A 98,472-nucleotide genomic window follows, 5' to 3' on the forward strand; every position below is an offset into this window, starting at 1 on the left:
CGATCCAGGGTACCTGGATTGACGAAGCCGATTGAACTGCCCGCCTGCCGGAGAACACGATGACCGCATCTATCCTGAGTTTCGAGAGCCGTACCCTTGATGGAAAGCCGCTGAATCTTGCCGACTATGCTGGCAAGGTGCTGTTGATCGTCAATACCGCGAGTAATTGCGGCTTCACGCCGCAGTACGCGGGGCTTGAGGCGCTACATCGCAAGTTCGCCTCGCGCGGGCTGGTCGTGCTGGGCTTTCCCTGCAACCAGTTCGGAGGCCAGGAGCCCGGCAGTGAAGTCGAGATCGGTGCCTTCTGCGAGAAGAACTACGGCGTTTCCTTCCCGGTTTCCGAGAAAGTGGATGTGAACGGTGACGACGCACACCCGCTTTTCAAATACCTTACGAAAGAAGCGCCGGGCTTGCTGGGCACCACGGCGATCAAGTGGAACTTCACCAAGTTTCTCGTCGGGCGGGACGGCGAGGTGGTAGAGCGCTTCGCACCCGCAACCAAGCCTGAAGACATGGAGTCGGCGATCGAGAAATTGCTCGGCTGAAACATGCTGCGCGTGTGGCATGGCAAAACGGCGACCCTGGGGTCGCCGTTCTTGTTTTTGCTGTAGCGGGCCTTGCCGTTCAGGAAAGCGGCGTTTCGGCCGGTTCGTTCAAAGACAGCCAGTACATGCCGAGTTGGCCAACGGTGTAAATGAAGCGTTCGAAGTCGACCGGCTTGCGGATATAACTGTTCGCACCCAAGGCGTAGGCGTCGCGGATATCCTGCTGCTCGCGCGATGTTGTCAGCACCACCACCGGTAGCTGTGCGGTGCGCGCATCGCCACGGATCCGCCGCAGTACCTCAAGGCCATCGATACGGGGTAGTTTCAGATCCAGCAGTACCACCGCAGGCATCTGGCTGAGGTCACGATTGAGGTGACGCCCGGTCCCGAACAGGTAATCGAGCGCTTCGACGCCGTCACGGGCGACGACCACGGGGTTGGCAATCCGGTTTTTCGTGAAGGCGCGCAGTGTAAGCGCTTCGTCGTCAGGGTTGTCCTCGACGAGCAGAATCGGTCGATCGGTAGTCATTGTGTGTAACGGGTCGCGGTTTCGGGGGCTCGCAAAGCAATACCTTGCACGCTCGTTTGGATGAAACCGGCGTCGGCGCGCATTTCCAAGGAGTCTAGCCCACTGTGGAATGCGCGTCGACGTGTCGCTTTTTGGGGACGCCCGGCTTACTGCGGGAGGTCTTCCCGATGGACCAGGAATACGCCGTCATCCGCGCCTGCGGTGTTGAGCCAGGTGAGCGGCAGATCGGGCCATGCTGCTTCGACCAGATGGCGGTTATGCCCGACTTCCACCGCGAGCAGACCACCCGGATTCAGGTGCGCATGGGCCTGCGCAATGATCTGCCGCACGACGTCCAGCCCGTCTTCGCCCGAACCAAGTGCCATGGCGGGCTCGTGGCGGTACTCGGGCGGCAGGGCGTCCATCGAGGCTTGCGTGACGTAGGGCGGATTGCTGATGATCAGATCGTAGCGACGCCCATTGAGCGCTGAGAAAACGTCTGACTTCAGCAACTCGATCTGCTCATCCATGCCGTAGTCGGCGACATTGGTTCGGGCCACTTCAAGCGCGGCGTCAGAGAGATCGACCGCATCGATCTTCGCGTTCGGGAAGACATGGGCCATCACGATCGCAAGGCAGCCGCTGCCGGTGCAAAGATCGAGCGCACTACCCACGGCTTCGGCATCCTGGACCCAGGGCGAAAAGCCGTCCTGCAGCAGTTCGCCAAAGTACGAGCGCGGCACGATCACGCGCTCGTCCACCTTGAAACGGAACTCGCCCAGCCAGGCTTCACCGGTCAGGTAGGCGGCCGGCTTGCGTGAGGTGACACGCTCGTCGATGACCGCGAGCACTTCGCTGCGTTCGTTTGACGGGATGCAGGCGTCAAGAAACGGGTCGAGGCGATCAAGCGGCAGATGCAAGGTGCGCAGGATCAGGTAGGCCGCCTCGTCGAATGCGTCGGCCGTGCCATGCCCGAAAACCAGGCCGGCGCGATTGAACTGCGACACTGCAAAACGCAGCAGATCGCGGACGGTGACCAGCTCGTCGCGCGGATCGTGCGCGTGCTCGTGTTCGCACTGCTCGTCGTCGCAGTGCTGGTGATCGTGACTCATTTTAACCCTCAGTGGCTGAGCAGGCGTTCGAGGATGCCTCGATATGCCGCGGATAGTGGCTCGATCGCGGACACCGCGATGCGTTCGTTCACCTGGTGGATCGTGGCGTTGACCGGGCCGAATTCAACTACCTCGGGACAGTGGCGTGCGATGAAACGCCCGTCTGAGGTGCCGCCGGTGGTTGATAGCGCGGGCTTGAGGCCGGTGGCCGCTTCAATGGCCGCCTCCATTGCGTCGACCAGTGGGCCCCGTGGGGTGATGAAGGGGTTCCCGGAAAGCTGCCAGTCGATTTCGTAGTGGAGCTTGTGCGCGTCCAGCACTGCGTGGACCTGCTGCTTCAGGTGTTCTGCCGGGCTTGCCGGTGAGAAACGGAAGTTGAAACGCATCTCGAGCGAGCCAGGCACGATATTGGTTGCGCCGGTGCCCGCGTGGATGTTCGACACCTGGAAGGTGGTCGGCGGAAAGTACTCGTCGCCGGCATCCCATTGCATGGCCGTCAGCTCGGCGAGGGCCGGCGCAACCAGATGGATCGGGTTACGCGCCAGGTGCGGGTAGGCCACATGCCCTTGCAGGCCATTGATGCGCAGCAGAGCATTGAGCGAACCACGGCGGCCGTTCTTGATCATGTCGCCCAGCGTATCGACCGATGTCGGCTCGCCGACGATGCAATAGTCCATGGCTTCGCCGCGCTCGGCGAGGGTGTCGACAACGATCTTCGTGCCATGGGTGGCAACGCCTTCCTCGTCCGAGGTCAGCAGCAGTGCGATGGAACCCTTGTGATCAGGGTGGGCGGCAACGAAGTCCTCGATCGAGGTGACAAAGGCCGCAAGCGATGCCTTCATGTCCGCCGCGCCGCGCCCGTACAGGTAGCCATCGCGTTCGGTGGGCTCAAACGGGGGACTCGCCCATTCAGGGATAGGGCCGGTCGGCACCACATCGGTGTGGCCGGCAAAGCACAGCACCGGGCGGGTATCGCCGCGCCGCGCCCACAGGTTGCTGACGCCGTTGGCTTCGATCCGTTCGAAGCGGAAGCCCAGTGGCGCGAGGCGTTCGCAGATCAGTTCGAGGCAACCCTCGTCCTTTGGGGTGACCGATGCGCGACGAATCAGAGCTTCGGTCAATGCGCGGGTAGGGGATTGCACGGTTTGGCTGTTACTCATTCGGGCTCAGGGGTTGGAAGGGGTGTCTTCCATGTGGAGCGTGAAGGACTTGAAGGACGCACCGTCGGACAGGCTCTCTTCGAAGTCGATGATCGTGGGCGCGCCCGAGCTGCTCGCCGGCTCCGCACTGCCTAGCTGCTGGTTGTTGATCAGCCAGGAAAGGTTGGTCGGCGAATCGGCGTTGCCCAGTGCTTCGTCGAGCGAGATCACGCCTTCGCGATAGAGGCGGAACAAATCCTGCTCGAAGGTCTGCGAGCTGGGCGCGAGGGATTGCTCCATCGCATCCTTGATCTCGGGGAAGTTGCCTTTCTCGATCAGGTCCGCGATGTGGCGGGTGTTCGAAAGCAACTCCACCGCCGGGATGCGGCGACCGTCCGGCCGCTTGACCAAGCGCTGCGAGACGACCGCGCGCAAGGCGACCGAAAGGTCGAGGTAGAGCAGGGTGCGGCTTTCAAGCGGGAAGAAGTTCGCGATCCGGTTCAGCGCGTGGTACGCGTTGTTGGCGTGCAGGGTGGCCAGGCACAGATGGCCGGTTTGCGCGTAGGCAATCGCGGCCTGCATGGTTTCGCGGTCGCGGATTTCGCCGATCAGGATGCAGTCCGGCGCTTGGCGCATCGCGTTCTTCAGCGCAATGTGCCAGTCGTGGGTGTCCAGGCCCACTTCGCGCTGGTTGACCACCGAACGCTTATGGCGGAACAGGTATTCGATCGGGTCTTCAAGCGTCAGGATGTGGCCGGGCTTGGTCTCGTTCCGGTGATCGAGCATCGAGGCCATCGTGGTCGACTTGCCTGAACCGGTGGAGCCCACGACCAGGATCAGGCCGCGTTTTTCGAGGATCAGATCCGACAGCGACTCCGGCAGCCCCAGGGTTTCAAGCTTGGGTATCTCGCCCTGGATGAAGCGCACGACGATCGCGATCGAGCCGCGCTGCCAGAACATGTTGACCCGGAAGTTGCCCAGATCGCGGCGGCCAAACGACAGGTTCAGTTCCTTCGTCTTCTCGAAGGACTGGATCTGTTCCGGCGTCATCATTTCGTAGGCCATGCGCTGGATCACAGTAGGTTCCATCACCTGCTGGTTCACCGGCATCACGGTGCCCTGGATCTTGATGTGGATGGGCGCGCCGGCCGAGACAAAAATGTCTGACGCGTGCTTTTCGCTCATCAGCTGGAACAGCTTGTCGAGGATCATGGTCCGCCGCTCTCTTTGACTAATTCAGGTTCAGGCGCGCAGCAGATCGTTGATGCTGGTCTTTGCGCGGGTTTTCGCATCAACCTTCTTCACGATCACGGCGCAGTACAGGCTGTACTTTCCGTCGGAAGAAGGCAGGTTACCGGAAACCACGACGGAACCGGCCGGGATTCGGCCGTAGCTCACTTCGCCTGTCTCGCGGTCGTAAATTTTCGTGCTCTGGCCGATGTAGACGCCCATCGAGATTACCGAGTTCTCTTCAACGATCACGCCTTCAACGACTTCCGAGCGGGCGCCGATGAAGCAGTTGTCTTCGATGATGGTCGGGTTGGCCTGCATCGGTTCGAGCACGCCGCCGATACCGACGCCGCCGGAAAGGTGAACGTTCTTGCCGATCTGCGCGCAGGAGCCGACAGTAACCCAGGTATCGACCATCGTGCCTTCATCGACGTAGGCGCCGATGTTCAGGTACGAGGGCAGCAGCACCGCATTGCGGGCAACGAAGCTGCCACGGCGAGCAACCGAGCCCGGCGTAGCGCGGAAACCTGCTGCACGGAAGTCGGCTTCGGTCCAGTTCGCGAACTTGGTCGGCACCTTGTCGAAGTACTTGTTCACGCCGTCGTCGGTAAGCACATTGTCGTTGGCGCGGAAGGACAGCAGCACCGCCTTCTTGACCCACTGGTGCGTCACCCAGGCGCCGTCAATCTTCTCTGCAACGCGGACGCGGCCGGCGTCCAGATCGCCGATCGTGTGCTCGATCGCGTCGCGCAGCTCGGCTGCCACGTTGCCCGGGTTGATCTCGGCGCGCTGTTCCCAGGCGTTCTCGATGATGGTTTGCAGGTTGCTCATCAGGGGGACCTCTTCGAATGGTGGGTTGAAACGCTGGATCAGCCGGCGTTGCCAAAACGGCGTGCGACGAAGGCTGCAATGCGGTGGGCGGCGTCGACGCATTCGTCGTGCGCCGCGACCAGGGCGATACGGACGAAGCCGGCGCCCGGATTCATGCCGTGGTTATCGCGGGAAAGGAACTGGCCGGGCAGCACCGTGACATGCGTAGCGCCGAAAAGCTCGCGTGCGAATTCGCGGTCGTCGCAGGGTGTGCGTGCCCAGAAGTAGAAGCCGGCATCGGGCAGTGCAATGCCCAGCGCCGGGCTCAGGATCGGTTCGAGCGCCGCGAACTTCTGCCGGTAGAGTGTGCGGTTCTCGCGCACATGCGATTCGTCGCGCCAGGCGGCAACGCTCGCGGCCTGCACCGGCAGGCTCATCGCGCAGCCGTGGTAGGTGCGATAGAGCAGGAATTGTTTGAGCAGCTTGCGATCACCCGCGACGAAGCCGGAGCGCAAGCCCGGTACGTTCGAGCGCTTCGAGAGGCTCGAGAACACCACCAGCCGCTCGTAGTCATGGCGGCCGAGCGCCTTGGCGGCCTGCAGGGCGCCCAGCGGCGGCTTGCTCTCGTCGAAATAGATCTCGGAATAGCACTCGTCGGCGGCGATCACGAATCCATAGCGATCCGCGCGCTCGAACAGCGCTTTCCAGTCATCCAGGTGCAGCACCTTGCCGGTCGGATTGCCGGGCGAGCAGACGAACATCAGCTGCACGCGTTGCCATTGCGCGTCGCTCAATGAATCCAGATCGAGCCGGTAGTCGTGCTCCGGCATCTGGTCGAGGAATACCGGCTCGGCGCCGGCCAGCAAAGCGGCGCCTTCGTAGATCTGATAGAAGGGGTTCGGGCTCACCACCAGTGGCGCCGGCTTGCTGGTATCCACAATCGCCTGCGCAAAGGCGAACAGCGCCTCGCGCGACCCGCACACCGGCAGCACTTCGCTGGCCGGGTCAATCGGATCGAGCCCGTATCGGTGCGTCAGCCAGTTCGCGATGGTCTCGCGCAGGGCGTCGCCACCCGCCGTGGTGGGGTAGGCGGAGAGGCCGCGCAAGTTCATCACCAGCGCTTCCTGAATGAAGGCCGGCGTGGCGTGCTGTGGTTCGCCGATCGATAGCCGCACCGGGCTCTGGCCAGCTGGCGCTTCGACGCCGGCGAACAGTTGCCGCAAACGTTCAAACGGATAGGGCTGCAGCAGGTCGAGGCGCGGATTCAATTCGGGCTCCAGGGAAAGCATGCTGACCGCGCTGGCGGGCCAGGCGCGCGCTTGGCTGGCGCGCCGGCGGGCGCCATGGGCGGCGATGCGGGGGTGATATTATAGCCACCCGTTTTGCCCGCCGCGCCGCTCACCGCGCCTGTTCCGCTCGATACTGTCTGGCCCACGTGCGACTCTCCAAACTCAAACTCGCCGGTTTCAAGTCCTTCGTCGATCCGACGACGGTGCTCACGCCCGGCCAGATGGTGGGGGTCGTGGGGCCGAATGGCTGCGGCAAATCCAACATCATCGACGCGGTGCGCTGGGTGCTGGGCGAGTCGCGCGCCGGCGCGCTGCGTGGCGAATCGATGATGGACGTCATCTTCAACGGCTCGACCACGCGCAAGCCGGTCAGCCGGGCCAGCGTCGAGCTGGTGTTTGAAAACGCTGAAGGCAAGGCGGCGGGGCAGTGGTCGCAGTACGCGGAAATTTCGGTCAAACGGGTGCTCGACCGCAGCGGTGAATCGAGCTACTGGATCAACAACATCCATGTGCGCCGCAAGGATGTGATCGACCTCTTCCTTGGTACCGGCCTTGGGCCGCGTGCCTACGCGATCATCGAGCAGGGCATGATCTCGCGGATCATCGAGGCACGCCCGGAAGAGGTGCGCGGCTTCCTCGAAGAGGCCGCCGGCGTCACCAAATACAAGGAACGCCGCAAGGAAACCGAGGGCCGCCTCTCGGACGCGCGTGACAACCTCGCGCGAGTGGAAGACATCCGCAACGAACTCGGCGCCCAGATCGACCGCCTCTCCGGCCAGGCCGAGGTTGCGCGCCGCTACAAATCGCTCAACGAAGCGCTGCGCGAGCAGCAGATCCTGCTGTGGCTCTTGCGCCGCAATGAGGCGCGCGAGAATGCCGCGCTCGTCGCCGCAGCCGTGGCTGAAACCAGCGCCCGCATTGAGGCCGAAAACGCCCGTCTGGTCGAAGCCGAAGCGCTCGCCGAAACCGCCCGCGAGCAGCACTACAAAGCCTCGGATGCGCTGCACGCCGCGCAGGCGGATCTGTATGCCGCCAATGGCGAAGTGACGCGGCAAGAGGGCGAGATCACCCGTTTGCGCGAGCGCCGTCAGATGCTGGGCAGCCGCGTCGGGCAGTTGCAGGCCGATGAGGCACGCTGGCTTGAACAGCAAGGCAACGCCGAGAACGATCGCCAGCGTTGGGACAGCCTGCTCGACGCTGCATCCTTGCGTCACGAGCAGGCTTCGGCGCGCCACGAGGAAATGGCTGCCCGGCTGCCCGCAGCGGAAGACGCACTCTCGGGCGCGCAGGCGGCCAGCCGCTCGCTGCGTCACGAACTGGGTAGCGCGGAGCAGCAGCTTCGGGTTGAAGAAACCCATCGTGCGAGCGCTTTGCGCGCTCTCGACACGCTCGCGCAGCGACGTATGCGGGTTGAAGGCGAACGTCATGCCTTGCAGGCGCCGGATCTGCAGGCGCTTGAACGCGCCGAAGCAGCGGCGGAACTCGCCAATGCCCGGCTCGAACAACTGCAGGAGGCGCTCGACGCTGGCGCAGCGGATCTGCCGAACCAGCTCGCGGCGGTGCGCAGCGCGCAGGAAGCCGAACGCCACGCCAACCGTGCGCTCACCGAATCTCGCGCACGGCGCGAGGCGCTGGTGCGTATCCAGCAGAAGGCCGCGGCGCCCGGCGCGCTGGGTGACTGGCTCAGGCAACGTAGGCTGGATGCTGCCGAGCCGCTTTGGCGTGCCTTGCGGGTTGAGCCTGGCTGGGAAGGGGCGGTGGAGGCGGCCTTGCGCGAGCATTTCAACGCGCTGCGCATTGAATCGCCCGCCGATTGCCTTGAAGCGCTGGCTAGCCAGCCGCCGGCAAGCGTGGCGCTGGCCTGGGAGGAGGGCGAATCCGCCGTGCTGACCGATGAGGCGACACTGCCTGGCCATGCGCTGGCGAGTTTCGTACGGCTCGACGATACGGTCTGGGTGGCGCCCTTGCGTACGCTCTTGCACCGTGTGCGTGCGGTTGAGGATTGCCGTGAATGGCTGGCGCAGGCGCCTGAGTTGCCGATCGATGTCCGTTTGGTGGACCGCGCCGGCCGTGCGCTGTGCCGATCCTCCTGTTCATGGGTGCGGCCGGATGCCGGCACGCACGGCGTGCTGGAGCGCCAGCGCGAACTCGACGAACTTGAAGCGCGGGTCGAAGTGCTTGAAGCCGACGCCGAGGCCGCGCACGAAGCTTTGGCGGCGGCCGAACTGGCCAGCCAGCGCGCGCAGGAATCGCTTGCCAGCCTGCGCCGCGAACACCAGGCCGCGCAGCAAGCTGCGCACCGTGAGCAGATGGCGGCGGTGCAGCTTGGGCAGGCGCGTCAGCGCTTCGATGAGCGCTACGGGCAGTTGCAGCGGGATCTCGATGAACTGGACGTGCAGGTTACCGCCGAGCGCGCCCACCTTGAGCGCGCGATCTCCGAGCAGGGGATTCAGGAGGAGCGGGTCGAGCAGTTGCGCGAGCGTCTTGAGGCAACCGAATCCATCGTCCAGCAACAAGAGTCGTCACTGCGCGCGCTGCGCACGCAAGAGCAGCAGCTTGCGCGCGAAACCCAGGAGGCGGCTTTCTCGGAGCGTGAGTGCCGCGCCAAGCTCGACGAACTTGGGCGCCAACTCGCGCAAGCCGCCGAGCAGATCATCCGCTGTGCGCGTGAGCGTGAAAGTGCAGAAGCCGAACACGCCGGGCTCGACGAAACACCGCTTGCCGATGCCTTGCAGGAATCGCTGGCACTGCGCGAACGGCGCGAGGCGCAACTCACCGAATGCCGTGAAGCCCTTGAGGCCGCGGCGACACGCTTGCGCGAACTCGACGAAGCGCGCTTGCGTGCCGAGCTGGCGCTGCGCCCGCTGAATGATTCACTCGCCGATGCGCGCCTGAAACTCCAGGCCGCTGAGCTTGGCCAGCAGCAGTATGACGAACGCTTGGCCGAGATCGAAGTCGACGAAGAAGAGTTTGCCGCGCGGCTCGCTGCTGGCCCTAAAGACCAGACGTTGGCGCGCGAAATCAACCGCCTGACGCGTGAATTGGGTGAACTTGGGCCGGTAAACCTCGCGGCCGTGGAGGAACTCACAGCCGCTGAAGAACGCAAAGGCTACCTTGACGCGCAATCTGCCGATCTGGACGAAGCGATCGGCACGCTCGAAGACGCGATCCGCCGTATCGACCGCGAGACGCGCGAGCAATTGCAGGAGACGTACAATACGGTGAGCCGCCATTTCGGCGAGCTATTCCCGCAATTGTTCGGGGGGGGCGAGGCGCAACTGGTGCTGACCGGCGACGAGATTCTCGATGCCGGCATCCAGATTGTTGCGCGGCCGCCGGGCAAAAAGAACAGCTCGATCCACCTGCTTTCTGGCGGTGAAAAAGCGCTGACAGCGATCGCGCTGGTGTTCTCGTTCTTTCAGCTTAATCCGGCGCCGTTCTGCTTGCTCGACGAAGTCGATGCTCCGCTGGACGACGCCAACACTGAACGTTTCTGCGCCATGGTCAAACGGATGTCCGAGATCACGCAGTTCATGTTCATCAGTCACAGCAAGATCACGATGGAGATGGCGCGCCAGCTGGTGGGCGTGACGATGCAGGAGCAGGGCGTCTCCCGCGTGGTTGAAGTTGATATCGAAGAAGCGCTGCGACTAGCTGACCCGGTCGCGGCTTGAGGGAACTCATGGCAGGTAACGAACTCCTTTACGGTTTGATCGGTTCTGGCGCCGGCATTGTGGTGCTGGTTGTGGGCTACAACGCATGGCAAGAACGCAAGGCCCGCCGCAACGCCGAGAAGGCCTTCCGCTCGGAGCACCGCGATGTGCTGCTCGAAGGTGCCGGCGCCGGGGCCGACATGGAACCGGGCGAACGCAAGGAACCGGCTTCGGCGCGCATTCCGCAACAGGCGCCGATCGGCCGCGCGGCTGAGCCTGAATTGGCGGTCGAAGCGCGCGCAATCGACGCGGTGGCTCACATCGAGGCGCCCGCTGGTGTGGTCGGGGGCGCACTGGTGCAGGGGGCCGGTGGGCCGCTTTCGCAGGTTCATCGCGCGGTGCGCTGGTTTGGCTTTGACGACGGCGCGCATGACTGGGTGCCGCTGGACGCAGCAGACAAACGCAGCTTCACCCGCGTATGCGCGGCGATGCAATTGGCGGATCGTCGTGGCCCGGTGAGCGAGCGCGAGCTGGATGCCTTCACGTCGGCCATCCAGCGTGTTTGCGATCAGTTCATGGCGGTGCCGCGTTTTATGGAACGCAGTGAAGCCTTGTCGCTTGCTCAGGGGGTGGATCAGTTCTGTGCTGCGCTGGATATCCAGATTGCCGTGAATGTGGTGGCAGGCCCGCAGCCGTTCGCCGGAACCAAGCTGCGCGGCCTGACCGAGGCGGCGGGGCTGCGGCTGGAGGCGGACGGTTGTTTTCACGCACGCGACGACGCGGGCCTGAGCCAGTTCGTACTGGCCAACAGCGATGCGTCGATGTTCTCGGCCGACACACTTCGCAGCGCCAGCATCAGTGGCGTCACCTTGAGTCTTGATGTGCCGCGGGTTTCGGCGGGTGTTCAGGTGTTCGACAAGATGATTGCGCTCTCGCGCCAGATCGCGGCCGCAATGCAGGGGCAGTTGGTCGATGACAACGGCAAGCCGCTCAACGAGGCTTCGCTCGGCATGATCCGCAGCCAGATCCAGCAGTTTCAGGAGCAGATGCACGGCCAGGGCGTGGCGCCCGGCAGTCCGCTTGCGCTTCGCCTCTTCGTCTAAGGTCGGCCGTGTTTGCGTCAGCTGAAGCGTTTGCACGCGCGGCGAGCCTGCGTGCGGAACTGGAACGCTACAACCATGCCTACTACGTCCTTGATGCGCCGCTGGTGCCGGACGCCGAATACGACCGCCTCTTCGTTGAACTCCAGGCGCTCGAATCCGAATTTCCGGAGTTGCGCAGCGCCGATTCGCCGACCCAGCGCGTGGGTGGCAAGCCTTTGGCGAGCTTCACACCAGTACGGCATGCCTTACCGATGTTGTCGATCCGCACCGAAACCGACACCGAGGCAAGCGGGGCGCGCGCGTTCGATGCGCAGGTGCGGCGTGAGCTGGGGCTGACTGACGCCGACCCCGCTGTGGAATACGCCGCCGAGCTGAAGTTCGACGGGCTGGCGATCAACCTGCGCTACGAGCAAGGCGTGCTGGTTCAGGCGGCGACGCGCGGTGATGGCGAAACCGGCGAGGACGTGACTCAGAACATCCGTGCGATCCGCCAGATCCCGCTGCGCCTGAACACCGAGACTCCGCCAGCCGTCTTCGAGGTTCGCGGCGAGGTCTACATGCGGCGCGATGATTTCGCGCGCATGAACGAGCGCCAGCGGGAGCGTGACGAGAAGACCTTCGTGAATCCGCGCAATGCTGCGGCGGGCAGTGTCCGCCAACTCGATCCTGCGATCAGCGCGCAACGCCCCTTGTCCTTCTTTGCCTACGGGCTGGGTCAGACCGAGGGATGGACGGAGGCGCTGAATCACTCGGAGCTGCTCGATCAGCTGGCGCAGTGGGGGTTTCCGGTCTGTGAGCAACGATGCACAGCACTGGGCGCGGATGGCTTGATCGCGTTTCACGACAAGATGGGTGCGCGCCGCGAGAGCCTGCCTTTCGATATCGATGGCGTGGTCTACAAGGTCAACAACCTTGCGCTGCAACGGCAACTCGGCTTTCGCACCCGCGAACCGCGCTGGGCGGTTGCGCATAAGTATCCGGCGCAAGAAGCCGTTACGCGCGTCACCGATATCGAGGTCCAGGTCGGTCGTACCGGCAAGCTGACCCCGGTGGCGCGGCTGGAGCCCGTGTTCGTGGGCGGCGTCACCGTTACTAATGTGACCCTGCACAATCAGGACGAAGTCGATCGCAAGAACGTGTGGATCGGCGACAGCGTTGTCGTGCGCCGCGCGGGCGATGTGATCCCGGAGATCGTCGGTTCCTTGACTGATCGTCGGCCGGCGGATGCGAGCGCCTTCCGCATCCCGTCGACTTGCCCGGTCTGCGGGTCGGCGGTGTTGCGGGAAGAGGGTGAAGCCGATCACCGCTGCACCGGTGGGCTATTTTGCCCGGCGCAACGCAAGCAGGCGCTGCTGCACTTTGCCTCGCGCCGCGCGATGGATATCGAAGGCCTGGGTGACAAGTTGGTGGATCAGCTGGTCGATGCCGGTATCGTCACTACCCCGGCCGATCTGTATGGTCTCACGGTGGAAAGACTCGCCTCGCTCGAACGCATGGGCGAGCTGTCCGCGCAGAATCTTGTCGCGGCTATCAGCAAGAGCCGCGAGACAACGCTCGCGCGCTTCGTTTTCGCGCTCGGCATTCGCAATGTAGGCGAGGCCACGGCCAAAGAACTGGCGCGTCACTATGGCCGCCTTGACGCACTGCGCCGCGCGAACGCCGATGCCTTGCAACTGGTTGCCGATGTTGGCCCGGTGGTGGCCGCCAGCATCGCGCATTTCTTCTCCGAAACTCACAATGCCTCGGTGATTGATGCGCTGATCGCAGCCGGGGTGCGGTGGCCGGAAACCGACGGCGGCGGTGCGACGCAAGGCGCGCTGGCCGGCAAGACCTTCGTGCTCACCGGCACGCTGCCCACTTTGTCGCGCGACGAGGCATCGGCACTGATCGAAGCACAGGGCGGCAAAGTGTCCGGCTCAGTCTCCAAGAAAACGAGCTACGTCGTTGCAGGGGCCGAAGCCGGCTCCAAACTCGACAAGGCGCAACAACTCGGCATTAAGACCCTTGACGAGGCCGGTTTACAGGCACTGCTGGCGCAATCTGACCTCTCCACGAATCAGGAACAGGACAATGAAGCGAATTCGTAAAGCAGTATTTCCGGTGGCGGGCTTGGGTAGCCGTTTTCTTCCGGCGACCAAGGTGATGCCGAAGGAGATGCTGCCGATCGTCGATAAACCGATCATCCAGTACGCGGTGGAAGAAGCGGCAGATGCCGGCATCACCGACATGGTCTTCATCATCGGGCGCACCAAGCGTGCCATTGCCGATCACTTCGACAAGGCCTACGAGCTGGAAAACGAATTGGTGTCGCGCGGCAAGCACGACATGCTGAAGATCGTTGAAGACACGATTCCGAGGGGCGTTAACTGCATCTTCATTCGCCAGGCCGAAGCCTTGGGCCTTGGACATGCGGTCTTGTGCGCCGAGGCGGTGGTGGGCAACGAGCCGTTCGCGGTGCTGCTGGCCGACGATCTGCTCGATGGCTCGGTCTCGGTCACCAAACAGATGGCCGATGTCTTTAACTACCACCGCTGCTCGGTGCTTGGGGTGATGGAGGTGCCGCGCGAGGCGACGGGGTCCTACGGTGTGGTGAGTACCGAGAAGGATTCCGGCGAGATCCGGCGGATTTCCGGCATCGTTGAAAAGCCGAAGCCGGAAAATGCGCCGTCGAATCTGGCCGTTGTCGGGCGTTACATCCTGACGCCGCAGATTTTCGAGCACCTGCGCAACCTGAAGCCTGGTACTCACGGGGAGTTGCAGCTGACGGATGCGATCTCGGCGCTGCTACGCGAAGAGTCGGTGCTCGCCTATCAGTTCAATGCCACGCGCTATGACTGCGGTGACAAGCTTGGTTACCTGAAAGCAATGGTGGAGCTTGGCATGCGCCACAAGGAGATCGGTGCGGATTTCAGCGATTTTCTCTCGCAACGCTTCGCGCCGCCCGCCTGATACAAGCAACGCCAAAAACAACACGGGCAGCCCTTGGGCTGCCCGTGTTGTTTGTACGAACCGATGTGGGAAGGCGCTTACGACGCCTCGGCCTTGTTGGCGCGCTTGCGGTCGGTTTCCTTCAGGTAACGCTTGCGCAGGCGGATCGACTTCGGCGTGATCTCGACGATTTCATCGTCAGCGATGAATTCGATCGCGGATTCAAGCGTCAGCTGGATCGGCGGCGTCAGACGCACGGCTTCGTCGGTGCCTGAAGCGCGCACGTTGGTCAGCTGCTTGCCCTTGATCGGGTTCACCACCAGATCGTTGTCGCGAGTGTGGATGCCGATGATCATGCCTTCGTACAGCGCTTCACCCGGGCTGACGAACATGCGGCCGCGGTCTTGCAGGTTCCACAGCGCGTAGGCAACCGCTTCACCGTCGTTCTGCGAGATCAGCACGCCGTTGCGGCGCTCGGCCATCACGCCGGCCATCGGGCCGTAGTCGTCGAACACGTGGCTGGCGAGGCCGGTGCCGCGCGTCAGCGTCAGGAATTCGCCCTGGAAGCCGATCAGGCCGCGTGCCGGAATGCGGTACTCAAGGCGCACACGGCCTTTGCCGTCCGGCTGCATGTCCTGCAGTTCGCCGCGGCGACGGCCAAGTTCTTCCATCACTGCGCCCTGGTGGTTTTCTTCCACGTCCACCGTCAGCATTTCGTACGGCTCGCACTTCTCACCGTTGATTTCCTTGAACACGACGCGCGGGCGGCCAACCGCCAGTTCGTAGCCTTCACGGCGCATGTTTTCGAGCAGGATCGTCAGGTGCAGTTCGCCACGGCCCGAGACTTCGAAGACGTCTGAATCGCCGGTGTAATTCACACGCAGCGCCACATTCTTGAGCAGCTCTTTGTCGAGGCGCTCACGGATCTGGCGGCTGGTGACGAACTTGCCCTCGCGGCCGGCCAGCGGCGAAGAGTTCACCATGAAGTTCATCGTCAGCGTCGGTTCATCGACGGCGATCGGCTTCATGCCTTCAGGCTTTTCCGGATCGCAGATCGTGACGCCGATGTTCACCTGATCGATACCCGACACCAGCACGATGTCGCCGGCTTCGGCCGATTCGGCCTGGCTGCGCTCGAGGCCCTTGAAGGTCAGCACCTGGCCGATCTTGGCCTTGCCGCGGTTCTCGTCGCCGTACATGACCACGACTTCCTGGTTCGGGCGGATGCGGCCCGAGCGGATGCGGCCAATGCCAAGCTGGCCGACGTAGGTGGAGTAGTCCAGCGAGCAGATCTGCAACTGCAGCGGCGCTTCGGCGTCGACTTCCGGCTGCGGCACATGCTTGAGAATCGCTTCGTACAGCGCGGTCATGTCGGTACCCGGCTTGTCGGCTTCCAGCATTGCGTAGCCATTGAGCGCCGAGGCGTAGACAACCGGGAAGTCGAGCTGCTCTTCGGTTGCGCCGAGTTTGTCGAACAGGTCGAAGGTGTGGTTGATCACCCAGTCCGGGCGCGAGCCGGGGCGGTCGATCTTGTTGATCACGACGATCGGCTTGAGGCCCATCGCGAGCGCCTTGCGCGTCACGAAGCGGGTCTGCGGCATCGGGCCTTCGACGGCGTCGACGAGCAGCAGCACACCGTCGACCATCGACAGCACGCGTTCGACTTCGCCGCCAAAGTCGGCGTGGCCGGGGGTGTCGACGATGTTGATATGGGTTTCACCGTACTGGATGGCGCAGTTCTTCGCCAGAATGGTGATGCCGCGCTCCTTTTCCAGATCGTTGGAGTCCATCACGCGCTCGGCAACCTGCTGGTTTTCGCGGAAGGTGCCGGATTGGCGGAGAAGCTGGTCGACCAGCGTGGTTTTGCCGTGGTCGACGTGAGCGATGATGGCGATATTTCGGATTGCGCGGCTCATGGGATGTCCCAAGTCTTTGAAAAAGGGGCGGATTCTAGCACGGCGCTACCGCAGTGCAGCGAAAACAGGTAACCGGCCATGCTACCATTTTTGGTTATCCAAATTGCACCGAAAGCGTACTCATGCTCGCAATCATCGGCGGTAGCGGCCTCACCCAGTTGGCCAACCTCAACATCGAGCGGCGCGAGGTGGTTCGCACGCCGTACGGCGAACCTTCCGGTGCACTGTTGTTTGGTCGGGTGTGCAGCGTCAGCGTCGTATTTCTAGCGCGGCATGGTTACGGCCATACGATTCCCCCGCACATGGTCAACTACCGGGCGAACATGTGGGCGCTCCAGCATGCGGGGGCAACCGGGGTGCTGTCGGTAGCTTCGGTTGGCGGGATCAGGGCGGATCTTGGGCCCGGCACGCTGGTGGTGCCGCATCAGGTGATCGACTATACCCACAGCCGCTGCAGCACATTCTTTGACGGCGTGGATGGCCCGGTTACTCATGTGGATTTCACCGAACCTTACGACGCGGTGCTGCGTCGGCGCATTCTCGCTGCGGCCGCGGAAGTGGGTGAGCAGGTGCTGGACGGTGCGGTGTATGCGGCGACCCAGGGGCCGCGCCTGGAGACCGCTGCGGAAATCAACCGCCTTGCCCGTGACGGTGCTGACGTCGTGGGCATGACCGGGATGCCGGAGGCCGTGCTGGCGCGTGAGCTTGATCTGCCGTACGCGGCGCTCAATGTGGTTGTGAATTGGGCGGCTGGCCGTGCGGATAGTGAACACGAGATCTGCTTTTCGTCGATCGAGCAGACCGCGCAAGCCGCGATGGCACGCGTCCGGGTTGTGATTGACCGGATCTGCGGGTAATTCACCATGATCAGAGATGTGCTGCGAATGGGTGATCCGCGATTGCTGCGGATTGCCAAGCCGGTGACAGAGTTTGGCACTGCTGCCCTGCTTGAGGTGGTGGGCGACATGCTCGACACGATGCGGCACTTGAACGGCGCCGGCATTGCCGCGCCGCAGATCGGTGTCGACTTGCGGGTCGTGATTTTCGGTGTCGAAAAGAATCCACGCTATCCCGACGCTGAACCGGTTCCGCTGACCGTGCTGTGCAACCCCGAAATCCGGGTCATTGGGGAGCAGACCGAAGCCGGGTGGGAGGGGTGCCTGTCAGTACCGGGATTGCGTGGCCTAGTCTCGCGGCACCTTGAGCTGACCTATCGCGGCTTTACCCCGGAAGGGCTTGCGATTGAGCGTACTGCGAAGGGTTTTCACGCCAGGGTGGTGCAGCACGAATGCGATCATCTGGATGGCGTGCTGTACCCGATGCGCATCACCGACTTCACCCGCTTCGGTTTCACCGACGTGTTGTTTCCCGGGCTCGATGCCCGGGATGATGACTGAACTGGCTAAACCTGAAGTTTCGCGAGCAACGCGCCTTCGAGCTTGACGATGGCGCTGGTGGCGGCTAGTTCCGGACCTGAAATCAGGAAGGTGTCTTCCGCTCGCTCGCCAAGGGTGGCGATCTTTGCTGTGTGCAGGTTGACATGGCATGCCGTGAGGACGCTTGCGATTTCGAACAGCAAGCCCGGTCGGTCGGCAGCGGCCACTGACAGAATGTAGTGCTGGCCGCGCTCGTCGGGCCGGATCGACACTTCGGGCGTGATCGGGAAGTGCCGCACCTGCCGCGACAGGCGGCCGGCGCCGGGTTTGTCGATGGGCGCGTTTGCACGCAAGCGCTCGCCCAGATCGTGTTCGATCAGGGGCACCATTTCCCGGTAGTTGTCTTCGCCGCCCGGATCAAGCAGCACAAAACTATCGAGCGCGTAGCCGTGGCGTGTGGTGTGGATCTTCGCGTCAAGAATGCTCAAGCCATGGCGGCTGAAGAAGGCGCAAAGCCGCACGAACAGATCCTGCGTGTCACGCGCGTACACCATCACCTGGAGGCCGCGCTCGACCTGGCTTGGGCGCGCCTTGACCACCGCCTCTTCGCTGGATGGGCGGTAGTACAGCATGCGTGTGTGCCAGACGAGCTCATCGATCTCGTGGCGCATAAAGTACACCGTGTCCAGCTCGTCCCAGAACGGACGCTCGACACCTTCGACCAGGCCGAAGAAGCGCAGGCGTACGCGCGCCTCGTCGAGGCGTTCTGCAAGCCCCTTGGCTTGCGCGGGTGTATCCCCGCGTAGCAGGCGCTGGGTGGTCAGGAAGAGGTCTTCGAGCAGTTTGGCTTTCCAGCCGTTCCAGACCTTCGGGCTGGTCCCCCGGATATCCGCATGGGTCAGAAGGTAGAGCGCAACAAGCCGGCGCTCTGTGCCGACCAGTTTCGCAAAGCGATCAATGACCGCTGCATCGCTCAGATCGCTCTTTTGCGCGACCTGGGACATCGTCAGGTGTTGCTCGACCAGCCACTCCACCAACTCGGTGTCTTCATCGGACAGACCGTGCTCGACGCAGAAATGCCGGGCGTCGGCCATGCCAAGTTTGGAGTGGTCGCCGCCACGGCCTTTGGCGATATCGTGAAACAGCGCGGCGACGTAGAGCAGCCAGTGCCGGTCCATGGCGGTGATCAGCCGGGTACAGAGCGGGTACTCGTGCGCGTGCTCGTCCATGGTCATGCGCCGAAGGTTGCGCATGACTTGCAGAATGTGTTGATCTACCGTGTAAACGTGAAACAGGTCGTGCTGCATTTGCCCCACGATTTGCCCGAACGCGGGCAGGTAGCGGCCCAGAATGCCGTACTGGTTCATCCAGCGGAATGTGTGGGTAATGCCTTGGGGTTGCTGGAACAGTTCAAGAAAACGTTTGCGGTTATCCGGGTTGCGGCGGAAGCTGCCATCAACCAGGCCGCGGCTCTGCCAGAGCGAACGCAAGGTCCGCGCAGTCATGCCTTTCAGGTCATCATGTTGTTCAAGCAGCAGGAAAGCATCGAGGATTGCGCCGGGTGTTTTGGCGAACAGGCGGTCGTCGATGACGTCCAGCAGGTTCTGGCGCTTGCAGAAGCGTTCGTCGATCGGGATTGGGGTGTCGAGCCCGGCTGGCAGGATGCGGCTGGCAAGGTTTTGCAGCAGCAAGGCGTTCAGCTGCGTGATCTTCTTTGCGACCAGGTAGTAGCGCTGCATCATCACTTCAGACGCGCGGCGCGTCGACGTGGCGCCAATCCCGAGCGAGCGGGCGAGCGCTTCCTGGTGATCGAACAGCAGGCGGTCTTCACGCCGCCGCGTGATGTGGTGCAGGCGAATCCTGACGGTCTGGAGGAAGCGCTCCGACTTGTTCAGCTCATTGCATTCTTCGTGCGTGATGAGGCCCTGGGCGGCCAGCGCTTCCCAACTTGAACCCAGGTTTGCCGCAAGTGCGATCCAGACAAGGGTCTGCAGGTCGCGTAGCCCGCCCGGGCCTTCTTTGCAGTTGGGCTCAAGCGCGAAAGGCGTGTCGTTGAACCGGTTGTAGCGCTGCTCCTGCTCGGCGCGCTTGGCGATAAAGAAGGCGGGAAGCTGCAGTGCGTCGCGGTGCCGCTGCAGCATGGTTTCCAGCAGCGCTTTATCCCCCGCGAGCCAGCGTGCCTCCAGCAGATTGGTCTGGACGGTGACATCGAGCGCCGATTCTTCGATGCACTCTTCGATTGTCCGCACGCTGTGACCGATCTCGAGACCGATGTCCCAGAAGACACCGATCAACCCTTCGATCAATTGTCTGGTCTCGCGGTCGGGTTCGTCGCGCAGCAGGATCAGGACATCAACGTCAGAGTTCGGAAACAACTGGCCGCGACCGTAGCCGCCTACCGCCACCAGTGTTGTGCTGGCTGGCAGCTGTGCGGCCTGCCATAAATCCCGCAGGGCGTCATCGACCAGTAGCGCGTTCTCATTGAGCAGTCGCGCTGGCTCTGGCCGATTTTCGAAGTGGTCCCGGAGGCGCATGCGCCCTTCACTGATGCGCTTGCGGACAGCCGTTGCGACCGAGCGCAGCGTCTCGGTCCTCGCTTCGGGGGTCATCGTTCAGGCCGTGAAAAGGTGGGCGAGCGACTCGGGAATCGCGGGCGAACCGGCGGAGCGGGTGAGTACTTCAACGCCCGTTTCGGTCACCACCACCGTGTGCTCCCACTGCGCCGACAGGCTGCGATCCTTGGTTACGATGGTCCAGCCATCAGGCAGTTCGGAAATGGCGGCTTTGCCCGCATTGATCATCGGTTCGATCGTGAAAATCATGCCAGCCTTCAGCGCCATGCCCGTGCCGGGGCGTCCGTAGTGAACGACTTGCGGCTCTTCATGGAAGTTGCGTCCGATTCCGTGCCCGCAGAACTCGCGGACCACCGAGAAGCCTGCCGCTTCGGCGTGCTTCTGGATTGCGTGCCCGATATCGCCGAGCGTTGCGCCTGGCTTGACCTGCGCGATGCCGAGCCACATGCATTCATAGGTGATCTGGCAGAGACGCTTGGCAAGAATGCTCGCATCGCCGCCTACGATGAACATCCGGCTGGTGTCGCCGTGGAAGCCATCCTTGATCACGGTGATGTCGAGGTTGACGATGTCGCCGCGCTTGAGCTGTTTGTTGCCCGGAATGCCGTGACACACCTGATGATTGATCGATGTGCAAATCGACTTCGGGTAGGGTTTGTAGCCCGATGGCGCGTAATTCAGCGGGGCCGGAATCGTGCCCTGCACATTGACCATGTAGTCATGGCAGAGCTTGTCGAGCGCTTCGGTCGTAATGCCGGGCTGAACATGCGGCGTGATGTAATCGAGCACTTCCGAAGCCAAGCGTCCGGCAAGCCGCATGGATTCGATTTCTGCTGGGGTTTTGATCGTGACGCTCATTGTTGTTCTGGTGTTGGCTGCATAAACCGAAAGGTTAGCGTCTTTCGGTTGGATCGGCCACTCGCCCCGGGTGTTTGGCGCGCCGTCTGCTTGAGCCACAATCGACTAGCCTGCTATAATCATGGGCTTGGCTGTACCCATGGGGGGTACGGCGAAATACGCACGTCCCTGTTGCAAGGGTCCCGCTGATGCGGGCGAGGTCGCGATCTCTGCGCGACCACCAGGGGCGGAGGCTAACCCTTAGATCGGAGAATTACCATGTCCGTCACTATGCGCCAGATGTTGGAGGCCGGTGTTCACTTCGGCCATCAGACCCGTTTCTGGAATCCGAAGATGGCTCCTTACATTTTCGGTCATCGCAACAAGATCCACATCATCAACCTCGAAAAGACCTTGGCCAAGTACCAGGAAGCCATGGCATTCGTTCGCAAGCTCGCGAGCAACCGTGGCACCGTCCTGATGGTGAGCACCAAGCGCCAGGCACGCGAAATTCTGGCCGAGGAAGCACAGCGCGCAGGTATGCCGTTTGTGGATGAGCGCTGGCTCGGTGGCATGCTGACCAACTTCAAGACGGTCAAGCAGTCGATCAAGCGCCTCAAGGATATGGAACAGATGGTTGAAGATGGCTCCTTCGAGAAGCTCTCGAAGAAAGAGGCGCTGATGGCGACTCGCGAGCTGGAGAAGCTGCAGAAGTCGATTGGCGGCATCAAGGAGATGGGTGGCCTGCCCGATGCTCTGTTCATCATCGACGTCGGCTATCACAAGATCGCCATTACCGAAGCCAAGAAGCTGGGTATCCCGGTCGTTGCCGTGGTTGATACCAACCACACGCCGGAAGGTGTGGATTATGTGATTCCGGGTAACGACGACTCCAGTCGTGCGATCCGCCTGTACGCCCGTGGCGTGGCAGATGCCGTGCTGGAAGGTCGCAGCCAGGTCATCAACGAGATCGTTGCTGCTGGTGAGTCGGATGAATTCGTTGAAGTGGAAGAGGGCGTTGAAGGCCAGGCTTGAGCCGGGGCTTCTCTCCAATCCACTGCACTAACAGAAATTCAGGAGTAGATATGGCGGAAATTACCGCAGGCATGGTCAAAGAGCTTCGCGAGAAGACCGATGCTCCCATGATGGAATGCAAGAAGGCGCTGACTGAAGCTGGCGGCGACATGGCCAAGGCAGAAGAGATTCTGCGCGTGAAGCTGGGCAACAAGGCGTCGAAGGCTGCCGCTCGCGTGGCTGCCGAAGGCGTCGTGACGACTTACATCGCAGCTGACGGCAAGCTGGCCTCGATCATCGAAATCAACAGCGAAACCGACTTTGTCGCGAAGAACGATGATTTCCTGAAGCTCGGCCGCGATTGCGCCGAGTTGGTTGCTGCCAAGGCGCCTGCTGATGTTGCTGCGCTGTCAGCACTCCCCTTGGGTGAGTCCACCGTTGATGGCGTGCGTACTGCACTGGTTGGCAAGATCGGCGAGAACATGTCGATCCGCCGTTTTGTGCGTATCGAGGCCAAGGGCAAGGTTGCCAGCTACATCCACGGCGGCGCCAAGATCGGTGTGCTGATCGATGTCGAAGGTGGTGATGAGGCTTTGGCGCGCGATCTGGCAATGCACATCGCTGCGAACAAGCCCAAGTCGCTCGATTCAACCGGTGTGTCGGCCGAACTGATCGAAACCGAACGCCGTGTTGCGCTTGAGAAGGCGCGTGAGGCGGGCAAGCCGGAAGCGATGCTTGAGAAGATCGCCGAGGGTTCGGTTCAGAAGTTCCTCAAGGAAGTCACGCTGCTCGGTCAGGTGTTCGTCAAGGCTGAAGATGGAAAGCAGACTGTCGAGCAACTGCTGAAGGCAAAGGGCGCCACGATTCACAGCTTTACGCTGTACATTGTGGGCGAAGGAATCGAGAAGAAGACCTCCGATTTCGCCGCTGAAGTTGCCGCTCAGGCCGCTGCGGCTGCCGCTCAACGCTAAGAAGGATCCGCCATGACGACGCCCGCCTATCGCCGTATTCTTTTGAAGCTTTCTGGTGAAGCCCTGATGGGCGATGATGCCTTTGGCATCAATCGCGATGTGGTTTCCCGAATCGTGAAGGAAGTGGCGGAGGTGGTCAGCCTCGGAGTCGAGGTTGGCGTCGTCATTGGTGGTGGCAATATTTTCCGCGGTATGGCGGGCGCAGCGAGCGGAATGGACCGCGCCACCGCCGACTACATGGGCATGCTCGCGACTGTCATGAATGCCATGGCGCTCGCCGATGCGATGAAACATGTGGGCGTGGTTGCGCGAGTGCAGTCAGCGCTGAATATGGAGGCGGTTGTTGAGCCCTATATTCGTGGCAAAGCCATTCGATACCTCGAAGACGGCAAGGTCGTAATTTTTGCCGCCGGAACCGGGAACCCGTTCTTCACCACGGATACCGCAGCAGCGCTGCGGGGCGCTGAGATCGGCGCCGAGGTTGTGCTGAAGGCGACCAAGGTTGATGGGATCTATACCGCAGATCCAAAGAAGGATCCGTCGGCGACACGGTATTCGCGTGTCAGCTTCGACGAAGCAATCTCAAGAAATTTGCAAGTGCTTGACGCAACAGCCTTCGCCCTGTGCCGTGATCAGAAGCTCCCGATCAAGGTGTTCAGCATTTTTGCGGAAGGCGCCCTCAAGCGCGTCGTGATGGGTGAAGACGAAGGCACTTTGGTGCATATCTGAAGCAAGGACTCAGGACATGATTACCGAACTGAAGAAAATCACCGAGCAGAAGATGCAGAAATCGCTCGAATCGCTGAAGAACGATTTGGGTAAGGTGCGTACTGGTCGCGCCCACACCGGTTTGCTTGATCATGTTCAAGTGGACTATTACGGCTCAATGGTTCCGATCAATCAGGTCGCGAACATCAATTTGCTTGATGCACGGACGATCGGCGTTCAGCCTTGGGAAAAGCCGATGATCGCCAAAGTGGAGAAGGCCATTCGCGATAGCGACCTCGGGCTTAATCCTTCGACCATGGGCGATACGGTCCGTGTGCCGATGCCTGCACTAACCGAAGAGCGCCGTAAGGATCTGATCAAGGTTGTTCGTTCTGAGGCGGAAAACGCGCGTATCGCGATTCGTAACCTGCGCAGGGACGCCAATGGCCAGTTGAAGGACGCGGTTAAGGCCAAAGAGATCTCGGAAGACGACGAACGTCGTGCGGAAGAAGAAGTACAGAAGTTGACCGACCGCTACATCGCGGAGGCCGACAAGCTGCTCGCCGAAAAAGAAAAAGACCTGATGCAGGTCTAAGGGTAGCCGCGACGCCGAGCGGAAACCGACTCCTATGGCCTTGGGCCGATTATTCAGTTCGACTCGTGCCGTACCGGCAGTGAGTGAGATGCCTGCGCATGTTGCCATCATCATGGATGGCAACGGGCGCTGGGCGCGCAAGCGCATGATGCCGCGTGTCGCGGGTCACAAGCGCGGACTTGAAACCGTGCGCGAAATCGTCTCCGCCTGCATCGAGCGCGGGATCGGCCATCTGACGCTGTTCGCATTCAGTTCAGAGAACTGGCGCAGGCCCGAGGAAGAGGTTTCCTTCCTGATGAATCTCTTCCTGAAGGCGCTGGAACAGGAAATTGCGAAGCTTCATCGCAATAACATCCGCTTTCGTGTCACCGGCGATCTGTCCCGTTTCGATGACCGGATTCGCGTGATGATTGCGGACGCGGAGGCACTGACGATTGAGAACACCAAGCTGACGCTCACTATCGCTGCGAACTACGGCGGTCGCTGGGACATTCTCAATGCGGTCGAATCAATGCTGGCAGCGCATCCCGATAAGCGCGCCGGATTTCAGGAAGAGGATCTCGCTCCGTTTCTTGCGCTGGGTGATCTGCCGGAGCCTGACCTTTTTATCCGTACCGGCGGCGAGCAACGCATCAGCAATTTCTTGTTGTGGCAGCTTGCCTATACCGAGCTGTTCTTCACTGAAACGCTTTGGCCAGAATTTGACGCAGCTGCATTTGATGTGGCGCTCAATTCGTTCCGTACGCGCGAGCGGCGCTTTGGCAGAACAAGCGAACAGCTTCAGACCAAAACCCCCACGGAGTAGCCAAGATGCTTCGCCAACGCGTGATTACGGCATTGCTGCTCCTCGCGGCCTTGCTGTCCGCAGTCTTTTTGCTCCCAACCCAAGGATGGTGGGTCGTCTGCGCCGTTGTGGCTGCTGCGGCCGGTTGGGAGTGGGCGGGTATCGGCAAGGTGCAGGCGCATTTGCGTTGGGGCTACGGTTTGCTGGTGGGCTTTGCGGTGGGGGCGTTCGCAGCACTGGAGTCCAAGCCGTTGGATGCGATCGTCTTTACGATTTCAGCCATGTTCTGGATGGTTTTTATTCCACCGTGGTTGCGCCAGCGGTGGGCGCTTTCAACCGGCGTCATTCAGTTGCTTGTCGGGTTGGTGCTGATCGCACCGCTTGGATTGGCTATGGCTAGGTTGCGAGAAATCGACCCTTGGTTGATGTTGGCGGTCATGGCTGTCGTTTGGGTTGCGGATATTGCCGCCTACTTTGGCGGAAGAGCGTTTGGCCGTCGGAAGTTGGCTCCGGAAATCTCTCCCGGGAAGAGCTGGGAAGGGGTTTATTCGGGGATTGTGGGTGTGCTCCTTTACGCGTGCGTGCTGTTTTCTACGTTCCTGGCTGCCATCCCTGATCGATTGGGTTGGCTGGTGGCACTGTTATTGGTCCTTGTTCTTGGTGTGCTGAGTGTGGTTGGCGATCTTTTTGAGTCGCTGATGAAGCGCCAGGCCGGCATCAAGGATTCATCTGCGCTGCTTCCCGGACATGGCGGCATTCTGGATCGGATTGACAGCCTGACATCGACTTTGCCGCTCGCCGCGCTTTGGGCCCTGATTTGGCAATTGAGCCTGTGAATATGCAGAGCATTGCGATCCTCGGCGCGACCGGTTCGATTGGCCAGAGCACCCTCGATGTCGTCGCGCGCCACCCTGACCGGTACCGCGTATTTGCGCTGACTGCGCAGACCCAGATTGCCAGGCTTGCTGCGTTGATCCGGCAGCACTGTCCGTCGGTTGTCGTCGTTCCTGATGAGCGCGCACGGCAAACTTTGCTGGAGGAGTCCGGCGGGCGTGTTGACTGTGAGGTGTTCATCGGCGTTGATGGCCTGTGCCGGGTAGCGGCTGCGCGAGAAGTCACCACCGTCATGGCGGCGATTGTCGGAGCTGCCGGATTGGCGCCCACCCTTGAGGCAGTACGCGCCGGTAAGCGGGTATTGCTTGCCAACAAGGAAGCCCTTGTAATGACCGGGCAACTGTTCATGGAGCTTGCTCGGCAATCGCAATCAAACATCTTGCCGATTGATAGTGAACACAACGCGGTGTTTCAGTCATTGCCGCCTGGTTTCGACTACGGCTTGCATGAGTGTGGCGTGAGCAAGATTGTCCTGACCGCATCCGGCGGTCCCTTCAGGACATGGGCGCTTGAGCAAATCGCCAACGCGACGCCGGACCAAGCGATTGCGCACCCGAACTGGTCGATGGGTCGCAAGATCTCGGTGGATTCGGCAACCATGATGAACAAAGGGCTTGAGGTGATTGAGGCTCGATGGTTGTTCGGCGTTGGTGGGGAGCAGATCGATGTGGTCGTTCATCCGCAAAGCGTGATCCACTCGATGGTGCAGTACGTCGATGGCTCGGTGGTCGCTCAACTGGGGAATCCAGACATGCGAACGCCGATTGCTCACGCGCTTGCATATCCCGAGCGTATCGCTTCCGGGGTCGCGCCATTGAATTTCGCCAGCTTGTCTGGATTGACCTTCGAAATGCCCGATGCGCGCCGCTTTCCTTGCTTGGGCTTGGCCTTCGATGCCTTGCGCGCGGGCGGCCATGCGCCGGCTGTGCTCAATGCTGCGAACGAGGTTGCGGTTGCGGGCTTTCTCGATCACAAGATCCGGTTTGGCGATATTTCCAGCGTGGTGGCGGAGACCCTCACGCGTTGCAAGGTGGGCTCTGAGGCAAGTCTTGATGCGGTCTTGGCGGCCGATGAGTCAGCGCGACATGTTGCGCACGAATGCATGGAATCCCGCAGGATGATGCGTTGATGGGGTTTCTTTGGTACGCCGGCGCCTTCGTGATCGCGATTGGCATCCTTGTGACGGTGCATGAGTCTGGCCATTACCTGGCCGCGAGGCTGTGCAAGGTCCGCGTATTGCGGTTTTCGTTTGGTTTTGGTCGGCCGCTGATACGCTGGCAGCGCCCGGGTGCTGAGACCGAGTGGACCATCTGTGCGATCCCCCTCGGCGGCTATGTGAAGATGCTTGACGAGAGCGAAGGTGATGTCTCGGCCCAAGACGTCGAGCGAGCCTTCAATCGCAAGAGTGTCTGGCAGCGGCTTTTTATTGTGTCCGCCGGGCCGGCAGCCAATCTGCTGCTTGCGGTGTTGATCTACTGGATCGGTTTCGTGCAGGGCGTATCCGAGCCGCGTCCGATTCTTGGCGAGCCAACGCCAAACAGTGCTGTCGCCCGGGCGTCACTTCGCGCCGGGGATGAGATCCTCATGGTGGGGGAGCGCGCCACGCGCACTTGGGCAGACGTGCGCTGGGGCTTTGTGCAAGCGATGGCTGGTCAGCCGCAGGTGGAACTCCTGATTCGATCAGGCAGCAACGATCGCCGGGTGACGTTTTCCACCCCAAGCTTGTCGGACATCTCTGACGAGTCTGATCCTTTGAAGGAGCTCGGCTTCAACTCGTTCCGCCCCGAGTTCCCGCCCTTGGTTGGCACGGTGGTTGCCGGAGGCGCAGCAGAGCGGGCGGGGATCAGGGTGGGCGATCTTGTCCTGTCAGTCGATCGACAGCCAGTCAAGCATTGGGGAGAACTGGTTCAGATCATCAGCGCTGCGCCCGACCGGTCGCTGCGCTTGGAACTGAGCCGAGCAGGCCAGCGGCTTGCGCTGGACGTTATCCCAGAAAAGCACACCCAAGGCGGGCAAACGATCGGCCGAATCGGCGTGGGTGTCGAGGCCAGCGGACCTTGGCGCGAGCGGCTTTTCGTCGAGATCCGCTACGGCGCCCTTGACGCGTTTGGGCATGCAATTGTGAAGACCTGGGAGATGGCCGGTTTTTCGCTCCGTATGCTGGGCCGGATGATCGTTGGTGAAGTTTCGCTGAAGAACATCAGCGGCCCGCTCACGATTGCCGACTACGCAGGGCAGTCCGCCAAGGTTGGGCTTGACGCCTATATCCGGTTTCTTGCCCTCATCAGTATTAGCATCGGCGTTCTCAACCTGTTACCAATCCCGCTGCTGGACGGGGGGCACATCATGTATTATCTGGCGGAAATTGCCTTCCGCCGCCCACTTTCCCAACGAACCATGGAGTTGGGACAGCAGATTGGGTTCGTGCTCTTGGCCTGTCTGATGGCCTTCGCCTTCTTCAACGACATCACCCGATTGTTGTCCTGACCTATCCGATGCGACATAAGTTGATTTCAGGACTGATTCTGTCCTTGTTTGCTGCGACGGCAGCGCACGCTTTTGATCCCTTTGTTGTCAAGGACATCCGTGTCGAGGGCTTGCAGCGTACCGAGGCCGGTACGGTATTTAACTACCTGCCTATCAAGGTCGGCGAGCGGGTCACCGAAGAGCGCGCGGCACAGGCGATCCGCGCCTTGTATGCGACCGGGTTTTTCAAGGATGTACGTCTTGAGGTGGATGGCAGTGTGCTGGTCGTCGTAATCGACGAGCGCCCTGCAATTGGCTCGATCGAGTTCGAAGGCAATAGTGCCTTTGATAGCGAAAACCTGCGGAAGGGCTTGCGTGATGCAGGTATAGCTGAATCAAGAATTCTTGACCGTGCGCTGCTGGAGCGGGCCGAGCAGGAACTCAAGCGTCAGTATCTGAACCGCAGCTATTACGGCGCAACCATTACGACCGAAATTGTTCCGTTGGAACGTAATCGTGTGGCTCTGAAGTTCAAGATCAGTGAAGGCGAGATTGCAGCAATCAAGCAGGTCAGCATTACAGGGAATAAGGTTTTCTCTGAGTCTGAGTTGAAGAATCAGATTTCCGCGACGCCAAAGTACTGGTTTCCGCCTGTTAATTGGCTTTCAAAAGGGCACGAGTATTCGAAGCCCAAGCTTCAGGGCGACCTTGAGAACATTCGCAGTTATTACTTGAACCGTGGCTATCTGGATTTTGCGATCGATAGCTCCCAGGTTTCGATTACGCCGGATAAGCAGGACGTCTACATCGCGATATCGGTGGCTGAAGGTGAGCAGTACAAGGTTGCGGGCGTCAAGCTGGCTGGCGATTTGATCGTATCGGATGCCGAAGCGCGTTCCCTGGTGAAACTTCGGCCCGGTGATGTCTTTGCTCGCGACCAACTCACTGAAACGACGCGCCTGATTAGCGAACGATTATCAAACGAAGGCTACGCGTTTGCCAACGTGAATGCCGCGCCGGAGCTGGACAAGGCCAAGCGTGAGGTCACCTTCACGATCTTCGTCGACCCCGGGAAGCGGGTCTACATTCGTCGCGTAAATATTTCCGGTAACACCCGTACCCGTGACGAGGTGATCCGCCGGGAGTTGCGCCAGTTCGAGAATGCCTGGTACGACGGCACGAAAATCAAGCGCTCCAAAGCACGCCTGGATCGCAGCGGTTTCTACGATGAGACCAACGTGGACACCCAGCCCGTGCCAGGCACCAGCGATCAGGTCGACTTGAACGTAACGGTCAAGGAGCGGGCGACCGGCAACTTCTTGCTGGGTGCGGGCTATTCGACTACGGAAAAGCTCGTGCTGCAGGGCTCTTTGTCGCAGAACAACCTTTTTGGCTCCGGTAATGCCTTGTCGCTCAACCTGAATACCGGTAAGTCGAATCGGACCTTTGTGCTGTCGTATACGAATCCGTATTTCACGCCGGAAGGCGTGAGCCTTGGCTACAACCTGTATCACCGCAAGTACAACCCGTCCGCGACAACCAATGTTGCGTACTACCGCACGGAATCCACCGGTCTCGGAATGACCGTTGGCTACCCGATCGCAGAAGACGACACGGTATTCTTTGGTGCCTCATTCGATTCGACACGTACTTTCGTTGATGGCACTACGGATGTGCAGTACATCGACTTCGTGAATCAGTTTGGTGAGTTGACGAACACCTTCTTGCTGACGGCATCGTGGGCAAAAGATTCGCGAGACAGTTACCTCACGCCTTTGTCCGGTTTCTATCAGCGTCTGCAAACCGAAGTGGCGATTCCGCCAGCCGAACAGCAGTACTACCGTATCAACTATCAGGCGCAGTATTTCATTCCCTTGTTTTTCAAGGATTCAACACTGCAGTTTCGCGGTAACGTTTCGTATGCTTCCGGCTACGGGGATTTGCCCGTTCCGTTCTACAAGAACTACTACGCTGGTGGCATCGGCTCGGTTCGCGCCTACGATGACAACTCGCTCGGGCCGCGGTCATCGAACGGCAATGCCCTCGGCGGCACGCAGCTCTTGACCTTTGGTGCGGAGTACTTCTTTCCCTTGCCAGTTGCCAACGCCGGCAAGGGTTTCCGTTTGAGCCTCTATGCCGACGGTGGTCAGGTGTGGGGCGCCGACCAGAAAGTTGATCCTGAGGATCTCCGGTATAGTGCGGGCGTTGGTTTGGCGTGGGTCTCGCCAGTCGGGCCTTTGAAGTTCAGCTTTGGTCAGCCGCTGAACAAGAAGGAAGGCGATCGTACGCAGCGGTTCCAGTTCCAGATGGGCAACATTTTCTGATCTTGAGGAGGCGGTTGTGAGTGTCACTCGTGCATGTTTGGCTGTCGCTTTAGGGCTTGGCGTGTCCGCGAGCGCCATGGCTCAGAGCAAGATCGGATTCGTCAACTCTGATCGCGTGCTGCGTGAGTCCGCTCCGGCAGTGGCGGCCCAGAAGAAGCTCGAGAAGGAATTCGAGAAGCGGGATCAGGAACTCCAGAAGCTCACCAAGCAATTGCAAGGTATGCAAGAAAACCTGGAGCGCAATGCCGTCACGATGGCTGAAGCGGACCGGAAGGCAAAGGAGCGTGAGTTCGCAGAGTTGACGCGTGAGTTTCAGCGTCGTCAGCGCGAGTTCCGCGAAGACCTGAATCAGCGCCGCAACGAAGAACTTGCGGGCGTACTCGAGCGCGCCAACCGCACGATTCGCGAGATCGCCGATTCCGAGAAATACGACGCCATTCTGCAGGATGCGATCTACATTAGCCCGCGCGTGGACCTGACCGATAAGGTCATCAAGACGCTGAACAGCAAGTAAGCCGACGTGCCAAGTCTGCGAGAGATCGCCGAGCGCTTCGGTGGGCGGGTTGTCGGTAATGAATCGGTTGAAATACGCCAGATTGGCAGCCTCGAGTCAGCTCGGCAAGGCGAGATAGCCTTTCTCGCCAGCCCAAAGTATCGCAAGGCGCTTGCGCAGACTGGCGCCTCTGCGGTGATTCTGCCTCCGGTTGCTGAGGACGCAACCGGCTTGCCGCGCATCATTGCTGATCAGCCCTATCTTTACTACGCGAAACTCGCGCAGTGGCTCAACCCCGGGCATGCGGTCGCATCGGGGGTACATCCCTTGGCGGTTGTGGAGTCACCCGTGCCGGCCAGTGTTGCCGTTGGGCCGTTCGCGTACATCGGACCGGGTTGTACGATCGGCGAGAGCGTCATCATTGGCGCCGGGTGCGTCGTTGAGCGTGACTGCAGCATCGATAGCGGAACGCGCCTGTACCCGAACGTTTCGGTGTACTTCAATTGCGTGATTGGTCAGCGTTGCATCATCCACTCCGGGGCCGTGATCGGCGGCGACGGCTTTGGCTATGCGCGCGAGCGTTCCGGCGCCTGGGTGAAAATTCCCCAGATCGGGCGTGTGGTGATTGGAGATGACGTCGAGATTGGCGGCAACACGACTGTCGACCGCGGTGCCTTGGACGATACCGTGATCAGCAACGGCGTCAAACTCGACAACATGGTGCAGATCTCACATAACGTGCGCATCGGTGAGCACACGGCGATGGCCGGATGCTCCGGTGTCGCAGGTAGTACGCATGTGGGCGCGCGGGTGATGATTGGCGGTCAGGCCGGTGTGATCGGACACATTACCGTTGCTGACGATACGGTGATTTCTTCCCGCACCCTGATCAGCAAAACAGTCAGTAAAGCAGGGGTGTATACGTCTGCAATACCCGCCATGCCACATAACGAGTGGATGAAGAGTGCAGCGCATTTCAGGCATCTGGATGCAATGGCAACACGGTTGCGAGAACTAGAAAAACGCATCGACGAATTGGAGAGCAAGTCTTGAGCATCATGGAAATTGGCGAGGTCATGGAGTACCTCCCGCATCGTTACCCGTTTCTGCTGATTGATCGCGTGATTGCAATGGAGTCCGGTGTGTCGATCCGGGCTATCAAGAACGTGACCATCAACGAACCGTTCTTTACCGGGCACTTCCCTCACTATCCGGTAATGCCTGGCGTGCTTGTCATTGAGGCGATGGCGCAGGCGGCCGCGGTCCTGTCCTACAAAACCCGCGACATGAAGCCGGATGCGAATACCGTTGCGTACTTCGCCGGCATTGACAATGTCCGCTTCAAGCGCCCGGTGGTGCCGGGTGATCAGCTTGTTTTTGACATCACGCTGGTGAAGAATAAGGGCGATCTCTGGAAGTACAGTGGCGTTGCAACGATTGATGGCCAAGTTGCCGCCGAAGCGGACCTGCTTTGCTTTTTCAAGAGGATTGCATGATTCATCCAGCGGCGATCGTTCATCCGGGCGCGCGCATTGCAGAAGGGGTCGAGATCGGCCCCTTTTCTGTTATAGGCGAGCATGTCGAGATTGGAGCAGGCACGTCGATTGGCTCGCATGTGGTGATTACCGGCCACACGCGGATCGGGCGCGACAACCGGATCTTCCAGTTCTGTTCGCTTGGCGAAATGCCGCAGGACAAGAAGTACGCAGGCGAGCCCACGCGTCTGGAAATCGGTGACCGCAACACCATCCGCGAGTATTGCAACTTCAATACCGGTACGGTGCAGGATGTCGGCGTAACGCGAATTGGCGACGACAACTGGATCATGGCATCGGTCCACATCGGGCATGATTGCCAGGTCGGCAACAAGACCATCATGGCCAATAACGTCACCCTGGCCGGTCATGTGTCGGTTGGCGATTGGGCCATTCTGGGCGGCATGACGGCGGTGCACCAGTTCGCCCGCATTGGTGCACACAGCATGTGTGGCGGCGGGACGATCCTTCTTCAGGATCTGCCCCCTTACGTGATGGTGTCAGGCAATCCGGCGGCCACGCATGGAACGAATAGCGAAGGCTTGAAGCGGCGCGGCTTTTCGTCGGAGTCGATCATGGCGATCAAGCGGGCGTACAAGACGATCTACCGGAGCGGACTGACGCTCGAAGAAGCGCGCCTGCAACTGGCCGAAGTAGCTGAAAGCGTTGCGGAAGTGCAGCCCTTGCTTGAATTCATCTCCATTGCCGGACGCGGCATCGTTCGCTGATGAGCGCTTGTATTGCCATGGTGGCCGGCGAGGCGTCCGGCGACCTGCTGGGTAGCCGACTCATCCTTGCGCTGAAGCGCCAGCTTCCTGACGTGCGTTTTGTCGGCATCGGCGGCCCCGCGATGGAGCGGGAGGGGCTTGAGTCCTGGTTCCCTGCCGAGCGGCTCGCGGTTAATGGCATCGTCGATGCACTGGGCCGCGTACCCGAGTTGTTGGGGATTCGCCACGAGCTGATTGCGCGGATCAAGGCTGAGTCGCCGCTGATTTTCATCGGGATCGATGCGCCGGACTTCAATCTTGGCGTCGAGCGCAGGCTCAAGGCGAGCGGTATTCCCACGGTTCACTATGTCAGCCCTTCGGTCTGGATGTGGCGGGCAGGGCGAATCAAGAAGATCCGGCGTTCGGCGGATCACATTCTGTGTCTGTTTCCGTTTGAGCCAGAGCTTTATCAGCGCGCGGGTGTCGCCGCGACCTACGTCGGGCATCCGCTGGCCGATGAGTTTGAGCTTGAGCCGAATCGGATGGAAATGCGTGAGCGCCTGTGTTTGCCGCGGCACGCCGAGATCGTCGCGCTGCTACCTGGGAGTCGGAATGGCGAAGTGTCGCGGCTTGCGGCAGATTTCGTTGGGGCGGCGAAGCTGATTCACGAACAGCGCCCCGATACGCGCTTCCTCGCGCCTTTTGTCACCCGCGAGACACGCAGCTTCTTTGAGCAGGCCATGCATGAGGCGGGCTTGCCGAAGGACTTTCCGATCACGCTGATGTTCGGGCACAGCCACGATGCAATGATTGCTGCAGACGTCGTTCTGCTTGCCAGTGGCACGGCTACGCTGGAAGCCGCCTTGCTCAAGCGCCCGATGGTGATTGCGTACAAGATGCCCGCCTGGCAATTTGGCTTGGTGCGGCGATTGATGTATCTGCCCTACGTTGGCTTGCCGAACATCTTGTGCAAGGAGTTTGTGGTGCCAGAGCGTTTGCAGGAGCGTTGCGAACCGGTGGGGCTTGCGGAAGATGTGATTCGTTGGCTCGCCGATAAAGAGGCGACGGCGGCCTTGTCGCAGCGCTTCACCGATGTGCATCTGAGTCTGCGGCAAGACAATGCAAGCAAGGCGGCGGCGGCGATTTGCGGCATGCTTGGTGGGCGAGCGCGGTGACTTTGCCGGCGCGCCCGAGCGGGCTTGTTGCGGGGGTGGACGAAGCGGGGCGCGGGCCGCTGTGCGGCGCGGTGGTTGCGGCTGCGGTGATTCTTGATCCGGCAAGGCCGATTGCCGGCTTGAACGATTCTAAGAAGCTCACGGCGCGCAAGCGCGAAGCCTTGGCGGTGCAGATCCGCGAGCAGGCATTGGCATGGTGTGTGGCGGAAGCGAGCCCGGCCGAGATCGATCGGCTGAATATCCTTGCCGCCAGCATGTTGGCGATGCAGCGCGCGGTGGCCGGCTTGTCGGTGACGCCGGACGAAGCCTGGATCGATGGCAATCGCTGCCCATCCTTGAGTTGTGCGACGCATGCGATTGTCGGTGGTGACGCACTGGTTGCGGAGATTTCGGCGGCTTCGATTCTGGCGAAAACCGTGCGTGATGCGCAGATGGAGGCGCTTGACGCGCGCTATCCGCTGCTCGGCCTGGCGAAGCACAAAGGCTATCCGACTGCGGCGCATCTGGCTGCGCTGCGCATCCACGGGGTGCCTGACTTCTATCGGCGCAGCTATGCGCCGGTAAGGGCCTTGCTGTCGCAAGCGACGCTCTTCTGACCCACCCGATGCCGCGTGGGTGCCGGGCCATGACAGCGGGCGCCCGGTTACTGGAACAGACCTGAATGCTCAAACCGATCACATCGCGTGACAACCCCTTGATCAAACGCTTGCGCAAGCTAGCGGAGTCCTCGCGCGCGCGGCGCAGCGAGGGCACGGCCTTGATCGAAGGCGTGCATCTTGTGACTGCGGCGCTCGATGCGGGCAGGCCGCTGGGCGAGTTGCTTGTGTCCGAGTCGGGCAGCAGGGCGCCTGAAGTACAAGGCCTGCTCGACCGCGCGCGTGACGTGTCGGCCTACCTTTTGCCCGATGCCTTGTTCGCATTGATCAGCGCTCACGAAACGCCAGTTGGGGTGCTGGCAACGATCGGCTGGGGTGTGGCGGTAGCGCCGCCGCCAGAGGACGCCGACTGGTTGGTGCTGGATGGCGTGCAGGACGCGGGCAACGTGGGCACCTTGATGCGCACGGCGGCCGCAGCTGGAGTGGCTTGCGTGCTGCTGGGGCCGGGATGCGCGCAGGCCTGGGGGCCGAAAGTGCTGAGGGCCGCGATGGGCGCGCACTTCGTGCTTGATCTGTACGAGGTCGATGATCTGCCAGGCCTGCTTTCGGGCTACGCCGGTCAGATCGCGGCTACGCGACTCGATGCCGCGGTTTCCCTGTATGACTGTGAGCTTGTTGGTCCGACGGCTTGGCTATTCGGGGCCGAAGGGCAGGGCCTGTCGCCGATACTGGCGCAGATGGCGACCCGCGGCGTGGTGATTCCGATGGCGCCGGGGATCGAGTCCCTGAACGTCGCCGCGGCCGCGGCGATCTGCCTGTTCGAGCAGCGGCGACAACGTCTGTGGGCCCGGTAGTCAGTAGCCGTTCTTGTCGATGCGGATGTCCTGGATGATCTTCGCCGAGATCTCCTCGATCGACCTTGCGGTCGAGTCGATGAACGGAATCTGCTCGCGCCGCATCAGTTTCATGGCTGCATCAATCTCGAAACGACAGTTGTCGAGCGACGAGTAGGTACTGTTCGGACGTCGTTCCTGGCGAATCTGCGCAAGGCGCTCAGGCGTGATCGTCAGGCCGAAAAGTTTGTTCCGGTGTTTTGAAAGCTCAACCGGCAGCTTGTTGCGCTCAAAGTCTTCCGGAATCAGCGGGTAGTTCGCGGCCCGCACGCCGAATTGCATGGCCAGATAGAGGCTGGTCGGCGTTTTGCCGGAACGTGAGACCCCCACCAGAATCACGTCCGCGTCTTCCAGGTTTTCGTGCGATACCCCGTCGTCATGCGAGAGCGTGAAGTTGATTGCTTCGATCCGCTTGGTGTAGCTGCTCGAATCCGCGCCGCCATGGAAGCGGCCGATGGTGTGGGCAGATTTCATGCCCAGTTCCATTTCAAGCGGTTCGATGAAGGCGAGGAAGAGGTCCACGAAGTGCGCGTTGGCCTTGCGCAAGCCATCGGCGGTGACTTGATTGACCAGCGTTGAAAACACGATGGGCGCAACGCCGTCACGCCGTGCTGCATCGTTGATCCGGAATACCGCGTCTTTCGCTTTGTCGTCCGAGTCGATAAAGGGCATCCGAACATGCCGGAACCGGACCTCTGGAAACTGCGCCAACAGGCTGTGGCCGAGGGTTTCCGAGGTGATGCCGGTGCCGTCGGAAACAAAAAACACGGTGCGCGTATTGCGGTGCGGATTGTTCACGGCTTGCTCCGGGATCAGGGAAAACGTCGATGCGGTGCAGCAAGATAGCTGCCTAGAATGGGATTTTCTCCGCAACAACCGAAACTGACAATGAAAGGTCCACACAATGGTCCGATACGTCATACCGTTTGAGTCGCTGCGCATGACAGACGTCCACGAGGTCGGGGGCAAGAATGCCTCGCTGGGCGAAATGATCAGCCAGCTCGCTGCGTCCCATGTACGCGTGCCCGGTGGATTTGCCACGACGGCCGATGCGTACCGGGAGTTCCTCGCACACGACGGGCTTGCCGCCCGGATTGCGGCGCTTCTGGAGCACCTGGACGTCGACGATGTGGATGCACTGGTTCGCGCGGGGGCGCAGATCCGGGGCTGGATCGTCGATACGCCGTTTCCGGCCGCACTGGAAGCCGAGATCAAGACGCACTACGAACGCCTCGAGAGCAATGGGGAGGGGTCGTTCGCAGTGCGCTCTTCAGCAACGGCCGAAGACCTGCCCGACGCATCCTTTGCGGGGCAGCAGGAGTCCTTCCTCAACGTGCATGGATACGAAAACATCCTGCATGCAATCAAGGAAGTGTTTGCTTCGCTCTACAACGACCGCGCCATTGCGTACCGGGTCCACAAGGGTTTTGTGCATGCAGACGTCGCGCTGTCGGCGGGGGTGCAGCGCATGGTGCGTTCCGATCTTGGTGCGTCGGGGGTGATGTTTACGCTTGATACCGAATCCGGTTTCAAGGACGCGGTGTTCATCACCGCCGCCTACGGACTGGGCGAAACGGTGGTGCAGGGCGCCGTCAACCCGGACGAGTTCTATGTGCACAAACCGATGCTGGCGGCGGGAAAACCGGCCATCGTGCGGCGCAATCTGGGTTCGAAACTCATCAAGATGGTGTTCACCGAGTCGCGCGCAGCGGGGCGTTCAACCCGCACGGAGGACGTTTGCGACGCGGATCGAAACCGCTTTTCGATTTCCGATGAAGACGTTCTGGAACTGGCGCGCTACTCAAGCATCATCGAGAAGCACTACGACCGCCCGATGGATATCGAGTGGGGCAAGGACGGCATAGACGGCAAGCTCTACATCCTGCAGGCGCGGCCTGAAACGGTGAAATCGCAGAGCAGCGCGCATGTGATGGAGAAGTACCGCATCAAGCAGCATGGCAAGGTGTTGTGCAGTGGCCGCGCGATTGGGCAGAAGATCGGCGTGGGCGTGGTGCGTATCGTCTCTGACGCCTCTCAGATGAATCGTGTGCAGGCAGGCGACATACTGGTCACCGACATGACGGACCCGAACTGGGAACCGGTGATGAAGCGCGCGTCGGCCATCGTCACAAACCGCGGCGGGCGCACCTGCCATGCGGCGATCATCGCGCGCGAGTTGGGCATACCGGCGATCGTTGGCTGCGGCGATGCGACCGACATGCTCACCGAAGGCGAATCGGTCACGGTGTCGTGCGCTGAAGGCGACACCGGCTACGTCTACCGCGGGCGCCTGGAGTTCGAGGTTGTCACGCGCGACATGGGGCATCTGCCGGATATTCCGGTCAAGATCATGATGAACGTGGGCAATCCGGAGCTGGCCTTCGAATTTGCGCAGATTCCGAATGCGGGCGTGGGGCTTGCGCGGCTGGAGTTCGTCATCAACAACATGATCGGGATCCACCCGAAGGCAGTGCTCGACGTTGAGCATGTGCCCGCCGGCCTGCGCGACGAAATCTACCGCCGCGCCCGCGGTTACGCGACGCCGCGTCAGTTCTTCATCGAAAAGCTGGTTGAGGGCGTGGCGACGATCGCTGCGGCGTTCTGGCCCAAGCCGGTCATCGTGCGCCTGTCGGACTTCAAGTCGAACGAGTACCGCAAATTGCTCGGCGGCGAAATCTATGAGCCCGAGGAAGAAAACCCGATGCTTGGCTTTCGCGGCGCATCGCGCTACATCGCCAATTCGTATCGCGAGTGCTTTGAACTGGAGTGCATTGCGATGCGCCGGGTGCGAGACGAACTGGGGCTCACCAATGTGCAGTTGATGGTGCCCTTCGTGCGCACCGTCGCGGAGGGCAAGGGGGTGGTCGACCTGTTGGCGGAAAACGGCCTGCGGCGGGGCGAGAACGGGCTCAAGCTGGTGATGATGTGCGAGATCCCGTCCAATGCGTTGCTGGCCGAGCAGTTTCTTGCGCACTTCGACGGCTTTTCGATTGGCTCGAACGATCTGACGCAGCTCACGCTGGGCCTTGATCGCGATTCAGGCTTGGTCGCGCATGCGTTCGACGAACGCGATGACGCAGTCAAGGCCCTGCTGAAGATGGCTATCAACACCGCCAACCGCTTGGGCAAGTATGTCGGCATCTGTGGTCAGGGGCCGTCAGATCATGCCGATTTTGCCGAATGGTTGATGGATGAGGGCATCCAGTCGATTTCGCTCAACCCAGACACCGTACTCGATACCTGGATGCAGTTGGCGGAACACCGGCGGCATTGATCAACGCCTGGCTCAAACGAAAAACGGCGGGGTTCCCCGCCGTTTTCAGTTGCGCTTGTCGCGCACCAGTCTTTGTTTTTCGCGTTCCCAGTCGCGTTCCTTCTCGGACTCGCGCTTGTCGAAGAGTTTCTTGCCTTTGCCTAGCCCAAGCTCCAGCTTGATCCGCCCTTTGGTGTAGTGCAGGTTGAGCGGGATCAGCGCGTAGCCGGCACGTTCCGCCTTGCCGATCAGCCGGTTGATCTCGGTGGCATGCAGCAGTAGCTTGCGGGTGCGTACCGGGTCGGGCGTGACATGCTTTGACGCCGTCGGTAGCGGGCTCACATGCATGCCGATCACGAACAGTTCGGCATTGCGGATGATCACGTACGCTTCCTTGATCTGCACCCGGCCTTCGCGGATCGCCTTCACTTCCCACCCTTCGAGCGCCATGCCGGCTTCGAAGCGCTCTTCGATGAAGTAATCGTGAGTGGCCTTGCGGTTATCGATGATGCTCATGTGCGTCCGTGGTGCCCGTAGCGGGTTGACCCGCTAAAATGCACGATTCTACCAACTCGGCACACGCGTCGTATTCGTCATGGCGGAAGTCCGCAAAATTGTTCTGCTCGAGTTCACGCCGACGCAGATGTTCACGCTGGTCGACGGGGTCGAGGACTATCCGGCCTTTCTGCCCTGGTGCGCGGGCGGGGAAGTGCTTTCGCGCGACGACGCGGTTACCCACGCGCGCTTGCACATCAATTACCACGGCATCAAGTCGCATTTTTCGACCGAGAACCGCAAGGAATTCCCGCGGCGGATGGACATTCGCCTGGTCGAAGGGCCGTTTCATATGCTCGAAGGCGACTGGGTCTTCACCGCCCTGGGTGAGGCGGCCTGCAAGGTCGAGTTCCGGCTGGTGTATGAGTTCTCGAACAAGCTGATCGAGAAGGCGGTGGGGCCGGTTTTTCACCACATTGCAAATACGTTTGTCGACGCCTTCGTCAAGCGTGCAGAGCAAGTCCTTCCAAGAGGTTGAGATGTCGGATTCGATTCAGGTAGAGGTTCTCTACGCCCACCCGCACAAGGCGGATCTGGTGAAGCTACGCTTGCCGGCTGGCAGCACTTTGCAGCAAGCGATCGAAGCCTCCGGGCTTTTGCAGAAACGGCCCGAAATCGATCTGGCGATCAACAAGCTGGGGGTGTTCGGCAAACTGTGCAAGGCCGATACGGTGCTGCGCGAGCGTGACCGGGTCGAGATCTACCGCCCCTTGATCGCAGATCCGAAGGAAGTGCGGCGCAAGCGCGCCGAAGACGGCAAGGTGATGAAGAAAGGTGGCGGCGACGCCTGATCGGCCGACTGCGTTTGTCCTGGCGCCGCTCGTGATCTAGCGGATCGCAGCCGGCAACTGGTCGCCGGTGGGGAGCACACCAAAGCGCGAGAGAAGCACTTCCGCCAGCCAGCAGCCCATCCACACTGCGTAAAAGGCAAAGATCACGTCGCTCGTGAAGTGACCGCCTTGGACAACGCGGACCAAGCCCACGACTGCGCCTGCGCCGGCAGCGCTGAGCATCCACAGGCGTCGCTTCCGGGGCGAGCCAAGCCAGCCGAAAGCCATCAGCGCAAACGCGCCGGTGGCGTGGCCGCTGACAAAAGAGCAATTGCGCGCGCATTGATCGGCCGGCTGCAAGGCGGGCGTGAAGTGCTTGTTGCCGCCAAACGCCTCAACCTGGTGGGGGCGCGCACGACCCCAGTTGTTTTTCAGGCCCGCATCGGTGATCAGCCCTGGCCCGAGGGCAAAGGCGAGGGCAAGGAAGCCGAACCAGCGCCGGCGCGATGCCAGCCAGCCGCCACGAATCGCGAAACTCGCCAGCCACAAGAGCAGAACGGTCGCGACGGCAAGACGCGAGCCGCCCCAAACGCCCCAGTAGATCGCTTTCACGGCTATCAGGCGGTCGAGCCAGAAGCCCTCGTTGCCATCGTAGAAAAGGGCGGTGATAGCCAGGTCCAGCTGCGGCCACAGGCTGAAGATCAGGGCAGTGATCAGGAGCACCGCCAGCAGCAAGGCGCCTTCACGCTTGTCCGGCATCAGTAACCCTTGAAGCCTTGCATCAGCCAGACCGAGGTGGTGAGGCTGAAGTCTGGATGGGTCTGCACGCGGATGGTGGCAAGTTTCTCGACCTGCTCGAAGCGCGGGGCGACCTCATTGGGTTCCCCTTTGCTGAGGTAGAGGATCGCCAAGCCCGGGGTGTTCGGCAGTGAATGGGTCAGTTGGTACTGATCGTTGACCGTCCGCGCGGGGTTCCAGCTGGCGATGCGCGGCGAGTGCTCGCGCAGCGTGTAAGCCACATGCGCAAGCAAGGTGCGTTCATCGGCAACGATATAGGCATCGGGATGCGCGGCGCGCATAGGTTCGATAGCCAGCGCGAGTTTGTCCCAGCCTTTCATGCGCTTGAACGGATCGATTTTCGCGGTCAGCGGGCGGTCGGCCAGATGCAGGATCTGTGGCCACTGGTACACGACCACCATGATCAACAGGTTGAGCGCGAGCGCGGCCTTGAGCCAGGCGATGCGACGCGGCGTGCGCGAGAGCCAGGCCACGGCCAGCAGGGTGCCGCCAGCGAAGATCGGCCCCGCCCAGTTGGCATTGGCCTCGCTCGTGCTCGCTTGTGTCATAACCAACAGCAGCAAGGGCAGGGAGCCGGCCAGCAAGAGGCGATCGCCCGGGTGCTGCCAGGCGCTGCGCAGCGTGACGACGGCGCCGATGAAGCCAATGGCCAGCAAGGGGCCGATGGATCCGAATTGCGCGCCGATGAACTCAAGCAGGTTGGCATCCTTGTGCTGCTGGGTGATCTCGGCCGTGTGGCGGAAGGTTGGAAAGTCGTTCGCCCAGTTCCACCAGAGATTGGGCGCCAGAATCGCCAGCGCGACCAAGGCCGTGAGCCAAGGCCCCCGGCTGAGCAAGTGGCGCCGCCCTTCCTGCGTTGCGATCAACAGTACGGCCGCCGAAAGCGCAAAGGCGGCCATGGTGTACTTCGACATCAACCCCAAGCCGCAGACCACGCCCAGCAAGACCCAGTCGCGGGTGCGGCCTTGGCTGATGGCGGTGTGAAGCGCCCACAGCGCGGCGGTCCAGAAGAACAGCAGCAGCGCATCGGTTGAAATGAAGAGCCCCAGTGCGCTGGTGATGGGCAGCGTGAGGAAGGCCAGCGCGCCGATGAGCGCGGTGCGCGTGCCATACAACTGGTGGCCGAGGCCGAACAGCAGAAGCGCCGTTGCCGGGTAGAGGATCAGCGAGCCTGCCTTGATGCCCACCAGGCCATCGCCCAGCAAATGGGTGCTTGCGGCGATCAGCCCCGCGATCAGCGGCGGCTTGGAGAAGTAGCCCCAGTCCAGCGCCTTGGCCCAGCCCCAGTAGTAGGCCTCATCGACATACAGCGTGATGCCGGAATGGGTGACTACCCAGATGCGCCAGGCCGTCAGCAGGACGATCGCGCCCAGCAGAAGCATCAGCGCCTTGGCGGCGGGTTCTTCGTCGGCGTCGTGCGAGAAAATGCGGCGTTCGGTCATCGTTGGCGGATCAGGCGGACGCCGCCTTCGCTGAAGAGGATATCGATCTGCGCGTCAGCAGGAATGCGGTCGGCCCGGGTGATGGCGATTTCGCCCGGCGCGGGCGGACGCGCAGGGGCTTGCATTTCCCGGTAAACGGCAAAGCTGGGCTGGAAGAAATTCCACTGCACGCCTTGCTCGGTGTAGGACCGGGCGGCCAAGGCCGCGCGCTTGACCGGCCCTTGCAGGAGATCGCCGACGAATGGCGTCACCACGGTGGCAAGCAGCACGCCCTGAATCGCGGCGATCGCCGCAAGCCGCTGCCAGGCAGCGGTGCGCCAGAGGGCCGTGATGGCGAGCGCCGCTGCCAAACCGATCAGCATCGGCAGGTAGTAGGCAGGACCGCTGGCTTCGCCATATCGGGCCAGCTGTGCGGCGTAGTATGGATCGCCCACCTTGCCCTGGGCCAGCAGGGTGGAGATGATGGTCGGCAGCAGCGCACAGAAAGCCAGCACTGCCAAGCCGGGCAACACGCCCAGCCACGCCGAGCGCAGCTTCTCGCGATGGATCGCGATCAACAGGAACAAGGGCGTGCAGCCATACAGTGCGTAATGCGGCAGCTTGGTGCCGGAGAGCGAGAAGAACACCAGCACGAAGCCGAACCAGATCCAGAGGAATCTGCGCAGTGGGTCGGCGCAGTCGCTGCGGACACTGCCAAGCGCTTTGGCAAGCGGCGCAAGCCACGGGAGCAGCAGCACCGGAACAATGATCAGGTAGTAGAACAGGCTGCCGCCGTGGCCTTCCATCGGGCCGGAGAATCGGCCGACGTTGTGCTTGAGGATGAAGCCATCAATGAATGCCTGGCCGTGAATCGAGAGCGCCACGGCATACCAGGGGGCGGCTACCGCGACCAGGATGAGCCAGCCGATCGGATCGAATGCCGCGCGGGCCCAGGCCTTGAATTCACGCCGGCTTGCGCAGTACAGGAATGTCACCGCGACCGGGATCGCCATCGCAATCGGGCCCTTGGTCAGCACGCCCAAGGCAATCCACAGATACATGCGGCGAAGGGGCGCGCGCCCGCCGGATTCGAGGTGGCGCCAGGCGTCGGTCAGCGCGAGCGCAAGCAGCATGTTCAGCAGCGCATCCGCGGTGGCCGCACGACCGATCACGAACACGCCAATGCTGGTTGCGGCAACCAGTGCAGCGAACTGCGCGCTTGCACGGCCAAAGCGTGGCCATGCGAAGTTGCCAACCACGGCACACCACACTGCAGCAGCCAGCGCCGAGGGCAGGCGGAAGGCCCACTCCGATACCCCGAAAAGGCCAACCGGGATGGCTTGCAGCCAGTAGATCAGGATTGGCTTGTCGAAGCGCGGGACGCCGTTCAGCCAGGTCGAGAGGAAGTCGCCGCGCTCGAACATTTCGCGCGTGGCTTCCGAGAACGCGCCTTCGTCGACGTCGAAGAGCGGCGCGCCCCCCAGATTGAGCAGCAGCAGGACTGCGGGCAGCAGAAACAGCGTCAGCCGCTCGCGCAGTGTAGGTGTGGCGCTGTGCTTCATTCCGGCAGGGCCTGTCCCGGCTTGTGCCATGCGTCGTCTTCGTCAGGGGCGTCCGGGTCGCGAACCCGGTACTGCGATGCGCCACCCGATTCAAAATAGATGCGAGCGAGGGTTTCGGCGAGCACGCCCGTCGAGATGAATTGAACGGCGGCGATGATCAGGAAGAAGCCCAGTTGCAACAGTGGTCGTTGCCCGATCGAGGCGCCGGTGAAGAGCTTGAGCGCGGCAAGCCAGCCCAGGATTGCACTGCCGATCACGCCCACCGCCAGACCGATGCCGCCAAAGAAGTGGCCAGGGCGCGCGCGATAGCGCATGAAGAAGAAGACGAAGATCAGGTCAAGAATCACGCGGAATGTGCGTGAGATGCCGTACTTGCTCTGGCCGAACTGCCGTGCATGGTGCGTGACGACCTCTTCGGCAATCCGCCGTGGGGTGGTGACCGTCGCCAGCCATGCAGGAATGAAGCGATGCATTTCGCCGTACAGACGGACGTTCTTGATCACGCTGGCGCGGAAGGCCTTGAGGCTGCAGCCGTAGTCGTTGAGCTTCACGCCGGTGATGCGGGCAATCAGGCGGTTGGCGATGCGCGAGGGGATCTTGCGCAGCACCATGCCGTCCTTGCGGTTCTTGCGCCAACCGGCCACCAGGTCAAGGTTCTCGTTCAACAAGCGGCCGACCATGCGCGGAATGTCGATCGGATCATTCTGCAGGTCGCCATCCATGGTGACGATCACATCGCCACGCGCAGCGTCCACGCCGGCTTGCATTGCGGCGGTCTGCTTGAAGTTGCGCATGAGCGATACAACCCGGACGTGGGGGCCGTAATGCCGCGCGGCAGCTTCAAGTTCGCCGGGGGTGCCGTCAGAGCTGCCGTCGTCCACCAGCAGTAATTCCCACGGGTGCGGGTAGTCGAGCAGGGCTTCATGCACGCGCTTGGCGAGCGGTGCAACGTTTTCGGCCTCGTTGTACATCGGTACGACAACCGATAGACGGTGTGCCGGGATCGAGAGGGCGACCGGATGCTCGGTCGGGGTGACGGCTGTATTCATGATGTGGTTCCGTTTGCCTTGACCGGCCGAGGGCCGGTCGGGAGCGCTGCGTAGGCCAAAGCCCCGGCACTTACAGCGGTGGCGATGATAACGAGGTGCAAAGCGAGCGCGGCCTGAAGTCCGTTCGCGAGTGTAATGCCGTGCGGCACCAGTGCGGCTGCGACGCCGGCTTCGTAGGTGCCAAATCCTGCCACACCCTGAACCGGCAGGATGGCGGCAAGCTCGCCGCCGAGCACGCCGGCGCTGGCAAGCCAGTCAGAACGCCCGAGCAGTGCGGTGAGCAACAGGGTTTGAGCAGAAAGCTTGACGAGCCAGTTGGCGAGCGTCCATGCCCAGCTGCGGACAGCGCCGCGGGTGGAATGGGCAAGGGCAAGGCGCAGCTTGCCCAGCTTGCCTCGCCAGCCGGTTTGCTCTGCGACATTGGCCGGGTGAGCCCGTGCCCAGGCCGGCACCGCCCACGCGCTGAGCAGCACGCCAAGGCTCCAGAGCACACGGATGGCCAGATCGAGGCCGGGCCAAACCCATGCAGCCAGAAGCAAGACGACAAACGCGTCCTGCATCCGCAACCACAGCAGCGACACCAGCGCTCGCCCCATCGGCACGCCAAATTCACGCTGAAGCAGGACCGGCAAGGCGATCTCGCCCCCGCGGAAGGGGACGACGTTGATGGCGGCATTGTGGGCAGTCGTGACACGCGCCATGGCCCAGAAGTGGCCACGCGAGACATCCACGAACTCGTCGCTCATGCGCGCAGCACGCAGCAGGTAGCTGAGCAGAAAGCCCGAGAGCGCCAGCGCAAGTACGCTCCAGGGCATCGAGCCCAGGCGTTCGCCGACGGCGCGCCAATCACCGGAATGCGCAAGCCACGCGAGCAGCGCAAGCGAAATCGCAAGAGCAAGCAGGCGCTTCAAGCGGCGGCGCTCCGCTTGAGCCAGATAGCCCGAAGCGCAACGATGGCACTGCCTACCGCCACGCCTGAAAGCAGCCACTTGAGCGGATCGGCCAGCGGGTAACCGAGATCGGTGCCGGCGAGGCTGATCCCCATCACCAGCAGTGCCAACGCCATGACTGCTTGCATCGTGAGCTTCTGCCAGACCATCCAGCGGCGGGAAATCGCCTCGCCCGCGGCGCCGGAGAGCCAACCGCCAGCAGCGCCGACCAGTACATCGAGCGGCCAGTGGGCGCCAACGGCAATCCGCGAAAAAGCCACCAATGCGGCAAGCGGCAGCAGCACGCTCGCAAGCAGGGCTGGCCGACGGCCAAAAAACACCAGCGTCGCTGCAAAGGCAAACGCGGTGGTGGCGTGCCCGGAAGGGAATGAGTTCCGGGTGAGCGTTTCACCGATGATGTGGATCTGGCTGGGGTCGAACATCGCCGCGGGGCGCCCGGCGTCGACCAGTGGTTTGATCGTGTGCGTGAAGCTGCCCGCGAATGCGCCGGTGAGCAGTGCGCTGGCCATCAGGCGCGGCGTGTTCTTCAGGGTCGGCGCCACCACCGCATAGGCGCAGGCGCCGGTGCCCAGTACGGTGACCCAGGACCAGAAGCTCGCCGGGAGCATCGCCGCGCCGCTGTTGAGCGCGAGGAACAGTGGCGTGTTCGTGTTCTGCTGCAGCAGCGCGCCCGCGGCGGCCAGCAACAGCAAAGGTGGCAGCCAGATCAGCAGCAGACGGGGCAGGGCGGGGCTCGGCGCAGGAGGCGTGGGTTCAGGCATGTGCACAGTGCGTGGAATCAACAGGCGATTCTAACATCGCCCCGCTCTGTGCCTTAGAGCGCGAGCAGGCTCTGGCGGCCCCACCATTCGGCGCCTGCCGGCAGTACCACGGGCTTGCCGATGGCGCCGTGTTCGATGCACAGCATGCGCCGGAACCCGAGCTTGGTCATGTCGGGCAGTGTGGCGCTCAGATGCTCCCAGGGGTTCCACACCACCACATCGGGCAGGTTCTCGGCGGATAGCCCGAGCGAGCGCCCCCGCTCGCTGACGAGTACCGGCTTCTGCGCGTCGAAATAGATGCGATCGGTCTCCGCCTCGATCATCAGTTCGGTGCCGCTTTCGCGGTGCTCGGTGCCCTTGGTGGCGTCCAGGTAGCGCAGGCCCCGCAGCCCCTGGATCTGTGCTTCTTCTACCTCGCGCACGGCGAGGTAGCTGTGCAGCGCGCAGGTGAAGCTGATGGTTTCGTCGCCGGGGTTGCGCACGCCCAGTTCCACGTCGAGCCGCTTCCCCGAGAGCAGAACCGTCAGTTCGGCGTGGAAGGCATGGGGCCAGATTTCGCGGGATACATCGTCATCGCCCAGCGCCATCGTCGCCGTTGCGAAGTCGCTGCCGCTGCGGCCGGAATCGAAGTCCCACTCGACGGTGCGCACGAAACCATGTTTTGGCAGCGGGCCACGCGAACCGAACTGCGGAAAGCAGATCGGGATGCCGCCGCGCACCGGTACGCCGCGCTCGAACTTGGCGTTTTCGCTGAGGAAGAGACGCTCTTCGCCGCCAGCGGGAATCCAGCTGACGACTTGCGCGCCGTGGCGCAGGATGGTTGCTTGTGCGCCGTCGGGGGCGGATATCCGCACTGCGGGCATGCCATGGAATTCGATGTGTTCGATCGCTTCGATCATGATGTTGTGTTCTTTCTAGGACTGAACGCCGGCTGCCGATGGCGCAAGCCCGGCATGGCGGAAACAGGCGGGGTGATGGTCGTTGACCATGCCGGTTGCCTGCATGAACGCATAACATGTTGTGCTGCCGACGAAGCGGAAGCCCGCTTTGCGCAGCGCTTTGCTCATCCGGTCCGATGCGGGGCTGGTGCTCTGCACTGCAGCATCGGCTGGGCGCTGGCCCGCGGCATCGCTGGCGAACGACCACAACCAGCGCGCCGGGTCGATGCCCTGTTCAATGAGTGCCAGCCAGGCGCGCGCGTTGCCGATGGTCGCTTCGATCTTGCCGCGGTGGCGCACGATGCCGGGGTCGCCAAGCAGACGGTCAAGATCCTGGTCCGTGAAGCGGGCGACTATTTCCGGGTCAAAGCCGGCGAAGGCGCGTCGGTAGCCTTCCCGCTTGCGCAGTATCGTCAGCCACGACAGCCCGGCCTGCGCGCCTTCGAGCGTGAGGCATTCAAACAGTGCATGCGGGTCGTGCTGCGGCACGCCCCATTCGGTGTCGTGATAGGCGATGTAGAGCGGGTCGGCCGTCACCCAGCTGCAGCGAACCTGCGTGTCAGGCATTGAACTCGTCGATGGCCTTGAGCACGCGGAATTGCGGAATCCCTGCGAGCTTGCCGATCAGGGCCATGATCGCCGCCTTCACATGCGGCGCACTCATGTGCCGATTGAGCGAGGCTTCGTCGGCCCAGACCTCGATCGTGTTGATCCGCAAGGGATTCGACCCTTCGCGATAGAGGTCATAGCGCAGGCAGCCTTCTTCCTGACGGGTCAGTTCCGCGGCATGGCGCAGCACACGGATGGCTTCTTCTTCATGCTGAGGAACGATCTCCGCAAGGGCGATCACATGAATCGGGGCATTACTCATTCGCGAACTCCAAGGGGTGCATAGGCCTGGATATCCAGGGTGCCAAGTTTAAGCGAAGTGTCTTCAGGGTCGTTCGTCAGCTTGAAGCCGAACTTGCGCACGAAGCGAAGCATGCGGTCGTTGTCGTTGAGGAAGATGCCCTTCATTTCGAGCAGGCCGCGGTCTTTTGCGCTGAGGATGAGGATCTCCATCAGGCTGTGCGCCAGGCCGGTGCCCTTGACGTCGTCGGAGACGACGATGGCAAATTCGCAGCTCTTGCCGTCGGGGTTGGCGGCATAGCGGCAGACGCCAAGCTGGTGTTCGGCTCCGTCCCGCATCACGGTGGCGACGAAGGCCATTTCCCGGTCGTAGTCGATCTGGGTGAGCTTGGCCAGCATCTGGGGCGGCAGCTCTGAGAGCGCGCTCATGAAGCGGTAGTACTTTGTTTCGGGCGAGAGCCGCCGCACGAAGGCCTGCTCCAGCGCGGCGTCTTCCGGCATGATCGGGCGCACCAGCACCTCGCTGCCGTCACGCAGGCTGATGTGCCGGACAAGATTGCCCGGATATGGATGGATCGCCATGTGGTCGTAGCGGTTTGCGTTCTTCGGCACGCGGCCGACCACAATGCGGACGTCGACCGCCACCACGTCGTTCTCGTCGGCGACCAGCGGCTGAATGTCGACCGAGCGCACCCAGGGCAGCTCGCACGCCATCTCCGAGAGTCTCAACACCACGAACTCCAGCCTGTCCATCGCGATCGGGGGCAGGCCGCGCCAGGCGTCCAGCTTGTTGGCCATGCGGTGCGAGCGGACGAGGTCGCGCGCAAGAAACTCGTTGAGCGGTGGCAGTGCAACGGTGCGTGAATCAAGCCCGTCGGCGTCCACGCCATGCTCGCCGAAGGAGATGATCGGGCCGAAAACCGGGTCTCGCGACACACCCAGCAAGAGGCCGCGCGCGCTGGCGAGTTCGATCCGCGGTTCGATCGTCACGCCGTGCTCGGCACTGTCGTCATCGCGCGAGCGCAAGTCGTCCATCAGCTCTTCGAAGGCCAGATGGGCCGCCACTGCGCTTGAAGGGTAGCGTTTCGGACCGGTACCCAGGCTTTGCCGCCGCAAGGTGTTGGCGCGCATCGTGACCGGGAAGCCCAGCTCGTAGGCCATGGTGACCGCCTGCGCGGCGGTGTGGGCCACCAGGGTGCGCCGCACCGGAATCTTGAAGGCCGCAAGCACGGACCGCGCTTCACTGCGGGTCAGGGTGGTACGGCCGCTTTCGATGGCGTTTTCAATCACGGCCCGCGCAGCGGCAATGTCTGGCGCCTCAAGGCTTGATAGCGGCGAGGGCACTTGCGTCAGCAGCTTCTGGTTCTGGTAGTAGGCGGAGATCTGCGAGAACAAGTCGATTGCAGGTTCCGGCGTGCGGTAACTCGGGATGCCGTTGGCAACAAATTGCTCGCGCGCCGCGCTGACCTGCGCCTCGCCCATCCAGCAGCAGAGGATGGGTTTGTCTGCCTTTTTGTCGATCTCGATCACGCGCTGCGCAACCTCCATCGGGCGCGTCATCGCCTGCGGGGTGAGGATTGCCAGAATGCCATCCACGCCCGGATCGGCCAGCACGGTTTCAAGCGTGCGCGCGTAGCGATCAGGGTCGGCATCGCCCACCATGTCGATCGGATTGTCGTGCGACCAAGCGCGCGGCAGGTCGCGGTTGAGCGCGGCAATCGTCTGCGGTGAAAGCTCGGCCAGCGGGATGCCCAGATCCCCCGCGCGGTCAGCCGCCATGACGCCGGGGCCTCCGCCGTTGGTGATGATCGCGAGGCGGTTGCCGCGTGGCCGGAAGCGGGTGAACAGAGCCTGCGTGGCGGCGAACATCTGGGTCAGGTACTTCAGCCGGATCACGCCCGCGCGGCGCAGCGCGGCATCGAAGACGATGTCCTCACCCACGATGGCGCCGGTGTGCGAATGCGCGGCCCGCGAGCCCGATGGATGGCGGCCGACCTTGATCACCATGATCGGTTTGGCGCGTGCGGCGGTTCGCAGCGAACTCATGAATCGGCGCGCGTCGCGGATGCCTTCGATGTAGAGCAGGATGCTCTCGGTGCGGAAGTCCCAGATCAGGTAATCGAGGATTTCACCAAAGTCCAGATCGCAGGACCCACCCAGCGACACAACGTTGGAGAATCCGACATTGGTGGTCTTGGCCCAGTCGAGAATCGCCGCACACAGCGCGCCCGACTGCGAAATGAAACCGATGCTGCCCGCCTTGGGTGCAGCGTGGGCAAACGTGGCATTGACGCCCGCAATGGCGCGTGCGATGCCCAGGCTGTTCGGCCCCAGGATGCGGATGCCGTACTTATCGGCCAGACGAACGATGTCGCGTTCCATGGCCGCGCCTTCGCTGCCGCTTTCGGCAAAACCGGCCGACAGGATCACCGCGGTCTTCACGCGCGCCCGGCCGCATGCGGCGACGATGTCTGGCACGGTGGGCGCGGGCGTTGCCACAATCGCCAGATCCACCCGCTGCGGCACATCGCCAATGCTGTGCACGCAGGGGGTGCCGAGGACTTCCTTGTACTTGGGGTTGACCGAGTAGAGCTTGCCCTTGAAGCCGCTCTCAAGCATGTTCTGCACGAGCACGTTGCCAAGCGCGCCGTCTCGCGGCGATGCGCCGATCACGGCGACCACCTGCGGTACGAACAGGGGCGTGAGGTAGTGTTGCTCGTCCATTCTGGTTTACCCGGTCCGGTTGGTGGCGGCATCGTAGTGGGCACGGCTGACGCATTGCTTGCGTTGGGTCAGTCGTGCGCCGGTCGCAATTGCCGATGTGCGATCTGACAATGCACCGACATTGTCGTTCGTTTGCGCCGGTTTCGTCAGGGGCTCGCCCCCGACTTTGTGGAGCAGAACCATGCAGTCACACCACCACGCCGGCACCATGCCGCCTTCCGCCTGGGTGCGCGCCCATGCGCACCTTGTGCCGACTGGCCGCGTGCTTGATCTTGCGTGCGGTAGCGGGCGTCACGCACGCTTCTTCGCCGCAGCGGGTTGGCCGGTGCTGGCCGTTGATCGTGATGCGACGGCCTTGCAGGCTCTCGCTGGCGTGGACTTGATCGAGACCCGGGGGTGCGAACTTGAGACAGGCGCCTGGCCCTTGCAGGCCGCCACCTTTGCCGGCGTGGTGGTGACGCACTACCTTCACCGCCCGCGTCGGGCCGAGTTGATGGCGCTTTTGCAGGCGGGCGGGGTGCTGATCTACGAGACCTTCATGGCCGGGCACGAGCGCCATGGCCGGCCTTCACGCCCCGAATTTCTCTTGCAGCCGGGCGAATTGCTTGATTGGGCGCATCTGTTCGGCCTCGAGGTCTTGGCCTTTGAAGAGGCGACAGTCAGAATCCCCCGTGAAGCCTGTCTGCAGCGCCTGTGCGCGCGGCGACCGCTGGACCGATCTATTCTGGAAGTACCCACTACCCACTACCCACTACCCACGGAGTGATGCAATGAACCTTTGGCTTGCCAATCTGGCCCCGGAAGTGACCGACGATGACATCCGTGCGCTGGTCATGAAGTACTGCGCGGTTGAGGTGCCTGAGATCCGCCGCGAACCGGGTGATGGCTCGCGGCCTGCCGCTGAACTGCGGTTTCCCGATGTCAGTTCAGACGTTTTGCACCAGTTTCAGGGCCGCCTCAACGGCATGTTCTGGATGGGGCGCAAGCTCAGCGCCCAGGTCATGTAAGGCTCTGGATCAGATCGGCGGCTGCGGCCGCCAGTTGATCCGCTGACAGGGTTTCGAGCACGATCGGCCGCGCCTCGCCAAATCGCACGAAGTTGCGGTTCTGCGAGCGCTGGTAGAGCGGATCGTAATGCTCGTCGATGAAGGCGGCGAACAGGGTTGCGAGGTCGCCCACCTCGGCCAGGCGCTTCCATTCATCGAGCACGCTGTTGCTCTGAAAACCACGCAGACAGTCGATGCGTTCCTTGAAATCGGCGACATCGTGGCCCAGGTAGGCGTAGTCATTGAGCAGAAAGTCGAGCCTTGCGGCGCGGCTTGCCTCGATGGCAACACACTCGCTCTGCCGGATCCGCTCGATCAGCGCCTCGGGAATCTGGATCGAGCCGATCTTGCGGCTCTCTGCCTCCACAAAAACGGGCCGCTCGGGCGAATAGCCGGCGAGTTTTTCGTGCAAGGCCGTCTCGAATGATTTCTGCGGCGGCTGTGCGATGCCCGGCAGGCGGCCGAGCACCGAACCCTTGTGGCGCGCCAGCCCCTCCAGATCCAGCACCTGTGCGCCGGCGGCCGCCAAGGCGTCGAGCAAGCGCGTCTTGCCCGATCCGGTGGCGCCGCACACCACCACGAAGCGCAGCGTCGGCGGCAGCGCGGCGATCTGGTCGATCACGTGACGGCGGTAAGTCTTGTAGCCGCCTTCGAGCTGGCAGGCGTCCCAGCCGATCATCCGCATCCAGGTGGTGAAGCTGCCGCTGCGCTGCCCGCCACGCCAGCAGTACAGCAGGGGGCGCCAGTCCTTGGGTTGGTCTTGGAAGTGCGTCATCAGATGGCGGGCAATGTTCTCCGCCACCATCGCGGCACCCAGCTTGCGCGCCTCAAACGCCGACACCTGCTTGTAGATCGTGCCGACCTGAGCGCGCTGTGCGTTGTCCAGAACCGGGCAGTTGATGGCGCCGGGAATATGGTCTTCCGCGAACTCGGCCGGCGATCGGGTATCGATGATCTGGTCGAACGACCCAAGATCAGGAATGCGGGCAATGCCGCGAGGTGTCTGCATTGAAACTCCGGGAGGGGCGCGAACGCGGCGCAGGTAAAATCAGGGCGTTCTCAGTACAGGCCTGACCATGACGATCAAACTTACGCAATTTTCTCACGGTGGCGGATGCGGCTGCAAAATTGCACCGGCGGTGCTCTCGCGCCTGCTCGCCAGTGCGCCGCCGGGAATCGTGCCGCCGGCACTGATGGTCGGTAACGAAACGTCCGACGACGCCGCAGTCTATCGCCTCAATGATGAGCAGGCCCTGGTCGCCACAACCGACTTCTTCACGCCGATTGTGGATGACCCGTTCGACTTCGGGCGGATTGCGGCGACCAACGCGATTTCGGATGTCTACGCGATGGGCGGAACGCCGATCATGGCCTTGTCGCTGGTCGGCATGCCGCTCGACAAGATTCCGCTCGATGCGGTCGGCAAGATCCTTGAGGGCGGCGCGGCGGTCTGCCGCGAAGCGGGCATCCCGATTGCGGGCGGGCACTCGATCGATATTCCGGAGCCCATCTACGGCCTGGTCGCCCTTGGCATCGTGCATCCCGATCGGGTCAAGCGGAATTCGGATGCACGCGCAGGCGACGTGCTGATTCTCGGCAAGCCGCTAGGGGTGGGGGTGCTCAGCGCCGCGCTCAAGAAGGGGCGGCTTGACGAAGCCGGCTATGCGGAGATGATCCGCCATACGACACATCTGAATCGTGTTGGCGCGGCGCTCGCGAAGCTTGACGGTGTTCATGCCCTGACCGACGTGACCGGGTTCGGGCTTGCCGGCCATCTGCTTGAGATTGCGCGGGGTTCCAGGCTGGCCGCCACCGTGGCTTTCGATGCGCTGCCCTTGATCGCGCAGGCGGTTGCCTTCGCCAAGGATGGCGTCGTCACCGGTGCGAGCGGTCGCAACTGGAATGGCTATGGCGCGGATGTCCTGACGCCCGACGGATTCGAGGCCTGGCAACGGGTGCTGGTGACCGATCCGCAAACATCCGGGGGTTTGCTTGTGAGCTGCGCCCCGGACTGTGCCGAATCGGTGCTGGCGGCCTTCCGCGCAGAGGGTTTCGCCGAGGCGGCCGTAATCGGGCAACTGCTCGAAGGCCCGCCTCTGGTGCGGATCGCCTGATTCCTGTGGCTGGGCTCAGCGTTTGAGTTGTGTCTTGAGCGCGGGCCAGACGTTGTCCAGCAGGCGTGACTGGGCCGCAGCGGTTGGATGCAGCCCGTCTGCCTGGAACATCTGCGGTGACAAGGCGAGACCTTCGAACAGGAAGGGCACCAGCGCAGCGCCTTCCTTCTTTGCAACCGCCGGAAAGCTGTTCTGGAACTTTTCGGTGTAGGCGGGGCCGTAGTTGGGCGGCAGACGCATGCCGACCAGCACCAGTTTTGCGCCGGCCTTCTTGGCCATGCGCGCCATGTCGGTGAGGTTCTCTTGCATCGCATTGAGCGGCAGGCCGCGCAGGCCGTCGTTGGCGCCCAGTTCCAGCACCACCACGCTGGGTTTGTGCTGGGCGAGCGCGGCGGGCAAGCGGGTCTTGCCGCCGGCCGTGGTTTCACCGCTGGCGCTGGCGTTGACGACAACATGCGGGAAGCCTTCTGCCTTCAAGCGTTTCTGCAGCAGCGATGGCCATGCCTCGTCGGCACGCAGGCCGTAGCCTGCGGACAGGCTGTCGCCAAAAACCAGAATCGTGCTGGCGTGGCACACTCCGGCGCACAAAAGGAAAAGCGCAACAATGGAACGAAACATGAACCCGGATACCTCGTTGGTGTTGGAAGCGGTGGATCTGCTCAAGCGCGTCGACGGCGTCGATGGCCCGCTGACGATTCTGCAGCAGATCAGCTTTGCGGTGGGTGCGTCGGAAACCGTCGCGGTGGTGGGCGCATCCGGTTCCGGCAAGAGCACCTTGCTCGGACTGCTCGCGGGTCTGGATGTTCCGACAGCCGGTACCGTGCGCCTGCGCGGCAACGATCTGTTTGCCCTCAACGAGGACGAACGGGCGCGCTTGCGTGGCGAAGCCCTTGGCTTCGTCTTTCAATCATTCCAACTTCTGCCGGCTTTGACCGCGCTTGAAAACGTGATGATGCCGCTGGAGCTTGCGGGTAGACGTGACGCGATTGAGAGCGCCCAGAAATGGCTGCAGCGGGTCGGGTTGTCACACCGCACGACCCACTATCCCAAGCACTTGTCGGGCGGCGAGCAGCAGCGGGTGGCGCTGGCGCGCGCGTTTGCGGTGCAGCCGGCTGTGCTGCTGGCCGACGAGCCCACCGGCAATCTCGACGCGCACACCGGGGCGCAGATCATCGACCTGATGTTCGATCTGAACCGCGAGGCGGGGACGACGCTGGTGCTCGTCACCCACGACGAGCACCTCGCTGCGCGCTGCGGGCGCATTCTGCGCCTCGCCGCCGGGCAATTGATGAGTGACAGCCTGCGCGAAGCCGTCTGAGGGCGGAGTGAAGGTCGCCGTGGCGCCTCAAGCCGCCGCGGTGCAGTCGATCACTTTGAAGACAACGCGGCGGTCAAGCGCATCGGAGGCATCGTCGCGCCCCGTGCCGACGAGGTTTTCGCGAGAACCCACGCCGTTCGCAATCGTGCGCGTGCGCAGGCTCGGTTGACTGCCTTCGAGCTTCTGCTTGATCGATTCGGCGCGCAAGACCGAGATCCGTTCATTGATGGCTTCAGGACCGCTGCGGCTGGTGTGGCCCACAATTTCAAGACATGCGTTGCGCTTGGCAGTCTGGCTGGCCACTTCATTCAGCCATGCCGGATAGGACTTGCCGAACAGCGGATCATTCGCGAAGGCGGTTGAACCGGGCTTGAACAGGAAGCGCACCGCCATCCGCTTGCGCTCAAGGCCGAAGTCGACGATCCGCTTGAACACCAACTCCGATGCGTCCTTGCGGCCCAGGCGCATGTTGGTCAGAAACACCCCGTTGAGAATGCGCAGTTCATCACCGGCTGCGGCCTGCATCGCGACGCTGTAGTGATCAAGCGCTTCCCGGTAACGCCCGGCGTTGTAGCTGTCGATGGCGCGCTGCACGCTGGCGGCAGAGACGATGCGTGCGACGTAGAAGGGGTCCATCGGATCGCCGATGCGGCTGCCCTGGCAGGTCTTGATGTAACCCTCGGTTACACCATCGAGTGCCCACGCCGGGCTGTCGCGGAAGTAGGCCAGTGGCGTGGCGTCGACGCCTTCCATTTTCGAGCGCGCGGTGCCCTTGCCGACCAGTTGACGGCTGTCGAGATCGGCCAGGGCAAGGCAGATCCGGTAGGCTTCGCGTGCCCCCTTGGTGGCGCCTTTGCCGTCGATGCCGGTGAAGGTGCCAACCAGAACCAGTGGCTTGCGGCGCAGGTTTTCCACCGAAAAGGCCTGCACGTCGAACTCAGGAAAACGCTCGCGGGCAATCTGGGTCAGCTTTGCCTGCATTTGCCGGGTCGCTTGGGTTTGCTCGCCGGTGACACCGTCGATCAACGGATCGATCACGACGATGCGTCCGCCCTTGGTCTTGTCAGCCGCGACACTGGCAAAAAGCGCGCTTGCCGCCTGTTCAACTGCCTGATCGAAGGGGGTTGCGACCGGAGCCGCTTGCGGTTCAGGCTGGGGCGCCACCGGGGCCTGGGGGGCCGGGGAAAGTGTCGCGGCCTGGCCCTGGGAGCGGGGGCTAGGTGTTGAACAGCCGACCGCCATGGCCAGGGCGATTGCAGCCGATAGCTTCCAGACCGGGTTCGTGACGGAAAATGACATGAGCACCTCTTGTTGTGCGTTGCTGGGGCGGCGGGGCGGGGCCCGGAATCCTGTGCGTATTGGTAGCACGCCCTGTACAGACGCGCCAGAAAGTTCATCGTTAGCCTGGGCGAACTTCACGGCCCATGCAAGCTGTCGTTGCAGCGGGCCGCTTCGCTCGTGATAATCCGGCAGGCGCGAATCTCGATTGCATTCACTTTAGGGTTTATCCAATGAACTTCGTATCCCGAAGAACGCTTCTGGTGGCCGGGGCGTGTGTGGTGCTCAGTGCTTGCGGTGGCAAGACGCTCGCACCGCCGCCGCCCCCGACCGTGGTGCAATTGACCGTGGCCGCCGAGGCCAATGCCAACCCGGATGCGCGTGGCCGCGCCACGCCGGTGGTGGTGCGCTACTACTTGCTTGCCAACGCCGGCCCCTTCGAGGCGGCCGATTTCTTTTCGCTGTTTGACAGTGACGAGAAGACGCTTGGTGCAACCATGGTTTCACGCGAAGAGGTGACACTCAAGCCGGGTGATTCGATCGCCAGTCGGCTCGCGCCGCAATCTGAAGCCAAAGCGCTGGGCGTATTTGTCGCCTTCCGTGATCCGAACAAGACACAATGGCGTGCCGTGGTGCCGGTGCCGGCGAACAAAACCACCGCCTACACGGTTGCGATCCTGAAAGATCGCGTGACGATTTCCACCGCGCCCTGAGCGCTCACCCCCGGAACTAAGCAATGTCCTGGTACAGCAAGGTTGTCTGGTCGGAAGGCTTGTTTCTTCAGCCGCAGCATTTCCAGCAACAGGACCGGCACACGGAATGGTGGGTTGAAGCGCGCACGCGGGCGCTCGCCGGCCACTTCTGGGGCTTTTCGCACCTGGTGCTGGACGAAGCGGCGCTCGCGGCCGGCAAGGTGGCCATTCTGGAGGCGCGCGGCATCCTGCCCGACGGCACTCCGTTCGATTTTCCCAACGTCGATCTGGCGCCCCCGCCGCTGGAATTCCCGGCCGATGCCAAGGATGCCCTGGTCAGCCTGGCTCTGCCGCTCAGGCGCCCGCAGGCGATCGAAATCTCGGGTGAGGCCGATGCGGCGACGCGGCTTGCGCGATACGAGCCCAGCGAGACCCAGGTGCTGGACGCGCACACGCCCGATGCCGACTCGGCCCCGATGGAGGTCGCCTATCCGCGTTTGCGGCTTGAGCTTGCCGGGCCGCTGACCGATGCCTTCGTGCAGATCGGTGTCGTGCGGGTGTCGGAGCGCCGGCCAGACAACAGCTTGCTGCTTGACCGTGGCTACGTGCCGCCGGTGCTCGGCTGCAAGGTGTCGGCGGTTCTCAGCGGCTACCTGAAAGAAGTCTGTGCTCTAATCCGCCAGCGCGGCGATGCCCTCGCGGCCCGGCTCGGGCAGCCTGGCAGTGGCGGGGTTTCCGAGATTGCCGATTTCCTGTTCCTGATGTTCGCAAACCGACATCAGCCGGTGCTCGATCAGTTCGCGCAGCTCTCGCTCTTGCACCCGGAACGTTTGCACGAGCGGCTGCTTGAACTGGCGGGCGAGCTTGCCACGCTGACGCGCAGCGAGCGCCGGCCCGAGAACTTCCCGGCCTATGTGCACGATGCGCTGGATGCCAGCTTTCTGCCGCTGGTGCGCGAGATCCGCAAGGGCCTTGCGACGGTGCTGGAACAGAGCGCGGTGCCGATCGAACTGCAGGATCACAAGCAAGGCCGCTATGTGGGCATGATTGCGGATCGCGGCCTGTTGCGACAGGCGGGTTTCGTTCTGGCAGTGAACGCGCAAGTGCCCGGTGAAACCCTGCGCAGCCGCTTCCCGTCGCAGGCGAAGCTGGGGCCGGTGGAACGCATCCGGGAACTGGTCAACCTCCAGTTGCCTGGCATTGCGCTGCGGCCCTTGCCGGTGGCGCCAAGGCAGCTGCCTTACCACGCCGGGTTTTCGTATTTTGAGCTCGATGCGACCGGTGATCTGTGGAAGCAGCTTGAAACCTCCGGCGGCCTCGGAATCTATGTGGCGGGCGAGTTCCCTGGTCTCGAACTGTCGCTCTGGGCGATTCGCGCCTGATCCGGCTGAACACGCTGGTGGCGGCCTTGCAGGTGCAAGGCCGCTGTTCGCATCACGATGAATGGATATCCCGGCGCGAGGCGCCGGATTCATGGACGGGTAAGAGGCAATGGCGCAAGACGATCCATTTGGGCAAATGCCCACTGACCGCACCCTGATCATTCCTTCGCCCGGCTCGCGTGCGGCCGCGGCGGCGCCCGCGCCGGCGTATGTGCCGCCTGTTTCGGGCGGCGGGCGCTTTGATCGGGTGGAGCTGGGCTCGCTCGACTGGACGACCGGCCTGAATCCGCTGGTGGCGGCCGCGACGCCATTGCTCAATCTGGTGCCGCAGTTGCGTCAGGCAACCCACCCGGACCCGGCCGGCCTGCGTGACATGCTTGGCCGCGCGGTGCAGGAGTTCGAGAACCGGGCACGCGCCAGCGGCGCATTGAACGAGCATGTGGTGGCGGGGCGCTACGCCTTGTGTACCTTCCTCGACGAGGCAGCAGCAAACACCCCGTGGGGCGAGAAAACCTGGGCCCAGCGCAGCTTGCTGGTTCAGTTTCACAACGAAGCCTGGGGTGGAGAGAAGTTCTTCCAGTTGCTGGGCAAGGTTGCCGAGCAAGCGGACACGCATCGCCCCCTGCTGGAACTGTTCTACCTGATCCTTTCGCTCGGCTTCGAGGGGCGCTACCGGGTACTGCAGAACGGCAAGGCGCAACTGGATCAGGTGCGCGAGCGCCTCTTCCAGATGATTGCGAAGTCGCGTGGCGAGCCCGATCGCGAGCTCTCGCCCGCCTGGAAAACCAGCGCAAGTACCCGCACGCCGCTGCGCGACAGCCTGCCGATCTGGGCAGTTGCCGCCATCGCCGCACTGGTGCTGGGCCTTACGTTTGTTGGCCTGTCGTTTGCGCTCAATCGCCAGTCCGATCCAACGTTTTCGGACATTCTTACCCTCAGCGTGAAACCGCCCCTGCCGGTGGTGACGAAGACCGTGCAGGTGACGCCGCCCGATCGCTTGAGCAAGGTGCTGCAGGACGACATCCGTGCCGGACGCATCGTGGTTAGGGATCTGTCGGACCGCAGTGTCGTGCTGGCACAGGGCGATGGCATGTTTGAACCGGCCAGCGCCACGCTCGCGCCGGCCTTCGTGGACATCCTCGATCGGGTTGGTGCGGCGGTCGCCAAGGTCGGCGGAGCGGTGCTGGTGCGCGGGCATACCGACAACCGCCCGATCCGTTCGGCGCGTTTCCCGTCGAACTGGCATTTGTCCAAGGCGAGGGCCGATGCGGTGGCCGATGCCCTGAAGGCGCGCATGGCGCCGGGGCAATCGATTCAGACCGAGGGGCGTGCCGAAACCGAGCCGGTCGCTTCGAACGAGTCAGCCGAAGGGCGCGCGCAGAACCGGCGCGTCGAGATCATCGTTTTCCCCGCCGCGGGCGGGGTTTGAACCGCAGACAGGTCCTCCGATGAAAGCATTCTTCAAGGCACTGTTGCACCCTGTGGTGATCGGTCTGCTGGGGCTGATCGCGTTTGCGCTGCTCATCTGGTTCATCGGCCCGCTGATTGCGGTGGCCGGTCGCGCGCCGCTGGAATCCGCCACTGTCAGACTGGTCCTCATCGGCCTCGTGGTGCTGGTGGTTGTGGGGCGCTACGCGTATCTCAAGTTCAAGGCACGCAAGGCCAATGCCAAACTGCTCGACGGGCTTTCGGGTGATGCCGGCGAGCCCGCGGAGTCTCCCGAAGTTCAAGTCTTGCGGCAGCGTTTCTCTGAAGGCATTGCGGTGCTCAAGCAAAGCCGCATGGGGGCCGACAAGAAGGCCGGCGCAATGGCGCGGCTTGCCTCGCTTGGCTCAAGCCGCTACCTCTATGAGTTGCCCTGGTATGTATTCATTGGCGCGCCGGGGTCGGGCAAGACGACCGCGCTGATCAATTCCGGCTTGCGCTTTCCGCTGGCGGACAAGTTGGGCGTGCATCAGCTCAAGGGCATTGGCGGCACGCGGAACTGCGATTGGTGGTTCACCGACGAAGCAGTGCTGATTGATACCGCTGGCCGCTACACGACGCAGGATTCCGACCAGTCTGCCGACCGCAGTGCGTGGCAGGGTTTTCTTGCGCTGCTCAAGAAGCACCGCCCGCGGCAACCGCTTAACGGGGTCTTGCTGACGGTATCGCTCGGCGATCTGCTGACCCAAAGCGGGCCTGCCGCAGCCGCCCATGCGGCGGCCTTGCGCACGCGGATCCAGGAACTGTATTCCGAGCTTGGCGTTCGCCTGCCGGTGTATGTGCTGGTGACCAAGGCGGATCTGATCGCCGGATTTGGCGAGTTCTTTGGCGATCTTGGCAAGGAAGCGCGTGATCAGGTGTGGGGGACCACCTTCCCGGCCGAGACGCTGGGCGCGCCGGCCACGGATCTGGCCGAGCGCCTGGCTGGCCTGCAAGCGCGGGTCGACAGCGTGTTCCTTGAGCGCCTGCAGGCCGAACGTGACCTGACCCGCCGTGGTGCGATCGCCAGCTTTCCGCAACAGTTCGCAATGGCAGGGCGGCTGCTGCGTGAGTTTCTTGATCAGGTGCTCTCGCCCTCCGGCTACGACCACACCCTGATGGTGCGGGGCGTGTACTTCACCAGTGGCACGCAGGAAGGCAATCCGATCGATCGCGTGCTGGCCAGCCTCGGCGGCGCCTTCGGGCTTGAACGCAGGGTCATTCCGCCGCAGGCGGGAACGGGCAAGAGCTTCTTCCTGACGCGTTTGCTCAAGGAAGTCGTCTTCGCCGAACAGCGTCTCGGTGGCACCAATCTGAAGTGGGAACGTCAGCGCGGCCTGCTTCGGCTGGCCGCATTTGGCGGGATCGGGGTGCTCGCGGTGGGCCTGCTGCTCGCCTGGGGCATGAGTTTCATTGGAAACCGCGGCTATGTGGCCGAGGTGGATGCGCGCGTTGCGGAACTCAAACCGATCGTCGTGCAGGCTGGAAGCGCGCCGATCGATGATGTGGTGGGCATCATTCCGGTCATCGGAGCGGTGGAAAACGTTACGCACACCGCAACGCGCCCCACCGGTGAAATGCCGTTCTCGCTGGGTTTTGGCCTGGGGCAGGGCGACAAGCTTGACGCCGCGGCCGAGCAGACCTTCCGTGGCCTGCTGCGTGACGTGTTGCTGCCGCGGATTTCGAACCGGGTTGAAGCGCAACTGCGCGGCAGCCTTGATGGCAACAACCTCGAGTTCACCTACGAAGCCCTCAAGACCTACCTGATGCTGCATCAGGCGCCGCACTTCGACGGCGATGCGCTCAAGGCCTGGATAGCGCTCGACTGGGAACGCAATCTGCCCACCCAAACGACGAGCGACCAGCGTGGCGCGCTGGCCGCCTATCTTGACGCACTGTTCGCGCAGGGGCCGGTCGCCTCGCCGGTGCCGGCGGATGCCGCACTTGTGGCGCAGGCGCGCACCCGTTTGTTGCAGTTCTCTTTGCCGGCGCGCATCTACAGCCGCCTCAAGCGACAAGGGGTTGGTTCGGATATCGCCGAGTTCACCATCGATCGAGCGGCAGGCCCGTCTGCGTCGCTGGTTTTCGTGCGCAAGAGCGGCCAGCCCTTGTCGAAGGGCGTGGCGGGGCTGTACACCTACGACGGGTATTACAAGGGCTTCGATCGCGAACTCGGGCGGGTGTCCAAGCAACTGGTGGAAGAGCAAGCCTGGGTGCTGGGCGCGGATGCCGCGCAGCCGGGCGATGCCGGCAAGATCGCCGAAGAGGTGCGCCGGCTGTATCTCACCGATTACATCAAGGTGTGGGAAGAGTTCATTGCCGACATCACGCTGGCCCGCTCGGCAAGCCTTCAGCAGAGCATTCAGGTCGCGCGGGTACTGTCGGCGCCAGACTCGCCTCTGCCCAAGCTGCTGCGCGCTGTATCACGTGAAACGACGCTGACACGGCGGGCGGAAGACAAAACCGTGGTCGACAAAGCGGGCGAGAAAATCAGCGGCGCCCGTCAGGAGCTTGGCAAGATGCTTGGCATGGGTGATGCCGCGCCTGCGGCGCCCACCAGTGCAGCCATGGAGGCCATGGTTGACGAGCGGTTCGCGCAGATTCGTGCGCTGGTGACGGGCGATGGAAAGACCGCGCCGATCGATGCGGTGACGGCGCTGCTCAATGATGTGTACGTCACGCTGACCGCGACCGAGACCGCCTTGCGCGACAAAGTCGCACCGCCCACCGGCGATACCGGCATTCGCGTCAAGGCCGAAAGCGCGCGTATGCCGGAGCCGCTGCGTTCGATGTTGCAGCAACTCTCTGCCGCCGGTACTTCGCAGGCCCTCACCGCCACGCGGGAGAACCTCTCTGCGAGCGTTGGCGCGCAGGTGGGGCAGTTCTGCCAGCAGGCCATCGAGGGCCGATACCCCTTCGTCAAGGGCAGTGCGCGGGACGTGACGCGCGAAGACTTCGCGCGCCTTTTCTCGCCCGGCGGCTTGATGGACGATTTCTTCCAGAAGAACCTGGCGAATTTCGTGGATACCTCAACCCGGCCCTGGAGCTTCAAGAAGGTTCAGGAACAGTCGCTGGGCGGATCGGGGAGCCTGGTGCAGTTCCAGCGCGCGGCAACGATTCGCGATGTGTTCTTCCGCAGCGGTGGCTCGATCCGGCTCGATTTCAAGCCGATCGAGATGGATCCCGCGCTGACGCAGTTCACCCTTGATGTCGACGGTCAATTGGTGCGCTACGCACACGGCCCGCAAGTACTGCAATCCATTCAATGGCCCGGCGCAAAGGGCGGGCTGACCGCGCGGGTTCAAGTGGCGCCAGCAGGCCCTACCGGCAATTCGGGCTTCTCGACCGAAGGGCCCTGGGCGCTGTTCCGTCTGTTCGATAAAGCCAAGGTTGATGGCATGGGCGCGCCGGAGAAGTTCAAGGTGGTGTTCGATATCGATGGGCGCAGTGCCGCGTTCGAGGTAACCGCCAGCAGCGTGCAGAACCCCTTCCGCCTGCGCGAGCTCAGCGAGTTCCGCTGCCCGGCCGGGCTCTAACCATGCACGGCGCAGGTTGGTACGGAAAGCTTCCGGCAATTGGCGACTTTGCGCACCGCAGGCTCGATGCGGATTTCGTCGCTCGCTGGGATGCCTGGTTGCAGACTTGCCTGGCCGAAAGCCAGCGCGCCTTGGGTGGCGCCTGGCTAGACCGCTACCTCACCGCGCCGGTCTGGCGCTTTGCGCTGAGCCCTGGCGTGGTCGGCGGTCGTGCCTGGGTGGGGCTTTTACTCCCCTCGGTGGATCGGGTGGGGCGTTACTTTCCCTTGACCGTGTGTGCGCCGCTTGACGGGTCGCCGCTCGACGGCAGCAGCATCACGGGTCTCACCCCGTGGTACGACAAGGCCGAGGCCGCCGCGCGTGCCTGCCTTGCCCATGACGCGACGCTTCATGGCTTTGAAGAAAGTCTGTTGGCCGCCGGCTTGCCGCAGCTTTCAAGCCAAGGGCAGGGCGGCGCCATCGCTCGTGCGCTGCAGCAGCACGCATCGCCGCTCCCCTTGGCCTGCCGGGATGGCGTGCCCGACCTTGCGGCCGTAGCCGGGGACTTACTGGTCAATGCCTTGAGTGCTTACTCCGTGTGGTGGCAAGCTTCTGGCGCGGCCTTCCTGTGCCTTGGGTTGCCCGCGCCGAGCCGTTACACCGAAATGATTGATCAAGCGTTTGCCCGCTAGGGCATAGCGCGAGCCTGTGGAAGAACCCTGTGTCTGATTCGAACGACGACAAGACCGTTGTACTGGGCGGCGCTGCAGCCAGCACGCCCGCCGCGAGCGCGTCCGCTCACGCCGCCGATGCGCACTCACAGAACGCCTTGCCGCTCGGCACCCGCCTGGGCGAATTCGAGGTGGTGGGGCTGGTGGGCGAAGGCGGTTTTGGCATCGTTTACCTTGCCCACGATCATTCGCTGGAACGCAAGGTCGCACTCAAGGAGTACATGCCTTCGTCGCTCGCCTCGCGTGCAACAAACGCGTCGGTGGCCGTGCGCTCCGAGCGGCATCGCGAAACCTTCGAAGTGGGTCGCCGCAGTTTCGTGAATGAAGCGCGCTTGCTGGCGCAGTTTGACCACCCGGCCCTCGTCAAGGTGTATCGCTTCTGGGAAGACAACGGCACCGCCTACATGGCAATGCCCTTCTACGATGGCATTACCCTGCGCGACGCGCTCAAGGCCCGCGGCAGCGCGCCGGATGAAAGCTGGATTCGCAAGATCCTGCTGCCGGTGATGGACGCGCTGGAGATCATCCACAACCAGAGCTGCTATCACCGCGACATCGCGCCCGACAACATCATGCTGCTCGCCGATGATCGCCCGGTCCTGCTGGACTTTGGTGCTGCGCGCCGCGTCATCGGCGACATGACGCAGGCGCTCACGGTGATCCTCAAGCCCGGCTACGCCCCGATTGAGCAGTACGCCGAGATGCCGGGCATGAAGCAGGGCCCTTGGACCGACATCTACGCGCTCGGCGCGGTGGTCTATTTCATGATCACCGGCAAGACGCCGCCGCCGTCGGTGGGCCGGATGATGCAGGACAGCTTCGAGCCGCTTGCCACGCTGGTCGCCGGCAAATATGGCGATGCGTTCTTGCGCGGCATTGATCAGTGCCTGGCCGTCAAGGCGGAAGACCGTCCGCAGTCGATTGCCGAGATGCGCCAGGCGGTCGGCATTGCCAGCGCGTCGCCCCTTTTTGCGCCAACTTCGAGCGACGCGCCGGCGCGCTCCGCAGCGCCCCGCGCGGCCTCGCAAGACGGCGCCCGGACCGTGGCGGCCAGCTCGCAGCCGAGCAAGCCCGAGGAGCCCTCAGGGAAGCGAAACACCGTTGTGCTGCTTGGCGCGGCGGCGGGAGCGGTGGTACTGGCAGGGGTGGGCGCCTACTTTGCACTGGCGCCCAAAAAGCCGGAGCCGGTGCCGACTGAGCTGGCCGTGGAAGCCTCCGCGCCGGCCGCCAAACCGTCAGTAGCGCAAACACCGACTGCGGCGCCCGCGGCCGAACCCGCAGCTGCGAAGCCGGTGTCGCTGCCGGAAGCACAGCAGCGCTTGCTTGCATCGGCCTCGGCCGATTTTGGCGTGCAGATCGACAAGGTCAAATCGCCTGCCGCGATCGGGCGGGACGCGCTGGGCTTCAGCTTGCGCGCCGCCAAGGGCGGCTACGTCTACCTTTTCCTGCATGACAAGGGGACCGGGATGGTGTTCAACCTGTTCCCGAATGCGCTCGATCCGGACAACCTGCTGCCGGCCGGCAGAACGATGCGCTTTCCGCGCGAGAACTGGACCTACGACGCCGACGTGCCGCGTGGGGACTGGGAGGTGACGGCCATCGTTTCCGAGTCGCCGCGCGACTTTCCGGGGCTTGGGCTCACGCCGCAAGATGGCATCCTTTCGGCGCCGCTTGCGGCGGTCGAAGCTGCGCTCACGCGCAATGGTGTCGCCGCCATTTCTGGCGCCTTGCATTGCGCGGACGGGGCAAGTCAATGTGGCGATGCCTACGGTGCCACGAGTTTCTCGGTCAATGAAGCGGACGCACCGGTGGCCGCAGCGCCGGCGCCCAAGCCGGCAGGTTCATCCGCGCCCGCAAGCAAGCCGGCACAGGAGACAAAGCCCGCCAAGTCGCGCGAAAAGGCGCCAGCGCAGGATCCGGCCAATGCCGAAGCGGAATACATGAAAAAACTCAACAGCGATCTCGATCAGTTGCTGGGCGGAAAGAAGTAGCCTCGATCACGATCATGCGGTGCCGGTGCAAGTGAACGAAGAAAAGGGATCGAGAGATCCCTTTTCTGCTTGCTGCGGCACCCGCAGTGCGGCGGGTGTGGCTTGGGTCAGACTTCGATGCGGCTCGGGTTCTTGACCTCGATGGTGACCCGCTGGACGTTCGGCGGGATGCGGGTATCGGCGACCACGTTGCGGACCACCGCCCCTTTGCCGGCGGCTTCGCGGGTTTGTTGCGTGGCAACTTTGGTCTTGCCGGTTTTGTCCGGCGCTACGGCCACGGTCATATCCACCGTCTCGCCACGTTCGGTGGCGACCTTCCGCGCGTAGTCGTTGAGTTTGCGCATCGCTTCGCGGCCTTCGGCGGTGTTGAGCTGGCTCACCGGTATGTCGACCGATACCGACTTGAAGGCCTTCACCGGCTCGGTCTTGCCGCTTTCCTTGTCTGTGACTTGCACGACCTCGGTTTGCACCGGCGTGGTCTTTGCGCCCGCGACACTGGTGGTCGTGGCTTCGGCGGCCTTGCGCGCCTCTTCGATCTCATTGTTGCGCGCGCGCTGATAGCCGATCAGGCCGCCAACCACGGCACCGGCCGCGCAGGCGGTGCCTGGGTCGTTCGAGGTGACTTGCGCGAGCAGGGCGCCCGCAGCGCAACCGAGTGCGGCGCCCACCGCTGCGCCTTGTGTTTTTTCGTCCATGGTCGCGCAGCTGGAAAGAAGCAGCGGTGCCAGGGCCAGGCAGATAACGCGCTTGCGTGTGCTCATTTTTTCCTCCGGTTCGGGCCGGTCAGTCGCCGAGATTTTCATCGGGCATGATGATCGTGGTGCGGGGGTCGCTGGACCCGACAACGACACAGATCGCAGTGAAATTATCGTTGCCGGAACTGACTTTTGCGCGCAAAGAATCACTCATCAATTGCAGCCAATGCTGCGGTGAGCTGCTTTGGGCGAGCATCCGCGTCATCTCCTGCTCGTCAACATACTCCCACCAGCCATCGGTGCACATCAGGAAAACGTCGCCAGAGAGAATCTGCAGGGGCGTGCCGGCGACCGAAAGTTCGATGGATTCGGCCGACCCGATGGCGGAGGTCAGGAGGCTGCGTTGCGGGTGGCTGCGAATCATGTCGGTGCTGCCGTAGCCCGCATCGATCAGGTTCTGCACGAGGCTGTGATCGCGTGTGCAATACGCGACCGCGCCATCGCGGAAAAGGTAGATGCGGGTATCGCCGGCGTGGCCCCAGATTGCTTCGTTGCGGGCGCGGTCGATCATCAGCAGCGCGACGGTTGCGTGCATGTCGTCCTTGGTGACGCCGGAACGCTTGGCGTTGATCACTGCATCGTTGGCGCCACGGAGCAATTCGACCGCGCGGTCAGATCCGACGACCGGGTTCGCGGAAAACCACTCCAGGATGCGGCTGACGACCAGGCGCGATGCGACATCGCCACTGCCGTGGCCGCCGGCGCCGTCAGAGACGACCCAGCATGCGCCGGTATCGGAGCTCCAGTACCCGCAGGCATCTTCATTGCGCGTGCGGCCACCCTGGTCTGAGAAGTATGCGGTTTCAAGCTCGAGCATCAAGGGCTCCGCTAGGGTCACTCGCGGCCGGGGTCGGACGCAAGACGATCGATCTGCTCTTCATAAGCGCGCAGGAAGGCGCGCCCGAACAGGGTCTGGAAGTCATCTTCCGCTTCGCGTGAGATGTCGGCGAAGTGTTGCTCGTACAGATCCCACAATTTGGCCTTGCGTGCGCCGGGCAAGACGCTGTCGAGGAATCCGCGCTCGCTGATGCGCCCTTCGAGTTGTTCGGGCTTGAAGCGATCGAGCACGCCGCTGAGCGCGGCACGCATGCCTGCCATGAAGCCGAACTGGTGCGAGCGCAGGTCGTCGTAGGCATCGCGCATCGCGGCCACCGGCTCCATGAATCCGCGGCCCTGCGGCGCAAGCAACTGAACCAGCGCGAATTCAACATCGGGCGCGAACTTCAGGGGGTTGTTCTCCTTGCTGACAATCATCGTCACTTCCGCGCGGATTTCGCGTTTGGTCAGCGCGCGGGCGGTGAGCAGCGCCATGGTGCCGGCTACCGATTCACGCAGCACCCGGCCGATCTGCTCCATGCGCTCGGGCGAGAGGCCATCGCTCGGTTGCAGCGGGAAGCCGAGTCCGCGCTGGAATGCGGCGAGCAGCGCATCGGGCGACGCAGACGTCGCGCTCTGGTGCACAGGCGGTGTCGTGGCCAGTGGCGGGGCGCTGACCGGTGCGGGCGTTGGCTGGGGCGTTGCTGCCGCCGGGGCCGGGGCGGGCGCGACCGGGGGCGTGATGGTGGGTGCGACGACAGGCGGAATGGCCGGCGCTTGCTCAATTCGCACCGAGACCGCGGCTGCCCCCTTGCTTGCCGGTGGCACGAACAGTTCGTTAATGTCGCTCGGAGCGGGTGCGGACTGCACCAGTGGCGTTTCAGTCCACGACACGACGATCCCGGAACTGGCGCCCGCGTCGGTAGTAGGTGCCGGGGGCGGCAGTGGGTTGGGCGCAGGCGCCAGCGTGGGGGCCGGGCCAATCGGACGTGGCGGTGTGAAGCTCTCGCCGAGCATGGGTGCGTCATCGCGGCCTGGTGCGGCTGCGGGTGCGGGCGCCGGCGTGCCGCCAAACAGCGCCAGCGGGTCGGCCGCATTCGGTTGCGCCGCGGGCGGTGCGGTGTGCGATGACAAGGGCGTGCCGGCGAAGGGGTCGGCCGCGCTGCTGGCTGTTCCCAGGCCAAAAAGATCATCGACGGAAGCTGCGGGCGCCAGGTTCAGATCCATGCCCAAGGGGGCGGCCGGCCTGGGGGCAGGAGCGGGCATTGCAAACGGATCAGGCGGCGGCGGAGCGGCGTGCGAGGGGGCTGGCGTGGGGGGGGGACTCGCGACCGCGAAGACCGCAAACGGATCGTCGGCGTTATCGAAAGCGGATGGACTCGGCGGCACCGTCGGCTTGGCGGCGGCAGGGGGTGCAGCGGGTGCAAAGGCGGCGGGTGCAAAGGAGGCGGGGGCGCCGAAGGGGTCCGTGCTTGGCGCCCCACCGAAGAGGCCGAGCGGATCGTTGCCACTCGCTGCGCTCGCCGGCGCAGTGCTGAGCGCGGGTGCGGGGCGATCGATGTGCGCGCGCAATTCATAGCTGCCGATGACCAGGGTATCGCCATCCGCAACCGCCATCCGATTGCCGCGACCGACCGGGCGGCCGTTGATGAGCGTTGGGTTGCCGCCATGATCTTCGATTATGAAGACGCCGTTTTCGCACAGCACTTGCGCATGCAGTCGCGAAATGTGGCGTTCCGGGTCCGGCAGGACCAGCGCGTTGCCAGGCTCGCGCCCAATCGAGCCACCCAGCGGCCCAAATTCCGCCTGAATTGGCTGTGGGGCACTGCTGCCCTTGAAGGAGGTGACGGTCAGTCTCATGTCGATCGGCCAGCGTGACAGTGTTGTTGGATTATGCCGCGAGCTAGATGGCCGGTGGCGGCGAGAAAACGCGAGTGCCTGCGAGGGCGGCGCGGGCGCCGAAATCCCAACGGGCTTCGAGGTCGATGGTCTTCTGGGCCATGGAACTGAGCGTTCTGCAGATGTCGTGCCCGCGGCACCAGCGATTGCCGACCTGCCATTGCGCAGCGTTGTCCCGCCACTGCTGCTGTGCGCGTTGCACGTCTGGCAGGCGCACTTCTTCAGGGAAATCGCGAGCAAAGTCGTCCGCGTCGTCCGCAGGAGTCAAGGCCACCCGTTCGCCTTCGACATCAAAACCGGTGATGCGGGCCCAGGCAAGGCCTGCCGCCGCTGCGCAAGCCGCGTCCGGATCCTGAATGGCGATCAGCAAGGGTTCGAAGGCCGCGGGGTGACCGGCCCGTGCGAGCAGGGCAAAGCGCTTTTTGCCCTGGAGAGCGAGCAAGGCATGAATGCCCTGATCGTCAAGTTCGCGCTGCAGCGTCGCGGCAGTCCAGTCGAGTCCGATTGAATCGCCACTTTCGGCAAGTTGCTTGATCACGCGCGGCACCCAGGATTCGCCGCGCCAGACACCGGCTTCAAGGGCTGCTGCGCGCAATTGAGCGTCGCTGTGTGCGATGGCTGCCGCGTAGGGGCGAGGAATGGGCTCACTTTGCTGATCAATCTGCAGAACCGCCCGCCATGCCTGGCTTGCGATCGCTGGGTCGGCCTCGTCCAGCAGTGTTGCCAGCCGGGGATGGGTGGGTTCGAGGCGCCGCTGCGTTGCGAGCACAACGGCGGCGGCCGCGGCGTGATGCGATTGCCCGTGTGTCAGCGCAGCGCGCAGCGTGGCTTCAGTGTGCAGCGGGGATGCCATGCCCAGCGCATCGCGCAGGCCAAGGAGTCGCTCTCCACTTGCGGCGGCAAAAGCCTCAAGAATGGTTCGAGCTGCATTTGCGCTGCCAGACCGCAGCATGGGCCATGCACCGGCGAATACCTCGTCGCGATCTTCGCTGAGCAGGCTGGGTGCGGCAATCTCTGCGAGCGCATCGCCGGTGATCAAGAGCCCTTGAAGGTGGGCTTCTATCCGCTCGTTGAGTTCGGCAAAGGCTCGCGTCGTCAGTTCGGTCGATCGAAGCGAGTGCCGGCGTCGATGCCAAAGATAGGCCAGTTCCTCGGCGTGAGTCTGCGCGAGTTCCGGGATGTGGTTCTGGCGGCGATTGAGCGGCTTGACAGAAAGCATGGGTCGCCTAGTTGATCGAAACGCTTCCGGCCTTGATCCGCTGGAGACCCTTTGCACGGATCAGCACGTCGTCGCCCTTCAGAATGGCCTTTCCGTCCGCCCGCAGATCAAGCACCGTGTCTCCGCACCGCAAGGTGACCGACTCAGTGGCTTCAAGCGTGATTCGCGCCTGCGGCTCCGGCTTTTGGTAGGCGCCAACCCGGCCTAATGCGAGGCCCTTTCCGGTTGAATCCGGGGGCAGCACGGCGAGGCGGTCGCCGGGCTGGAGGACGAGGTCTGCGCCGGTGACGAGCCAGTCGCAATCGAACTCGCGGCCAGCGTCGTCACGGACAGTCAGATTGCCTTCTTCGGTAATCGCGATTAACTCCGCGCGAAGGGGAGTACCCGATTCGCTTGCCAGCACTGCAGCGATCGGGATGACATTTGAGCGTTTCATTACTTGGACTCCGAAACGTATTGACTGAAAGCCTGGAGACTTCTGGATCACCCTGTCCAGGATTCGGGTGCAATAAACTGCAGTGTGTCAATTCCGGCGGCTTGTATGGCTGCTTTGATTGAGTCATGCACAACGATCGCATTAACAGATTCGGCGAGGCGGAACATCAGCGCATCGCCGATCGCCTCCTCGTTCAACCGTACACCGCCAAGCAGTTCGTTGCCGCCTTTGATGTATCCGCGCTGGGCTACGGTTGAAATTTTTCCGATCAGATTGAATGCGACATGCGTGTCCTGGCGAATTGAGCCATCTGGCATTTCGAAGACGAGAGGATAGGAATCAATATTGGACACGCTCCCTTTCGTTAGCGTTTCCAACAAGCGCTTGCTCATGATCGGTAAAGGGACCTGCCACATTTCGCCGATCACGCTGTTTGGGCGAGGCGCTACCGTCACGCGAACGGGAAGCGGAGGCGGTTCGTCGAATCGATCCGCAGACATCCAGTCCCGCAAGGGGTCAGGGTCTTCCGAAAAATCGTAGTCAAGCATGGCGAGATATCCGACTTCTGGATCCGGGCAATGCATCATGTAATACATGGTGGTTCCTATTGGTGATCCTACCGTGCCCCATCAATGTTTGTGCGGAAGGCTCCCCAGTAGATCATCCTACCCAGGTCTCTGGCGGCATGAAGGTTAGCGTGCTTATCCCCGTCGCCTCAATCACGGTTTTCACATCCTCGCTGACCAGGATCGCACTCACGGATTCGGCGAGCCGAAACATCTTTCCTCCTGCGACCTTCTCTGGGTCGATGATGAGGTGATCGATGTCCGCCGAAATAAGGCGATCAGTGGAGCCTGGTGCGTACCGTGTCCCCTGTGCGTCTGCCGCTGCAATGACGCCGATGATGTTAAATGCCAGATAGCCATCGATGATGTTCCCACTTTGCTTGTCTTCTAGCAGCACAGGGTAGGTGTCGAGGTTGCTTACGCCTGCGGCCAGCAGTGCTTTGTGCAAGCGCGCGGTCATCAGCGGGAGCGGGGTCTCCCACATTTCCGCGAGTACGCTTTGCTTATCCAGAATAACGCGGGCCCTGAGCGGTTCCTTCGGCTCGTCGTCAAAACGATCTCCCGTATTCCAGAATCTAAATGGATCGTCGTCACGGTATTCAATTCGTCCCAGATATGCGTTCGGTGGGTCAAAACACTTAAGCACGAAGTACATGTAACGAACTCCAGGATGCGAGGCCTAGCTTAGATTTTTGCCCAGGCTTTTCCGGCCGCGCGGGCAGTCATGTAGGCTTGACCCCATTTTGATGTGAATAGGTTCATTGCCCAGGTCGAGCCATTAACGAAGCCCTTCAATCGAGCCGATACGCCGTTGAGTCGGGCTACGAGGCCCGCAGGTGGTGGGTAGCCGATCTGAGACCATTTCGAGCGCGTCTTCTCGCATTCGCTGCACGGACACGCATCGGTTCGTTCCTCGTAATGTCGATACTTCTTCGCCAGTGCGGCGGCGATCGAATCGAGCTTCAGCTGGACTTCGCTACTGTAATTTCCGTGACGGTCATGGAATTGACCTGGAGCTCCCAGCATGGCTTGGCGGACATACTGCCACTTAGGAGTCGTCTCAGTCATCGATTCCGGGCTTCCGGTCAGGTATGCGGAGCCATCAGCGTCTTCTCCCGGAATATCTTCCTCTTCCAGATCCGGCTCGTCTGCGGTGCTCCACACCCTTAGCCCACCACGTCCCCCTCCGACTGCATACGAGCCAGGCAAGTAGACGCCGTTCTCGCTTCCATTGACGTTATACCCTACGTCCCGCCATAGCTTCCCCTTTACGGTGCCGCCTTTCACTGGCTCTGCCGTGTGCAGGTGAACCATGAAAGGCACGAGCCGGCTGTCCTTTAGCGCTTCTTGTGCGGGGATCAAATGATGGGCCGCGCAGCGCACAGGAAGTTTATGTATTTCGTCGTTGACGGAAATTGTCACCGGCCAGCTTGCCTTGACTTCCGCAGAAGCGCCGCGCAAGGAGCTTGGCGAATGAAATGAATGGGTTTCAATGTAGCGAGGGTTCTCTACCCGATCAGGTTTTGGTTTAGCCACCAGGTCGGTGCTTCGCTGACTCTTGAGTTGTTTTGCTAGCTCACTGCCCGATCCGATCAGTTCATTTTCTCCTGGATTAGACTCTGGCGGTGTTTCATGTGAGAAAGGGCACCCTGGCGAATCAGGGTCATCGATTATGCCGATTGCAATTGGTTCGCCAAATTGAGTCATTTTCTCACCCGCAAATATTCTTCTTGTTGTGCCACAGCGGGTCGCCCATTCTGCATACATTTTTTCCGTCAAGCATGACGTTGAATGAGTACATCAGGAATTCGCACTCCTGCTTGATCGTGCCGCTGATGACACCGCCCACCGATCCGGGTTCGTCGCCGGCGCTCATCATGTATTTGGCGCCCTTGACCATGACCATGTTGCCGTCGGCCTTCACGGTGCTGGTGCCTGAGCTGGTGTCGGACGACTTGCCTATGTTGGGATACGGGATCGGGATGGGCGGTGCGGGCGGCGCAGGGGTCTTGCACACGTCCGGGAAGACCATGCTCATTCCGCCGCTGCCTTTGTGCGCGAAACCTTGGATGTTATGGACAGTGCAGGGCATCTGGCGCTCCTGTTAGGTTATGCGGTGCCTTCAAATACGACAGCGGCGCGATCGGCGTGGTCGGATGAGGCGTAAACCAGGCATGGCGCGCGACGGTAGCCCTCGCTAACGCCATGGGCGGCCACGGCGGCGAGGGCAATTCCGTGCGCGGCACCGAGGTCGCCAAAGCACTCCGCGGGGTGTTCCATTTGCGTCTCATCACCGAACGCCTGAGCGTTGCGGATCCGGGCTACGCCGAACTCCCGTGCCCAGTAGCGCTCGCCATTGAAACTGCTGAACACGGTTTGAATCGGCGTGTCGGTTGCCGCTTGAGCCAGCACCTCGGAGACGGCGGCTGCGAGGCCTTCGCCGAGGTATGGCGCTTGAGCGTAAAGATTGCCCGGTTCCTGACCGCTTGCACTTCCGCTCAGCCGGACAAGCGCCTTTAGTCCGGTTCCTGTAATTGCCGTGTCCTTGGCCAGCAGGATGAAGCCTGCGCCTTCGGACGGCGTGAAGCCATCGCTGACGGTTTCGCCACGAATGCGTTGTTCCCGGTCCAGCGTGCCGAGAATGTAGAGGTCGTTCAGACTGTCGACACCGCCTACGAGCACGTAAGGGGATTGCCCACTCTCGATGATTCTGACTGCCTGACTCAGCGCCATCAACGCAGAAGCACGACCGCGCGGTGCGGCGACACTGGCTGACAGATCGAAGCAGGGGCCACTTTGCAAGGCCAGCCGCTGCAGAAAGCGAGCCGGCTCTATCGCAATCTGGGTGTGATGCTCGGGTAGGCCCAGCAGCAAGGGGGGCGGAGTGATTTGGGCCGGGATCGCACTGAGCGTGTCTGACAGTGCCGCGTGGGCCAGGCGTAGCATCCGGGCTTCTCGGGCCTGAATTGACTCGTTGGCCAGGGAGGGGGCGAGTGCAGGCAACCCAGACTCAGGGACCCGGCCCACAATGAAGGGCTCAAACCGCCGATCGAGCCAGCTGCATTCACGCAATCGAGGCATGCGTGCACGGGTCGCGGCGGCGGTTTCTCCTAGGCTCAAACCGACAGGAGTGACCAAGCCTGCGGCTACGACGACGCAGGTCATGGGTGCAGCGCCTTATCGTACGCGACCCTTAGGGTTCGCAGTTTCAACAGGCGTTTGTCGACGGCGAGTTCCGCCCGCCACACCATCTGCATCCGCCCGGTATCAGGTTCGAACAGTACGGTGTCGAGCAGGGGTTTGGACGCGATGTTCGCGCCGGCAAAGTCGAATTCGAGCTCGACGTCCGGCTCGGGAAGTGCGAAGGCCAGCGGCGTCGCGGCCACCCCACGCAGAACGACGTCCTCGCCGCCTTCGAGCCGCGATGGTGAGATCAATGCGGGTGGCGCAGCATGAAGAAATAGCGGGTTGAAATCGAATGGGAGATGGGGAGCACGAGTCTTTTGCCAAGCCTCGTCGTATGTGCCGGCATGGCGACTGCGGAACTGCCAAACGGGCGCCACCGGGGCGTATCCGACTGGCGCCGGGCGGTCCTGGGGAGTTGTAATCCGACACTCGGGTGATTCAATGCAGGGCAGTGGTCGACCTTCGAAGTCCGTTTCCCAACTGCCGATGAATCCCCTGCCGACTGGGTTTCGTGCTTCGACCTCCATCGGCTGATCCGGGTTGGGCGGGGTTGTTCCGCCGTACGCAAGTTCCCAGCGCAGTGGCATGCGGTCGAATGCTTTTGGATCAGTCGGGCGCCAGGATTTTCCGTCGCGCGTCCAGAAGCGTTCACCGCTGACGCGCAAGGTCTCGATTACCGGGCCAACCTGGAGCGTAACGTCCATGACGCCGACCGGGCCGCTGATCGATATCGCCCGCCCGATCAGCATGATGTCGGTTGTCGGCTTGAGCAAGGTAACGTCGCCTGCGGCGCGCAGTGAGGAGCTCGTTGGGTCGCCCCAGTACACATCGGCAGCGAGAAAGCCGGCTTGACGCGGCGACGGTACAGGTCGGCCGCTGGTCAGGTCATAAGTGATTTTCAGCGCGGCGTAGGCCGTTTCAACGCCCGATGGGGCGGGAAACACCGAGAGCACGGCAGGGAAGGGTGTGCGGTTGTCGACCTGAAGCATCGGCGTCAGTTGTTCGCGATCTTGGAGCCTTTTACGACGACATCGCCCGATGCCTTCACGCCAATCTTGCCGCTGCCCTGAATCGTGATGTCCTTGCCCTTGATGGTGATGGTGCCGTCTTTCTTCATGGTGATGCTGGCGGCACCGGTCTTGAGCGTGATCTCATCGGCTGCTTCAAGGTAATACTTCTTTCCGACCTGGCTCTTGGAGTCCTTGCCAACCGTCAGCGTCTGGTTCTCGCCAATGCTGACGGTTACGTTCTTGCCAACGGTCTGGCTCAGATCGGTGCCGATGTCGATGGTTTCGTTCTTGCCAACTGTGCGCTGCCGATTGGCCCCGACATCGTGGGACTCATCAACGCCGACTGTGATGCTTCGATTCTTCCCGATCGAAGTACTGGCGTTTTCGCCGACGTCCAGTGTGCGGTTCGTGCCGATCGTGATTGCTTCAACCTTGCCGACAGACTCGGTGCGATTGACGCCGATCGTGATCGTCTCATTGTTGTCGACGGTCTCGGTCCGGTCGTGTTTGACGTGGGTGGTTTCGTCGTTATCGATTGTCTTTCGGCGGTCATTACCGACCCGATGCGTCTCGTCGTGCTCGACTTCAATGTCCTGATTCTTTTCGGCGTGAATGAAGATTTGCTCCGAGCCTTTCTTGTCTTCGAAGCGGATCTCGTTGAAGCACTCCTTCTTGTCGTCCGGGCTGGCTTTGCTTGAGCGGGTTTTGATCCCGGTCTGCGTCATGTTTTCAGGTAGTGCGTAGGGGGGCATCTGTACGTCGTTGTAGACGCGGCCGGTGATGATCGGGCGATCCGGATCGCCTTCGAGAAACTCGACAATCACCTCTTGCCCGATCCGGGGGATGGCGATCATCCCCCATTTGTTTCCGGCCCAAGGGTGGGAAACACGGATCCAGCATGAGCTGTTCTGGTCGCCTTTGGTGTAACGATCCCAGTGAAACTTGACCTTCACGCGGCCGTACTTGTCGGTGTAAATCTCGTCGCCTGATGGCCCGACCACGATGGCCGTTTGTGGCCCCTGGACGAAAGGTTTGGGCGTGACACGTGCGGGATGGAATGGCTGGCGGCTCGGAATCGCGGTAATCGAAACCTCAAAGCGATCGCCATCAGCGTCAACGCTTTCATGGCCGGCGTGCTCGATCGCATAGCTGGCGGACAGAATCAGGTATTCGCGGTTCTGGTCGGCGCGCGGGTGCTCGGCCAACTTGAACAATGCCCCCGAGCCAAGACCACGAACATTCCCGCTGCCGCTGCAGACTTCGTGCTGGTGACGAAGTTCTTCAATGCGCACGCGCGCCAAACGCTCGCCTTCGCTACGCTCGTCGTATTCGCCGGGGTAATCGAAGACTTCGTGATTGGACTGCGCATGATTGCCGGGCAGAGTCCCGTCTTTCAACGCAAGCAGGTTGGCACGAGGTTTGGTGAAGTCGAAATCGGCTACGACGTAGCGCGAAGGCTGTATTTCGCGCGATAAGCGCCAAGCACGTAGTCCGCTTTGCGATTCGATGCCACGTTCGGAGTGCGGTACGAATTCAACGGTTTCGAACCTGGGGCTCGGCTGGTGGCCTGCATATGAATCGGTTACCACCATCTTGTGACGGCCACCGGTGTGCTTGAAGTAAAAGTAGATTCCTTCCTGCTCCATCAGGCGGCAAATAAATCCGAGGTCGGACTCTCGGTACTGCACGCAGTACTCGCGCGTCCGGTAGGTTTCAGAGAGCGAAAACTCTACGTCGGCGACTGCGTGGTCGGCGAACACCGCCTTGATGATCTCCGGCACGCTTTTCTGCTGGAAGATCTTGCAATCTGCCGTGCGCGACATCAGCCAAGCCCATGGTCGTACCGTGAGTTGATAACGGTGGAAGCGGCCTTCGATGCCAGTTTGAGCCATTGCGGTGACGAATCCGCTGAATTCCCGCGTGGTGCCTTCGTCAGTCCTCAACTTGACCGTGACTGTCTTTCCGATCAGATCATCCAACTCGAGCTGGTTTTTCGGTGACAGCACCGTGACCTGGTATTCGAACAGGCGACCAATTTCCTCATGGCCCTGCATGGAACGAAAGAGCAGATCGTGCTCAAGTGGTGAAACGATCTCGACAAAGCTCTCTAAGAACGCCATTGATTCCTCCCGGCGCGCGCGCGGCGCATCGGTCGTCGGTTAATCGATTGCTCGTTGATACGGCGTGACCAGAACTCCGACGCGGTCATGCGGCCGGCTTTCGTGCTGCCACGACGAACCCTTCAACAGGCTTGCCGTTTTCGGTTCGCAGCACTGCGTCTTCGATGGCAAGCCGTGCAAGCCCTGCCGCGCTCAGACAGGCTTCGATGTGGCTGCGGGTGTGGCTATAGCGGCCATGCGGATTGATTCTATGCCCTTCAAGCACAATTGAATCATCTGCTGCTTCGACACTGAACACCAGCAGGCCGCCGGGCCGGAGCGACGCGGCACTGGCGAGCAAGGGTTCGGCGAGGGATCCAAAGTAGCAGAGCGTGTCTGCCGACACGATCATGTCAAAACGGTCTGGGTTCGCCGCGATCCAGGTCGTCAGCTCGGCCTTGATCAGTTCGTCATAGCATTGCTTGCCACTTGCTTTCTGCAGCATGCCACTGGAGAGATCGACACCGACCAGATGCTTTGCCCACGATTTGAAGAGCGGGCCGCAGAGGCCGGTGCCACAGCCTGCATCCAGCATCGTCAATGTGGCCTCGGGCCGCGGCAGAAAACGCGCGGCGACTTCGGCGCAGAGTTCGGGTGCCTGGTACGAGAGCTTCTGTTGCAACTGCTGCTCGAAACTCTCAGCGAAGAGATCGAAAGTCCGCTCAACGTAATCGTCCGCAGCGCGGGCCGGCACGTTATCGCCACTGCAGGCGGCATACATGTGTTTGGCCGTGGGGTGCCCCGGCACTGTATCCATCCAGTGCCGGTACACCTCGGCTGCTTCCTTAAGCCGCCCTTGGGTGAAATAGAGCGCGCCAAGAAGGTGGTGACCATCCGCGTGCTGTGGCATCAGTGAGATGGCGCGGGTGTAGAAGCCGATGGCGTCGTCGCTGCGCCCAAGGCGGTTGCACAAGAGTCCGAGATTATTGATCGACTTGATGTGATTCGGTGCCATCTCTAGAGCGCGCAGGAGCACCGTTTCGGCTTCATCGAAGCGATCGAGCGCCCGATAAAGGGTGCCGAGGTTCGATAAGGTGTCCGGACTATCCGGACGCAAATCGAGGACCCGGCGGTAGTGTGATTCTGCTTCTTCCATCCGTCCCGCGAGAGCAAGGATGTTGCCCTGGTTGTTGTGAAAATCCGGGAAATCCGGCACCGCGCTGATTGCTTGGCCAATTAGTTCAATGGCCTCTTCGGTGCGACCGCGCTGATTCGCAAGGATCCCGAGAAAATGCAGCACATCCGGGTGCTCAGGTGCCGACTCAAGAATACGTCGGTACAAAGCCTCGGCGGCGTCGTATCGCCGATCCTGATGGAGCGCTACCGCGTATCTGAGGGCTTCGTCGATCGTTATCTCTGTATCAGCGTGGGCGACAGCGGGCGAAGGATTGCAGTTTTCGATGCTCACTAAGAGATGACTCCATTGGCAAGCAGTAGTCATGGAGCCCATCGGTGGATACGACGGGCTGGGGTTGCAGTGCGACTACCGTACAGTCCAAGTCGGTGCACAGTGGTCCGATCGGCGTTCCGTGGGGCTGGCAATTTCGCCAAGCTTAGGTCGTCAAAAGGAGCCATCCGGAGAATCGACCGCTCGCGCCGTTTGGGTTGTAGCTTGGAACCGTATTGATTTCGCTGAATCCGTAGTCGCTCCATGGGTCGCAGATCACCGCAGACTCGCCATTCATGCCGTCGACGACAACGAAGTGTGCCCCCCCCGGAATGCCCGGTGAGCCGGCCCATTCAATGTGCGCGATGACCGGTTTTGAGATCGACGCCGAACGCAGTGCAGGCTTTACGTCTGTGAAATACTGGCTTTCACAGGGTACACACATCTTCTTGAGCATGATTTCCATGTTGAACATTGCTGTGCCGCCATGCTCGGAGTAGGCACCGGTACCAGCGCGGAAGGCCCCCTGATCGAAGCACGCCGAATAAGCGCGCAGACTTGTTTCGTCCAACAAGAGATTGCGACAACGTGCGACGACCATCGCGACTGAGGCGATCCCGCATGACATGTCTCTTTGTTGAACCGCCAGCACATGTGTTTTGCCTTTTGAGCAGGTGACGTTGCGATACATGTTGCCTACTTCGATGTATGCTTTTTTTGAGCCTTTCCAGCTAAAAAAATTCGGCATGGTCTTCTCCTAAGGTTATGTTGTATCGCGGGCGATCGGCAGCTTGCTGAGTTTGGTCCTGGTCCGCCATGCAATGTCACGTCACGTTATCGGGTGCACAAAGCGACCTCCATGGTCCGTATGACGGGCTTTGTGAATCCGCGTGTCGTCTTACATGCACATATGAGACTCTCTAGAACACGTACTTGAAATTTCCATCCGCGGTCTCGACCAATACGCGTTCAATTGGTTGACCTTCCATCATTCGCGTCAGGAACACGCGGCTGATATCCGGCAGCATGGTATTGGTCAGGATTGCGTCGATCATTCGGCCACCGGACTCGCTCTCGGTGCAGCGTGAAACAACCAGCTTGATGACGTCTTCGCCATACTCGAATGGGATCTTGTAGCGAGCCTCGACACGCTTCTTGATGCGGTTGAGTTGCAGCTTCACGATCTTGCCGAGCATTTCGTCGGAGAGCGGGTAGTACGGAATCGTCACCAGGCGGCCGAGCAGCGCAGGCGGGAAGATCTTGAGCAAGGGTTCGCGCAGGGCTTTGGCGAGTCCCTCAGGATCGGGCAGCAGCTCCGGGTCGCGGCACATGCCGGCGATCATCTCGGTGCCGGCGTTTGTCGTCAGCAGGATCAGTGTGTTCTTGAAGTCGATGAAGCGGCCTTCGCCGTCTTCCATGAAGCCTTTGTCGAACACCTGGAAGAAGATCTCATGCACATCCGGGTGGGCTTTCTCTACTTCGTCTAGCAGCACGACCGAGTAGGGCTTACGACGCACCGCTTCGGTCAGCACGCCGCCTTCCCCGTAGCCCACGTAGCCCGGTGGCGCGCCCTTGAGCGTAGAGACGGTGTGGGCCTCCTGATACTCGCTCATGTTGATGATGATCAGGTTCTGCTCGCCGCCGTAGAGCGCCTCGGCCAGCGCAAGCGCCGTCTCCGTCTTGCCGACGCCGGATGTACCGGCAAGCATGAATACCCCGATTGGCTTCTGCGGATTGTCGAGTCCGGCGCGTGAAGTCTGGATGCGTTTGGCGATCATTTCCATCGCGTGATCCTGGCCGATGACGCGCTCGCCCAGCGTCTTCGCGAGGTTCAGTACGGTTTCCACTTCATTGCGCGCCATGCGGCCGACCGGAATGCCCGTCCAGTCACCCACCACGCTGGCAACCGCCTGGTAGTCCACCGTGGGCAGAATCAAGGGGGTTTCGCCCTGCAGCGTTGTTAGCTGCGCTTGCACGGCCTTGAGCGCTTCGAGTTGGGCAACACGTTCTGCTTCTTTTGCTGCCGCATCGTCGGTTGCGGGGGCGGCGGCTTCTGCTACGGCCTCGGCGGCCGCCTCCAGCTTGCTGCCGGTGCCTTCCACCGGCTTGATGCCAGCGCGGAGCTTTGCGCGCAGATCGAGCATTTGCCCCACCAGCTCGCGTTCGGCCGTCCAGCGCGTATCCAGCTCGGCGAGGCGCTCGCGTTCATGTGCGAGTAGCTCGTTGGCTTCGACTTCGCGTTGTCCGATGTCGATACCGATGGCTTTTTCGCGGCCAATGATTCCGAGCTCGGTTTCCAGCGCTTCGATTCGCTTGCGGCTGTCGTCGACCTCGGCGGGCACAGCATGCAGGCTCACCGCCACCCGTGCGCAGGCCGTATCGAGCAGGCTGACCGATTTGTCTGGCAGTTGCCGTGCGGGGATGTAGCGGTGCGAGAGCTTCACCGCCGCTTCGAGCGCTTCGTCGAGGATCTGCACCTTGTGGTGTTGTTCCATGGTCGAGGCGACGCCGCGCATCATCAGGATCGCCTTGGGCTCGTCCGGTTCGTCCACCTGGACGGTCTGGAAGCGGCGGGTGAGGGCGGGGTCTTTCTCGATGTGTTTCTTGTATTCGGCGAAGGTGGTGGCGCCGATGGTGCGCAGGGTGCCGCGGGCCAGGGCGGGCTTGAGCAGGTTGGCCGCGTCACCGGTGCCGGCGGCGCCCCCCGCGCCAACCAGGGTATGGGTTTCATCGATGAACAGGATGATCGGCTTGGGGCTGGCCTGTACTTCTTCGATCACCGAACGCAGGCGTTGCTCGAACTCGCCCTTCATGCTTGCGCCAGCCTGGAGCAGGCCAACGTCCAGCGAACGCAATTCAACATCCTTGAGGCTGGGCGGGACGTCGCCGCGTGCGATGCGTTGCGCGAATCCTTCGACGACGGCTGTCTTCCCGACTCCGGCCTCGCCGACCAGAATGGGGTTGTTCTGCCGGCGCCGCATCAGGATGTCGACCACCTGACGAATTTCGTCGTCGCGGCCGACGATCGGGTCCATCTTGCCGCCCCGTGCCTGTTCGGTTAGATCAACGGTGAACTTCTTGAGGGCTTCCTGCTTGCCCATGGCGGCCGGGGCGATGGCGCCGCTGGCTTCACCCGGTGCGCCGCTGCCATCCGATGCGATTGCGCCGTCTTCAGGCGAACCGCCAACGATCTTGGCGAAATCGTCGCTGAGGGTGTCGGGCTTGATCCGGTCAAACTGTTTCGAGATGCTCGACAGCGCGTTGCGCAGGCTCGGCGTCTTGATCGCGCCCAGCACCAGATAGCCGGTGCGGACCTGGGTGTCCTTGTAGAGCAGTGATCCATACACCCAGCCGCGTTCCACGGCGTTTTCGACATGCTCTGAAAGATCAGAGATGGCAGTTGATCCGCGGGGAAGGCGGTCGAGTGCGGCGGTGATGTCGCCGGCCAGCTTTCCACTGTCAAGCTCGAAGTGGCGCACGATGCGATGCAGATCCGAGTCCGGGTTCTGCAGGATCTGTGCGATCCAGTGCACCAGCTCGACATAGGGGTTTCCGCGCAATTTGCAGAACACGGTGGCACCCTCAATGGCCTTGTAACCGAGGCTGTTGAGCTTGCCGAAGAGTGCAACGCGACTGATTTCGCTCATGGGTGTCTCACTGTGTTGTCGGGTTGGTAAGTGCTTGCTGGGGGGGGGGGCTGAAGCTTTGCCGGGCGCCTGATCACCCGTTCGACATCGAGCAAGAGCTCACTAGCGTCGTTGGCGTGGGCGCGCTGCCCGAGCCAGCTGGTCAGCCCCAGCCGTGCCTGCTTGTCGAGTTTCAGTTTTGGAATGTCAGCACGGCGCAAGGTGATGCGCGCATCCCAGGAGAGTTCGTCGCCGACGTAGTTGCGCACGCAGGCCGACAACTTCTTGATGCCTTGGGTGCCGGGCAACAGTGCCTGGTATTGCGCCAACGAAAGCGGGCCGATGTGCAGGCGAAACTTGTGCTGGCGATCCCACACTCGCTTGCCTGCGAGGGCGTTGCTCCCGAGGCTCGCGGCGCTGCGGCCCAGTTGAGTGCGATCGCGCAGTTCAGTTGGCATCCAGTGACCGACAAATTGTTCAACGCTCGCTGGAGCGCGAAATGCGCCACTGACAAACTGCGCAAGGCCTTCGGCGTTCCGCACCTGGCGGCTGAGCAAACCGGCGTGATGCAACTTGGTGAAATCGGGCAGCGCATCGCGTTCACGCAGGCTCGGCATGCCGAGGCCGAAGAGCGCACCCAGGTGATAACTGAAGCGGTCTTCCTGGGGCCGGTCCAGGCTGACGGTGGGTTGCGCTTGCGCCCACGCGCGGTAGAAGAGCGTTAGCAGTCGATGATGGAAGATGTCGGCGAAGCGCGCGAAGGTCGGGTCGCCGGCATTCATGAGGCGGCCGCGGGCATACTCGGTCAGGTGCAGCGGCAGCGGGCCGTTGGGGCCAAATAGACCAAAGAAGCGCACTTCAAGTCGAGGGGCCACGCTGTTCGCGGGCCGGACAAGCGCCGAAAGACTTGCCGGTGCGAAGGACATGGCCGGCTCTTGCCCCAGACGCACAGCCTCATCGGTGGGTTTGAGCGCCCGACCCCAGCGTGGCTGCTCAGGATGAAGGCATTCCAGTCGCCGCAGCGCCTGGTAGAAGTCGTGCTTCCACGGCTCGCGCGAGATCGCATCGAGCAGGGCGTCGCGACTGGTCTGCCTTATAGCGTCGGCCGCAGCCCGCATCGTGGTCTCCAGTGCATGATCTGCCCGCGCGAGATCGATCTCAGTACGGTTTCTGTGAAGCTGTTCAGGCTCACATGCCGCGCGAAAAAGCGCTCAAGCACAGCGCCGAGCAAGAAGGCACTGCCGCCCTCAAACGCTAGTTCATCGACATCGAGTGTGATCTGAATGCCCCGGCCGAAACACAATGGGCCGGGCATGGGCAGGCGCGTCACGACGGGGCGCGCTTCGATCGAGCGCAGACCTTCAATCTGGCGTCGCATGCCCGCGTCCGACGTGCTTGCATAAAGTTCGAACATCTCGCGCAGGGCGGCTGCGCCGCTTTGCTTGTCGCTATCGAGCAAGGAAAGATAGTTCAGGGACAAGTGGCTGACGAGCTTCCAGGCCGAGGCGCCGTCCGCAATCGCCGCGTAGGGTTTGCATGGCCCTTTGATGGCCTTGATCGACTCGACTGGCGCCGAAATGTCGAGCGAAAAGTCGCTGCGGGTCAGCCCGAGCGGCATCAGGATCGGAAGGTCGCGGTTGGTGCACAACGCGCGCAGCGACAACTGCCGCAGATCGGGCCGGTAGGGTGCCTCCTGCGGATCGACAAGCGAGATGAAGACTTCGCTTCCGATATAGCTGGAGCGTGCGCCAACGCGCTTCTGCTTTTCCGAGTAGAGGCGCGGTTCGCGTCGCAGGGTATAGAAGCCGTGGGGGCGGGTCTCGGAGGCCAGATACTCGGCGTAGAAGGGCTCGAAAGCTTGCTCGCTATCGGGGCCGGTGCCGTGGCCGGTGACTTCGGTGAGGTCATAAACCTCGAAATCCATTGGGCGCGTGCGGTCAACGATGACCTGAAACTCGTGATTCGCATCGTCGATGTGAATGCGGTCAGTGCGGCGTGCAAACAGGTTGATCGCCGGGGTGCAATGCAGCGCGAAGTTAGCCGGTTCAACGACGCTCTCGAGTACGGCGTCGCCGCGCGAAAACAGCAGGATGATCTCGATTTCGGAACCGTCGTGGCGCGAGAAGGCGGGGCGGAGCCCGTCGATGTCGAAGAACAGGTAGCGCTGAGGAAACGAGAAATACTCCTGCAGCAGCCGATAGCCCCCAAAAGCCCGCGTTGCGGTAGGGAGTAGCGCCTCCTCGTCACCGAAGCCTGCAAGGGCGATCTTTTCTGGTGCGATGAACTCGTGCCAGACGTCGGTTTGCCCGGCGGGGGTGACAACCGCGCCAAGACACGCCGCCCCGACATATTCGTGCAGGCGGTACGCCACTTCGTCGGCACCGGCCAGGAAGAACCGGAGCCGCTCTGCGGCAATCTGCTTGAAGTTCAGGCCAGCGGTTGCGCGCAGGCGAAGGCGAACGCCACCCTTGACGCGCACACCCGGCGCCAACCTTGGCAAGGGGACGTCTGGCGCGAAGGAGAAATAGCGCGCTTGCGCTACTTCCAGCGGCCATAGGGTCACGTCTTGCGCGGTGGTGAATTCGCACGCCGACACATCGCTCTTGGTGACTGTGCTTTGCAGCGCCGTGCCGCGCGGAATGCGCACGCCGGCGCCCAGGTTCGGATCGCCAAGCACTGGTTGCAACTGGGCCACCAGCATTGCGGGGGTCGGCGCGAGGTAGTGCGGGTAGAGCATCTCCAGCAAACGCTGGGTGAAACGTGGGAACTCGGCGTCAATCTTCAACTGCACACGCGACGCGAGGAAGGCGAAACCTTCCATCAGCCGTTCGACATACGGATCAGTAACTTCGATGCCGTCGATACCAAGCCGCCCGGCAATCTTCGGGAACTGCTGCGCGAACTCAGCCCCCATCTCGCGAAGGTGGCGAAGTTCATCGTTGTAGTAGCGAAGCAGTCGTGGATCCATGGGGTGTCAGGCGTTGGCGTCGGCGAGTTCTACCTGGCCGGTTTCGAGGTCAACCTCGGTGCGCAAGAGCAATTCGAGCGGCACTGGCTGGGCCCACAGTTGCGCCGAAATCTTCACACTGACCACGTTGTGCCAGTTCAGCACGCTGTCTTGCGTGATGGCTTCAACGTTGAGCGTCTCAGCCAGAATCCGCGGCTCAAACCGCAAGATCGCTTCACGGATTGCGCGTTCCAGGTCCCCGACATCCAGCGTCGAAGCTGTCTCCCCCGAGAATGCCGGCAAGCCGAAATTGATCACCGATCGTTCGACTTCGGGATAGGCGCTCAGGTCTTCGGTGGCGGCGAGTCGGGTAGCGTTCATGATCCAGCCGAGGTCGCGCAGCACTGCAGCCCGTAGTTGGCTCTTTGTCAGCACGCGACGTTCGCGGGTCTCGACCTGCACGCTAGGCTCGTCGTCGGTCAAACGATCGAGAAGCGCGGGTTGAAGTCGATCCAGCGGGGTGAGTTCGACCATGCTTACCCGGCCACCGGGGCGGCATTGAAGCGGATTTCGCGGATGCCCATCAGCGGGAGGTCTCCCGCATCGGTCGTGAGAACGCGTTGGCCCGATCCGTGATAGCTGCCATCGCCGACTTCAGTCCATTCGGTCTTGCGCGCAAGCCGAATCAGCGAGTCGCCACTGCTTTCAGAACCGGGATAGCGTGTCGGAATCACGCCGACGGCCTCGCCACCGTTGGTGAACTCGAAGTGAGCCGGCATCCAGACCAGATCGCGCAAGTCTTCCGGGGCTTCAATGGACAATCGGGTCAGCGCCGAGAAGGGCACGAAATAGTACTTGCCATTAATGACCGCCTCGCATACCGGGCCTAGCCGCATGTCGGCATCCGCAATCCACGCAAAGGGCTGCTCGTCAATCGTTCCGCTTGTTGCGGGGGCTTCTTCAAATGCGCGTTCGCGCAGCGAGGCGGCTTGTGCGGTATTGCCCTGACCACGGTTGAGCAGCGATTCGATCAGCAGTGCCAGCCATTGCTCGGGCATGCCAAAAATCAGCGGCGATCGCCGTCCTGCGAACACATCGGCGCGCAAGGCCTCGCAACGCAGCGCCTCGCGGTACATCTGAGCCATTGCCAGTGACGAAGCGTCAAGCTCGGCGGCGACATTGAGCTGATTGAGGGCGCGATCCCACTGGCCCTGAACCGACAGCAACTGGAACAGGAATATGCGCAGCTTGGCATCGGCCGGGTTGGCACGGACGCCGTCCTGAAGGAACTTGAGGGCGCTGTCGGGATCCGCGTCTCGAATGGCTTGTTCTGCGGCGGCTACCGGATTCATTGGAAGTCCTTGTCGGGATTCAGCTTCGGTTAGTCGGGCTGGACGTCGGTTTCAAAAATCATCGCGCCGCGTGATCCGCCGGTTTTTGTCTGCGGTTGGTATTGGACCGAGATCTTCTGGAAGCCAATCCGCACAATTTCAGATAGAACGGCGCCTTCGTTATTCAAGGACCCAAGATGCTGGTGGGTAATGCGTGCTTTTTCTAGGGTGATGGTGAAGTAGTCGAGCGGGTCGACACCACCGGCCTTGCGAACCGACAAAGTCAGTTTCTTGATTATTTCGTTGTTACGCAGTGCAGCCATCAGTGCAGTGCTCGCCGAATCGACACGTTTGATAAGCTCAAGCTCCTGCAGCGATGTGCGGCCGGAGCGCTGACTCAGCGCTTCCTGTGATGCGTCCATGCCCCATGACCATCCAAGGATATTGATTTCGTCTGGGTGTTTGGGGTCGATTGACTCTCCTCTGATCAGGCCTTGCCGTGTGCCTTCAATTTTGACAAACATGTCACTCTGGGACATCTAAACGGCACTCCAAACTATGGTATTGATTGAGGTCTCTCTGCTACTTGGGCACCTTTTCTGACGGCGCCCAAGTCTGAGTTTCGTCTGCGAATCACTTAACCGCGTTTGCGGGTACGTTCCATGTCAAGGTCTTTGGACCGCCGTCTTTACCGCCCTTTGCATTCTGTGGCTGGTACTCAAACTTAACTTTCGCGAAATTTAGCGTCACGTTTTCCGTAAGTCTGTCTTCGCCGCCGCTCCCGCCCGTAGATACAGAGGTAACGAGTACTTCTTCAAGCGTGATTTTGATGTATTCCAGCGGCGTATCACCTGCTTTGCGCACAACGAGCGTCGCTTGATCAAGGTGGCTACCTTTGCAGCACGCCAACATCAATGCGTTGGACGAGGCGTCAACATACTTTGTGAGAGAAAGGTCTTGGACGCTAACTTTTCCGGAGCCACCTCCTCCGCCAACGTGTGTTGTACCAGATTGAGACATACCCCAGCTCCAAGCAAGGATGTCTATTTCCTTCTTGTGCGTACTGTCATTCGACTCTCCATCGATGGTGGAAATCTTGATGAACATATCAACGGCCATGGTGTCTCTCCTAGGTAAATTGAATGATGATTGCGCTCTTCGGGAGCGATTGGGTTTGCGAAGGCCCATCCCCCGACATTATCGGGCTCTGCAAACTGATACAGCTCAGCGACTGGTTAGAGCCCAGTTCAACCAGCGCATATGGATTAAGTCCGGAGAAGGCTGGTACCACGATTACGCCGCCTTTTGCGAGGGAAGCTTGGATACCAATCGAAGAGATACTGTCAGGCCTTCGAGTTGATAGTGTGGTCGCAAGAAGAACTTTGAGGCGTAGTAGCCAGGGTTGCCCTCAACCTCTTCAACCCTAACTTCTGCTGCAGCAAGGGGGCGTCTAGCTTTCGTGTCATCAGAAGAATGAGCAGGGTCGCCGTCAACGTAATTCATGATCCAATCTTGCAACCAGCGCTCCATATCATTACGCTCTTTGAACGAGCCGACTTTGTCGCGCACGATGCACTTGAGGTAGTGGGCAAAACGGCAGCATGCGAACAGGTAGGGCAGGCGTGCAGCCAAGTTTGCATTCGCCGTCGCATCCGGATCGTCATACTCGGCGGGCTTCTGCAGCGATTGCGCGCCGATGAAAGCGGCGAAGTCGGAATTCTTGCGGTGGATGAGTGGCATGAAGCCGCATTTCGCCAACTCGGCTTCACGGCGATCGCTGATGGCGATTTCGGTCGGGCACTTCATGTCGACGCCGCCGTCGTCGGTCGGGAAGCTATGCACGGGCAGTCCCTCAACCGCGCCGCCCGACTCAATGCCACGGATGCGTGAGCACCAGCCGAATTCCTTGAACGAGCGATTGATGTTCACAGCCATGGCGTAGGCTGAGTTCGCCCAGGTGTATTTGCTGTGATCTGCTGCGCCGGTGTCTTCTTCGAAGTTGAAGGCCTCGACAGGGCTCGTCTTGGCGCCGTATGGCAAGCGGGCAAGAAAGCGCGGCATGGCAAGGCCAATGTATCGCGCGTCGTCAGAGTCGCGCAGTGAACGCCATGCGGCGTACTCGGGTGTTGAGAAGATCTTGGTCAGATCGCGCGGATTGGCCAGTTCCTGCCAGGATCCCATCTGCATCACGGTCGGCGAAACGCCTGAAATGAAGGGGGCGTGAGCCGAGGCCGCTACCTTTGCCATTTCTCCGAGCAGTTCGACATCCGGTGCGCTTTGATCGAAGTGATAGTCACCTACCAGGCAACCGAAAGGTTCGCCGCCGAACTGGCCGTACTCTTCCTCATAGACCTTCTTGAAGAGCGGGCTTTGATCCCATGCGGTGCCCTTGTAGCGCTTGAGCGTCTTGCCGAGCTCCGCCTTGGACATGTTCATCACGCGGATCTTGAGTTGCTCGTCGGTCTCAGTGTTGTTGACCAGGTAGTGCAAACCACGCCACGCGCCCTCAAGCTTCTGAAAGTCCTCGCTGTGCATGATCAGGTTGATCTGCTCGGAGAGCTTGCGGTCGAGTTCGGCAATCATCGACTCGATCGACTTGATGACGTCAGAGCCGATTAACTGGGTCTGCGATAGCGCTTGCTGTGCCAGTGTCTGAACGGCACGGCTGACCGCGTCGCGCGCTTCGTCGGTCTTGGGTTTGAACTCGCGTTGCAGCAGTGATGAAAAGTCGCCGCCTTCGGCAACGGTACTGGCAGCTTGCGATTCAGTCTGCATCTGCGGATCGGCCATTCGGTGTTCCTCCGGCTAAGATCGATTGAATGGAAGTTGAGCGGCGCTTAAGCGCCAGCCTCGTCGGCGGGTTTGGGTGCGGCGGCCAGCGTCTGCAGCAGGGCGGGGTCGCTGAGTACCTGCGAGATCAACTCCTCTGCGCCGGTCTTGCCATCCATGTACGTAATCAGGTTTGAGAGCTGCTGACGCGCTTCAAGCAGTTTGTTCAATGCGTCCACCTTGCGTGCAACAGCAGCGGGCGAAAAGTCGTCCATGCTCTCGAAAGTAAGCTCTACGTTCAGGTTGCCTTCGCCGGTGAGCGTGTTGGGTACTGCGAATGCCACGCGTGGCTTCATCGACTTGAGGCGGCTGTCAAAGTTGTCGACGTCAATCTCGAGAAACTTGCGGTCGGCGACCGGCGCCAGCGGTTCGGCCGGCTTGCCTGAGAGATCCGCCAGTACGCCCATGACGAAAGGCAGTTGCACCTTCTTTTCGGCGCCATAAAGCTCGACGTCGTATTCGATCTGTACCCGCGGTGCACGATTTCGTGCGATGAACTTCTGGCTGCTGTCTGCCATGTTGGCCTCCGGTCGGTTTGGGTGTTGCGGTTCCCTGTGCGGGTCGCGTGGGTCTTTATTCCTCTTCCAGCTTTGCTCCAACAACCTTTTCAGCCTGCGGCAGACCGTCAGGCGCGAGATCGTTCAGCAATTCAAGGAAGTTCATATTCATCATTCGTTGCGCGCGTCGCAACACCAGTTGCACCGGATTGCTCGGTTCGGTCCGCGAAAGGTACTCGCAGACCTTTTCAAGGGTCGTGACGACGTCTTCACGAGAGCGGATTTCCCCTGGACGCGATACGACGACGGTGCCGCCTGAAATCCCGGTGGGTTCGGCTGCTACTTCGCCGGGTTCGTCGGCCGATGGTGCCGCTTGCGGGGCGATGCGATCGAGCAACTGCCGCACCGAATAAAGCGTGGCCTGTATTGGTTTTAGATCAATCGATTGAGCGCCGCCAACCTTGTCGCTCACAAAGGCTTCAATGGCCTTGATCGTGTCGAAAGTGGCGCGCACGCGGGCCGGTAATTCGGGGTCTTCTGCAATGCCCCTGCTGAGCATGCCGGTAATCTGGGTCTCGCTCAGCGAGGTATCAGGGCGGGCAGGCAGGCGCCCGGCGAGGACTTCGATGTCTCGCACGGTCACCGCCCCCGCTTGCCGCGTTCTCACCAGCCAGGCTTCGCGGATGTCTCCCAGCACGGCTTCGGGGGCAACGAGCGGCGCAAGCGCGTTCACCCGCATGGTGGGGTCGTTGTCGTCGTCTGCATCAAGTTCGGGGTGGAGCGCGTCCCAGTATTGCTCAAGCAGGGCCTTGATGAGGCTGACGCCCTCGGCAAATCCGGAAAAGCCGCTGGTGTGTGTCGATGCGCGAAGAAGGTGAATCGCGATACGCAGATCCTTGCTGCGAGACAGCAAGGCGCTGGCGAGTCGATTGACCTGCGGCCAGTCTGGTCCGCTGCCTTCGATGCGCTTTACGCCGGAGCCATCGTCGGTTCCGAACTCCTGGTCAGGCTGCGCGCGGGCGGCTTCTTCGAGTTCAAGGAATGCGGCGTCGTACTCGAGATTCGGGCCGCACGGCGAGCTGTCTGAAACCGGCTTCAGGAAACCTTCAAGATCCACGATACCCCCTCAGGAATTGCATTCAATCGTACGACGTAAATGCAGCGGTGCATTGTGCACATTTATACGACGGGCGACTACTTGCATGACAGCGACTGTGCGTCAGGTGTGCAGGCCTCGACCCGTGCGGCCCCTTCAGTATCAGTGGTAGCGGCTCGGGCTGGACCCACTTCAACGATGAGCTTCTTGCGCACGCGCGGAGCAACGTCCTCTCGGTGCGGGGCAAGTGCGACTTGCACGCAAGCCAGCGAGCTGGGATCCGGCTCACATACATCAGGGCGTGCTGCCCCCTCGGCGTCGTTCGTAGCAGGGCGTCCGGGACCGACTTCAGAGATCACCCCGGCACGCAGGCGGCGGGTGACGTTCTCCGTACGAACCGCTTCGTCGATCTTCAGCCGCCGCGCTTCTTCGCCGACTGCCGATACGGCGGTCAGCGCGCCGACCAGATTGGCAGCTTGTGGCAGCGCGCCGTTGTAGTAGATCTGGATTTCGGTTGGGACGTTGGTGCCGTCATAGAACGGAATGACTTGGGTTGTACCGCCGGCGAATACGGCAAAGTCCGGCCTGAACGCGCCTTTGGGGTTCAGGGTGACAAAGCCGCCGCGGGAGCCATCGCCGACCCGCAGGCGGATCCAGTCGTTTGGCGCTGGCGTCCCGAAGCCTTGGGTGTCGAGCGCTGTTGGCAAGATGTCGAAAACCACGCCAGGCAGCGAGGTGGGGACGCCCTGAGCATCGACGTAAGGTGTGCGCGCGCTGATCAGCCCATCGGGGCCGGTATCAAGCCGCGCGCTTGTCAGTTTGATGGCATCACCGAGCACACCCGATGCCGGTGCTTGCGTTCCGGTTACCGGGCTGCCTGCGATGTGAAGTTGGCTTGAACTCAGTCTGACGAAGCCGACCGGTGTGCTTGCGGCGGTCGAGTCGAAGCGTGACGGTCCGCTAGCGCTGCCGCTCACCGCAGAAATACCACCTTGAATATCGTTAAGGGCGCTAGCGAGGTTGAGCGAACCGCCGCCGGGGGCACGCAGCCACAACAGGCTGTTTGCTGCAGTGGAAACCTTGCTGTTCGCCGATTGCTCAATCACTGCGCTGAGCTCTGGCAGGGTTGCGGCGCCAAACCGATACAGATCGAGCCCGGCCGTCTTGATTGCGGCGTTCAGTTCGGGATCGCTGTAGCTGGCGAGTACCGTCGACGTCGCATCGCTGACTAGCCCGAGCTGGCCGCCATTGAGAACAAGGTTTCCTGTCAGGCTAAGCACGCCGCCCGCCCGAATCTCACCGCCGTTGGCCAAGCGAACATCGCGCAGCACGATCGCGCCAGTGCTGAATAGTTTGGCCGACCCGGCATCCATCGTGACGGCGGTCTCGTTGCCCGTCAGCGTATTGCCAGCGTTCTGCGCGTCAATACTGCCGCCGGCAACGAGCGATAAGGCGCCGGTGTTCACAAGCACATCATTGATCCTGATGTCTCCAGTGACCCGGATGTTTGGCTCGCCACTTGACGTGATGAAGTCCAGACGGGTCGTTTCGCCTGCCTGACCGGTGACGTCGGTGCCCAATGCGCCAAGTGCACCGTCAACGCCGATGGCGCCGGAAAACTGCGTGATCCCAGCGGTGTTTACCTCGAGGCTTGACGCGTTTGCGCTATTGATGCGGTTGGAGAACGCGATGGCTTGGCCCGAAATGCTGCTCAGGCTTACATCTTTGCCAATCCACATCGGGCCTTGCCAGTCCTGGGCACCAATGGTTTTGACGGTTCCGGCGTTGAGATCGATTCTTGCCGCGGAGGTTGAGAGACTTGTAGGCGCTTCGGTGCTACCGACCGCCCCCGCGAGCGTTGCGGTATCGCTGGCGTTGATGGCGAGTTTGTGCGCGCCGTCAACGGTAGCGTCGAACGTAACCGTTTTTCCGAGCACGGATGTGTCGCCGGCCAGCAGCAACGCTCCTGTGGTTGAAATCGTGCCGGCATCGGAGGCGAGGGAGCCGGACAGCGTGGTCGAGCCGGAGAAAGTCTGATTACCTACAGTGTGAGCGCCATGAAGAATCGACGGGCCGCTGACGCTAAGGCTCGCAAGCGCCGTCGTGCCACCAATCGATTTGGCAAAGGTGGTCCCGCCATTACTCTGCACGGAAAGCGCGCCGGGGCCATCGACCGTATCTTCAAAGCGGACTGTTCCCGAGCCTGCGCTGACCGACGAGTTGCTCGCGATCACCACCGGGCCGTTCAGCGCAAACGGGCCGTTCTGGGTGACGTATGTTCCCCCTAGAGTTACTGCACCGTTGAGGGTGATGCCGCCGTTTGCTCTGACGTTTGCCAGCTTTGCTGGGCCTGACACCGTGAGGCTTGTCAGCGCGTTGGTCGCGCCCACCTTGTCCATGAATTGGCTTGCACTTGTACTGGTGGTGGTCAGTGCGTGGGCACCGTCCACCCGTGCAGCGAAGGTGATGCTTCCATTCCCGGTGGCGACGCGGGTATCGCTGACCAAGATACTCGGCCCGGAGGCAAGAAAAGCGCCACCGGCGGTGTCGTAGTGTCCGGCCAGAACACTGGAACCATCCAGAGTGATCGTGCCGGTGGTCGAGATGTTTCCAGCTTGCGTAGCGCCACTGACGTAAACGCTGCTGAGGCGGGTGGTAGCGCCGAGGGCTCCGGCAAATTCAGTGCCTGCATCGGACTTCGTCACGATTGCATGCGCGCCGTCGACCGCGCCTGCTAATCGGATTTTCCCGGTACTGGCGATGAAGGTTGTGTCACCGTTCAGCAGACTGCTTCCGGTGACCTCAATATTGCCGTTGCTGGTGGTGTAGGTGCCACTCAGCGTTGTCGTAGCAGCAATCAGGAGCGGCCCGCCGGCGCTGACGCCCTTCAGATCGGCGGTCGTTCCAGAGATGCCCACTGCGCCTGAGCTGACGATCGGGCTCGTACTGACAAAGCCCGAGCTGACATTGTTCAGAGACGCCAGTGGCGTGTTGGTCCCCACGCCGCCCAGCATCGATACGTCCGCAGACGAACTGACGACAAGGTGAAACGCACCATCGACCGACCCTGCGAAAAGAACGTCCCCGCTGCCTGCATTGATGTTGGTGTCGTGTGTGAGCGCAGCGGCGCCACTGGCCTGGAATTGCCCCCCGCCTGTGCTGTACTCCCCGCCAATCAGAGTGGGGCCATCAAGCTTGATCGCGCCGCCCGCCGTGGTTATGCCGTTGACTTGGCTGGGGCCAGAGACTTCAACCGACTGAAGCGCTGTCGTGGCGCCAACCCGCGCGCCAAGTCGGGTACCCGCCGCGGAGAGGGTTGTAAGCGCGTAGGGTCCGTCGATCGTATCCAGAAACTGGATTGGCGCCGAACCTGTTTCGATCTTGGTATTGCGGGAAAGCACGGTCGGCCCAGTCACACTGAATGCGTTGTTGGCTGTCGTAATGGTCCCGCCCAAGGTGCTGCGTCCGACGACCGAGAACGGGCCGCCCAGCGTCGCGCCGAAGACTGTGACGCCGCTGCTGCCTGCACTTGAGAGGGAAAGCGCGTGCGGACCTACGACGGTACCGGCAAACGCAATGTCTCCGGTTCCGGTATCGATGGTGGTATTGCCAGCGAGCAAGGTGCTCGCATTGGCGAGGAAATTGCCGCCTCCCGTTGCGTAGCTTCCGCTCAAGGTGCTTGGGCCATTGAGTGTGATCGCGCCCGTGGTGTTGATGCCTGCGGCACTGCTGGGGCCTGTCAGAGTGAGCGAGCTCAATCGGGCCGACGCGCCGATCTGACCGCCAACCGAGATCCCTCCGTTACTTGACGCAGTGAGCGCGTGCACGCCGTCGACCGTGCCTGCGAAGTGGATCGGGCCTGCACCAGCGCCAATCACTGTATCGCCGGCCAGGATGGTCGCCCCGTTGGCCGTGAAGCTGCCGCCACCTGTGGCATAGGTGCCGGCAAAGGTAGCGGTGTCGAAAGTCATCGATCCGGTGGTGCTTGCGCCACGGATGATCGCCGGTCCGCGAACCTGCAGGCTGTTCAAGGCGTTCGTTCCGCCAACGGCTGCGATGAAGCTGGTGCCATTGCTCGAGCTGGTTTGCAGCGCATGATGGCCGTCGACCGTCGCGCCAAACGCGATTGCACCCGATCCGGTGGAAACGCTTGTGTTGCCGACAAGCTCCGCCGCACCGCTGAGGATGAATGGCGAGTTGGACGTGCTGAAGCTGCCCGCCAGATTCGCCGGGCCCGTCAGGGTGATACCCGAATTGGCCGAAATGCCATGCACGGAAATGGCGGACGCGGTAATCGACACCGAGCCGCTCACGGCGATTGAGTTTGTGGCGTTGAACGTGCCGCCGTTGGTGCTTAGCGAAGCGAGCGGCGTCGTGCTCCCCAGGGGAGCCAAAAAGCTCGTCGTACCAGCACTGTTGGTGCTTAGCGCAAAGGCGCCGTCAAGCGTGTTGTTGAAGCTGATCGACCCGCTGCCGGTGCTGATCGAGGTCGCGCCGACGAGAACGCTTGGGCCATCTGTATTGAAGTCTCCGCCTGCAGAGATCAAGCTGCCTGCAAGGACTACTGGGCCGCCGATTCCGATTGCCCCGGTTGTTGTGACGCTTCCCAGGCTGACGGTGCCACTGCCGGCGGTCGTGAGGCTTGCAAGCGGCGTGGTACCACCGACTGCGCCGAGGAAAGTCTTGTTGGCGTTGCCGCTGACGGTGAGCGAGAAAGCGCCGTCGATGGTGCTCTGGAAGCTCAGGTCAGAGGTTGCGGTCAGCCAAACCGGGCCGAGCAGGTTGATGCAGGGCACTGATCCACCGGCAGAGAAACTACCCGTCAGGTTGTCGCATCCGCTGCCGCTTGAAGCAAAGCCGAATCCGCCATCGGCGAAGGTTCCGGATAGCACGACGCTACCGCCCGTGCTCTTCAAGAAGGTCGGCTGCTCCAAAATAACGTTGTGGTACGACTGGGTCCCGCTGGTCGTCACGCTTGGGGATGACGGATAGTTCGCGCCTGCAATCGCGAATGTGGTCGACCCGGCCGGGTCGGCGCTCAGGCTGCTTAGCGGCGTGTTCGACCCAATCGCTCCGGCAAAGCGAGCCGTGCCGGCGTGCTGCAGGGTGAGCGCATGCGCGCCATCGACTTTTCCTGCCAGGGTGATGTTTCCGCTGCCGACATTGATTATCGTGTCGGCCGCCAGGCTCATATTGCCGGTAGCGGTGAAGGCGCCACCGTTGGTGGCATAAGTGCCATCAAGCGTACTTGGGCCACTCAGTGAGATCGCTGCGCCGGCATCAATGCCCTTTGTCGCGATACTGGTTCCAGCCACGCTGACCGCGCCATTGGTCTTGATGGTCGAGGCTGCGCTGAAGGCGCCACTATTGACGTTGAG

The 98,472-nt window shown here is 62.0% G+C and carries 88 protein-coding genes (1 of these 88 only partly in view); 39 read left to right on the forward strand and 49 right to left on the reverse strand.

From position 1 onward, the window contains the following. Positions 1-35 carry the 3' end of a Fe-S cluster assembly protein IscX gene (gene iscX / locus OPU71_RS10450; RefSeq protein WP_267727903.1) on the forward strand. 160 nt of this gene lie to the left of the window's left edge, so the window shows 35 of its 195 coding nt (coding positions 161-195); the start codon falls outside the window, past its left edge; it ends in the stop codon at positions 33-35. Positions 36-59: 24 nt separating this feature from the next. Continuing rightward, on the forward strand, positions 60-545 hold the full coding sequence (locus OPU71_RS10455; RefSeq protein ID WP_267727904.1) for a glutathione peroxidase: 486 nt from the start codon (positions 60-62) through the stop codon (positions 543-545). 79 nt (positions 546-624) lie between these two features. Here the strand turns inward: OPU71_RS10455 and OPU71_RS10460 are convergent, their stop codons facing one another. From OPU71_RS10460 to dapC, 6 genes are all read right to left on the reverse strand, one after another. Continuing rightward, on the reverse strand, positions 625-1,074 hold the full coding sequence (locus OPU71_RS10460; protein WP_267727905.1) for a response regulator: 450 nt from the start codon (positions 1,072-1,074) through the stop codon (positions 625-627). 146 nt (positions 1,075-1,220) lie between these two features. After that, on the reverse strand, positions 1,221-2,165 hold the full coding sequence (gene prmB, locus OPU71_RS10465; RefSeq protein WP_267727906.1) for a 50S ribosomal protein L3 N(5)-glutamine methyltransferase: 945 nt from the start codon (positions 2,163-2,165) through the stop codon (positions 1,221-1,223). 8 nt (positions 2,166-2,173) lie between these two features. Next, positions 2,174-3,325, reverse strand: a complete 1,152-nt coding sequence (dapE, locus tag OPU71_RS10470; protein ID WP_267727907.1) for a succinyl-diaminopimelate desuccinylase — start codon at positions 3,323-3,325, stop codon at positions 2,174-2,176. A gap of 6 nt (positions 3,326-3,331) precedes the next feature. Further along, positions 3,332-4,516 carry a PilT/PilU family type 4a pilus ATPase gene (locus OPU71_RS10475; RefSeq protein ID WP_267727908.1) on the reverse strand — a complete coding sequence of 395 codons (1,185 nt, stop codon included), beginning with the start codon at positions 4,514-4,516 and terminating at the stop codon, positions 3,332-3,334. A gap of 30 nt (positions 4,517-4,546) precedes the next feature. Further along, positions 4,547-5,365: a 2,3,4,5-tetrahydropyridine-2,6-dicarboxylate N-succinyltransferase gene (dapD, locus tag OPU71_RS10480; protein WP_267727909.1), complete on the reverse strand. Its 819-nt coding sequence runs from the start codon at positions 5,363-5,365 to the stop codon at positions 4,547-4,549. A 38-nt stretch (positions 5,366-5,403) separates the two neighbouring features. Then, positions 5,404-6,612: a succinyldiaminopimelate transaminase gene (gene dapC / locus OPU71_RS10485; protein WP_267727910.1), complete on the reverse strand. Its 1,209-nt coding sequence runs from the start codon at positions 6,610-6,612 to the stop codon at positions 5,404-5,406. Between the two features lie 167 nt (positions 6,613-6,779). On the opposite strand from dapC, the gene smc reads away from it, so the two are divergent. Genes smc through galU form a run of 4 tightly spaced genes read left to right on the forward strand, consistent with a single transcriptional unit; the run spans position 6,780 to position 14,338 of the window. Further along, a complete protein-coding gene (gene smc / locus OPU71_RS10490) occupies positions 6,780-10,307 on the forward strand; it encodes a chromosome segregation protein SMC (RefSeq protein WP_267727911.1) in 3,528 nt (1,175 codons plus the stop codon). Between the two features lie 8 nt (positions 10,308-10,315). Further along, a complete protein-coding gene (locus tag OPU71_RS10495; protein WP_267727912.1) occupies positions 10,316-11,389 on the forward strand; it encodes a cell division protein ZipA C-terminal FtsZ-binding domain-containing protein in 1,074 nt (357 codons plus the stop codon). Between the two features lie 8 nt (positions 11,390-11,397). Beyond that, on the forward strand, positions 11,398-13,476 hold the full coding sequence (gene ligA, locus OPU71_RS10500) for an NAD-dependent DNA ligase LigA (RefSeq protein WP_267727913.1): 2,079 nt from the start codon (positions 11,398-11,400) through the stop codon (positions 13,474-13,476). Then, the gene (galU, locus tag OPU71_RS10505) at positions 13,460-14,338 is read left to right on the forward strand and encodes a UTP--glucose-1-phosphate uridylyltransferase GalU (protein ID WP_267727914.1); all 879 of its coding nucleotides are present in this window, start codon (positions 13,460-13,462) and stop codon (positions 14,336-14,338) included. The genes ligA and galU overlap by 17 nt, the downstream gene beginning before the upstream one ends. Before the next feature lie 77 nt (positions 14,339-14,415). Here galU and typA read toward each other — a convergent pair whose 3' ends face one another. Then, entirely contained in the window at positions 14,416-16,233 is a 1,818-nt protein-coding gene (gene typA / locus OPU71_RS10510; protein WP_267727915.1) for a translational GTPase TypA, read from the reverse strand. Between the two features lie 122 nt (positions 16,234-16,355). Here typA and OPU71_RS10515 point away from each other — a divergent pair, with 122 nt between their 5' ends. Both OPU71_RS10515 and def read left to right on the forward strand, forming a co-directional pair. Then, entirely contained in the window at positions 16,356-17,090 is a 735-nt protein-coding gene (locus tag OPU71_RS10515; RefSeq protein WP_267727916.1) for an S-methyl-5'-thioinosine phosphorylase, read from the forward strand. 6 nt (positions 17,091-17,096) lie between these two features. Then, positions 17,097-17,630, forward strand: a complete 534-nt coding sequence (gene def / locus OPU71_RS10520; protein WP_267727917.1) for a peptide deformylase — start codon at positions 17,097-17,099, stop codon at positions 17,628-17,630. Between the two features lie 5 nt (positions 17,631-17,635). On the opposite strand, the gene OPU71_RS10525 is transcribed toward def, so the two are convergent. Then, a complete protein-coding gene (locus tag OPU71_RS10525) occupies positions 17,636-20,218 on the reverse strand; it encodes a [protein-PII] uridylyltransferase (RefSeq protein WP_267727918.1) in 2,583 nt (860 codons plus the stop codon). A gap of 3 nt (positions 20,219-20,221) precedes the next feature. After that, positions 20,222-21,040 carry a type I methionyl aminopeptidase gene (gene map / locus OPU71_RS10530; RefSeq protein ID WP_267727919.1) on the reverse strand — a complete coding sequence of 273 codons (819 nt, stop codon included), beginning with the start codon at positions 21,038-21,040 and terminating at the stop codon, positions 20,222-20,224. A 258-nt stretch (positions 21,041-21,298) separates the two neighbouring features. Here map and rpsB point away from each other — a divergent pair, with 258 nt between their 5' ends. The 16 genes from rpsB (at position 21,299) to OPU71_RS10610 (ending at position 36,135) form a co-directional block, all read left to right on the forward strand. Next, on the forward strand, positions 21,299-22,054 hold the full coding sequence (rpsB, locus tag OPU71_RS10535; protein WP_267727920.1) for a 30S ribosomal protein S2: 756 nt from the start codon (positions 21,299-21,301) through the stop codon (positions 22,052-22,054). Positions 22,055-22,104: 50 nt separating this feature from the next. Continuing rightward, positions 22,105-23,004, forward strand: a complete 900-nt coding sequence (gene tsf / locus OPU71_RS10540; protein WP_267727921.1) for a translation elongation factor Ts — start codon at positions 22,105-22,107, stop codon at positions 23,002-23,004. 12 nt (positions 23,005-23,016) lie between these two features. Next, positions 23,017-23,733, forward strand: coding sequence for a UMP kinase (gene pyrH / locus OPU71_RS10545; RefSeq protein ID WP_267727922.1), 717 nt, complete (start codon positions 23,017-23,019; stop codon positions 23,731-23,733). Positions 23,734-23,749: 16 nt separating this feature from the next. Beyond that, complete coding sequence (gene frr / locus OPU71_RS10550; RefSeq protein ID WP_267727923.1) at positions 23,750-24,307, forward strand: ribosome recycling factor; 558 nt, start codon at positions 23,750-23,752, stop codon at positions 24,305-24,307. A 34-nt stretch (positions 24,308-24,341) separates the two neighbouring features. Beyond that, positions 24,342-25,112 (forward strand): polyprenyl diphosphate synthase, encoded by a 771-nt coding sequence (gene uppS, locus OPU71_RS10555; protein WP_267727924.1) that lies wholly within the window; start codon positions 24,342-24,344, stop codon positions 25,110-25,112. A gap of 5 nt (positions 25,113-25,117) precedes the next feature. Next, positions 25,118-25,927, forward strand: coding sequence for a phosphatidate cytidylyltransferase (locus OPU71_RS10560; RefSeq protein WP_267727925.1), 810 nt, complete (start codon positions 25,118-25,120; stop codon positions 25,925-25,927). Positions 25,928-25,929: 2 nt separating this feature from the next. After that, positions 25,930-27,114, forward strand: coding sequence for a 1-deoxy-D-xylulose-5-phosphate reductoisomerase (gene ispC, locus OPU71_RS10565; RefSeq protein ID WP_267727926.1), 1,185 nt, complete (start codon positions 25,930-25,932; stop codon positions 27,112-27,114). Next, positions 27,084-28,472 carry an RIP metalloprotease RseP gene (rseP, locus tag OPU71_RS10570; protein ID WP_267727928.1) on the forward strand — a complete coding sequence of 463 codons (1,389 nt, stop codon included), beginning with the start codon at positions 27,084-27,086 and terminating at the stop codon, positions 28,470-28,472. The genes ispC and rseP overlap by 31 nt, the downstream gene beginning before the upstream one ends. An 8-nt stretch (positions 28,473-28,480) precedes the next feature. Beyond that, positions 28,481-30,775, forward strand: a complete 2,295-nt coding sequence (bamA, locus tag OPU71_RS10575) for an outer membrane protein assembly factor BamA (protein ID WP_267727929.1) — start codon at positions 28,481-28,483, stop codon at positions 30,773-30,775. 16 nt (positions 30,776-30,791) lie between these two features. Then, positions 30,792-31,289, forward strand: coding sequence for an OmpH family outer membrane protein (locus OPU71_RS10580; RefSeq protein WP_420712369.1), 498 nt, complete (start codon positions 30,792-30,794; stop codon positions 31,287-31,289). Positions 31,290-31,295: 6 nt separating this feature from the next. Continuing rightward, complete coding sequence (gene lpxD, locus OPU71_RS10585; RefSeq protein ID WP_267727930.1) at positions 31,296-32,321, forward strand: UDP-3-O-(3-hydroxymyristoyl)glucosamine N-acyltransferase; 1,026 nt, start codon at positions 31,296-31,298, stop codon at positions 32,319-32,321. 2 nt (positions 32,322-32,323) lie between these two features. Further along, positions 32,324-32,764, forward strand: coding sequence for a 3-hydroxyacyl-ACP dehydratase FabZ (gene fabZ / locus OPU71_RS10590; RefSeq protein ID WP_420712371.1), 441 nt, complete (start codon positions 32,324-32,326; stop codon positions 32,762-32,764). Beyond that, positions 32,761-33,531: an acyl-ACP--UDP-N-acetylglucosamine O-acyltransferase gene (gene lpxA, locus OPU71_RS10595; protein WP_267727931.1), complete on the forward strand. Its 771-nt coding sequence runs from the start codon at positions 32,761-32,763 to the stop codon at positions 33,529-33,531. Before fabZ ends, lpxA begins: the two co-directional genes overlap by 4 nt. Then, positions 33,531-34,685: a lipid-A-disaccharide synthase gene (gene lpxB, locus OPU71_RS10600; protein WP_267727932.1), complete on the forward strand. Its 1,155-nt coding sequence runs from the start codon at positions 33,531-33,533 to the stop codon at positions 34,683-34,685. The genes lpxA and lpxB overlap by 1 nt, the downstream gene beginning before the upstream one ends. After that, a complete protein-coding gene (gene rnhB, locus OPU71_RS10605; RefSeq protein ID WP_420712370.1) occupies positions 34,682-35,281 on the forward strand; it encodes a ribonuclease HII in 600 nt (199 codons plus the stop codon). Before lpxB ends, rnhB begins: the two co-directional genes overlap by 4 nt. Positions 35,282-35,346: 65 nt before the next feature. Beyond that, positions 35,347-36,135, forward strand: coding sequence for a TrmH family RNA methyltransferase (locus tag OPU71_RS10610; protein WP_267727933.1), 789 nt, complete (start codon positions 35,347-35,349; stop codon positions 36,133-36,135). Here the strand turns inward: OPU71_RS10610 and ppsR are convergent, their stop codons facing one another. Then, positions 36,136-36,972 carry a pyruvate, water dikinase regulatory protein gene (gene ppsR, locus OPU71_RS10615; protein ID WP_267727934.1) on the reverse strand — a complete coding sequence of 279 codons (837 nt, stop codon included), beginning with the start codon at positions 36,970-36,972 and terminating at the stop codon, positions 36,136-36,138. A 106-nt stretch (positions 36,973-37,078) separates the two neighbouring features. On the opposite strand from ppsR, the gene ppsA reads away from it, so the two are divergent. Beyond that, entirely contained in the window at positions 37,079-39,448 is a 2,370-nt protein-coding gene (gene ppsA / locus OPU71_RS10620) for a phosphoenolpyruvate synthase (protein WP_267727935.1), read from the forward strand. 45 nt (positions 39,449-39,493) lie between these two features. On the opposite strand, the gene smpB is transcribed toward ppsA, so the two are convergent. Then, positions 39,494-39,943 carry an SsrA-binding protein SmpB gene (gene smpB, locus OPU71_RS10625; RefSeq protein WP_267727936.1) on the reverse strand — a complete coding sequence of 150 codons (450 nt, stop codon included), beginning with the start codon at positions 39,941-39,943 and terminating at the stop codon, positions 39,494-39,496. Positions 39,944-40,022: 79 nt separating this feature from the next. Here smpB and OPU71_RS10630 point away from each other — a divergent pair, with 79 nt between their 5' ends. Both OPU71_RS10630 and OPU71_RS10635 read left to right on the forward strand, forming a co-directional pair. Then, a complete protein-coding gene (locus tag OPU71_RS10630; protein WP_267727938.1) occupies positions 40,023-40,460 on the forward strand; it encodes a type II toxin-antitoxin system RatA family toxin in 438 nt (145 codons plus the stop codon). Position 40,461: 1 nt separating this feature from the next. Next, positions 40,462-40,773 carry an RnfH family protein gene (locus OPU71_RS10635; RefSeq protein WP_267727939.1) on the forward strand — a complete coding sequence of 104 codons (312 nt, stop codon included), beginning with the start codon at positions 40,462-40,464 and terminating at the stop codon, positions 40,771-40,773. A gap of 36 nt (positions 40,774-40,809) precedes the next feature. Here the strand turns inward: OPU71_RS10635 and OPU71_RS10640 are convergent, their stop codons facing one another. From OPU71_RS10640 to OPU71_RS10685, 10 genes are read right to left on the reverse strand one after another with little or no spacing between them, the layout of a single operon-like run. Beyond that, positions 40,810-41,511: a phosphatase PAP2 family protein gene (locus OPU71_RS10640; RefSeq protein ID WP_267727940.1), complete on the reverse strand. Its 702-nt coding sequence runs from the start codon at positions 41,509-41,511 to the stop codon at positions 40,810-40,812. Beyond that, positions 41,511-42,992, reverse strand: a complete 1,482-nt coding sequence (locus OPU71_RS10645) for an ArnT family glycosyltransferase (RefSeq protein ID WP_267727941.1) — start codon at positions 42,990-42,992, stop codon at positions 41,511-41,513. Before OPU71_RS10645 ends, OPU71_RS10640 begins: the two co-directional genes overlap by 1 nt. Then, positions 42,989-44,533 (reverse strand): ArnT family glycosyltransferase, encoded by a 1,545-nt coding sequence (locus tag OPU71_RS10650; RefSeq protein WP_267727942.1) that lies wholly within the window; start codon positions 44,531-44,533, stop codon positions 42,989-42,991. Before OPU71_RS10650 ends, OPU71_RS10645 begins: the two co-directional genes overlap by 4 nt. Next, a complete protein-coding gene (locus OPU71_RS10655; RefSeq protein ID WP_267727943.1) occupies positions 44,530-45,582 on the reverse strand; it encodes a glycosyltransferase family 2 protein in 1,053 nt (350 codons plus the stop codon). The genes OPU71_RS10650 and OPU71_RS10655 overlap by 4 nt, the downstream gene beginning before the upstream one ends. After that, positions 45,579-46,493, reverse strand: coding sequence for a lysylphosphatidylglycerol synthase transmembrane domain-containing protein (locus OPU71_RS10660; protein WP_267727944.1), 915 nt, complete (start codon positions 46,491-46,493; stop codon positions 45,579-45,581). Before OPU71_RS10660 ends, OPU71_RS10655 begins: the two co-directional genes overlap by 4 nt. Continuing rightward, positions 46,490-47,293, reverse strand: coding sequence for a phosphatase PAP2 family protein (locus OPU71_RS10665; protein WP_267727945.1), 804 nt, complete (start codon positions 47,291-47,293; stop codon positions 46,490-46,492). The genes OPU71_RS10660 and OPU71_RS10665 overlap by 4 nt, the downstream gene beginning before the upstream one ends. 53 nt (positions 47,294-47,346) lie before the next feature. Next, positions 47,347-48,192 carry a D-hexose-6-phosphate mutarotase gene (locus OPU71_RS10670; RefSeq protein WP_267727946.1) on the reverse strand — a complete coding sequence of 282 codons (846 nt, stop codon included), beginning with the start codon at positions 48,190-48,192 and terminating at the stop codon, positions 47,347-47,349. Positions 48,193-48,207: 15 nt separating this feature from the next. Further along, on the reverse strand, positions 48,208-48,798 hold the full coding sequence (locus tag OPU71_RS10675) for a DNA-3-methyladenine glycosylase I (protein ID WP_267727947.1): 591 nt from the start codon (positions 48,796-48,798) through the stop codon (positions 48,208-48,210). Continuing rightward, entirely contained in the window at positions 48,791-49,102 is a 312-nt protein-coding gene (locus tag OPU71_RS10680) for a putative quinol monooxygenase (protein WP_267727948.1), read from the reverse strand. Before OPU71_RS10680 ends, OPU71_RS10675 begins: the two co-directional genes overlap by 8 nt. Continuing rightward, on the reverse strand, positions 49,099-51,804 hold the full coding sequence (locus tag OPU71_RS10685) for a GNAT family N-acetyltransferase (protein WP_267727949.1): 2,706 nt from the start codon (positions 51,802-51,804) through the stop codon (positions 49,099-49,101). The genes OPU71_RS10680 and OPU71_RS10685 overlap by 4 nt, the downstream gene beginning before the upstream one ends. 181 nt (positions 51,805-51,985) lie before the next feature. Here OPU71_RS10685 and OPU71_RS10690 point away from each other — a divergent pair, with 181 nt between their 5' ends. Then, complete coding sequence (locus OPU71_RS10690; protein WP_267727950.1) at positions 51,986-52,570, forward strand: class I SAM-dependent methyltransferase; 585 nt, start codon at positions 51,986-51,988, stop codon at positions 52,568-52,570. A 4-nt stretch (positions 52,571-52,574) separates the two neighbouring features. After that, entirely contained in the window at positions 52,575-52,811 is a 237-nt protein-coding gene (locus OPU71_RS10695; RefSeq protein ID WP_267727951.1) for an RNA recognition motif domain-containing protein, read from the forward strand. Here OPU71_RS10695 and mnmH read toward each other — a convergent pair. After that, positions 52,804-53,859 (reverse strand): tRNA 2-selenouridine(34) synthase MnmH, encoded by a 1,056-nt coding sequence (mnmH, locus tag OPU71_RS10700; protein WP_267727952.1) that lies wholly within the window; start codon positions 53,857-53,859, stop codon positions 52,804-52,806. The genes OPU71_RS10695 and mnmH overlap by 8 nt on opposite strands. Positions 53,860-53,926: 67 nt before the next feature. On the opposite strand from mnmH, the gene selD reads away from it, so the two are divergent. Next, positions 53,927-54,964: a selenide, water dikinase SelD gene (gene selD / locus OPU71_RS10705; protein WP_267727953.1), complete on the forward strand. Its 1,038-nt coding sequence runs from the start codon at positions 53,927-53,929 to the stop codon at positions 54,962-54,964. 15 nt (positions 54,965-54,979) lie between these two features. On the opposite strand, the gene OPU71_RS10710 is transcribed toward selD, so the two are convergent. Continuing rightward, positions 54,980-55,582 carry an arylesterase gene (locus OPU71_RS10710; protein WP_267727954.1) on the reverse strand — a complete coding sequence of 201 codons (603 nt, stop codon included), beginning with the start codon at positions 55,580-55,582 and terminating at the stop codon, positions 54,980-54,982. Here OPU71_RS10710 and OPU71_RS10715 point away from each other — a divergent pair. Next, the gene (locus OPU71_RS10715; RefSeq protein WP_267727955.1) at positions 55,569-56,282 is read left to right on the forward strand and encodes an ABC transporter ATP-binding protein; all 714 of its coding nucleotides are present in this window, start codon (positions 55,569-55,571) and stop codon (positions 56,280-56,282) included. The genes OPU71_RS10710 and OPU71_RS10715 overlap by 14 nt on opposite strands. A gap of 27 nt (positions 56,283-56,309) precedes the next feature. Here the strand turns inward: OPU71_RS10715 and OPU71_RS10720 are convergent, their stop codons facing one another. Further along, complete coding sequence (locus tag OPU71_RS10720; RefSeq protein WP_267727956.1) at positions 56,310-57,581, reverse strand: OmpA family protein; 1,272 nt, start codon at positions 57,579-57,581, stop codon at positions 56,310-56,312. 212 nt (positions 57,582-57,793) lie between these two features. Between OPU71_RS10720 and tssJ the strand changes: the two genes are divergently transcribed. From tssJ to OPU71_RS10750, 6 genes are all read left to right on the forward strand, one after another. Continuing rightward, positions 57,794-58,273, forward strand: coding sequence for a type VI secretion system lipoprotein TssJ (gene tssJ / locus OPU71_RS10725; protein WP_267727957.1), 480 nt, complete (start codon positions 57,794-57,796; stop codon positions 58,271-58,273). Positions 58,274-58,296: 23 nt separating this feature from the next. Continuing rightward, positions 58,297-59,634 (forward strand): type VI secretion system baseplate subunit TssK, encoded by a 1,338-nt coding sequence (gene tssK, locus OPU71_RS10730; protein ID WP_267727958.1) that lies wholly within the window; start codon positions 58,297-58,299, stop codon positions 59,632-59,634. A 136-nt stretch (positions 59,635-59,770) separates the two neighbouring features. Then, positions 59,771-61,063: a DotU family type VI secretion system protein gene (locus OPU71_RS10735; RefSeq protein ID WP_267727959.1), complete on the forward strand. Its 1,293-nt coding sequence runs from the start codon at positions 59,771-59,773 to the stop codon at positions 61,061-61,063. Positions 61,064-61,082: 19 nt separating this feature from the next. Beyond that, complete coding sequence (gene tssM / locus OPU71_RS10740; protein WP_267727960.1) at positions 61,083-64,634, forward strand: type VI secretion system membrane subunit TssM; 3,552 nt, start codon at positions 61,083-61,085, stop codon at positions 64,632-64,634. Between the two features lie 2 nt (positions 64,635-64,636). Beyond that, positions 64,637-65,305, forward strand: coding sequence for a type VI secretion system-associated protein TagF (gene tagF, locus OPU71_RS10745; RefSeq protein WP_267727961.1), 669 nt, complete (start codon positions 64,637-64,639; stop codon positions 65,303-65,305). A gap of 29 nt (positions 65,306-65,334) precedes the next feature. Continuing rightward, positions 65,335-67,335 (forward strand): serine/threonine-protein kinase, encoded by a 2,001-nt coding sequence (locus tag OPU71_RS10750; protein WP_267727962.1) that lies wholly within the window; start codon positions 65,335-65,337, stop codon positions 67,333-67,335. A 107-nt stretch (positions 67,336-67,442) separates the two neighbouring features. Here OPU71_RS10750 and OPU71_RS10755 read toward each other — a convergent pair whose 3' ends face one another. The 25 genes from OPU71_RS10755 to OPU71_RS10875 all read right to left on the reverse strand — a co-directional run bounded on the left by OPU71_RS10755 (position 67,443) and on the right by OPU71_RS10875 (position 96,108). Continuing rightward, positions 67,443-68,096: a glycine zipper domain-containing protein gene (locus OPU71_RS10755; RefSeq protein ID WP_267727963.1), complete on the reverse strand. Its 654-nt coding sequence runs from the start codon at positions 68,094-68,096 to the stop codon at positions 67,443-67,445. A gap of 22 nt (positions 68,097-68,118) precedes the next feature. Further along, entirely contained in the window at positions 68,119-68,907 is a 789-nt protein-coding gene (locus tag OPU71_RS10760) for a PP2C family protein-serine/threonine phosphatase (protein WP_267727964.1), read from the reverse strand. A 17-nt stretch (positions 68,908-68,924) separates the two neighbouring features. Next, complete coding sequence (gene tagH, locus OPU71_RS10765; protein WP_267727965.1) at positions 68,925-70,766, reverse strand: type VI secretion system-associated FHA domain protein TagH; 1,842 nt, start codon at positions 70,764-70,766, stop codon at positions 68,925-68,927. 43 nt (positions 70,767-70,809) lie between these two features. Further along, a complete protein-coding gene (locus tag OPU71_RS10770) occupies positions 70,810-72,024 on the reverse strand; it encodes a hypothetical protein (protein ID WP_267727966.1) in 1,215 nt (404 codons plus the stop codon). Positions 72,025-72,031: 7 nt separating this feature from the next. Beyond that, positions 72,032-72,460, reverse strand: coding sequence for a hypothetical protein (locus OPU71_RS10775; protein ID WP_267727967.1), 429 nt, complete (start codon positions 72,458-72,460; stop codon positions 72,032-72,034). 47 nt (positions 72,461-72,507) lie between these two features. After that, positions 72,508-73,056, reverse strand: a complete 549-nt coding sequence (locus OPU71_RS10780; RefSeq protein ID WP_267727968.1) for a hypothetical protein — start codon at positions 73,054-73,056, stop codon at positions 72,508-72,510. 64 nt (positions 73,057-73,120) lie between these two features. Continuing rightward, on the reverse strand, positions 73,121-73,681 hold the full coding sequence (locus tag OPU71_RS10785) for an imm11 family protein (RefSeq protein WP_267727969.1): 561 nt from the start codon (positions 73,679-73,681) through the stop codon (positions 73,121-73,123). Between the two features lie 29 nt (positions 73,682-73,710). Next, positions 73,711-74,733, reverse strand: coding sequence for an AHH domain-containing protein (locus OPU71_RS10790; protein ID WP_267727970.1), 1,023 nt, complete (start codon positions 74,731-74,733; stop codon positions 73,711-73,713). Positions 74,734-74,737: 4 nt separating this feature from the next. Then, on the reverse strand, positions 74,738-75,118 hold the full coding sequence (locus OPU71_RS10795) for a DUF4150 domain-containing protein (RefSeq protein WP_267727971.1): 381 nt from the start codon (positions 75,116-75,118) through the stop codon (positions 74,738-74,740). 17 nt (positions 75,119-75,135) lie between these two features. Beyond that, positions 75,136-76,191, reverse strand: a complete 1,056-nt coding sequence (locus OPU71_RS10800) for a beta-ketoacyl synthase N-terminal-like domain-containing protein (protein ID WP_267727972.1) — start codon at positions 76,189-76,191, stop codon at positions 75,136-75,138. Further along, positions 76,188-77,201, reverse strand: coding sequence for a DUF2169 family type VI secretion system accessory protein (locus OPU71_RS10805; RefSeq protein WP_267727973.1), 1,014 nt, complete (start codon positions 77,199-77,201; stop codon positions 76,188-76,190). Before OPU71_RS10805 ends, OPU71_RS10800 begins: the two co-directional genes overlap by 4 nt. A 5-nt stretch (positions 77,202-77,206) precedes the next feature. After that, on the reverse strand, positions 77,207-79,342 hold the full coding sequence (locus OPU71_RS10810) for a type VI secretion system Vgr family protein (protein ID WP_267727974.1): 2,136 nt from the start codon (positions 79,340-79,342) through the stop codon (positions 77,207-77,209). A gap of 85 nt (positions 79,343-79,427) precedes the next feature. Further along, the gene (locus OPU71_RS10815; RefSeq protein ID WP_267727975.1) at positions 79,428-80,789 is read right to left on the reverse strand and encodes a tetratricopeptide repeat protein; all 1,362 of its coding nucleotides are present in this window, start codon (positions 80,787-80,789) and stop codon (positions 79,428-79,430) included. A gap of 145 nt (positions 80,790-80,934) precedes the next feature. Next, on the reverse strand, positions 80,935-81,516 hold the full coding sequence (locus OPU71_RS10820; protein ID WP_267727976.1) for a papain-like cysteine protease family protein: 582 nt from the start codon (positions 81,514-81,516) through the stop codon (positions 80,935-80,937). A 172-nt stretch (positions 81,517-81,688) separates the two neighbouring features. Continuing rightward, on the reverse strand, positions 81,689-84,415 hold the full coding sequence (gene tssH, locus OPU71_RS10825) for a type VI secretion system ATPase TssH (protein WP_267727977.1): 2,727 nt from the start codon (positions 84,413-84,415) through the stop codon (positions 81,689-81,691). Next, a complete protein-coding gene (tssG, locus tag OPU71_RS10830) occupies positions 84,412-85,512 on the reverse strand; it encodes a type VI secretion system baseplate subunit TssG (RefSeq protein ID WP_267727978.1) in 1,101 nt (366 codons plus the stop codon). Before tssG ends, tssH begins: the two co-directional genes overlap by 4 nt. Beyond that, positions 85,488-87,362: a type VI secretion system baseplate subunit TssF gene (gene tssF, locus OPU71_RS10835; protein ID WP_267727979.1), complete on the reverse strand. Its 1,875-nt coding sequence runs from the start codon at positions 87,360-87,362 to the stop codon at positions 85,488-85,490. The genes tssG and tssF overlap by 25 nt, the downstream gene beginning before the upstream one ends. 6 nt (positions 87,363-87,368) lie before the next feature. Next, complete coding sequence (gene tssE, locus OPU71_RS10840; protein ID WP_267727980.1) at positions 87,369-87,875, reverse strand: type VI secretion system baseplate subunit TssE; 507 nt, start codon at positions 87,873-87,875, stop codon at positions 87,369-87,371. Positions 87,876-87,877: 2 nt separating this feature from the next. After that, positions 87,878-88,693: a type VI secretion system accessory protein TagJ gene (locus OPU71_RS10845; protein WP_267727981.1), complete on the reverse strand. Its 816-nt coding sequence runs from the start codon at positions 88,691-88,693 to the stop codon at positions 87,878-87,880. Between the two features lie 29 nt (positions 88,694-88,722). Continuing rightward, positions 88,723-89,196 (reverse strand): Hcp family type VI secretion system effector, encoded by a 474-nt coding sequence (locus OPU71_RS10850; RefSeq protein ID WP_267727982.1) that lies wholly within the window; start codon positions 89,194-89,196, stop codon positions 88,723-88,725. A gap of 109 nt (positions 89,197-89,305) precedes the next feature. Further along, positions 89,306-89,791, reverse strand: a complete 486-nt coding sequence (locus tag OPU71_RS10855; RefSeq protein ID WP_267727983.1) for an Hcp family type VI secretion system effector — start codon at positions 89,789-89,791, stop codon at positions 89,306-89,308. Between the two features lie 174 nt (positions 89,792-89,965). Continuing rightward, a complete protein-coding gene (tssC, locus tag OPU71_RS10860; protein WP_267727984.1) occupies positions 89,966-91,462 on the reverse strand; it encodes a type VI secretion system contractile sheath large subunit in 1,497 nt (498 codons plus the stop codon). 47 nt (positions 91,463-91,509) lie between these two features. Beyond that, on the reverse strand, positions 91,510-92,019 hold the full coding sequence (gene tssB / locus OPU71_RS10865) for a type VI secretion system contractile sheath small subunit (RefSeq protein WP_267727985.1): 510 nt from the start codon (positions 92,017-92,019) through the stop codon (positions 91,510-91,512). Positions 92,020-92,074: 55 nt separating this feature from the next. Further along, a complete protein-coding gene (gene tssA / locus OPU71_RS10870; RefSeq protein WP_267727986.1) occupies positions 92,075-93,115 on the reverse strand; it encodes a type VI secretion system protein TssA in 1,041 nt (346 codons plus the stop codon). Positions 93,116-93,192: 77 nt separating this feature from the next. Next, entirely contained in the window at positions 93,193-96,108 is a 2,916-nt protein-coding gene (locus OPU71_RS10875) for a beta strand repeat-containing protein (RefSeq protein WP_267727987.1), read from the reverse strand. A 1,183-nt stretch (positions 96,109-97,291) separates the two neighbouring features. On the opposite strand from OPU71_RS10875, the gene OPU71_RS10880 reads away from it, so the two are divergent. Next, complete coding sequence (locus OPU71_RS10880) at positions 97,292-98,086, forward strand: hypothetical protein (protein ID WP_267727988.1); 795 nt, start codon at positions 97,292-97,294, stop codon at positions 98,084-98,086. Positions 98,087-98,208: 122 nt separating this feature from the next. Further along, positions 98,209-98,358: a hypothetical protein gene (locus OPU71_RS10885; RefSeq protein WP_267727989.1), complete on the forward strand. Its 150-nt coding sequence runs from the start codon at positions 98,209-98,211 to the stop codon at positions 98,356-98,358. Positions 98,359-98,472: the final 114 nt, after the last annotated feature.

Origin of the sequence: Niveibacterium sp. 24ML (genome assembly GCF_026586805.1) — a bacterium.
Classification (GTDB): domain Bacteria; phylum Pseudomonadota; class Gammaproteobacteria; order Burkholderiales; family Rhodocyclaceae; genus Niveibacterium.

Coding starts and splice junctions, on each gene's coding strand:
- OPU71_RS10455 (WP_267727904.1), top strand. CDS start 60: ATGACCGCATCTATCCTGAGTTTCGAGAGCCGTACCCTTGATGGAAAG.
- OPU71_RS10460 (WP_267727905.1), bottom strand. CDS start 1,074: ATGACTACCGATCGACCGATTCTGCTCGTCGAGGACAACCCTGACGAC.
- prmB (WP_267727906.1), bottom strand. CDS start 2,165: ATGAGTCACGATCACCAGCACTGCGACGACGAGCAGTGCGAACACGAG.
- dapE (WP_267727907.1), bottom strand. CDS start 3,325: ATGAGTAACAGCCAAACCGTGCAATCCCCTACCCGCGCATTGACCGAA.
- OPU71_RS10475 (WP_267727908.1), bottom strand. CDS start 4,516: ATGATCCTCGACAAGCTGTTCCAGCTGATGAGCGAAAAGCACGCGTCA.
- dapD (WP_267727909.1), bottom strand. CDS start 5,365: ATGAGCAACCTGCAAACCATCATCGAGAACGCCTGGGAACAGCGCGCC.
- OPU71_RS10495 (WP_267727912.1), top strand. CDS start 10,316: ATGGCAGGTAACGAACTCCTTTACGGTTTGATCGGTTCTGGCGCCGGC.
- galU (WP_267727914.1), top strand. CDS start 13,460: ATGAAGCGAATTCGTAAAGCAGTATTTCCGGTGGCGGGCTTGGGTAGC.
- typA (WP_267727915.1), bottom strand. CDS start 16,233: ATGAGCCGCGCAATCCGAAATATCGCCATCATCGCTCACGTCGACCAC.
- OPU71_RS10515 (WP_267727916.1), top strand. CDS start 16,356: ATGCTCGCAATCATCGGCGGTAGCGGCCTCACCCAGTTGGCCAACCTC.
- def (WP_267727917.1), top strand. CDS start 17,097: ATGATCAGAGATGTGCTGCGAATGGGTGATCCGCGATTGCTGCGGATT.
- OPU71_RS10525 (WP_267727918.1), bottom strand. CDS start 20,218: ATGACCCCCGAAGCGAGGACCGAGACGCTGCGCTCGGTCGCAACGGCT.
- map (WP_267727919.1), bottom strand. CDS start 21,040: ATGAGCGTCACGATCAAAACCCCAGCAGAAATCGAATCCATGCGGCTT.
- rpsB (WP_267727920.1), top strand. CDS start 21,299: ATGTCCGTCACTATGCGCCAGATGTTGGAGGCCGGTGTTCACTTCGGC.
- tsf (WP_267727921.1), top strand. CDS start 22,105: ATGGCGGAAATTACCGCAGGCATGGTCAAAGAGCTTCGCGAGAAGACC.
- pyrH (WP_267727922.1), top strand. CDS start 23,017: ATGACGACGCCCGCCTATCGCCGTATTCTTTTGAAGCTTTCTGGTGAA.
- frr (WP_267727923.1), top strand. CDS start 23,750: ATGATTACCGAACTGAAGAAAATCACCGAGCAGAAGATGCAGAAATCG.
- uppS (WP_267727924.1), top strand. CDS start 24,342: ATGGCCTTGGGCCGATTATTCAGTTCGACTCGTGCCGTACCGGCAGTG.
- OPU71_RS10560 (WP_267727925.1), top strand. CDS start 25,118: ATGCTTCGCCAACGCGTGATTACGGCATTGCTGCTCCTCGCGGCCTTG.
- ispC (WP_267727926.1), top strand. CDS start 25,930: ATGCAGAGCATTGCGATCCTCGGCGCGACCGGTTCGATTGGCCAGAGC.
- rseP (WP_267727928.1), top strand. CDS start 27,084: ATGCATGGAATCCCGCAGGATGATGCGTTGATGGGGTTTCTTTGGTAC.
- bamA (WP_267727929.1), top strand. CDS start 28,481: ATGCGACATAAGTTGATTTCAGGACTGATTCTGTCCTTGTTTGCTGCG.
- lpxA (WP_267727931.1), top strand. CDS start 32,761: ATGATTCATCCAGCGGCGATCGTTCATCCGGGCGCGCGCATTGCAGAA.
- lpxB (WP_267727932.1), top strand. CDS start 33,531: ATGAGCGCTTGTATTGCCATGGTGGCCGGCGAGGCGTCCGGCGACCTG.
- OPU71_RS10610 (WP_267727933.1), top strand. CDS start 35,347: ATGCTCAAACCGATCACATCGCGTGACAACCCCTTGATCAAACGCTTG.
- ppsA (WP_267727935.1), top strand. CDS start 37,079: ATGGTCCGATACGTCATACCGTTTGAGTCGCTGCGCATGACAGACGTC.
- smpB (WP_267727936.1), bottom strand. CDS start 39,943: ATGAGCATCATCGATAACCGCAAGGCCACTCACGATTACTTCATCGAA.
- OPU71_RS10630 (WP_267727938.1), top strand. CDS start 40,023: ATGGCGGAAGTCCGCAAAATTGTTCTGCTCGAGTTCACGCCGACGCAG.
- OPU71_RS10635 (WP_267727939.1), top strand. CDS start 40,462: ATGTCGGATTCGATTCAGGTAGAGGTTCTCTACGCCCACCCGCACAAG.
- OPU71_RS10640 (WP_267727940.1), bottom strand. CDS start 41,511: ATGCCGGACAAGCGTGAAGGCGCCTTGCTGCTGGCGGTGCTCCTGATC.
- OPU71_RS10645 (WP_267727941.1), bottom strand. CDS start 42,992: ATGACCGAACGCCGCATTTTCTCGCACGACGCCGACGAAGAACCCGCC.
- OPU71_RS10650 (WP_267727942.1), bottom strand. CDS start 44,533: ATGAAGCACAGCGCCACACCTACACTGCGCGAGCGGCTGACGCTGTTT.
- OPU71_RS10655 (WP_267727943.1), bottom strand. CDS start 45,582: ATGAATACAGCCGTCACCCCGACCGAGCATCCGGTCGCCCTCTCGATC.
- OPU71_RS10665 (WP_267727945.1), bottom strand. CDS start 47,293: ATGCCTGAACCCACGCCTCCTGCGCCGAGCCCCGCCCTGCCCCGTCTG.
- OPU71_RS10670 (WP_267727946.1), bottom strand. CDS start 48,192: ATGATCGAAGCGATCGAACACATCGAATTCCATGGCATGCCCGCAGTG.
- OPU71_RS10675 (WP_267727947.1), bottom strand. CDS start 48,798: ATGCCTGACACGCAGGTTCGCTGCAGCTGGGTGACGGCCGACCCGCTC.
- OPU71_RS10680 (WP_267727948.1), bottom strand. CDS start 49,102: ATGAGTAATGCCCCGATTCATGTGATCGCCCTTGCGGAGATCGTTCCT.
- OPU71_RS10685 (WP_267727949.1), bottom strand. CDS start 51,804: ATGGACGAGCAACACTACCTCACGCCCCTGTTCGTACCGCAGGTGGTC.
- OPU71_RS10690 (WP_267727950.1), top strand. CDS start 51,986: ATGCAGTCACACCACCACGCCGGCACCATGCCGCCTTCCGCCTGGGTG.
- OPU71_RS10695 (WP_267727951.1), top strand. CDS start 52,575: ATGAACCTTTGGCTTGCCAATCTGGCCCCGGAAGTGACCGACGATGAC.
- mnmH (WP_267727952.1), bottom strand. CDS start 53,859: ATGCAGACACCTCGCGGCATTGCCCGCATTCCTGATCTTGGGTCGTTC.
- selD (WP_267727953.1), top strand. CDS start 53,927: ATGACGATCAAACTTACGCAATTTTCTCACGGTGGCGGATGCGGCTGC.
- OPU71_RS10715 (WP_267727955.1), top strand. CDS start 55,569: ATGGAACGAAACATGAACCCGGATACCTCGTTGGTGTTGGAAGCGGTG.
- OPU71_RS10710 (WP_267727954.1), bottom strand. CDS start 55,582: ATGTTTCGTTCCATTGTTGCGCTTTTCCTTTTGTGCGCCGGAGTGTGC.
- OPU71_RS10720 (WP_267727956.1), bottom strand. CDS start 57,581: ATGTCATTTTCCGTCACGAACCCGGTCTGGAAGCTATCGGCTGCAATC.
- tssJ (WP_267727957.1), top strand. CDS start 57,794: ATGAACTTCGTATCCCGAAGAACGCTTCTGGTGGCCGGGGCGTGTGTG.
- tssK (WP_267727958.1), top strand. CDS start 58,297: ATGTCCTGGTACAGCAAGGTTGTCTGGTCGGAAGGCTTGTTTCTTCAG.
- OPU71_RS10735 (WP_267727959.1), top strand. CDS start 59,771: ATGCCCACTGACCGCACCCTGATCATTCCTTCGCCCGGCTCGCGTGCG.
- tssM (WP_267727960.1), top strand. CDS start 61,083: ATGAAAGCATTCTTCAAGGCACTGTTGCACCCTGTGGTGATCGGTCTG.
- tagF (WP_267727961.1), top strand. CDS start 64,637: ATGCACGGCGCAGGTTGGTACGGAAAGCTTCCGGCAATTGGCGACTTT.
- OPU71_RS10755 (WP_267727963.1), bottom strand. CDS start 68,096: ATGAGCACACGCAAGCGCGTTATCTGCCTGGCCCTGGCACCGCTGCTT.
- OPU71_RS10760 (WP_267727964.1), bottom strand. CDS start 68,907: ATGCTCGAGCTTGAAACCGCATACTTCTCAGACCAGGGTGGCCGCACG.
- tagH (WP_267727965.1), bottom strand. CDS start 70,766: ATGAGACTGACCGTCACCTCCTTCAAGGGCAGCAGTGCCCCACAGCCA.
- OPU71_RS10770 (WP_267727966.1), bottom strand. CDS start 72,024: ATGCTTTCTGTCAAGCCGCTCAATCGCCGCCAGAACCACATCCCGGAA.
- OPU71_RS10775 (WP_267727967.1), bottom strand. CDS start 72,460: ATGAAACGCTCAAATGTCATCCCGATCGCTGCAGTGCTGGCAAGCGAA.
- OPU71_RS10780 (WP_267727968.1), bottom strand. CDS start 73,056: ATGTATTACATGATGCATTGCCCGGATCCAGAAGTCGGATATCTCGCC.
- OPU71_RS10785 (WP_267727969.1), bottom strand. CDS start 73,681: ATGTACTTCGTGCTTAAGTGTTTTGACCCACCGAACGCATATCTGGGA.
- OPU71_RS10790 (WP_267727970.1), bottom strand. CDS start 74,733: ATGACTCAATTTGGCGAACCAATTGCAATCGGCATAATCGATGACCCT.
- OPU71_RS10795 (WP_267727971.1), bottom strand. CDS start 75,118: ATGCCCTGCACTGTCCATAACATCCAAGGTTTCGCGCACAAAGGCAGC.
- OPU71_RS10800 (WP_267727972.1), bottom strand. CDS start 76,191: ATGACCTGCGTCGTCGTAGCCGCAGGCTTGGTCACTCCTGTCGGTTTG.
- OPU71_RS10805 (WP_267727973.1), bottom strand. CDS start 77,201: ATGCTTCAGGTCGACAACCGCACACCCTTCCCTGCCGTGCTCTCGGTG.
- OPU71_RS10810 (WP_267727974.1), bottom strand. CDS start 79,342: ATGGCGTTCTTAGAGAGCTTTGTCGAGATCGTTTCACCACTTGAGCAC.
- OPU71_RS10820 (WP_267727976.1), bottom strand. CDS start 81,516: ATGCCGAATTTTTTTAGCTGGAAAGGCTCAAAAAAAGCATACATCGAA.
- tssH (WP_267727977.1), bottom strand. CDS start 84,415: ATGAGCGAAATCAGTCGCGTTGCACTCTTCGGCAAGCTCAACAGCCTC.
- tssG (WP_267727978.1), bottom strand. CDS start 85,512: ATGCGGGCTGCGGCCGACGCTATAAGGCAGACCAGTCGCGACGCCCTG.
- tssF (WP_267727979.1), bottom strand. CDS start 87,362: ATGGATCCACGACTGCTTCGCTACTACAACGATGAACTTCGCCACCTT.
- tssE (WP_267727980.1), bottom strand. CDS start 87,875: ATGGTCGAACTCACCCCGCTGGATCGACTTCAACCCGCGCTTCTCGAT.
- OPU71_RS10845 (WP_267727981.1), bottom strand. CDS start 88,693: ATGAATCCGGTAGCCGCCGCAGAACAAGCCATTCGAGACGCGGATCCC.
- OPU71_RS10850 (WP_267727982.1), bottom strand. CDS start 89,196: ATGTTTGTCAAAATTGAAGGCACACGGCAAGGCCTGATCAGAGGAGAG.
- OPU71_RS10855 (WP_267727983.1), bottom strand. CDS start 89,791: ATGGCCGTTGATATGTTCATCAAGATTTCCACCATCGATGGAGAGTCG.
- tssC (WP_267727984.1), bottom strand. CDS start 91,462: ATGGCCGATCCGCAGATGCAGACTGAATCGCAAGCTGCCAGTACCGTT.
- tssB (WP_267727985.1), bottom strand. CDS start 92,019: ATGGCAGACAGCAGCCAGAAGTTCATCGCACGAAATCGTGCACCGCGG.
- OPU71_RS10875 (WP_267727987.1), bottom strand. CDS start 96,108: ATGCTGGGCGGCGTGGGGACCAACACGCCACTGGCGTCTCTGAACAAT.
- OPU71_RS10885 (WP_267727989.1), top strand. CDS start 98,209: ATGCGCGCCATCGACTTTTCCTGCCAGGGTGATGTTTCCGCTGCCGAC.